Annotated in this window: 89 protein-coding genes and 9 pseudogenes (1 of these 98 running past the window's edge); 62 read left to right on the top strand and 36 right to left on the bottom strand. The window is 68.2% G+C overall.

Going from position 1 to position 115,343, the window contains the following annotated elements; translation table 11 throughout:
* Nucleotides 1–56, top strand: partial view of a sensor histidine kinase gene (locus tag ACQEWB_RS50210; RefSeq protein ID WP_432844505.1) — the 3' end only. 790 nt of this gene lie to the left of the window's left edge; the window shows 56 of its 846 coding nt (coding positions 791–846); its start codon lies off the left edge, out of view; the stop codon is at nucleotides 54–56.
* Between the two features lie 202 nt (nucleotides 57–258).
* On the opposite strand, the gene ACQEWB_RS50205 is transcribed toward ACQEWB_RS50210, so the two are convergent.
* The gene (locus ACQEWB_RS50205) at nucleotides 259–1,299 is read right to left on the bottom strand and encodes a LacI family DNA-binding transcriptional regulator (protein WP_432844504.1); all 1,041 of its coding nucleotides are present in this window, start codon (nucleotides 1,297–1,299) and stop codon (nucleotides 259–261) included.
* Nucleotides 1,300–1,429: 130 nt separating this feature from the next.
* Nucleotides 1,430–1,573 (bottom strand): hypothetical protein, encoded by a 144-nt coding sequence (locus ACQEWB_RS50200; protein ID WP_432844503.1) that lies wholly within the window; start codon nucleotides 1,571–1,573, stop codon nucleotides 1,430–1,432.
* Nucleotides 1,574–2,095: 522 nt separating this feature from the next.
* Here ACQEWB_RS50200 and ACQEWB_RS50195 point away from each other — a divergent pair.
* The 3 genes from ACQEWB_RS50195 to ACQEWB_RS50185 are packed head-to-tail and all read left to right on the top strand — an operon-like array spanning nucleotide 2,096 to nucleotide 5,937.
* Nucleotides 2,096–3,217, top strand: a complete 1,122-nt coding sequence (locus tag ACQEWB_RS50195) for an NAD(P)-dependent oxidoreductase (protein ID WP_432844502.1) — start codon at nucleotides 2,096–2,098, stop codon at nucleotides 3,215–3,217.
* A complete protein-coding gene (locus tag ACQEWB_RS50190; RefSeq protein ID WP_432844501.1) occupies nucleotides 3,214–4,455 on the top strand; it encodes a M24 family metallopeptidase in 1,242 nt (413 codons plus the stop codon). The genes ACQEWB_RS50195 and ACQEWB_RS50190 overlap by 4 nt, the downstream gene beginning before the upstream one ends.
* 21 nt (nucleotides 4,456–4,476) lie before the next feature.
* On the top strand, nucleotides 4,477–5,937 hold the full coding sequence (locus ACQEWB_RS50185; protein WP_432844500.1) for an NAD-dependent succinate-semialdehyde dehydrogenase: 1,461 nt from the start codon (nucleotides 4,477–4,479) through the stop codon (nucleotides 5,935–5,937).
* Nucleotides 5,938–5,976: 39 nt separating this feature from the next.
* Here ACQEWB_RS50185 and ACQEWB_RS50180 read toward each other — a convergent pair whose 3' ends face one another.
* Both ACQEWB_RS50180 and ACQEWB_RS50175 read right to left on the bottom strand, forming a co-directional pair.
* Nucleotides 5,977–6,618: a GntR family transcriptional regulator gene (locus tag ACQEWB_RS50180; RefSeq protein ID WP_432844499.1), complete on the bottom strand. Its 642-nt coding sequence runs from the start codon at nucleotides 6,616–6,618 to the stop codon at nucleotides 5,977–5,979.
* On the bottom strand, nucleotides 6,611–7,114 hold the full coding sequence (locus ACQEWB_RS50175) for a VOC family protein (RefSeq protein ID WP_432844498.1): 504 nt from the start codon (nucleotides 7,112–7,114) through the stop codon (nucleotides 6,611–6,613). The genes ACQEWB_RS50180 and ACQEWB_RS50175 overlap by 8 nt, the downstream gene beginning before the upstream one ends.
* Before the next feature lie 133 nt (nucleotides 7,115–7,247).
* On the opposite strand from ACQEWB_RS50175, the gene ACQEWB_RS50170 reads away from it, so the two are divergent.
* Nucleotides 7,248–9,428 (top strand): alpha-ketoacid dehydrogenase subunit alpha/beta, encoded by a 2,181-nt coding sequence (locus ACQEWB_RS50170; RefSeq protein ID WP_432844497.1) that lies wholly within the window; start codon nucleotides 7,248–7,250, stop codon nucleotides 9,426–9,428.
* 1 nt (nucleotide 9,429) lies between these two features.
* Complete coding sequence (locus ACQEWB_RS50165) at nucleotides 9,430–10,692, top strand: dihydrolipoamide acetyltransferase family protein (protein ID WP_432844496.1); 1,263 nt, start codon at nucleotides 9,430–9,432, stop codon at nucleotides 10,690–10,692.
* A gap of 154 nt (nucleotides 10,693–10,846) precedes the next feature.
* Here ACQEWB_RS50165 and ACQEWB_RS50160 read toward each other — a convergent pair.
* Nucleotides 10,847–11,313, bottom strand: a pseudogene (locus tag ACQEWB_RS50160) (transposase); the annotation flags it as partial.
* Nucleotides 11,314–11,736: 423 nt separating this feature from the next.
* On the opposite strand from ACQEWB_RS50160, the gene ACQEWB_RS50155 reads away from it, so the two are divergent.
* From ACQEWB_RS50155 to ACQEWB_RS50130, 6 genes and pseudogenes are all read left to right on the top strand, one after another.
* Nucleotides 11,737–12,975 (top strand): amino acid ABC transporter substrate-binding protein, encoded by a 1,239-nt coding sequence (locus tag ACQEWB_RS50155; protein ID WP_432844495.1) that lies wholly within the window; start codon nucleotides 11,737–11,739, stop codon nucleotides 12,973–12,975.
* On the top strand, nucleotides 12,972–13,859 hold the full coding sequence (locus tag ACQEWB_RS50150) for a branched-chain amino acid ABC transporter permease (protein WP_432844494.1): 888 nt from the start codon (nucleotides 12,972–12,974) through the stop codon (nucleotides 13,857–13,859). The genes ACQEWB_RS50155 and ACQEWB_RS50150 overlap by 4 nt, the downstream gene beginning before the upstream one ends.
* The gene (locus ACQEWB_RS50145; RefSeq protein WP_432844493.1) at nucleotides 13,856–15,733 is read left to right on the top strand and encodes a branched-chain amino acid ABC transporter ATP-binding protein/permease; all 1,878 of its coding nucleotides are present in this window, start codon (nucleotides 13,856–13,858) and stop codon (nucleotides 15,731–15,733) included. The genes ACQEWB_RS50150 and ACQEWB_RS50145 overlap by 4 nt, the downstream gene beginning before the upstream one ends.
* Complete coding sequence (locus tag ACQEWB_RS50140) at nucleotides 15,730–16,509, top strand: ABC transporter ATP-binding protein (RefSeq protein ID WP_432844492.1); 780 nt, start codon at nucleotides 15,730–15,732, stop codon at nucleotides 16,507–16,509. Before ACQEWB_RS50145 ends, ACQEWB_RS50140 begins: the two co-directional genes overlap by 4 nt.
* A complete protein-coding gene (locus tag ACQEWB_RS50135; protein ID WP_432844491.1) occupies nucleotides 16,506–17,591 on the top strand; it encodes an alpha/beta hydrolase family protein in 1,086 nt (361 codons plus the stop codon). The genes ACQEWB_RS50140 and ACQEWB_RS50135 overlap by 4 nt, the downstream gene beginning before the upstream one ends.
* 201 nt (nucleotides 17,592–17,792) lie before the next feature.
* Nucleotides 17,793–17,915 (top strand): annotated as a pseudogene (locus ACQEWB_RS50130) (hypothetical protein); the annotation flags it as partial.
* A 656-nt stretch (nucleotides 17,916–18,571) separates the two neighbouring features.
* Here ACQEWB_RS50130 and ACQEWB_RS50125 read toward each other — a convergent pair.
* From ACQEWB_RS50125 to ACQEWB_RS50090, 8 genes are all read right to left on the bottom strand, one after another.
* Nucleotides 18,572–18,877, bottom strand: a complete 306-nt coding sequence (locus ACQEWB_RS50125) for a DUF1330 domain-containing protein (RefSeq protein WP_432844490.1) — start codon at nucleotides 18,875–18,877, stop codon at nucleotides 18,572–18,574.
* 446 nt (nucleotides 18,878–19,323) lie between these two features.
* On the bottom strand, nucleotides 19,324–20,448 hold the full coding sequence (locus ACQEWB_RS50120; RefSeq protein WP_432844489.1) for a peptidoglycan recognition protein family protein: 1,125 nt from the start codon (nucleotides 20,446–20,448) through the stop codon (nucleotides 19,324–19,326).
* Nucleotides 20,449–20,948: 500 nt separating this feature from the next.
* Nucleotides 20,949–22,319 carry a ferredoxin reductase family protein gene (locus tag ACQEWB_RS50115; protein ID WP_432844488.1) on the bottom strand — a complete coding sequence of 457 codons (1,371 nt, stop codon included), beginning with the start codon at nucleotides 22,317–22,319 and terminating at the stop codon, nucleotides 20,949–20,951.
* A gap of 323 nt (nucleotides 22,320–22,642) precedes the next feature.
* Nucleotides 22,643–23,644 carry an amidohydrolase family protein gene (locus ACQEWB_RS50110; protein ID WP_432844487.1) on the bottom strand — a complete coding sequence of 334 codons (1,002 nt, stop codon included), beginning with the start codon at nucleotides 23,642–23,644 and terminating at the stop codon, nucleotides 22,643–22,645.
* Nucleotides 23,641–25,656, bottom strand: a complete 2,016-nt coding sequence (locus ACQEWB_RS50105) for an acetoacetate--CoA ligase (RefSeq protein ID WP_432844486.1) — start codon at nucleotides 25,654–25,656, stop codon at nucleotides 23,641–23,643. The genes ACQEWB_RS50110 and ACQEWB_RS50105 overlap by 4 nt, the downstream gene beginning before the upstream one ends.
* On the bottom strand, nucleotides 25,653–27,254 hold the full coding sequence (locus tag ACQEWB_RS50100) for a bifunctional 3-(3-hydroxy-phenyl)propionate/3-hydroxycinnamic acid hydroxylase (RefSeq protein WP_432844485.1): 1,602 nt from the start codon (nucleotides 27,252–27,254) through the stop codon (nucleotides 25,653–25,655). Before ACQEWB_RS50100 ends, ACQEWB_RS50105 begins: the two co-directional genes overlap by 4 nt.
* Nucleotides 27,251–28,201 (bottom strand): fumarylacetoacetate hydrolase family protein, encoded by a 951-nt coding sequence (locus ACQEWB_RS50095; RefSeq protein ID WP_432844484.1) that lies wholly within the window; start codon nucleotides 28,199–28,201, stop codon nucleotides 27,251–27,253. Before ACQEWB_RS50095 ends, ACQEWB_RS50100 begins: the two co-directional genes overlap by 4 nt.
* Nucleotides 28,198–29,334, bottom strand: coding sequence for a VOC family protein (locus tag ACQEWB_RS50090; protein WP_432844483.1), 1,137 nt, complete (start codon nucleotides 29,332–29,334; stop codon nucleotides 28,198–28,200). Before ACQEWB_RS50090 ends, ACQEWB_RS50095 begins: the two co-directional genes overlap by 4 nt.
* Nucleotides 29,335–29,466: 132 nt before the next feature.
* Here ACQEWB_RS50090 and ACQEWB_RS50085 point away from each other — a divergent pair, with 132 nt between their 5' ends.
* Nucleotides 29,467–30,111 carry a TetR/AcrR family transcriptional regulator gene (locus ACQEWB_RS50085; protein WP_432844482.1) on the top strand — a complete coding sequence of 215 codons (645 nt, stop codon included), beginning with the start codon at nucleotides 29,467–29,469 and terminating at the stop codon, nucleotides 30,109–30,111.
* A gap of 132 nt (nucleotides 30,112–30,243) precedes the next feature.
* On the opposite strand, the gene ACQEWB_RS50080 is transcribed toward ACQEWB_RS50085, so the two are convergent.
* Both ACQEWB_RS50080 and ACQEWB_RS50075 read right to left on the bottom strand, forming a co-directional pair.
* Nucleotides 30,244–30,915: an RraA family protein gene (locus tag ACQEWB_RS50080; protein ID WP_432844481.1), complete on the bottom strand. Its 672-nt coding sequence runs from the start codon at nucleotides 30,913–30,915 to the stop codon at nucleotides 30,244–30,246.
* 154 nt (nucleotides 30,916–31,069) lie between these two features.
* A complete protein-coding gene (locus ACQEWB_RS50075; RefSeq protein ID WP_432844480.1) occupies nucleotides 31,070–32,779 on the bottom strand; it encodes a GMC family oxidoreductase in 1,710 nt (569 codons plus the stop codon).
* 344 nt (nucleotides 32,780–33,123) lie between these two features.
* Here ACQEWB_RS50075 and ACQEWB_RS50070 point away from each other — a divergent pair, with 344 nt between their 5' ends.
* The 4 genes from ACQEWB_RS50070 (at nucleotide 33,124) to ACQEWB_RS50055 (ending at nucleotide 36,950) form a co-directional block, all read left to right on the top strand.
* A complete protein-coding gene (locus tag ACQEWB_RS50070; RefSeq protein WP_432844479.1) occupies nucleotides 33,124–33,984 on the top strand; it encodes an ABC transporter ATP-binding protein in 861 nt (286 codons plus the stop codon).
* A 101-nt stretch (nucleotides 33,985–34,085) separates the two neighbouring features.
* Nucleotides 34,086–34,787, top strand: a complete 702-nt coding sequence (locus ACQEWB_RS50065) for an ABC transporter permease (RefSeq protein WP_432844478.1) — start codon at nucleotides 34,086–34,088, stop codon at nucleotides 34,785–34,787.
* A gap of 49 nt (nucleotides 34,788–34,836) precedes the next feature.
* Nucleotides 34,837–35,928 (top strand): ABC transporter substrate-binding protein, encoded by a 1,092-nt coding sequence (locus tag ACQEWB_RS50060; protein ID WP_432844477.1) that lies wholly within the window; start codon nucleotides 34,837–34,839, stop codon nucleotides 35,926–35,928.
* A gap of 131 nt (nucleotides 35,929–36,059) precedes the next feature.
* Complete coding sequence (locus ACQEWB_RS50055) at nucleotides 36,060–36,950, top strand: FadR/GntR family transcriptional regulator (RefSeq protein WP_432844476.1); 891 nt, start codon at nucleotides 36,060–36,062, stop codon at nucleotides 36,948–36,950.
* Nucleotides 36,951–37,519: 569 nt separating this feature from the next.
* On the opposite strand, the gene ACQEWB_RS50050 is transcribed toward ACQEWB_RS50055, so the two are convergent.
* Nucleotides 37,520–38,200: a TetR/AcrR family transcriptional regulator gene (locus tag ACQEWB_RS50050; RefSeq protein WP_432844475.1), complete on the bottom strand. Its 681-nt coding sequence runs from the start codon at nucleotides 38,198–38,200 to the stop codon at nucleotides 37,520–37,522.
* Nucleotides 38,201–38,328: 128 nt separating this feature from the next.
* Here ACQEWB_RS50050 and ACQEWB_RS50045 point away from each other — a divergent pair, with 128 nt between their 5' ends.
* A complete protein-coding gene (locus ACQEWB_RS50045; protein WP_432844474.1) occupies nucleotides 38,329–39,465 on the top strand; it encodes a VOC family protein in 1,137 nt (378 codons plus the stop codon).
* Nucleotides 39,462–40,415, top strand: a complete 954-nt coding sequence (locus ACQEWB_RS50040; RefSeq protein WP_432844473.1) for a fumarylacetoacetate hydrolase family protein — start codon at nucleotides 39,462–39,464, stop codon at nucleotides 40,413–40,415. Before ACQEWB_RS50045 ends, ACQEWB_RS50040 begins: the two co-directional genes overlap by 4 nt.
* A gap of 154 nt (nucleotides 40,416–40,569) precedes the next feature.
* Here ACQEWB_RS50040 and ACQEWB_RS50035 read toward each other — a convergent pair whose 3' ends face one another.
* On the bottom strand, nucleotides 40,570–41,919 hold the full coding sequence (locus tag ACQEWB_RS50035) for an MFS transporter (protein ID WP_432844472.1): 1,350 nt from the start codon (nucleotides 41,917–41,919) through the stop codon (nucleotides 40,570–40,572).
* Nucleotides 41,920–42,386: 467 nt separating this feature from the next.
* Between ACQEWB_RS50035 and ACQEWB_RS50030 the strand changes: the two genes are divergently transcribed.
* The 6 genes from ACQEWB_RS50030 to ACQEWB_RS50005 all read left to right on the top strand — a co-directional run bounded on the left by ACQEWB_RS50030 (nucleotide 42,387) and on the right by ACQEWB_RS50005 (nucleotide 48,714).
* Complete coding sequence (locus ACQEWB_RS50030; protein WP_432844471.1) at nucleotides 42,387–42,737, top strand: TetR/AcrR family transcriptional regulator C-terminal domain-containing protein; 351 nt, start codon at nucleotides 42,387–42,389, stop codon at nucleotides 42,735–42,737.
* Between the two features lie 363 nt (nucleotides 42,738–43,100).
* Nucleotides 43,101–44,624 carry an FAD-dependent monooxygenase gene (locus tag ACQEWB_RS50025; protein ID WP_432844470.1) on the top strand — a complete coding sequence of 508 codons (1,524 nt, stop codon included), beginning with the start codon at nucleotides 43,101–43,103 and terminating at the stop codon, nucleotides 44,622–44,624.
* A gap of 57 nt (nucleotides 44,625–44,681) precedes the next feature.
* A complete protein-coding gene (locus ACQEWB_RS50020) occupies nucleotides 44,682–45,350 on the top strand; it encodes a TMEM175 family protein (RefSeq protein ID WP_432844469.1) in 669 nt (222 codons plus the stop codon).
* A 134-nt stretch (nucleotides 45,351–45,484) separates the two neighbouring features.
* Complete coding sequence (locus tag ACQEWB_RS50015) at nucleotides 45,485–46,417, top strand: quinone oxidoreductase family protein (RefSeq protein ID WP_432844468.1); 933 nt, start codon at nucleotides 45,485–45,487, stop codon at nucleotides 46,415–46,417.
* A 298-nt stretch (nucleotides 46,418–46,715) separates the two neighbouring features.
* A complete protein-coding gene (locus ACQEWB_RS50010; protein WP_432844467.1) occupies nucleotides 46,716–47,894 on the top strand; it encodes an alpha/beta hydrolase in 1,179 nt (392 codons plus the stop codon).
* Nucleotides 47,895–47,907: 13 nt separating this feature from the next.
* Complete coding sequence (locus ACQEWB_RS50005; RefSeq protein WP_432844466.1) at nucleotides 47,908–48,714, top strand: amidohydrolase family protein; 807 nt, start codon at nucleotides 47,908–47,910, stop codon at nucleotides 48,712–48,714.
* Between the two features lie 36 nt (nucleotides 48,715–48,750).
* Here the strand turns inward: ACQEWB_RS50005 and ACQEWB_RS50000 are convergent, their stop codons facing one another.
* Complete coding sequence (locus tag ACQEWB_RS50000) at nucleotides 48,751–49,413, bottom strand: TetR/AcrR family transcriptional regulator (protein WP_432844465.1); 663 nt, start codon at nucleotides 49,411–49,413, stop codon at nucleotides 48,751–48,753.
* Nucleotides 49,414–49,724: 311 nt separating this feature from the next.
* Between ACQEWB_RS50000 and ACQEWB_RS49995 the strand changes: the two genes are divergently transcribed.
* Nucleotides 49,725–50,972 carry a YhgE/Pip domain-containing protein gene (locus ACQEWB_RS49995; protein ID WP_432844464.1) on the top strand — a complete coding sequence of 416 codons (1,248 nt, stop codon included), beginning with the start codon at nucleotides 49,725–49,727 and terminating at the stop codon, nucleotides 50,970–50,972.
* 12 nt (nucleotides 50,973–50,984) lie between these two features.
* On the opposite strand, the gene ACQEWB_RS49990 is transcribed toward ACQEWB_RS49995, so the two are convergent.
* On the bottom strand, nucleotides 50,985–52,163 hold the full coding sequence (locus ACQEWB_RS49990; protein WP_432844463.1) for a DUF3500 domain-containing protein: 1,179 nt from the start codon (nucleotides 52,161–52,163) through the stop codon (nucleotides 50,985–50,987).
* The gene (locus ACQEWB_RS49985; RefSeq protein WP_432844462.1) at nucleotides 52,160–53,176 is read right to left on the bottom strand and encodes a zinc-dependent alcohol dehydrogenase; all 1,017 of its coding nucleotides are present in this window, start codon (nucleotides 53,174–53,176) and stop codon (nucleotides 52,160–52,162) included. The genes ACQEWB_RS49990 and ACQEWB_RS49985 overlap by 4 nt, the downstream gene beginning before the upstream one ends.
* Before the next feature lie 315 nt (nucleotides 53,177–53,491).
* Between ACQEWB_RS49985 and ACQEWB_RS49980 the strand changes: the two genes are divergently transcribed.
* The 3 genes from ACQEWB_RS49980 (at nucleotide 53,492) to ACQEWB_RS49970 (ending at nucleotide 56,217) form a co-directional block, all read left to right on the top strand.
* Nucleotides 53,492–54,277 (top strand): SDR family oxidoreductase, encoded by a 786-nt coding sequence (locus ACQEWB_RS49980; protein WP_432844461.1) that lies wholly within the window; start codon nucleotides 53,492–53,494, stop codon nucleotides 54,275–54,277.
* Nucleotides 54,278–54,307: 30 nt separating this feature from the next.
* On the top strand, nucleotides 54,308–55,243 hold the full coding sequence (locus tag ACQEWB_RS49975) for a dihydrodipicolinate synthase family protein (RefSeq protein ID WP_432844460.1): 936 nt from the start codon (nucleotides 54,308–54,310) through the stop codon (nucleotides 55,241–55,243).
* A gap of 68 nt (nucleotides 55,244–55,311) precedes the next feature.
* Nucleotides 55,312–56,217 carry a LysR family transcriptional regulator gene (locus tag ACQEWB_RS49970; protein ID WP_432844459.1) on the top strand — a complete coding sequence of 302 codons (906 nt, stop codon included), beginning with the start codon at nucleotides 55,312–55,314 and terminating at the stop codon, nucleotides 56,215–56,217.
* Nucleotides 56,218–56,671: 454 nt separating this feature from the next.
* On the opposite strand, the gene ACQEWB_RS49965 is transcribed toward ACQEWB_RS49970, so the two are convergent.
* Complete coding sequence (locus ACQEWB_RS49965; RefSeq protein WP_432844458.1) at nucleotides 56,672–57,598, bottom strand: AraC family transcriptional regulator; 927 nt, start codon at nucleotides 57,596–57,598, stop codon at nucleotides 56,672–56,674.
* Nucleotides 57,599–57,713: 115 nt separating this feature from the next.
* On the opposite strand from ACQEWB_RS49965, the gene ACQEWB_RS49960 reads away from it, so the two are divergent.
* The 5 genes from ACQEWB_RS49960 (at nucleotide 57,714) to ACQEWB_RS49940 (ending at nucleotide 65,453) form a co-directional block, all read left to right on the top strand.
* A complete protein-coding gene (locus ACQEWB_RS49960; RefSeq protein ID WP_432844457.1) occupies nucleotides 57,714–60,905 on the top strand; it encodes a bifunctional cytochrome P450/NADPH--P450 reductase in 3,192 nt (1,063 codons plus the stop codon).
* Between the two features lie 94 nt (nucleotides 60,906–60,999).
* Complete coding sequence (locus tag ACQEWB_RS49955; RefSeq protein ID WP_432844456.1) at nucleotides 61,000–62,061, top strand: zinc-binding dehydrogenase; 1,062 nt, start codon at nucleotides 61,000–61,002, stop codon at nucleotides 62,059–62,061.
* A 602-nt stretch (nucleotides 62,062–62,663) separates the two neighbouring features.
* Nucleotides 62,664–63,665 carry a chorismate-binding protein gene (locus ACQEWB_RS49950; RefSeq protein WP_432844578.1) on the top strand — a complete coding sequence of 334 codons (1,002 nt, stop codon included), beginning with the start codon at nucleotides 62,664–62,666 and terminating at the stop codon, nucleotides 63,663–63,665.
* A 125-nt stretch (nucleotides 63,666–63,790) separates the two neighbouring features.
* On the top strand, nucleotides 63,791–64,486 hold the full coding sequence (locus ACQEWB_RS49945; RefSeq protein ID WP_432844455.1) for a GntR family transcriptional regulator: 696 nt from the start codon (nucleotides 63,791–63,793) through the stop codon (nucleotides 64,484–64,486).
* A gap of 13 nt (nucleotides 64,487–64,499) precedes the next feature.
* Entirely contained in the window at nucleotides 64,500–65,453 is a 954-nt protein-coding gene (locus ACQEWB_RS49940) for a catechol 2,3-dioxygenase (RefSeq protein ID WP_432844454.1), read from the top strand.
* A gap of 24 nt (nucleotides 65,454–65,477) precedes the next feature.
* On the opposite strand, the gene ACQEWB_RS49935 is transcribed toward ACQEWB_RS49940, so the two are convergent.
* Nucleotides 65,478–67,367 (bottom strand): FUSC family protein, encoded by a 1,890-nt coding sequence (locus tag ACQEWB_RS49935; RefSeq protein WP_432844453.1) that lies wholly within the window; start codon nucleotides 67,365–67,367, stop codon nucleotides 65,478–65,480.
* Nucleotides 67,368–67,523: 156 nt separating this feature from the next.
* On the opposite strand from ACQEWB_RS49935, the gene ACQEWB_RS49930 reads away from it, so the two are divergent.
* From ACQEWB_RS49930 to folP, 5 genes are all read left to right on the top strand, one after another.
* On the top strand, nucleotides 67,524–68,885 hold the full coding sequence (locus tag ACQEWB_RS49930) for an aminomethyl transferase family protein (RefSeq protein ID WP_432844452.1): 1,362 nt from the start codon (nucleotides 67,524–67,526) through the stop codon (nucleotides 68,883–68,885).
* Nucleotides 68,886–68,981: 96 nt separating this feature from the next.
* Nucleotides 68,982–69,857 (top strand): methylenetetrahydrofolate reductase, encoded by an 876-nt coding sequence (locus ACQEWB_RS49925; RefSeq protein WP_432844451.1) that lies wholly within the window; start codon nucleotides 68,982–68,984, stop codon nucleotides 69,855–69,857.
* Nucleotides 69,854–70,756 carry a formyltetrahydrofolate deformylase gene (purU, locus tag ACQEWB_RS49920; protein ID WP_432844450.1) on the top strand — a complete coding sequence of 301 codons (903 nt, stop codon included), beginning with the start codon at nucleotides 69,854–69,856 and terminating at the stop codon, nucleotides 70,754–70,756. The genes ACQEWB_RS49925 and purU overlap by 4 nt, the downstream gene beginning before the upstream one ends.
* Before the next feature lie 13 nt (nucleotides 70,757–70,769).
* The gene (locus ACQEWB_RS49915; RefSeq protein WP_432844449.1) at nucleotides 70,770–71,645 is read left to right on the top strand and encodes a bifunctional 5,10-methylenetetrahydrofolate dehydrogenase/5,10-methenyltetrahydrofolate cyclohydrolase; all 876 of its coding nucleotides are present in this window, start codon (nucleotides 70,770–70,772) and stop codon (nucleotides 71,643–71,645) included.
* A complete protein-coding gene (gene folP / locus ACQEWB_RS49910; RefSeq protein WP_432844448.1) occupies nucleotides 71,645–72,565 on the top strand; it encodes a dihydropteroate synthase in 921 nt (306 codons plus the stop codon). The genes ACQEWB_RS49915 and folP overlap by 1 nt, the downstream gene beginning before the upstream one ends.
* Here the strand turns inward: folP and ACQEWB_RS49905 are convergent.
* Complete coding sequence (locus ACQEWB_RS49905; protein ID WP_432844447.1) at nucleotides 72,553–73,371, bottom strand: IclR family transcriptional regulator; 819 nt, start codon at nucleotides 73,369–73,371, stop codon at nucleotides 72,553–72,555. The two genes, folP and ACQEWB_RS49905, sit on opposite strands and share 13 nt — an antisense overlap.
* Nucleotides 73,372–73,562: 191 nt before the next feature.
* Between ACQEWB_RS49905 and ACQEWB_RS49900 the strand changes: the two genes are divergently transcribed.
* Complete coding sequence (locus ACQEWB_RS49900) at nucleotides 73,563–74,864, top strand: ROK family protein (protein ID WP_432844446.1); 1,302 nt, start codon at nucleotides 73,563–73,565, stop codon at nucleotides 74,862–74,864.
* A 200-nt stretch (nucleotides 74,865–75,064) separates the two neighbouring features.
* Here ACQEWB_RS49900 and ACQEWB_RS49895 read toward each other — a convergent pair whose 3' ends face one another.
* The 6 genes and pseudogenes from ACQEWB_RS49895 to ACQEWB_RS49870 all read right to left on the bottom strand — a co-directional run bounded on the left by ACQEWB_RS49895 (nucleotide 75,065) and on the right by ACQEWB_RS49870 (nucleotide 80,018).
* Entirely contained in the window at nucleotides 75,065–76,405 is a 1,341-nt protein-coding gene (locus tag ACQEWB_RS49895) for an MFS transporter (protein WP_432844445.1), read from the bottom strand.
* Nucleotides 76,406–76,840: 435 nt separating this feature from the next.
* A complete protein-coding gene (locus ACQEWB_RS49890; RefSeq protein WP_432844444.1) occupies nucleotides 76,841–77,839 on the bottom strand; it encodes a sugar ABC transporter substrate-binding protein in 999 nt (332 codons plus the stop codon).
* A gap of 247 nt (nucleotides 77,840–78,086) precedes the next feature.
* Complete coding sequence (locus tag ACQEWB_RS49885; RefSeq protein ID WP_432844585.1) at nucleotides 78,087–78,248, bottom strand: hypothetical protein; 162 nt, start codon at nucleotides 78,246–78,248, stop codon at nucleotides 78,087–78,089.
* A 35-nt stretch (nucleotides 78,249–78,283) separates the two neighbouring features.
* A pseudogene (locus ACQEWB_RS49880) lies at nucleotides 78,284–78,556 on the bottom strand (ABC transporter permease subunit); the annotation flags it as partial.
* Between the two features lie 11 nt (nucleotides 78,557–78,567).
* The gene (locus ACQEWB_RS49875; protein ID WP_432844443.1) at nucleotides 78,568–79,149 is read right to left on the bottom strand and encodes an ABC transporter permease; all 582 of its coding nucleotides are present in this window, start codon (nucleotides 79,147–79,149) and stop codon (nucleotides 78,568–78,570) included.
* The gene (locus tag ACQEWB_RS49870; RefSeq protein ID WP_432844442.1) at nucleotides 79,146–80,018 is read right to left on the bottom strand and encodes an ATP-binding cassette domain-containing protein; all 873 of its coding nucleotides are present in this window, start codon (nucleotides 80,016–80,018) and stop codon (nucleotides 79,146–79,148) included. The genes ACQEWB_RS49875 and ACQEWB_RS49870 overlap by 4 nt, the downstream gene beginning before the upstream one ends.
* A gap of 644 nt (nucleotides 80,019–80,662) precedes the next feature.
* Here ACQEWB_RS49870 and ACQEWB_RS49865 point away from each other — a divergent pair.
* Nucleotides 80,663–81,931, top strand: coding sequence for an ROK family transcriptional regulator (locus ACQEWB_RS49865; RefSeq protein WP_432844441.1), 1,269 nt, complete (start codon nucleotides 80,663–80,665; stop codon nucleotides 81,929–81,931).
* A 253-nt stretch (nucleotides 81,932–82,184) separates the two neighbouring features.
* Entirely contained in the window at nucleotides 82,185–83,756 is a 1,572-nt protein-coding gene (locus ACQEWB_RS49860; RefSeq protein ID WP_432844440.1) for a carboxylesterase/lipase family protein, read from the top strand.
* A 331-nt stretch (nucleotides 83,757–84,087) separates the two neighbouring features.
* Here ACQEWB_RS49860 and ACQEWB_RS49855 read toward each other — a convergent pair whose 3' ends face one another.
* The gene (locus tag ACQEWB_RS49855; RefSeq protein ID WP_432844439.1) at nucleotides 84,088–85,197 is read right to left on the bottom strand and encodes a Gfo/Idh/MocA family protein; all 1,110 of its coding nucleotides are present in this window, start codon (nucleotides 85,195–85,197) and stop codon (nucleotides 84,088–84,090) included.
* Between the two features lie 142 nt (nucleotides 85,198–85,339).
* Between ACQEWB_RS49855 and ACQEWB_RS49850 the strand changes: the two genes are divergently transcribed.
* From ACQEWB_RS49850 to ACQEWB_RS49765, 18 genes and pseudogenes are all read left to right on the top strand, one after another.
* Nucleotides 85,340–86,365, top strand: coding sequence for a sugar phosphate isomerase/epimerase family protein (locus ACQEWB_RS49850; protein WP_432844438.1), 1,026 nt, complete (start codon nucleotides 85,340–85,342; stop codon nucleotides 86,363–86,365).
* Nucleotides 86,366–86,438: 73 nt separating this feature from the next.
* Nucleotides 86,439–86,993 carry a winged helix-turn-helix transcriptional regulator gene (locus tag ACQEWB_RS49845; RefSeq protein ID WP_432844437.1) on the top strand — a complete coding sequence of 185 codons (555 nt, stop codon included), beginning with the start codon at nucleotides 86,439–86,441 and terminating at the stop codon, nucleotides 86,991–86,993.
* Complete coding sequence (locus ACQEWB_RS49840) at nucleotides 86,966–87,685, top strand: ROK family protein (protein ID WP_432844577.1); 720 nt, start codon at nucleotides 86,966–86,968, stop codon at nucleotides 87,683–87,685. The genes ACQEWB_RS49845 and ACQEWB_RS49840 overlap by 28 nt, the downstream gene beginning before the upstream one ends.
* A gap of 333 nt (nucleotides 87,686–88,018) precedes the next feature.
* A complete protein-coding gene (locus tag ACQEWB_RS49835) occupies nucleotides 88,019–89,287 on the top strand; it encodes an MFS transporter (RefSeq protein WP_432844436.1) in 1,269 nt (422 codons plus the stop codon).
* Nucleotides 89,288–89,649: 362 nt separating this feature from the next.
* Nucleotides 89,650–91,338, top strand: a complete 1,689-nt coding sequence (locus ACQEWB_RS49830) for a GMC oxidoreductase (RefSeq protein ID WP_432844435.1) — start codon at nucleotides 89,650–89,652, stop codon at nucleotides 91,336–91,338.
* Nucleotides 91,339–91,420: 82 nt separating this feature from the next.
* The gene (locus ACQEWB_RS49825) at nucleotides 91,421–91,891 is read left to right on the top strand and encodes a C-glycoside deglycosidase beta subunit domain-containing protein (protein ID WP_432844434.1); all 471 of its coding nucleotides are present in this window, start codon (nucleotides 91,421–91,423) and stop codon (nucleotides 91,889–91,891) included.
* On the top strand, nucleotides 91,888–93,012 hold the full coding sequence (locus ACQEWB_RS49820; RefSeq protein ID WP_432844433.1) for a sugar phosphate isomerase/epimerase family protein: 1,125 nt from the start codon (nucleotides 91,888–91,890) through the stop codon (nucleotides 93,010–93,012). Before ACQEWB_RS49825 ends, ACQEWB_RS49820 begins: the two co-directional genes overlap by 4 nt.
* Nucleotides 93,009–94,235: a lactonase family protein gene (locus ACQEWB_RS49815; protein ID WP_432844432.1), complete on the top strand. Its 1,227-nt coding sequence runs from the start codon at nucleotides 93,009–93,011 to the stop codon at nucleotides 94,233–94,235. Before ACQEWB_RS49820 ends, ACQEWB_RS49815 begins: the two co-directional genes overlap by 4 nt.
* A 179-nt stretch (nucleotides 94,236–94,414) precedes the next feature.
* Nucleotides 94,415–96,028, top strand: a pseudogene (locus tag ACQEWB_RS49810) (MFS transporter).
* A 201-nt stretch (nucleotides 96,029–96,229) separates the two neighbouring features.
* A complete protein-coding gene (locus ACQEWB_RS49805; protein WP_432844431.1) occupies nucleotides 96,230–97,990 on the top strand; it encodes a GAF domain-containing SpoIIE family protein phosphatase in 1,761 nt (586 codons plus the stop codon).
* A 9-nt stretch (nucleotides 97,991–97,999) separates the two neighbouring features.
* Nucleotides 98,000–98,981, top strand: a pseudogene (locus ACQEWB_RS49800) (IS5 family transposase).
* A 39-nt stretch (nucleotides 98,982–99,020) separates the two neighbouring features.
* Nucleotides 99,021–99,644 (top strand): alpha/beta fold hydrolase, encoded by a 624-nt coding sequence (locus ACQEWB_RS49795; RefSeq protein ID WP_432844430.1) that lies wholly within the window; start codon nucleotides 99,021–99,023, stop codon nucleotides 99,642–99,644.
* A gap of 1,258 nt (nucleotides 99,645–100,902) precedes the next feature.
* Nucleotides 100,903–101,472 carry a hypothetical protein gene (locus ACQEWB_RS49790; RefSeq protein ID WP_432844429.1) on the top strand — a complete coding sequence of 190 codons (570 nt, stop codon included), beginning with the start codon at nucleotides 100,903–100,905 and terminating at the stop codon, nucleotides 101,470–101,472.
* Nucleotides 101,473–101,695: 223 nt separating this feature from the next.
* Nucleotides 101,696–102,775 carry an AAA family ATPase gene (locus ACQEWB_RS49785; RefSeq protein WP_432844428.1) on the top strand — a complete coding sequence of 360 codons (1,080 nt, stop codon included), beginning with the start codon at nucleotides 101,696–101,698 and terminating at the stop codon, nucleotides 102,773–102,775.
* A gap of 30 nt (nucleotides 102,776–102,805) precedes the next feature.
* Nucleotides 102,806–103,879 (top strand): annotated as a pseudogene (locus ACQEWB_RS49780) (SAV_2336 N-terminal domain-related protein); the annotation flags it as partial.
* A 151-nt stretch (nucleotides 103,880–104,030) separates the two neighbouring features.
* Nucleotides 104,031–104,858: a hypothetical protein gene (locus ACQEWB_RS49775; RefSeq protein ID WP_432844584.1), complete on the top strand. Its 828-nt coding sequence runs from the start codon at nucleotides 104,031–104,033 to the stop codon at nucleotides 104,856–104,858.
* A gap of 57 nt (nucleotides 104,859–104,915) precedes the next feature.
* Nucleotides 104,916–105,377, top strand: a complete 462-nt coding sequence (locus ACQEWB_RS49770) for a hypothetical protein (RefSeq protein ID WP_432844427.1) — start codon at nucleotides 104,916–104,918, stop codon at nucleotides 105,375–105,377.
* A gap of 11 nt (nucleotides 105,378–105,388) precedes the next feature.
* On the top strand, nucleotides 105,389–106,054 hold the full coding sequence (locus ACQEWB_RS49765) for a hypothetical protein (protein WP_432844426.1): 666 nt from the start codon (nucleotides 105,389–105,391) through the stop codon (nucleotides 106,052–106,054).
* A gap of 338 nt (nucleotides 106,055–106,392) precedes the next feature.
* Here ACQEWB_RS49765 and ACQEWB_RS49760 read toward each other — a convergent pair whose 3' ends face one another.
* Nucleotides 106,393–106,539 carry a hypothetical protein gene (locus ACQEWB_RS49760; protein WP_432844425.1) on the bottom strand — a complete coding sequence of 49 codons (147 nt, stop codon included), beginning with the start codon at nucleotides 106,537–106,539 and terminating at the stop codon, nucleotides 106,393–106,395.
* A 651-nt stretch (nucleotides 106,540–107,190) separates the two neighbouring features.
* Between ACQEWB_RS49760 and ACQEWB_RS49755 the strand changes: the two genes are divergently transcribed.
* Nucleotides 107,191–109,704 (top strand): hypothetical protein, encoded by a 2,514-nt coding sequence (locus ACQEWB_RS49755; RefSeq protein WP_432844424.1) that lies wholly within the window; start codon nucleotides 107,191–107,193, stop codon nucleotides 109,702–109,704.
* Nucleotides 109,705–110,119: 415 nt separating this feature from the next.
* Here the strand turns inward: ACQEWB_RS49755 and ACQEWB_RS49750 are convergent, their stop codons facing one another.
* On the bottom strand, nucleotides 110,120–110,617 hold the full coding sequence (locus tag ACQEWB_RS49750) for a hypothetical protein (protein WP_432844423.1): 498 nt from the start codon (nucleotides 110,615–110,617) through the stop codon (nucleotides 110,120–110,122).
* Nucleotides 110,618–110,687: 70 nt separating this feature from the next.
* Between ACQEWB_RS49750 and ACQEWB_RS49745 the strand changes: the two genes are divergently transcribed.
* Nucleotides 110,688–110,996, top strand: coding sequence for a hypothetical protein (locus ACQEWB_RS49745; protein WP_432844422.1), 309 nt, complete (start codon nucleotides 110,688–110,690; stop codon nucleotides 110,994–110,996).
* A 751-nt stretch (nucleotides 110,997–111,747) separates the two neighbouring features.
* Here the strand turns inward: ACQEWB_RS49745 and ACQEWB_RS49740 are convergent.
* The 4 genes and pseudogenes from ACQEWB_RS49740 to ACQEWB_RS49725 all read right to left on the bottom strand — a co-directional run.
* A pseudogene (locus ACQEWB_RS49740) lies at nucleotides 111,748–112,609 on the bottom strand (IS5 family transposase).
* Nucleotides 112,610–112,668: 59 nt separating this feature from the next.
* Entirely contained in the window at nucleotides 112,669–113,244 is a 576-nt protein-coding gene (locus tag ACQEWB_RS49735; protein ID WP_432844421.1) for a DUF6192 family protein, read from the bottom strand.
* Nucleotides 113,245–113,281: 37 nt separating this feature from the next.
* Nucleotides 113,282–113,389, bottom strand: a pseudogene (locus tag ACQEWB_RS49730) (DUF6192 family protein); the annotation flags it as partial.
* Nucleotides 113,390–113,510: 121 nt separating this feature from the next.
* Nucleotides 113,511–113,837 (bottom strand): annotated as a pseudogene (locus tag ACQEWB_RS49725) (DUF6192 family protein); the annotation flags it as partial.
* Nucleotides 113,838–115,343: the final 1,506 nt, after the last annotated feature.

Raw genomic sequence — 115,343 nt, 5'->3', positions numbered from 1 at the left:
TCCGTCTCGTACTCCCCGTGCGGCCTCCGGACGAACGGAACCATGGCACGTCGTGAGAGAGCGCAGAACGGCCCTGTGCCTCCGCCTGCCAGCCCGTTCATCACAAGGTCGGCGATCCGCTCCGTGTGCCGGTCGTCGACCGGTCGGCGGGTGCGCAGCGCGCACTCGACGCCGACATCGTCCAGGACCTCCCGCGCAAACCTGGAGTAGAGCTCGCAGGCGAGCAGCTCATTGGACTCAATGGTCAAGCCTGAAACGTCACAGGTCAGTTGCCCGCGCAGCCTGAAAACCACCCTGAAGTGGTGCCTGGCGCGGGGGAGCGGTCGAGCCCCGGACGACGAGCGACACCGGCAGCAGCACGGACCGCGTCGGACGGTTCGGCTCGGCGATTCCGTCGAGCAGCAATCGCGCGGCCTCGGTACCGATCTGCTGATGCCGGATCGCGACCGTGCTCAGCGGCGGGCGGAGCTTGTCGAGGAAGGGCATGTCGTTGAAGCCGACCACGCTGATGTCGCGCGGGCAGTCGATGCCGCGCTCCGCGAACACGTCGTAGCAGCCGAGCGCGATCAGGTCGTTGCCTGCGACGACGGCAGTGAAGTCCGCGCCGGCGGCGAGCATCGAGCGCATCGCCTCGGCGCCGGACTCCTCGCTCCAGTAGCGACACGTCGTGACCAGCGCCGGGTCGTCGTCGAGTCCGAGGTCGCGGACCACGCTGCGGAAGGACCGGGCCCGTACCACGCCGGTCGATGTGTTCGCCGGACCGGCGAGGTGGGCGATGCGGCGGTGGCCGAGGTCGGCGAGGTGCCGAACCGCCAGTTCGATGCCGGCGGCGTCGTCCGGGGTGATGGAGGGTACGTCGATCCCGTCCGGGCGGCGGTTCACCATCACCATCAGCACGTCCTCGCGGCGCATCTGTTCGAGGAGCGGGTGATGGACGAGCGCCGTGGCGATGATGAAGCCCTCGACCTGGCGCGACCGCAGGGAATCGATCTGGGCGCGCTCGCGGCCGGGGTCGTTGTCGGTGTTGACGATCAGACCGCTGTAGCCGGCCGGCTCGAGCACGTCCTCGATGCCGCGCACGATCGGCGGGAAAAGAGGGTTCGTGAGGTCGGGGATGACCAAGCCGACGGTTCCGGACTTGGCGGTCTTCAGGCCGCGGGCGATCGGGTTGGGCCGGTAGCCCAGTTGCTCCGCCGCCTTGATGACCCGACGTGCGGTGGCGGCGTTGACCAGGCTGCGGGTTGCAGGGTTCAGCGCGCGCGACGCCGTGGCCGGATGGACGCCCGCCGCATCGGCCACGTCTCGGAGCGTCGGAGTCTGCACGGCGCTCATCTTAGCCGGGGTCAGGTGCCGGCCGGCGGACACTGTCGCCTCGTCAGACCGGCACCGAGACCCAGGGGTACGGCTGGCGAGGCGTATGCACCGTAGATCATCGAGAAGCGGCCGGCGTCCAGGAGACCGGCGACCACCAGTGCTCCCGGGCCGACGGGGGCACCTCGGTCGCCCGGTCGGGAGCCAGGAGTGCACCGCTACTCGGATCAGCCCCGATGAAGACCGCGACGAGCGTCGCCATCGCCGGGTTCCTGAGAGCTCGTGAGCAGTGGGCAGCCCAGCGCCGCTGCGCCGAGCCCGATCAGGCGTGGGGGCCGCCACCGCCGCAGTCACCCCAGCGTCCAGGGCGGCGAACAGCACCGCGCCCTGGGAGTCCATGTCCGGGTCGATCGCCCCGACGATGCGCACGTCGGCGAGCTCGCCCAGCGATTGCTACAGGACACGCTACCGGATTGTGCATTCGATTGCAGTATTGGGGCTCTAGCAAGGGCCACCACTTGACACCCGGCCGCTGGTGGATGAGGCTGCACTCGATTGCAGCATTCATCACCAGGCAATCGACAACTCATGGCACAGGGGTGAGGATGGACGGACTCGTCGGCTCCGCGGTGTGCTGGCCTGGGTGCAGCCGCCGACGCGGAGCGCGAGGAGCGGAGACGCGACGCGCCCGCCGGGCGTCGCCGCCGCGCGGCGGGCGAGCGTCTCGCCCGGGCGGCGGTCTCCCACCACTGCGCGACGTTCGTCCGCGTACGGGGCTTCGACCGTGCGCGCCGCCCCCGCCCGCCCCGTGGAGCATCCGATACCCGACGAGGACGGCATCCCCGGCTGCGCGAACGCCGCCCCGTGGCAACGGACCCGCACCGCCGACCGGCTGACCCAGCGGCCCGGCGCACCCACACCTCCACCTCTCACCACGAAGGCAGGTCTGACCATGGACACAGACAGCACCGCTACCGAGCCCGGCTCCCTCCGCGTCGGCTGGATCGGCACCGGCCGGATGGGCGCCGCGATGGCCAGTCGCCTGGCTCGGGCCGGCGAGGACGTGACGGTCTGGAACCGCACCCGTGCCAAGGCCGAGCCCCTCAGCGAGGTGGGCTGCGCGGTCGCCGACACCATTGCGGACCTGCGCGGCCACGATGTCGTGTTCACCATGGTCTCGACGCCGGCCGACCTTAAGCAGGTGCTCCTCGGCGAGGGCGGCCTGCTCGCGGACCCCGACCACGTGCCGCGGATCGTCGTCGACTGCTCCACGGTCTCGACCGAGTCGTCGGCCGCGATGCGCGCGGCGTGCGCCGAGCGTTCCGTCGCCTTCCTCGCCTCGCCGGTCAGCGGCAACGCCAAGGTGGTGACGGCCGGCGGACTGAGCCTCGTGGTCTCCGGCCCCGAGGAGACCTACCACCGGGTCGCCCACCTGCTCGCCCACCTCGGCAAGGGCGCGACGTACGTCGGCGAGGGCGACGTGGCCCGGCTGGCCAAGATCTGCCACAACCTGATGCTCGGCGTCGTGACCCAGTGCCTCTCCGAGATCACCGTGCTCGCCGAGAAGGGCGGCATGTCCCGGGCCGCGTTCCTCGAGTTCCTCAACGACTCGGTGATGGGCTCGGTCTTCACGCGCTACAAGGCGCCGGCGTTCGTGAACCTCGACTTCACGCCGACGTTCACGCCGCTGCTGCTCCGCAAGGACTTCGACCTCGGCTTCGAGGCCGCCCACGACCTCGACGTGCCGATGCCGGTCGCCGCGGCGACCGCCGCCGCTGTCCAGGCGAGCGTCAGCAGCGACCGGCCCGATGAGGACTTCGCGATCCTGCTCCAGCTCCAGGCGCACAACTCCGGCATCACACTGCATCCCGAGAGCGTGCAGGTCGACGACGGGCTCAGCGGATGACCGGCGTCCGGCTCCCGGCTCCCGGCCACATGGGAGTCGACTACGAGGAGCGGGTCGACTTCGACCGATTGCGGCGCTACCGCCTCGGCCGGGCGCAGGCGGCGCTGGAGAGCAGCGAGTGCGGGGCGTTCCTGCTGTTCGACTTCTACAACATCCGCTACACCACGCAGACCTGGATCGGCGGCGCGCTCGGCGACAAGATGATCCGCTACGCCCTGCTCGCACGAGGCAAGGACCCGGTCCTGTGGGACTTCGGGTCTGCGGTCAAGCACCACAAGCTGCACTCGAAGTGGGTGCCGGAAGAGAACTACCGAGCCGGCTTCCTCGGCTTTCGGGGCGCGGTCGCGCCATCGGTCGGTCTGATGGAGACCGCGGTCGCGGAGATCAAGTCGATGCTGGTCGAGGCCGGCGTCGCGGACATGCCGATCGGCATGGACATCGTCGAACCGCCGTTCCTCTTCGAGATGCAGCGCCAGGGCCTGACCGTCGTCGACGCCCAGCAGTTGATGCTGGACGCCCGGTGCATCAAGTCCCAGGACGAGATCGTGCTGCTCAACCAGGCGGCCGCGATGGTGGACGGCGTCTACCAGGACATCACCGAGGCGCTCAAGCCCGGTGTCCGGGAGAACGAGATCGTGGCGCTCGCGAACAAGCGGCTCTACGAGATGGGCTCCGACCAGGTCGAGGCGGTCAACGCGATATCGGGGGAGCGGTGCAACCCGCACCCCCACAACTTCACCGACCGGTTGATCCGCCCGGGCGACCAGGCGTTCTTCGACATCATCCACTCGTTCAACGGCTACCGGACCTGCTACTACCGCACCTTCGCGGTCGGCAGCGCGACCGCTGCTCAGCGCGACGCCTACGCGCGGGCACGGGAATGGATGGACCGCGGCATCGACGGCATCAAGGCCGGTGTCGGCACCGACCAGGTCGCCGCGCTTCTGCCCAGGGCCGAGGAGTTCGGCTTCGGCAGCGAGATGGAAGCGTTCGGCCTGCAGTTCGCGCACGGCCTAGGCCTGGGCCTGCACGAGCGACCGATCATCTCGCGGCTCAACTCGATGAAGGAGCCCGTCGAGCTCCAGGTCGGCATGGTGTTCGCGCTGGAGACCTACTGCCCGGCCTCCGACGGTGTCTCCGCCGCGCGGATCGAGGAGGAGATCGTCATCACCGCGGACGGTCCGAAGATCCTCACCCTCTTCCCGGCCCAGAGCCTCGTCGTCACCAATCCCTACTGATCCACCGAAAGGCCCTTCGCCATGGGTGACTTCACGCTCGACCAGATCGCCGACCTGCCCTTCGGCCTCTGCCTCGGCGGCAAGGTGGTGTCCGCCTCCGACGGGGGACGCTTCGACGTCCTCGACCCGGCGACCGGCGCGGTGCTGGCCACCGTCGCCGACGGCACGGTCCAGGACGCGGCGGCGGCGGTCGACGCAGCCCACGCCGCTGCCGCCGGCTGGGCCGCGACCGCGCCGCGGAAGCGATCGGAGATCCTGCGCCACGCGTTCGAGCTGATGACGGAGCGCGCCGAGGAGATCGCCCACCTGATCTCGCTCGAGAACGGCAAGGCCCTCGCCGACGCCCGCGGCGAGACGGCGTACGCCGCGGAGTTCTTCCGCTGGTACGCCGAGGAGGCGGTTCGCGCCTCGGGTGCCGTGATGACCGCGCCGGCGGGCGCCAACAAGATCGTCGTACTCCAGCAGCCGGTCGGCATCTGCGTGCTGGTCACGCCCTGGAACTTTCCGGCCGCCATGGCCACCCGCAAAATCGGTCCCGCTCTGGCGGCGGGCTGCACGGTCATCCTCAAGCCGGCGAGCGACACCCCGCTCACCGCGCTGCTGCTGGCCAGGATCCTTGAGGACGCCGGTGTCCCCGCGGGTGTGGTCAACGTGCTGCCCGCCCGCCGCTCGGGCGAGGTGGTGTCCGCGATGCTGCACGACCCGCGGGTCCGCAAACTGTCCTTCACCGGCTCGACCGAGGTCGGGCGGCTACTGCTCCGCGAGGCCGCCGACCAGGTCGTCAACTGCTCGATGGAACTCGGCGGCAACGCGCCGTTCCTCGTCCTTGAGGACGCCGACATCGACGACGCCGTCGACGGCGCGGTGATCGCGAAAATGCGCAACGCAGGCGAGGCCTGCACCGCCGCCAACCGCTTCTACGTCCACGCAGGCATCGCAGACGAGTTCAGCCACCGGCTCGCCGACCGGATGGCGGCTCTGCGCGTGGGCCCCGGCACCTCTGCCGACACCGAGGTCGGCCCGCTGGTGAACGACGAGTCGGCCGCCAAGGTCGACAACCTCGTGCGGGGCGCGGTCGCCGCCGGTGCACGCGTCGTGGTCGGCGGCACCCGCCCGGACCGCGAGGGGTTCTACTTCGAGCCGACGGTGCTGCTCGATGTCCCGGTCGACGCCGGCATCCTCTCGCAGGAGATCTTCGGCCCTGTCGCCCCCGTGGTGACCTTCACCGAGGAGGCCGACGCGATCCGGATGGCCAACGACACCGAGTACGGTCTGGTGTCCTACGTCTACACCTCCGACCTCGCACGCGGTATGCGGATCTGTGAACAGCTCGACGCCGGCATGGTCGGTCTCAACCGCGGCATCGTCTCCGACCCCGCCGCCCCCTTCGGCGGCACCAAGCAGTCCGGCGTCGGCCGTGAGGGGGGTCACGAGGGCATGCTCGACTACCTGGAGTCGAAGTACATCGCCGTCACGTGGTGACGGCGACCCGGTTCAGCGTGGCGAGGTCCCGAAGGCCGATCAGGAGAAGACCTCGGGGTGGTGACCGAGCTCGATGCGGGTCCGCCGGATGTGGCCCTCGAGGTACCGCTCGGCATCGGTCCGGTCGCGCCGTAGGACGGCGTCGAGGATCAGCCGGTGCTCAGAGTTCACGATCCACATCCGGTTCCGGCCGCCGAGGGCGACGTACGCGCGCCGGTAGTGCTGGGTCGAGTTCCAGAGGCGGGTGACCATGGCGTTGAGCGGGTCGATCGCGCAGCCTCTGTAGGTGAGCATGTGGAACTCGCGGTCGAGGTCGAGGAACTTCTGGACGTCGTCGTTCGCCTCGATGCGCAGTTGCACCTTCTCGAGCCGCTCGTGGTCCGACTCATCGAGCTGAGCGAGGCTCTCGACCAGCGCGAGGGGCTCGAGCCGCTCGCGCATCCGGTAGATCATCTCAACCTCGTGCCGGGTCAGACGGGGCACCCTCGCGCCCTTGTGCGGCTCGTGCTCGGTGAGCCCCTCGGCCTCAAGCATCCGCAGCGCCTCACGCACAGGCACCCGGCTGGTGTCCAGCTTTGCCGCGACATCCTCCTGACGGATCCGGTCACCCGGCTTCAGCTCGCCCCCGAGGATCGCGTCGCGGAGGTAGGCCACCACGCGTTCGCTGCTCACGTCAGTCATGGGCGGCATTATTCCTGTCCCAGGCCTTGCCACCGGGGTAGGAGACCAGCTCGAACTGCATGCCCCATGGACTGAGGAAGTAGATCCACCGGTTCCCGCTGGCCGGGCCCCTACTCGCGGTCGGCCCGGCCAGCACCCGGATGCCGGCGCCCTGAAGGTGCTGGATGGCGACGTCCAGGTCGTCGACGTACAGCGCGACGTGGTGGCCCCCTACGTCGCTGTTGCGGGGGATCGCGTCCCGCTGGTCGGGGGACGTGTAGTGGAAGACCTCGAAGACGGCCTGGTCGCCGCAGCGGAACCAGCGGTTCTCGACCATCACCGCTCGGGGGTGGACGCCGAGGTGCGTGCGCATCCAGTCGTCGTCCGGCCGTTCGAAGGGACCGAGGGAGTACAGGTACTCGCAGCCGATCACGTCGACGAGGAAGCGGTGCGCCTCCTTGATGTCGGGCACCGTGAACCCGACATGGTCCATCCTGCGCAGCCCGGGCAGCGACATGGTCACCTCATTATGGATCCAATTATTCAGTGCCGACAAGCTTAATGCCTGATTTCTCGCGGGGGTCATGACGCGTGAGTCTAGATTTGGATCCAATCCTGTGTCAGGGTGCTGCCGGATGAAGGAGAAGGCCATGCCCGAGCACCGCCCACTCACGCCCGCCGCGCCCTGGGTCGAGATCGTCACGACCGAGGCCGACTGGGACGTCGCCGACCCCGCGCTGCTGCGCACGATCTACGCCCAGCTGGTGTGGATCCGGACTTTCGAGCAGTACGTCCTCGACCTCGCCGCCGCAGGCCTGATCCACGGCCCCGCGCACTCCAGCATCGGCCAGGAGGGTGGCGCCGTCGGGTCGGTGCTCGCGCTCACCAGCGAGGACTCGGTGAACGGCTCCCACCGCGGCCACCACCAGTTCCTCGCCAAGGCGCTCCACCACGTCGAGCCCAAGGGGATGGACCCGCTTGGCGCGCCGTCCGGCCAGGTCCGTGACGCCCTGCTGCGCACCCTCGCGGAGATCTGCGGCCTGGACCGCGGCTGGAGCCACGGCCGAGGCGGGTCGATGCACCTGCGGTGGAAGGACGCCGGCGCGATGGGTACCAACGCCATCGTCGGCGGGGGCGTTCCGCAGGCGGCCGGTTTCGCGTGGTCCCACCGCCAGGCCGGCACCCCCGCCGTGTCGGTGACCTACTTCGGTGACGGTGCCGTCAACATCGGATCCACGCTCGAGTCGATGAACCTCGCCGGCGCATGGTCACTGCCGGTCTGCTTCTTCATCGAGAACAACCAGTACGCCGTGTCGACCTCCGTCCACGAGGCAACGGCCGAGCCGCGGCTCTCCGCGCGCGGGCCGGGCTTCAACATCGCGAGCTGGAAGGTCGACGGCATGGACCCGCTCGCCGTTCACCTCGCCATGAGCGAGGCGGTCGCGCACATGCGCCGTGGCCGCGGTCCGACCGTGGTCGAGGTCGACACCTATCGGTTCTTCCACCAGAACGGCGGGTTCGCCGGCAGCGCGTTCGGCTACCGCGACAAGGACGAGGAGCGCACCTGGCGCGACCGCGACCCGCTCAAGCAGACCGCGGGCCATCTTCAGCGGCGCCGCATCATGACCGCCGACGAAACCGCCGAGGCCATCGTCCGTGCCAAGGCCGTGATGGATGAGGTGGGCCGGGTGCTGTTCGAGCCGCTGCCCGGCGGCAAACCCGGCCAGCGCCGGATCAAGCCGACCGAGTGGCCCGACCCCGCGTGGGTCGACGTCGGTGTCCGCGGTGACCTGAGCGAGTTCGACACCGCCCCGGTCGTGGCGGCCGCGGGCCACGCCGTACCCGTCCAGGAGACGAAGTTCATCGACGCGGTCGCGGCCGTGATGGGCCGCCGGATGGAGACCGACAGCCGGATCGTCGTGATGGGCGAGGACGTGCACCGGCTCAACGGCGGGACCAACGGCGCCACCCGCGGCCTGCCCGACCGGTTCCCGGGCCGGATCCTCGGCACCCCGATCAGCGAAAACGCCTTCGCCGGACTGGCCGGGGGCATCGCGCTCGACGGCCGGTTCGTCCCGGTCGTGGAGTTCATGTACGCCGATTTCATGTGGGTCGCGGCCGACCAGCTCTTCAACCAGATCGGCAAGGCCCGGCACATGTACGGCGGCGAGAGCAGCGTCCCGCTGGTGCTCCGCAGCAAGGTGGCCATGGGCACCGGCTACGGATCGCAGCACTCGATGGACCCGGCGGGCGTCTTCGCGACCAACCCCGGCTGGCGGATCGTCGCACCGTCGACGCCGTACGACTACGTGGGCCTGATGAACACCGCCCTGCGCTGCCAGGACCCCGTCGTCGTCCTCGAACACGTCGACCTTTACGGTTCCAGCGGTCCTGGACCGGTCGACGACCTCGACTACTGCCTGCCCGTCGGCAAAGCGGCGGTGCGACGGCCGGGCAGCGACGTCACCGTGCTGACCTACCTCGGCATGGTGCCGTACGTGCTCCAGGCGGTCGAGGAGTTCGGACAAGTGGACGGCGAGGTGATCGACCTGCGTTGGCTCGACCGGGCCAGCATCGACTGGGACACCATCGAGGCCAGCCTGACCAAGACCAACCAGGTTCTGATCGCCGAGCAGGGCGCGTTCGGCACGTCGTACGGCGGCTGGCTCGCCGACGAGATCACCAGGCGGTTCTTCGACCTGCTCGACGGGCCGGTCCGCAGGGTCACCGGCGCGGAGGCTTCACCGAGCATCAGCAAAGTGCTCGAGCGCGCCGCCATCGCCCAGAAGGACGAGGTCATCGCCGCACTCGCCCAGATCGCGAGGTACTGACATGCCCCGGGTCCTGCGCATGCCGGAGGTCGCCGCCAACGCGACCGAGGCCGTGCTCGCGGAGTGGATGGTCGCCGAGAACGCCGACTTCGCCGCCATGGAGACCATCGCCACGGTCGAGACGGAGAAGGCGCTGGTCGACGTCGAGGCCGAGGCCGCCGGCGTCGTCCTGAAGCTGCTGGTCTCCGCCGGCTCCCAGGTCGAGGTCGGCTCACCGATCGCGGTCCTCGGCGTACCGGGCGAGGTGGCCGCGGACATTGACACCCTCCTTGTCGAGCTCGATGTCGTCGAACCGCCCGCACACGTGATGCCCGTGCGAACCGAGGTGCCGGCGGGCCCCAGTTCGGCCCCCGTTGCGCCACCCGCGCCCGCACCGAACGCGCACGGACGGATCTTCGCGAGCCCGCTGGCGCGGAAGCTGGCCAAGGAGGCGGCGATCCCGGTCGAGGCGATCACCGGCACCGGCCCCTGCGGCCGGATCCTGCGCCGCGACGTCGACGCCGCCATCGCCGCGAAGAACACACCGGCATCTCCGCGGGTGGTCGAGGACGGCGCTCGGACGCCCGCCTCGAAGCCACTTGCACCGGCGCAGGGTGTCGAGATCCCGCACACCAGACTCCGTCGTGCGATCGCCGCCCGCCTCGTCGAGAGCAAACAGAACGCGCCGCACTTCTACGTGCGGGCCACGGTCCGTGCCGACCGTCTGGTCGCGCTGCGCGCACAGATCAACGAGGGCATGACCCGGATCTCGCTCAACGACCTCGTGGTCAAGGCGGTCGCGGCCGCGCACGTCGCGGTGCCGGAGATGAACGTCATCTGGACGCCCGATGCGGTCCGCACGTATCCGACCGCAGACATCGCGGTCGCCGTGGCGACCGACCGCGGGCTGGTCACCCCCGTCGTCCGGGACGTGGCCTCGCTCACGGTGACCGCGGTCGCCGCCCGGGTGCGCGATCTCGCGTTGCGGGGGCGGGACGGGACGCTCAGGCAGGACGAGCTCGAGGGCGGGACAATCACCGTCACCAACCTCGGGATGTACGGCGTCGAGGAGTTCGCCGCGATCATCAACCCGCCGCATGCCGCGATCCTCGCGGTCGGAGCGGTGCGCGAGGAGCCCGTTGTCGAGGACGGAGCGGTCGTACCCGGCAAGCTGATGACCGTGACCCTGTCCGTCGACCACCGTCCGGTGGACGGCGTGGCCGCCGCCCGCTGGCTGGCCGCCCTGAAGGAGCTGCTGGAGCACCCGGTCCGGATCCTGGCCTGACGCGGCACTACAAGCCGATCCACCACGCTGGCGTCGTTGATCACCACCTTTCGGGTGGCGACGCGATTTCCGTATCTGGGCAAGGCGCAGTCCCGGCCCGGCGGTCAGGTTCTCCGGGGTCCTTCGGGGCGTGGGCGGGCAGGGGTTTGCCAGTTCAGCCGACGGGTCGGGGCAGTGCGGCGAGGCGGTGGAAAGCCGCGGCCAGTCCATTTCTCCAGGGCCGGACAGCCGATATCCGTACGCGCAGGCGGCGGCCGCCGTGGGCGAGGGGGCGGCGACATGCAGCAGTCGGTAGCGGAGCCTTTTCGGTTCGGCAGGGGCGAGTTCGCCGTCCAGCAGCAGGACACGAGTCCGGGCCGGCAGACCGATCGCTGGGAGGCTGAGTTCGAGCCAGGCGGCGTTGTCGCCGAAGCCGCCGGAGGGGAAGCGGCCGAATCCGGTGGTCTTGCCGCACCGGATGCGGTCCTCGACGCAGGCATGCCCGCAGTGGCGGACCTCCAGGAACTGGGCTGAACCGTCACCGGAGTACGGGGTGTTGGTGAGGAATACCTGATGCCGCAGCCCCTCGTCCTGCTCCAACAGGGAGGGCTGGGCTCGGGGGTGCGGTCGCCCACGGCCCACGGCATGACCAACTCACTGCAGAAGAGCCGCACCCGCCTCGCATGCCCTTCGGTTTCGGCCGACCCGTCAGGCATCGCGCGTCCGGGGCGCGTACCGGCTCGGCAGCCTGGAATCGAGACCCGTGCGGGCCGAGCCAGGTTGGCGATTCGGGGGCAGCGACGATCCGCACTTCGGCGACCGCGCCGGGGGCGACCGGACTGGTATCACATTCGATTGCAGACTGTGAGGGCTCTCATCGCTGTGCGGGGCACGACGGGGCCGATGGGCGGGAGCCGTAGGAGATCCACGCACACGCTGGTGAACTGGGCCAACGCATCTGATGTGACCGCCTGGAGCCTCGAATCTGGTGCGAATGCTTGACAGGGCGTGACGCGCCCCAGAAACTGCAATCGTTTGCGGCGGTACCGAACGAGGAGGACTTGAATGTTCCGTGTTTCACTCCCGCGGGGTTGGGCCGCCCTGACACTGACCGGCGCGTTGACGCTGGGGCTCACGGCCTGCGGAGGAAGCGAGTCCGAGGGGGGCGACGCGAAGGGGCCGGTGAAGGTCGGCATCTCCCTGCCCCTGACCGGTGAAGCGTCCCAGCCGGGACAGGCCGCCCAGCAGGGCTACAAGGTCTGGCAGAAGATGGTGAATGAGAGCGGCGGGATCCTGGGGCGTGATGTCAAGCTCGTCATCAAGGACGACGGCAGCAACCAGAACACCATCACCGCCGACTACAACGCGTTGATCAGCCAGGACAAGGTCGATCTCCTCCTTGGGACGTTCTCCTCACAGCTGAACGCCGCGGCTTCAGCGGTGGCGGAAAAGAATCAGATGCTGTTCGTGGAGCCGGCCGGCGGAGCGCCGGAGCTGTTCCAGCGGGGCTTCAAGTACCTCTTCTTCGCCCAGCAGGCCACCGCCGACAAGCAGGGCAAGCTGTTCGCGGAGTACCTCGCCGGCCTGCCGGAGGACAAGCGGCCGAAGACCGCGGCCTACCCGACGCTCGACGACCCGTTCGCCTCTCCCGCGGTGGCTGGGGTGAAGAAGATCCTCGAGGCCGCCGGCATCAAGACCGTCTACGAAAAGACCTACGCGACCGACACGAAGAACTTCGACTCGATCGTGACGGCGATGAAGGCGGCGGATCCCGACGTGGTGGTGCACGGTGCGGGATTCGAGGACGGTGTGGGCATGGTCCGGGCGATGCTCAAGGCCGACCTCACGCCGAAATGGCTGTACGAGACCACCGCGCCGTCACTGGGCAAGCAGTACGCGGACGGGATCGGTGCGGAGAACACCGAAGGCATCATGTTCGGTATCAGCCACGCGCCGACCGCCAAGACGCCGGGCAACGACGAGTTCGTCGCCAAGTACAAGGAGATGTACGACGGTGCCGAGCCGCCGGAGGACGCCGCGGACGCCTATGCCGCCGGCCAGGTGCTCCAGGCTGCGGCCGAGGGTGTGGGCAGTGTCGACGACCAGAGCGCCCTGGCCGACTGGCTGAGAAAGAACTCCGTCACGACGATCCTGGGTGGCCTGAAGTGGAACAAGGACGGCTCGCCGATCGGTGACTTCCTGGTCGGTCAGTGGCAGGGAGACAGCGTGCAGTACGTGCTCCCGGAGAAGTCCGCCACCAGCAAGATGATTCAGGGCTGGAAGCCCGGCGGGGCCGGCGAATGACCCAGCTGCTGCAGACCATCGTCCTCGGGCTGTTGCTGGGCGGGGTCTACGCCCTGGCCGCCAGCGGACTGTCACTCATCTTCGGGGTCATGCGGGTCGTCAACATCGCCCACGGAGCCTTCCTGATCCTGTCCGCCTTCCTCACCTACTGGCTTTGGGACGCCTTCGGTCTCGATCCGCTCCTGGGCATCGTGGTCGCGACCCCGATGATGTTCGGACTCGGCTGGCTCACCTACAGGTTGCTCGTCTCGCCGGTGCGCAGTGCTCCGATGGCCTCGACGGTGCTCCTGTCCTTCGGTATCGCCTTGGTACTCGAGGGGGTGATGGGTGAGGTCTGGGGCAACAACTCCTCCGCCATCAGGCCGTCCTACGCCGACGAGTCCTTCGCCATGGGCGGGATCTTCTTCCCGAAGGCCCAGGTGCACGGCGGTCTGATCGCGGTCATCGTGCTGATCCTGTTGTGGTCGGTGCTCACCAAGACCTGGCTGGGCCGGGCCATCCGGGCGGCGGCCACCAACCCGTCGTCGGCCGAGCTGGTCGGTGTCAAGGTGGCGTCCGTCGCGGCCCTCGTGTTCGGCATCGGAATCGCGGCCGCAGGTGCCGCCGGATCGATCACCGGGGTGCTGTACCCCTTCATCCCGGGTTCCCACTACCAGTGGATCGCCAGGTTGCTGGCCATCGTCGTTTTCGGGGGGCTGGGGAGCATCAACGGTGCTGTGCTCGGCGGGCTGCTGTTCGGCGTCGCCGAGACCATGGTGTCGGCGTACGGGTCTCCGGCGTGGTCGACAGCCGTGCCCTACGCGATCGTGTTTGCGGTGCTGCTGATCCGGCCCCAGGGCCTGCTCGGCACCCGCCTTCGAGAGGACACGGTGGCCACCACATGAGTATCCCGACGAAGAATGACACCGCATCGTCGGCCACCACGGGCGCAAGCCGCCGGAGTCGGCTCGAACCGATCTGGATCGGCCGTGGCATCGCCCTCGTCGCAGGCGTGCTGCTGGTCGTCTACCCCATGCTCAGCGACGACATCTACTACCAGAACATGATCATCCTCTCGCTGGTGTTCGCCATCGGCGCCGGCGGGCTCAACATCATCTCCGGCTTCGCCGGTTACATCTCGCTCGGACAAGGCGCCTTCATCGGCCTCGGCGGATACACCGTCGGCGTCCTGGCGAGCAGATTCACCGAGGTGAACCCGTGGCTGTGGGTTCCGGTCTCGGGCCTGGTGGCAGTGACGTTCGCGCTCGTCCTCGGCGCGGTCTCACTGCGCTCGAGCGGCCCGGCATTCGTGGTCATCACCGTGGCCTTCCTGTTCCTGATCCAGGTCATCGCCGTCAACTGGGTCTCGCTCACCAAGGGCACCGCCGGCCTCACCCTTCCGATGCCCACATGGGACCGGGACATCGTCAACTGGCCCTTCTACTACGCGCTCGTGGGCATCCTGGCCCTGCAGCTCACGATGACCTGGTGGATCCGCCGGACCAAGCTCGGCATGGGTCTGATCGCGATCCGCGAGGACGAGAACAAGGCCGCGACCATCGGCATCAACCTGCCTACCGAGAAGGTCATCGCGTTCATGGCGAGCGCGCTCTTCGTCGGGATGGCCGGTGGGGTCTACGGCTACTACCTGACCTTCATCGACCCGCGCGGGATGTTCAGCATCCTGATCAGCGTCCAGCTGGTGCTATCGATGCTGGTCGGAGGCAAGGCGACGCTGTGGGGGCCCGTCCTGGGCGCGTTCCTCATCGAGTGGCTCAACGAGATGGCCAACAACGACTGGGGTGGTGGCAACGCCCGCCTGCTGCTGTTCGGCGGGCTCCTGGTGCTGGTGGTGATCTTCCTGCCGCAGGGTATCCTGCCGGCGGTCGAGTCGCTGCTGAGTAGACGCCGCAGCAGGGGCAAGGCGGGACTCGTCGGCGCCCGGATCGGCACGGGCGGAAGCCTTGCGTCCCTCACCGGGCGGGTTCAGGTGAGCGAGCGGGGCGCGACACCGGACCGGGCGATGCTTGAGGTCAAGAACCTCAAACGGCACTTCGGCGGGGTGAAAGCGGTCGACGGAGCGTCATTCACCGTGCCCGTCGGCTCGATCACCGGCCTGATCGGCCCGAACGGCTCGGGCAAGACCACCACCTTCAACCTGATCGACGACACGATCACCGCCGAGTCCGGCGAGATCTGGCTCGACGGCCGCCGCATCGACGGCCTGCCGTCCTGGGAGCGGGCTCACCGGGGACTGGGCCGCACTTTCCAGATCACTCGCCTCTTCCGTGAGATGACGGTGCTGGAGAACGTCGTCGCGGTGCAGCGCGAGTTCTCCGTCCGTCAGCTCGGCCGCATCGCCGTCAGCGGCGCCGAGGCGAAGGCCGCGGACGAGCTCCTCGAATTCGTGGGGATGCGCGCGTTCCGTGACCAGAAGGCCCGCGCGCTGTCCTACGGACAGCAGAAGCTGGTCGAGCTCGCCCAGATCCTGATGCTCGATCCGAAGCTGATCCTGCTCGACGAGCCGGCGGGCGGGATCAACCCGGTACTCATCGACCGGATGGGCGAGATGATCCGCGAGCTCAACTCGTACGGCAAGACCTTCCTGATCGTCGAGCACAACATGCCGTTCGTGCTCGGGCTGTGCGACCCGATCCATGTGCTCGCTCGGGGCACGACCCTCGCCTCGGGCACACCCGACGCGATCCAGAACGATCCCGCTGTCGTCGATGCCTATCTGGGCGACGACTTCGCGATCGAGGACAAGGTGCAGACATGACCGACCAGCCGCTGCTGCGGATACGGAGCGTCGTCGCGGGCTACGGCGGAGGTGACGTGCTGCAGGGTGTGGACATCACCGTGGCCGCCGGCTCGGTCGCGTGCATCGTCGGACCGAACGGCGCGGGGAAGTCCACGGTGCTGAAGACCATCAGCGGTCTGCTGACCCCGCGTCTGGGGGAGGTCCACCTCGGCGGGGAGCGCATCGACCGATGCTCGGCTGCCGAGATCCTCCAGCGTGGCGTCTCGCAGGTGCCCCAGGCCAACGCTCTGTTCCCGGGCATGTCGGTGCGCGAGAACGTCCTGCTCGGTGCCTACATCATTCGCCGCGACAAGGCGCTCGTCCGGGAGCGGTACGACCAGGTTGCGGCACTCTTCCCGATCGTCGCCGACCGTGCCCACGACAACGCCGGCAACCTGTCGGGTGGCCAGCGCCGCATGGTCGAGTTCGCGCGGTCGCTGATGTTGGACCCGGTGCTGCTCCTCCTCGACGAGCCCTCACTCGGTCTCGACCCCAAGGCATTGCAGACCGTCTACGACTCGGTGATGGTGTTGCGCGCGAGCGGCAAGACGATCTTGATCGTGGAGCAGAACGTGCGCTTCGGCATGAAGATGGCCACCGACGGCATCGTGATGGAAAGCGGCAAGGTGGTCACCGAGCGTGATGCCCCGTCGATTCTCTCCGACCCGCACATCGCCCACATGTACTTCGGTACATCGCTCGGCGAACAGGTACCGGCAACCGAACCCAACCCCACTACCAAGGAGTTCCTATGACAGGGCAGCGCGACCCGCTCGTCGAATTGGCCGCAACGAACTGGGCCCCGCGATTCATTCAGAACGGCGTGGACTACGCGGGCTTCGCCGCGACCATGGCGCGCATCACCACGTGGGATCAGTGGTTGCCCGAGTGGGTTCGTTCGGCGGACGAGCACGCAGAGATCGCCGAGGAGGCCGAGGCGGCCGGGAACGGCCTGACCGCCGGGCACGCCTGGCGGCGCGCTGCGGTAACTCGGCACTTCGCCAAGTTCGTCTGGACGCTTGACCTCGATCTCGTGGCCGAGGCGACGCTGCGATCGGTCGAGGAGATGCGCCGAGCTCTCTCCTTCCTCGACCCGACGGCGCAGCGCATCGAGGCCGACCTCGACGGTGAGGCGGTGGTGGCTGTGCTGCGTCGGCCCGCTGGTGTGGACGAACCGCGGCTGGTGGTACTCCTGCCCGGGCTGGACTCCACGAAGGAGGAGTTCTTCTATGTAGAGGACTCGTTCCTCCAGCGCGGCCTGGCGACTCTCTCCATCGACGGGCCGGGGCAGGGCGAGACCGGTCTGCGGATTCCCCTGCGCGGCGACTACCACCGGGCAGTATCCGCCGTACTGGACGAGGTGGGGCGCTCGGTCGACGGGGGTGCGCGGATGGTGGAGGGCGTCGCCGTGTGCGGCTTCAGCCTGGGCGGCTTCTACGCACCGCTCGTCGCCGCGCACGAGAGCCGGGTGCGGGCGATGGCGGCCCTCAGCGGTCCCTACGCCTCCTGGCAGAAGTGGGACGAGGCCTCACCCATCACCAAACAGGCATTCATCGCGCGGACCCACTCAGCGACGGCAGACGAAGCGTTCGAGGTCGTACGGCAACTCGATCTCACCGGGGTGTGCGAAAAGATCCAAGCGGTCTGCCTCTACGTCGCCGGCGACCAGGACCGGCTCGTGCCGTGGCAGCAGACGGAGCGACAGGCCCAGGAGACACCGAACGCGTCGTTCGTCTGCTACCCGGGCGGCAATCACATCCTCACGAACCTTCCGCATCGCGCCCGACCCATGATCGCGGACTGGATCACCGACCAGATGACGTCTGCGGCGCACTGACTGAGCGCTGGTTCCGTTGATTCGTGTGCGGTCCCGGGTCGGGCGGTTTGGTTCGGATCATCGGGCGGACCAGAGGAAGACGCCTGCGATGGGGAGTCCCGCTGGGTAGATGGGGGCTGCTTTCTCCTAGCGGGTGGTGATGTCTCGCCCCTGGTCGGGTGGCCGGGGCACGTCGCCGTGCCCCGGCCCCCTCAGAACCGGATGTGCCTGTTTCCAAGCATCACGCTCAAGCAAGCCCGGAGGCTTCACAGGTTCTGGGGGTGGGCGACGGAGTTGTACGCAGAGCGCGGCTTCGACCGGACCACGGTCGCGGAGATCGCCGAACGGGCCGGCCTGACCGAGCGGACCTTCTTCCGCCCCTACGCCGACAAACGCGACGTGCCGTTCGCCAACGTGGCCCCGCTGCGGGAGCTGGTCGTGCGCGCGGTCGCTGAGGCGCCGGCGCCACTGACCCCCTTCGCGGTGGTCTCCCTGGGGCTCGGGACGGCGGCAGAGATGATCCAGGAGCGGCCCGACGACGTGAAGATGCGTCAGGTCGTCATCGATGCGCATCTCGAACTGCAGGAACGCGAGTTGGTCAGCTCGCCGCGCTCGCCCGGGACATCGCCGCGGCGCTGCGAGGGGCGGACTGATCAACCGGCAACGACGAGTCGCCGCTGGGCACGGTGCGCCCTGCGATCCGTCACAGTCGGGCCGCCGGATCAGCCAACGATCTTGAATAGAGGCGCTCTTGACGGGTGCCCCGCGAGTAGGGAGCTAGGTCCCGCGCCAGTTCAGGGCGGCCGGGCCGCCCATCTTGGGCCAGGTCTGCGACGTGCCGGCCGAGATGCGAACGCCGACGCGTCCGCCCCGGTGGGCCGGAAGCCCCCGGCGCACCGGGGGCCCCGCACGAAGTGTCATGCCATCGGCACCGCTCGGTCAGAGCTGCCGCATGACCCGGGCGGCCTGAGAGTCATCGGTTCCGGCGAACACGCCGGCGCTCAGCCCCCCGAGGGCATGTCGAAGCCGGGGACGATCACGGCGTTGCATTCGGCCGCCGCGAGCCGCAGCGGCTTGACCTTCTCATATGCGTCCGACTCGTACCAGGCGCGGGCCGCCTCCGCCGAGGCGAACTCCAGGATGACGGTCCGGTTCCCGTGCCACTGCCCCTCGACGACCTGAGGCTGCGTCGCCGCCAGGACGGAGGCGCCGCTCTGTACGATCGTCGGTCTGACCGCCCGCATATAGGCGTCCATACCCGACGGGTCGTTGATCGCCTCGGTGACGATGACATAGGCCTTGGGCATCGGTTTTCCTTCGCTCTGGTCGGCTGGCTGACATCGGTCAACCGGCCGTGATGGCAACGCTCTTCCGGGCGGTCGAGCCCTCTGGCGTTCCACGACGGCACGACAGTGCGCGGCGGCAGGTCGACGTGTTTCAGGGGCAGCGCGGCCGGCGAGCCGGTCCAGGATCGCGCGCAGCGGATACGGAGACTGCCCATGGTGAGGTGCCGGAAGAGAGGGGGGACTCTGCTGACATATAACGGTTACAGTGTTTCCGTAACGATTCGGTGTGTCAAGAGGCAGCGAGGGCTGCAGAACCAGATGCCGGCTGGAGCCGACACCATCGAGGTCGCCACCGCGCGGCCGGATCAAGGGTGCACCGAGGGACCTGTCCTCCAATGGGGGATCGGTCAGCCTCCCGGCGGAATGAGCGCCGCTCGGTGGCCGGTCCCCCTCAGGGCAGGGGCGTATCAGCGGGCGACAGCGGCCCTGACTTCGGCGAGAAGGTCGTACATCGTCTGGCCGGGGCACTCGGTGGCGAAGTAGTCGCGGTGGCCGCCGATGGTGTTCGTGTCCTTCTGCACACCGTTCACCGGGTTGGTGTAGGTGACCTTCGCTTGGGGGTCCAGGCCCTTGATCCGGCAGATCACCTTGACCAGCCGGATGAGGGCGGCCTTGGCCGCGTTCGTGGGGGCCTTGTCCTGGAGGGTGCCGATCAGGGCGATGCCGAGGTTGCCGGAGTTGTAGCCCAGGGAGTGGAAGGCGGTGACGAGTTCGCCGTCCGAGTTGAAGGCCGGGACGCCGTCGTCGCCGGAGTAACGGCCCTCGTAGATGGTGCCGGCCTCGTCGATCAGGAAGTGGTAGCCGATGTCGCCCCAGTCGTTGGTGATCGCGTGGTACTCGTAGATCGCGCGGACGGTGGCGGCCGGGTCGGGGTCGTCGTTGGGCGTCGCGGTGTGGTGGACGGTGAGTACTTGCAACGGGTAGTACTTTTCGGGCGAGTTGACCTGGCCGTCCTTGTACCGCTTGGACTCGTCGGCGCCCCACGCGGGCCGTGAGAGGTAGCGCACGCCACGCATGCGCGTCGGCTCACTCGGCACATGGAAGGTGCGGCCAGGGCCGTCGGTGGTGTCGATCGCGAGCGAGTGCACGCCGTCCACGTCGGCGGAGGCCTTCAACTCGTACGCGGTGGCGTTCCCGGCGGCTATCAGCGCCGTGCCGCCGCCCTCGACGGAGGCGCAGCCGCTGGCGAGCGACTGCCAGGTGGAGGCGGACGCGTCACCGTCGGTGAAGCGGATCCCGGCGCCGTCGCGCGCGCCGCTCCAGCGGACGCCGACATAGGACGCGGCGAAGGCGGTGGTGGCCGCTCCGGTGCCGGTGGCGGCGTCGGTCCGGGTCGCGGGGAACTTCTCCGGCGTCGTACCGGAGTCACCGGAACCGGAGGAGTCCGTGTCGCCGGACTCGCTCGCCGCGAAGACCACCGGTGTCAGGGCGGCACCGGCTGCGACCGCTCCTGTCGCGCCGATGACGCCGCGGCGGGACAGCGAGCGCTTCCTACGGTGGGAGGAGGGTGTGGGGGTGGGGGATTCGGACACGGAAGTGCCCCTTCCAGAGGTGCAAGTGACGGGCGCACCGAGGCCACACAGAGGGCCGGGTGCTTCAAAGGTCAAGTGACGCTATCCATCACTCCCGCCCCAGGTGTACTGCGGTCGTAGTACTTCCGTGTGGAGATCGGGCGAAGAACGTCTACTTGTGAACATGCCGCCGCTCTTCGGCCGCACCGCCGGCCGCGCCTGTCGCCGCCTCGTCCGTCAGAAGCAGAGCACCCCTCGCCCTCGGCGCAGGCCCCGAGCCGTACGTACGGTCTGTCAGGTCCCGGACGCCCGCGGAACCTCGGCGATCCTCTCCGCCGCCCGCGACGCGCGGGCGGCGGAGAGGATCGCCGAGGTGTGCCCCGAACCGCCAGGCGAGCACGGCCAGAGTGATCGACTCGCAGTCTGTCGAGGCGGACGTCGTCATCGGCGCCGGCAGCCGCGGCTTTGACGGCGGCAACTGATCAACGGTAGCGGCGTGTCAGGGTCTCGGCGGGCGCTCGTCAGCGGAAGGCGAAGTGCTCCGCGTGGACGTGGTCCCGGGGGATGCCCAGGCGGTGGAGGTCGCGGCTGAGGTCTTCGAGCATGGACGCGGGGCCGCAGAGGAAGACGTGGGTGTCCGCGGTGAGCGGGCCGGCCGTTCTCCGGATCCTGTCGGCGGTGAGGTGGCCCTGGCTGCGGCTGAACGTCGGGTGGAGCCGGAGGCCGGGTAGGCGTTCGGCGGCCGCGGTGAGTTCCGGGAGGAACGGTGCGGTGTCGGCGGTCGGGGCGCAGTAGAAGAGGTCGGCGCGGGGGAGTGTGCCGCTCGGGTGGGTGAGCCAGCCGAGGAACGGGGCGATGCCGATGCCGCCGGCGATCCAGATCTGGCGGGGTCCACCGAGGGTATGGTCGAACATGCCGTACGGGCCGTTGAGAGTGGCGGGCAGTCCTTCGCGTACGTCTGTGTAGAGCTTTTGGGTGCCGCGGCCGAGCGCGCGGATCGTGAGGCGGACCGAGCCGTCGGGCTGGACTCCGGCCACGCTGAAAGGGTGTTCGCGCCAGGCGCGTCGGCCGCCCACGCGCAGGTAGACGAACTGACCACCTGCCAGGGGCAGCCTGTCTGAGCCGGTGGGAGTCAGGGTGAGGTCGACGATGTCGGGCGCGGGCCGCGAGACCCGGCGGATGCTGTAGTCGGCCTGGGGCTCTCTGCGCCGCAGCACCAGTTCGTCGTAGGCGTAGGCGGTCATGCCGACCGTGCCCATGGCGACGTAGACGGTCAGGAGGACCGTGGACCCGTTGATGACGAGGTCGAGGAACCAGCCGTGCACGAGGGCGGACAGGAGCAGCAGGCCCGTGAGGCGGTGCAGGAACAGCCAGCGTTCGTACGGAAGTCGCAGGATGCGGCCGACCTGCCCGAGTGAGATGACGACCAGCACGAGCAGACCGATCGCGGAGACGGCGCCGAGAAGGTGGCCCGTCCCCACGAGTTGGCCGGCCTCAGGGGTGCCGGCGTAGTGCTCCGCGCTGCCGTCGAAGCCGGAGAAGAAATGGAGGAGGAGGTGGGGGAGGAGGAGCAGGAGCATGGACCACATGGCGTACTGCTTGTGCCAGAAGTACATGCGGTCCAGCCCGCCGAACCACTGCTCCAGCCACGTCAGCCGGGTGGCCAGCACCAGGGTGCAGGTCATCAGGTACGCGGCGCCGACGCCGGCGAACTCGCCGACGAAGTACACGGTGCTGATGCCGTCCGGGCGGAGCCAGTCCCAGGCAAGGTAGAGGACAACGGCTGCGGCTGTCACCGCCAGCGGCCCGGCGTGGCGCTTCTTCAGGCGCACGTCCATGGGGGCGCGCACGAGCCGGATTATGTAGATCGCTATCGCGATCAGAACAGGCATCGTCTGCCTCTCGGACGTTGGTGGTGCGGACGAAGTAGCACTGGGTTCACACCCTCGCCGCCAGGTGCGCCGCCTCGCTGACGGCGGCTGGAGGTTCAATTAATGGCTACATTGTAGCCTTTTCGTGTTTCGGCCGCAGTGTAGCCACATCGGGGTGGACATGCAATCAATGTCCGCATGAGGCCGGCGGGGCTGAGAGCCGTGGCTCGGCGTTCCTCAGCCGGGCAATCCGCACTGGTGGCAGGCGCGCCAGGAGACCCGTCCGTTCGAGGCCGGCGCAGTGCCTGGCCCTCGCCGGTGTGATGGAGCGGACGACGGGTCTGTCATGAATCCGGTGCGCTCGTCGCCGCAGCCAGCCGGGGGAAGAGCGCCGACGCGGCACCGTGTCGCAGCAGGTCCCGGCCCTTGCCGGCCAGGCAGTCGCTGTCGGCCAAGGCCTCGGCCAGTGCGTGGACGGCCCAGTCCGGGGTGTACGGATAGTCACTGCCGTACAGGAGGTGATCGGCGTCGGTCAAGGTCAGCAAGGCAGGGAGCAGTCGCGGCAGGGCGAAGCCTGCGAGGTCGTAGTACAGCCTGCGCAGGGCCCCGAAGACATCGACAGGCGGACTGCCGCTCGCGCAGGCGAAGGCAGCGACCCGGTCGGCAAGGGCGGGCAGCGCGCCTCCCGCGTGCGGGACGATGAAACGGATGGCGGGATACCGGTCGAGGACCCCGCCCAGGATCAGGTTGGTCACCGCGCGCGTGGTCTCGAAGGGGAACTCCAGCATGGGGCGAGGGTGGCGCATGCTGGTCGCTTCCCAACGTGGTGGCGAGGCCGGGTGCAGCAGGACGATCGCGCGGCGCCGGTCGAGTTCGGCCATGAGCGCCTCGTAGTACGGGTCGCCCAGATGCCGGTCGGCGTAGGAGGTGTGCAGGGTGATGCCGTCGGCCCCCAAGTCGTCCAGTGCGTGCCGCATCTCGGCGAGCGCACCGGGGAGGTCCGGCAGCGGCAGCGAGGCCAGCAGTCCGAAACGCGCGGGGTGGGCCTGGACGAGGGAGGCGCCCTCGTCGTTCACGGCACGGGCCAGATCCCGGGCAGCGTCGTCGTCGCCGTAGTGAACTCCTGGCGAGGACACCGACAGGAGTGCCGCTGCGATACCCGTGCGGTCCATGGCGGCCAGCGCCGCTTCGGGGCTCCAGTCGGGAATGGAGGGCATCCCGTCGGGCTGTGCGTGGCCCGCAGCTTCCATCGCGGACCGCAGCCGTGGGGTGATGTAGTGGGCATGAACGTCGATGGCTCCCGCCAGTGGCGGGGGTGAGGGCACGGGGGTGGTCGGTGGTGTCATGCGCTGTTCCTCGCCTCCTGGCGGTCGGCGCCCAGACGGGCGAAATGCGCCAGGAGGTCGGGGCTGTCGACGGCTGCGGGGCTGGCGACCTGGTCGGCGGGGGCGCCTTGGAGGAGGCGTTTGACGGGGACTTCGAGCTTCTTGCCGGTGCGGGTGTGGGGGATGCCCGGTACTTCGAGGATGTCGTCGGGGACGTGCCGGGGTGAGGCGCCGGTGCGGATGGCGTCGCGGATTTTCGCGCGCAGGGCGTCGTCGAGAGTCACCCCGGCCGCAGGGACGACGAACAGGGGCATCCAGTAGCCGCCGTCGGGTTGCTCCGCGCCGATCACCAGGGCCTCGGTGATCTCGGGCAGGCGTTCCACGACGTTGTGGATGTCGGCGCTGCCCAGCCGGACGCCGTTGCGGTTCAGCGTGCTGTCGGAGCGGCCGTGGACGATCACCGAGCCGTGGCCCGTGACGGTGATCCAGTCGCCGTGCCGCCACACGCCGGGATAGGAGGAGAAGTAGGCGTCGCGGTAGCGGGTGCCTTCCGGGTCGTTCCAGAAGTACAGCGGCATCGACGGCATGGGTCGGGTGACGACCAGCTCGCCGACCTGATCCACCACCGGGAAGCCCCCGGCGTCGTACGCGGCCAGTGCCACGCCGAGGTGGGGTGCGGACAACTCCCCCGCCCAGACCGGGGTGTTGGGTGCGCTGCCCGCGAAGCCGGACACCACGTCCGTCCCTCCGCTGATCGACGCCAGCAGCACCCGCTCGCCCACGTGGTCGCGGACCCAGGGGTAGGCGGAGGCCGGCAGGGTGGAGCCGGTGCAGCCGACCACGCGGATCGACGACAGGTCGTGCACGGACGGGTCGATGCCGAACTTGGCCATGCCCAGCAGGTACTGGGGGCTGGTGCCGAAGACGGTCACCCGGTGGCGCGCCGCCAGCTCCCACAGGGTGTCGGGTTGGGCGAGGGGAGCCGGGCTGCCGTCGTACGTACACGTCGTGGCGCCGGTCAGCAGCGTGGAGGCGACGAGGTTCCACATCATCCAGTGAGTGGTGGTGTACCACAGCAGGCGGTCGCCGGGACCGAGGTCGGAGTGCAGGCCGAGGGTCTTCAGATGCTCCAGCAGCACCCCGCCGTGGCCGTGGACGATGCCCTTGGGCAGGCCGGTGGTGCCCGAGGAGAACACGACCCACAGCGGGTGGTCGAACGGCACCGGTGTGCAGGTGAGTTGCTCGGTGCGGGTGGAAGCGTCCTCCCACGGGACGACCAGCGAGGGGTACGGCTGCGCAGGCCACGGCAGGCCCGCATGGTCCAGCAACAGGGTGGCTTTCAGCGTCGGCAGGGCCTGGGCGAGTTGGAGGGTGGCGTCGCGGCGGTCGTGGGTGGTGCCGTTGAAGAGGTAGCCGTCGGCCGCGACAAGGACCGTGGGTTCCAGCTGGGCGAAGCGGTCGGCGGCGGCCTGCGGAGCGTAGTCCTGGCCGCACACCGACCAGACCGCGCCGAGGCTGGCGGCGGCGAGGAAGGCGACGATGGCGTGCGGGGTGTTGGGGAGGTAGCCGACGACCCGGTCACCCTGACCGACGCCCAGGTCTCGCAGGGTGGCGGCGACGGAGGCGACCTGGGCGCGGAGTTGCTTCCCGGACACCTCGTAGCCGGCGCCGGTCTCGTCCAGCGCGATGATCGCGGGCTGATCCTCGCTGAGGTGGCGCAGGGCGTGATGGGTGTAGTTGAGGGTGGCTGCGGGAAACCAGCGGGCGCCCGGCATCCTCTCCTCGGTCAGCACCTGCTCATAGGGGGTGTCCGCATCGATGTCGAAGTACTCCCACAGCGCGCTCCAGAACCCTTCGAGGTCGGTGACGGACCAGCGATGCAGGGCGGCGTAGTCGGTGTGGTCGTATGCGGCTTGGATGCCCCGGTGCCGGGCGGCCCAACGACCGAAGTCCGCGATGCGGCTGGTGGCGGTGGCCTCCGGGTCGAAGTTCCAGAAGGGTTTACCAGGCGGGGCGAGCGGTGTGCTGGTCATCGCGATGGGCTCCTCAGCAGGGGTGTGACGGCGAGTGGTTCGGTGGCGGAGGACAGCCGGGCGGTGCACAGCAGAGGGGCCCAGGAGGAGGTGTCCGTGAAGTCGCCGGCACCTGCCGGGACGACGTCCATGACGACGCGGTCGGGGCGCAGCAGGACGGCGTCCGCCCGGCCGCCGCGCAGCCAGGCGGCGAGCGCACCGCCGTCCCCGAGGTCGTCGGCGCCGATGACCTGCGCCCCGATCCCCTCGGCGACGGCGCGCAGCCAGGGCGCAACAGGAACGGCACTCAGGACCGCGAAGGAGCCGCCGAGCAGGTCGTCGAGGCGGACCCGCCCGGCGTCGGCATCCACCCAGGGCTGCGGACAGGAAGTGCCCGCGAGCCCCCGCCCGCCCAGGCGGCCGCGCCGCCGTACGAGGGCGCTCCCGGTCAGGGCTGGACTCAGGTCGTGGCCGGCCGCCTCCCGCACGACAGGTATCCGGCAGGCCGTGCTCACGAGATTCCTGCGCAGCGCGGCCCCGCGGCCCTGGCCGCCGGTCATGGCCCAGCCCATCGCGACGGCGAGACGGATCATGCGGCGGGCATGCGGCTTGCGTTCCCCTTCGTAGGTGTCCAACAGGCTGTCGTAGGCGTCCTGTTGGAGGACATCGCCGAGTTTCCACGCGAGGTTGTACGCGTCGCGCATTCCCGCGCACAGCCCCTGGCCGATGAAGGGCGGGGTGAGGTGGGCGGCGTCGCCGAGCAGGAAGACGCGCCCTCGGCGCCAGCGGTTGGCGACACGAGCCCGGAAGGTGTACTGGGCCTGCCGGATCACCTCCACCTCACCGTCGTACGACTCCTCCACCCACGGGGCGATGAGCTCCCGTACCCCTCGGGCATCGAGCTCTTCCCCGTCCCGCAGGCGGAACTCCCAGCGGTAGCGGTCCTCACCGATGCGCATGAACGTCGCGGCCCGGGCGGGGTCGCAGACCTGGTCGACACCCTCCCAACAGCGGACAGGGCGGCAGGTACGGACGTCGATGACGGTCCAGCGCTCCTCGAAACGCAGGTCCTCCCATACGGCGCCGATGACCTCGCGGGTGAGACTGCCGGCACCGTCACAGCCGAGGACGGCCTCCGCTTCCAGATACCCGGTGCACTCCCCGCCGTTACGGCGGAAGGTCACCCGGACGGGGCCGTCGCCGTGCTGGTCGATGCCGACGACCTCCACCCCGCCCCGCAGTTCGCACTCGGGCCGCCGGGCCAGGGCCTCACGCAGCACCCGCTCAAGCTCCGGCTGGTCGAACATGCTGGTCTGCGGGAAGCCATGGTGCCCGTGCGCGGAGCGCCGGAACTCGCCGATCACCCGGTGCCGTGCGTCGAGCAGCCGCAGACCTTCAGCCGGGCGGGCGAGGGCGGCGAACTCCTCGTGGACGTCCGCGGCTTGCAGGATCCGCCGGACCTCGTCGTCCATGGCGACGGCGCGCGGCAGCGGGTAGACGTCGTCGTGACGCTCGAGGACGACACTGCGCACACCGCGGCTGGCGAGCAGGAGGGCCGCCGTCACCCCCACCGGTCCCGCACCGACGATCACCACGGGGACCCGCGAGACCGCGCTCACCGTACGTCCGTGACGGGGGTGCGCTGTTCACCGAGGTCGATCCGCCCGTCCTGGGTGGCGATGGTGGCAGTGACGACGTCACCCTCGCGCAGATAGTGCGGATTGCGGGCCTGGCTCTTGAAGAACGCCTTCCACTTCAGCGCCGGCGGCAGCAGTGCGCCGATCTTCTCCACCGGTTTCGGTGGTGCCTTCAATGCCGTGCCGCCCGGGGTCCCAGTGAGCAGCAGATCGCCCGGGTCGAGGTTCTGGAAGCGGGCCAGCAGTGTCAGTGCCTGCGCCGGCCGCACGATCATGTCGGCCAGGGTCCGGTCCTGGCGCGGAGCACCGTTGACCGACAGTCTCAGTCGCAGGTCGAGAAGGTGGGGGAAGTCCTCCGGCTCCAGCAGCGCCAGGTACGGCCCGGTCGGGGTGAAGGTGGGGTAGGACTTGCTCTCGTAGAACTGGCCCTTGGTCAGCTGTACGTCGCGAGCGCTGACGTCGTTGCTGAGGACCAGCCCGGCGACGTACGAGGGCAGGTCGGGCTCGGCGACCACCGTGCCGACCGGCAGGGGCGCGCCCATGACCAGGCCGAGCTCGACCTCGTAGTCGAGGAACTTCACGTGCTTGGGCCGTACGACGCTGTCGTACGGGCCGCTGACGGAGCGGGAGGCCTTGCGGAAGAAGGTGGGCGGGATCTCGCCGGTGAAGCCCGAATCGCGGGCGTGACTGCGGTAGTTGACCATCTGCGCCACCACCCGGCACGGGGTGGTGACCGGGGACAGCGCGGCCAGATCCGCGACCGGCGTGCCCGTCTCACCGGAGACGGAGGCCTCCCTGTCGGCATCCCGCACGGCTTCGCGGTCGGCGAGGAGCTCGGCGGTCGTGACGGCCTTGGTCTCGATACGGACGGCACGCTCGTCGCGCACCACCCACCAGCCCTCGGCGGTACGCAGGACATTGATACTCATGAGTTCATCGCTTTCAGCAGCCCCAGCAGCCGGGCGGGGTCGAGTTCGCTGTCGTCGCGCAGGGCGCGCAGCAGTTCGCGGATCTTGGCGGGTGACGGATTCGTACCGAGGAAGTCGCGGGTGACGGGCGGGCCCCACTGAGCCAGCCCGCTCGCCGACAGGGGAGCCCAGCCAGGCTCCACGTCGCAGGAGAACAGGTCGCCGTCCGCGAAGTGCTCGACCATGAAGCGGTCCGGGTCACGCCAGTAGTCGAAGATCTGGCTGCCCTGGATGTGCTGGCCGATACCCCAGGCGCGCTGATAGCCGCGCTCGGCCAGATACTCCCCGCCCGCGGCGATCGCGTCGAGGTCGGTGACCTGGTAGGCGGAGTGGACGTAATGCGTCCCCGGTCCCAGATGCATCGCCAGCGTGTGATGGTCGACGGCGACGCTTCCCTGGTCGCAGCGGAGGAACGCCATGACCGGGCCGCGTTCGCGCTGCCTGTCCAGGAAGTGGAAGTCGCTGACGATCATCCCGAGCGTGTCGAGATACCAGTTCATGCTCCGGGTGAACGACCTGGTCTCCAGCACCAGATGCCCCAGCCGCTGGATCCGCGACGGCTCGCGCGGCGGGCGCTGGGCGGCGTTCGTACGACGGTGATCCGTGCCGAAGTTGAGGAGAAGCGGCCGTTGCCCGGGTAGGTCCGGCAGCTCCTCGGCACAGTGCACCACCCGCACAGGGAAGCCGGAGGGATCGAGCAGGTCGACCACCTTGCCGCCGCCAGGGACGTCCGCCTCCCGCACCGCGGTCCCCGTCGCACGGGCCAGCCGGTCCAGATCCGCTCGCTCGGCCGCGCGGAACGCCTGGCCGATGAAACGGGAGGTACGCCCCCTGCGGTTCACCACGCAGGGGGAGCCGGCAAAGACGCCGCGCAGCCAGAGGGCGTCAGGCCCCCGGGCGGCCACGGAAAACCCGAAGTCACGCGCGAAGACCTCGGCGCGGTCCAGATCGGGCTTCTCGAATTCGAGCCAGGCGACGTCAGCCACCTTGATCACCGGGTTCCGAGCGCGCCCGGGGTGCTCGCCGCGCAGGGCACCGTGCTCACTGTGCAGGTCCTGGTGGGCGGTAATGACGTCGGCCTGGGTCTGGAACATGGGCCCTCCAAGCAGCAGCTTAATGATGAAAGCATCAACTCTGTGAATCCCGTCGTCAATAGTTAACCTTCTGATAGTTGATGGAAACTCAGGAGTGCCGACTTGGTCACTCAGGTTGATAGACTCCGCTCCATGTCCACGTCCACATCAGCGACGGTCGGCAACCGCTTCGAGCGACGGCGGGCGGCGACCCGTAAGGCTCTCGTCCGTGCAGCCCGGCAGATCCTCGCGGAGACCGGTGACACCGGTGTCAGCATCCAGGCCATCGCCGACCGGGCAGATGTGGGATTTGGCTCGTTCTACAACCACTTCGAGTCGAAGACGGAGTTGTTCGACGCCGCGGTCTCGGATGCCCTGGAAGAATTCGGACAGGTAATCGACGAGCAGCTGCGAGGAACCGACGACCCGGCCGAACTCGTCGCGGCCGGCTTCCGTCTCACCGCCCGGATGGCCGATTCGCACCCAGAATTGATGCAGATCCTGCGCCATCGGGGCCTCGTGCACATCCACTCCGACAAGGGCGCTGCTCCGCGCGCTCGACGCGACGTGGAACGGGGCATCGCTATCGGCCGCTTCACCTCTATCGATCCGATCATCGCGCTGTCCGCCCTGGGCGGCACGCTGCTGTCGCTGGTCGAGCTGAGGATTGCCCGCCCCGATCTCGATGGCGAAGAGGCCGCTGCAAGCCTGGCTGAGATGGCCCTGCGCATGCTGGGCCTACCACAAGGCGAGGCCCGCGAAATCGCCCGGCGCCCCTTGCCCGGCGGCGGTGACTGAAGGCGCCGAAGATCGTGGTGCGGCGCCCCTCGGCGGCCTCAGGGCACAGGGCCGCCGCGTCGGACATCCGGAGCCGGTGTGCTGCGACAGCCGAGGGTGGTCATCTACGGGCGGGCCGATCGCCCTTCGATGTCAGTGCGGCGCGCCGTGGACCTTGGAGACGATCTCGTAGCCCTTCGCGATAGATCCGAGTACACGGCTCGTCGTGGCCCACAGGCGTTCCTGCCCCTCGATGGTGACGGCGTCCTCGAAGACCTGGTCGGCGAGATGCCGGGGCACGCAGACGACACCGTCTCCGTCACCGACGACGATGTCTCCGGGGGCGACCTCCACGTCGCCGAAGCGCACCGGCCCCTCTTCGATGCGTAGCCGGTCGCGGTTGCGCAGGGGGCGTGGGTCGCTGAACATGTGCCGGACGGGCAGGCCGTAGTCGCGGATCTCGTCGGTGTCACGGATACCGCCGTCGGTCACGATGCCCGACAGACCGCGTCCGATGGCCGTGGCGGCGGTGACTCCTCCGATCACGGTGAGTGGCTGAGCGTAGGTGCCGATCACGAGCACACTGCCGGACGGGGTCGCGTCCAGCATGCGCCACAACTTCGTCGGATCCGCCGGCTCGCCCTGGTCGTCCTGGTCGTGCTCGGCGACGGTGATGCCGACGGTCACGGCAGGCCCGACAAAGGAGCCGAAGCCGGCCGCTCCGGCGAGCATGACTCCGTCGATGCTGTGCTTCTCGAGCACATCTGCGACGGATGCGGTTCCTACAAGCGGCCATGACTTCGTGGCACTGGATTCAACGGTCATGGGTGTTGTTCATCTCCTGCTGGATGGGTGCCGGGGGGAGGCTGAGGAAGTAGTCGGCTTGCGCAAGGGGGTGATGGGGCTGGAGGCGCAAGGGTTGCCGTCAAAGAGGCGGGCGGCGGTGCACGGCAGCGCCAGGCGGTCCTCTGGCCGGGGTTCATCGCGGATCGGGGACCGCGCCCGGTTGCTCTGGGAAGCGCCGGCCGTCGTGGAGCTGGAGGTCGGCGATACGCATGGCGACCATCTGGACGGGGAGGTTGGTGTTGGCGCGGGGGATGGTCGGCATGATCGAGGCGTCGGCGACGGTGAGTCCTTTGATTCCGATCACGTCACCGCGGTGGTCGACCACCGATGTGTCGTCGTCGGGCGGGCCCATGGCGCAGGTGCCTGCGACGTGATAGGTGCCGAATGTTCCACCGAGCAGTGTCTCTCGCCGCCACTCCTGCTGTGTGAGGCGCTGCTCCGAGAGCGAGCCGGTCGACATCCCGATGCGCAGCATGGCGCGTCGGCCGATGCCGGGGCCGCTGAGGAGCGTTGCGATCGCGTTGGTCAGCACGGCATTGCGCAGTCCCGGCGCGTTCAGCGCGCGGACGGTCTTGGTGTAGCCGGCCGGGAACACCTCGTGCCGGTTCTTGCGCACTTCTGGATCACGAAGGAGATCGATGGCGAGATCGAATCCGTGCTGCATCCGCCGGCGGTCCACCGGGTCGGACAGGAAATTGAAGGAGATGGACGGCCGGTAGCCGCCTCCGTCGGCCACAAGACGGACCGACCCGCGCGACCTGGGCTTCATTAGGGTCACACCCATGCCGGCCGTGGCGACACCGAGTCCGTGCCACGACGACTTGTTCAGGGGAATCACCAGAAGGTCGCCGACGCCGGCATCGATTCCCGAGCTGGCACGCAGCGCGGCGATGAACCCCTGCCGGACCGAGGCGGGTTGGCGCGATGAGCGCGGCAGGTGCGCGGCGACGCCGGCGACCGGATGGTTCTGCAGATTCTCGCCCACCGCGCGCAAGGGGGCCACGACGTCGATGCCCAGGCCGCGCAGCAGGTCGGGATCCCCGAGGCCTGATCGCTGCAGCAGCAGCGGGGTGAAGACCGCGCCCGCGCAGAGCACGACGTGGTCGGCGCTGTAGGCGACCGCTCGGCCGGCGGTCACCGCCGCGACGCCCACGCAGCGTGATCCGGAGAAGAGCAGACGTCTGACCTCGGTGTCGCTCACGACGCGCAGTCGGTCGTTGGCGCGCGCAGAGGCTGGCAGGAACGCCGTGGCCGAGGAGACTCTCCGCGTGGACGTCCGGCTCAGCGGCAGCGGCCCGAAGCCGTCAGTGTCGTCCGCGTTGAGATCGGGTATGTGGGCGAATCCGGCCCGTGCGGCAGCATCGCCGACCGCAGCGATGAAGGGCGGCCATGCGGACCGGTCAAGGCGCCGGATCGAAACGGGACCGCGTGGCCCCCTCTCGTCGCGGGCGTCATCGTCCTCGAGCTGCGTGAACGTACGTCTGACCTGGTCGGCGGACCACCCCGGCAGCCGCTGAGCCCACTCGTCGTAGTCGGCGGACAACCCCCTGAGCGCGACCATGCCCATGAGGGACGATCCGCCGCCGAGGACCCGTGCCTGGATGAAGGGCGACGGGGCGTCGGCGCCGACCTGCTGGTGGGCGACGAGCCCGGGCCAGGCGTAGGCGGGGTTGTAGTACGAGCGTGGATAGATGTCGCTCATGTCCGCGGGCGCGTGCTGCGGGTCGACGTCCTGTCCGGCCTCGATCAGCAGCACGCGTGCTCCGGCATCCAGGTAGCGCCGGGCGATGATGCAGCCGGACGTTCCCGCGCCCACGACGATCATGTCGATGTGGCTGTTCATCCCCTCGCCCGCCCTTCTGCCGCGCAGGGGGCCGGACCGGCGATCGTGCGTGTGTGTCGTGTGAACGGCAGGTGACCAACAGGTCTGGGCATGCGTCCCTCGCATTGACCAAGTGACTTGGTGAATTTTTCCCATGCTCCTGTGTCTGTGAGGAGCAGTCAAGGCTGATGAGTTGGCTGTGGGCCCGGTCCGGAAGGGAGGGTGCGCCGATTTTGTATGCGACCGAACCATTGACACCCAATCGAGACGGGCTCCACACTCCACGCCAAGTCACCAAGTGACTTGGTAACTACTCATCGGTGGGAGTGGCCTTCGCCGGCCCTCCGGCGAGAGGGAGACTCGACGTGCTCGCAAAAAAGTTCCGCCCCCCGCGCTCCGCGCGTGACGGCGCCGACGGCCCCTTCGTCGTGCCGGAGCCGGGTGAGAGGGGTGACGCCCCTTTGCTGGACCTCGCCGACGTGTCGTTCGGCTACAGGCCAGGCACGACCGTGATCAAAGGGCTGAACCTGACCGTCGCACCGGGCGAGTTCGTCTCGATCGTCGGCCCCTCCGGCTGCGGGAAGTCCAGCCTGCTGCGTCTCGTCGCCGACTTCAGCAAGCCGGATGACGGTTCCATCGCCACGCACTTCCGTCGGCCCGACCGGCACGCCATCAGCATGGTCTTCCAGGAGGACACGCTCCTGCCGTGGCTGCGTGTGCGCGACAACGTGCTGCTCCATCAGCGGTTCACGGGCAGGCGGCGCACCAGGCAAGCCCAGGACCTGGCTGCCTCATTGCTTGCGATGGTGGGGCTGGATGCCAAGGCCGACGCATACCCGGCGCACCTGTCCGGAGGCATGCGGCGTCGCGTCGCGGTCCTGACCGCCCTGGCCGCGGAGCCGGAACTCCTCCTGCTCGACGAGCCCTTCTCCGCGCTCGACGAACCCACCCGAGTGGGTGTCCACCGTGACCTGCACCGCCTCGTGCGGACGTCGGGCGCGAGCGTCGTCCTGGTCACCCACGACCTCGGCGAGGCGATCTCGCTCTCGGACCGCGTCGTCATGCTGACGCCGCCTCCCTCGCACGTGGCCGCCGAGTTCGACATACCGTTCGGCCCCGACCGGGACGTCAGGGCAGTGCGCTCCGACCCCGAGTTCCACGCGCTCTACGCCCGGCTGTGGCAGGGCATGGGCGCGGAGGCCGCGGCGGGCGGTGAGGCCCGATGACAACGAAGCGGCGGCTACCGCCCCGGGTTGAGCGCACCGTTATCCAAGCCGTCATCGTCGTGGTCGGTCTGGCGCTGTGGGAGTACGTGCCGAAGAATGACATGGTCGCAGACCATGTCCGTTTCCTTGATCCCTACTACATCAGTTCGCCCACCCAGGTCTGGGCCAGCCTCAAGAGCCTCGTCGCCGGGGATTCCGGGAGCGGCAGCCTCTGGCCGTACTTCCGGACAACCCTGGTCTCGACGGTCGAGGGGACGCTTGTCGGGCTGATCCTCGGCGCGCTGGGCGGCCTGCTGTTCAGCAACAGCCACCGCCTCGCCGACATCTGCCGGCCCTTCATCGTGCTGGCGAACTCCGTACCGCGCATCGCCCTGATCCCGATCTCCGTCGTGATCTTCGGCCCGACGGCGACAGCCTCCGTCGTCAACGTCATCACCGTCGTGTTCTTCGTCGCCTTCTTCAACGCCTTCGAAGGCGGCCGCAGCATTCGTCCGGCGGTGCTGGAGAACGCCCAGCTCCTCGGTGCCAGTTCATGGCAGGTCATGCGCTCGATCCGGCTGCCGCGGGTGCTCATGTGGACGTTCGCCGCAGTACCGAATGCCATCTCCTTCGGCCTGATCGTCTCGGTCACCACCGAGCTCCTGGCCGGAGTCCGCGGCATGGGCGTTCTCCTGCAGTCCGCGACGACCTACCTGCAGACGTCTCTGACCTTCGCGATCGTCATTCTGCTCAGCGCCATGGGGCTCGCCCTGTACGGCGGGGCCGTTCTGCTGCAGCGCCTCGTCCTGCGCTGGGAGGAATGACCTTCCCCCGAAGTCGCCGTATCCCTCCAAAACCCTCAAAAGGAACGCCATGACCCGTATACGTCCCGCTCGTCTGCGCCAGGGACTCGCCGCCGCGGCCGCCCTCGTCGCCATGGCCACCGGCCTGGCCGCGTGCGGTACCGGCAGCAGCGACTCAAGCAGTGCCACGGATACCGACGCGAACCCCACTCTCAAGATCGCGGTGGGCTCCAACGCCCTGAACTACCTGCCCTACTGGGTCGCCCAGTCGGACGGCCTGTTCGCCAAGCACCACGTCAAGGTCGACGTCGTGAACGCGAACGCCCTCGCCGTAGCCCCCGCCCTTCTCACCAGCGGGCAAGTCGATCTCCTGGTCAGTGCGTCCGGCCAGAGCGTGGCCGTCGCGGCCACCGGCAAGCAGGTGAGTATCGTCGCCAACCTCTATGACTACTCGCCGCGAGGCGGAGCCTTCGTCGGCGGCTCGAAGGTCGCCTCGATCAAGCAGCTGCAGGGGATGGGCTCGAACTGCACCCTGGTTACCACGGCGAAGGGCACGGCGACGTACGCAGCCGCCAAGCAGTACATGCGCGCCTACGACATCCACTGCAAGGTTTCTGCCCTGGCCACGAACGCGCTGACCGTCGCCGGCATCACCTCGGGCCAGGCGGATGCGGGAACCTTCGCGGCCGCCGACGGCGCGGCAGTCGTCGCCAAGGGCGGTCACTACCTCCAGAACCCGGCGACCATGACCGACGCCGAAGCCAAGAAGCTCGTCCCCGCGCCCTTTCCCGCCCTCACCGTGACCGGCCTCAAGCCGACGCTGAAATCGAAGTCGCAGGCCGTCGAGCGGTTCCTGGCCGCCATCGACGACGCGTTCAGGACGATCTCGTCGAGCACGCCCGAAGACCTGGCCAAGTCCCTCTCCAGGCTCCCCTACTTCACGGGAGTCTCCCGCGACGCCATGACGCGGACGCTGCCCGTCATCCTCAAGGCCGTCCCGACGCCCGCCTCGGGAGGGGAGATCACCGAGGCTGCCTGGAAGGCGGCACTGACGAGCTACTACAAGGACTTCGACCTTCCGGGCTTCGACCCGTCCGCCCCGCAGTTCGCCTACAGCAAGATGATCGACATGTCCTACCTCAAAGCGGCGCACCCGCAGTAGGTTTGATCGGCCGGGTCCGCCGCCGATTCCTCTGACCGTGCCTGGACCCGGCCCGACCGCCGCGCGCACAAGCCGCGAGACAGACATTGACTATCGTCTGCTCGAGGTCGGACGAACGACGGGAGACAGCAGTGCAGGGCAACGACACGTCCGCCCATCAGCAGCAGGGACAGCCGTCCGCAGTCGCGAAGACTCCGCATGCGGCAGCAGCGACGGCGGCCGTGCTCAGCCGACCGCAGCGCGGGCACCGCGTGAAGGCCGCGGAAAGCATCATGCAGACGCTGCGCGCCGATATCGCCTCAGGCGTGCTGTCGCCCGGTACCCGGCTGCCCACGGAGCGCGAGCTGGCCGCCCACTTCGGTGTCAGTCAGCCGACCGTGCGAGAGGCAGTGCGCGGCCTTGAGGCGGTCGGACTCGTCGAAAGCCGCCACGGCAGTGGCGTGTACGTCAACGCCAGTCGGCAGGACTTCGTCTCGCACAGCCTCGAAACCCTTCTGCAGATGCAGCAGGCGCACATCCTCGACGTCTTCGACGTGCGGCGGGCCCTGGGTATGCACTCGGTCCGGCGAGCCTGCGAGGCCATCACCGTCGCCGACATCGACGCGATGGAATCCGCGCTCCGCCAAGCGACCGAAGCCACCGATCCCCACGCGATCGCCGACTCCCTCCTCGACTTCCAGATCACCTTCTCGGCAGCCGCAGGCAACGCCCTGCTCACGGCCATGGAGAGCGTCCTGATCAGGATCCTGCTCCAGATCCAGAACATGGCCTACGCAGACAAAGACGACGCCTGGCAGCGCGAGTACGCGGCCGAACTCGTGGAGCACCGGCACGACGTCCTGCGGGCGTTGCGAGCCGGTGACCACCAAGCTGTGGAACATGCTTGGGCCCGGTACTTCGATGCCCAGTACGAGCGATTCCGACGGGACCCCGTTCTTTCGCACGTCACACTCGACGATCGCCAAGCGATCGAAGCGGTACGCGACATCGCCATCAGCCTCGGACCACGACTTTCCTCGTGAGCCCGCGGCGACTCCGCCCGAGCGCACGTCTGCCCGATGGCCGATCAGCAGGTCAAGTCCAGCGGACGGGGGAGTGGAGGGAGGGGTGCCAGTACGAGCTCTTGCGGCGGGTTGAGCTTCGCGACGGACCAGCCCGGCTCGTGGAACGTTCAGAGCGCCCACCGTCCGCGTACGCGCTGTGGCCGCACGAAACGCAGGGGAACTTCTCCTGGGGGCCGGTTCTCCTTGGCGGTGTGACCGCATTCGGGGCACCTCCGGGAGGTGTTGCAGGGGCAACGGCGATCACTTCCCGTCCGGCGCCTTCAGCGCTGGCGTGCAGGATCTCAGGCCCCCCATCCAGCATCAGCGATCGAGCGGTTCAGTCCTGCACCTTGAATGGCGCCCCGTCGGGCAGGAACGCGCCCGGCTGGCGTTGCCGAAGTCCAGTGGCATGGCAGCGCGGGATGTCGTAGCTCGGGCGGTACGACGACGAGGGCACGGTGACGTGCGGTGACATCCGCGGCGGCCTTGATGAGCCAGAGTGCTGCGGAGTGCGACGGGTGGCGCCTTTTCCCGACGCGAGAATTCATTCAGGGCGTGCCAACTGCACGGGTGCGTTGAGGGTCGATCAGTACGGCGGGCATGTCGGGCAAGGGGCGGAGGCTGATCTCGCGGGCCTCATCGGCGGACAGGCCGAACATGCGCAGAAGTTCCTCGACGACCTGGTCGGTCGTTTCGGCGTCGTCACGTTCTGGGTGCGCGTGCAGGAACTCGCCGAGGCAGAGCATCGCGCCGGCCACGACGAGCAGGGCCGGCGCGATGTCGCGCGCGCTGAACCGGCCTGCGCGGATCGCGGCCTCGATGTCGCGACGCGCACGGGTGGCAACGCCCCTTACCGATCCGACGATGTCCAGCCCGCTCCTGAGAAGGACCTTGCTCAGCTCGGGGTAAAGCCGGTGCAGACGGCCGGTCATACGGAAGTTCTGCGCGAAGGTGTGTGCCGGGTCGACCAGTTCCGTCGTCAGCCCGTCGAACAGGCTGCCGTACACGTCGAGCGCGCGCTCGACCGCGACCTGGTAGAGCTGTTCCTTGCTTTGGAAGTGGTTGTAGAACGACCCTGTCCCGACGTCGGCCGCCCGCGTGATGTCCAGGACCGAGACGTTCGTCCTGCCCGCGGCGATGAAGGTCTGGGCGGCCTGGACGAGTGCGGCGCGGGTGCGTGCCTTCCGTTGTTCCGTGCGGTTCGGCGCACCCACGGACTTTCGGGCCATTACTGCGCTCCTCTCCTTTCGCCCCGTGACGAGCTTTTCGCCACAGTTGATGAAAACGTCACCCTCTGCTTGACTGACGATAGCATCGCATGTGATGTTTTCATCAAAACTTCTGGAGGGGAGTTTCCATGAGCGGCCAGCAGGATCCACACACGGATCTGCACAGCGAGCACGGAGCGCTGCGCGGCGAGCACCCGGGACGGGCGAGTGATCCGATCGTCAAAGTCCACGACGTGGCGTGGGTCGAGTTCGAGAAGCCCGACCTCAAACGGGCCGAGTTGTTCGCCCGAGCCTTCGGGTTCACCGCCACACTGCGCACGGCTGACGAACTGCAGCTGCGCGGCACGGACCCGGGTTCGCCCTGTGTGGTGATCCGCCGCGGCCCTCGGTCACGGTTCGTCGGATCGGCCTTCCGGGCCGCCGATGACAAAGACGTCCTACGGCTCGCGGAGGCAACCGGGCGGAAGGCCACGAAGCTGCCGGAGAGCCTGGGCGGCGTCACCGTCGACCTGACGGATCCGAGCGGGTTCGGGGTGCGGGTGGTGTCGGGGACGCACCAGCTGCCCGCACTGCCCGGGCAGAAGCCGCTGGCGTTCAACTTCGGACATGACACCGTGCGGCTGAACGCCGGCCAGCGACCTTCGCGAGAGCCCGCGAAGGTGCAGCGGATCGGGCACGTGGTCCTGCAGTCGACGAGGTTCCGCGCGGCACTCGACTGGTACCTGCAGCACCTGGGCATGATCGTCAGTGACTTCCAGTACGTCGACGGCCAGCGGGAACGAGGGCCGGTCATGGTCTTCATGCGCTGCGACCGCGGCAGCACCCCCGCCGACCATCACACCGTGGCCATGAACCTCGGCCCGGCCAACCGGTATGTGCATTCGGCGTACCAGGTCGCCGACCTCGACTCGCTGGCCGCTGGCGGGCAGTACCTGCTCGAACGCGGCTACCAGCGGTCCTGGGGCATCGGCCGGCACATAGACGGCAGCCAGATCTTCGACTACTGGCGCGACCCCGACGGGTTCCTCGTCGAGCACTTCAGCGACGGTGACCTGTTCGACTGCACACTCGAGCCTGGCTGGGGGCCCATGCGCAAGTCGCTCCTCTACCAGTGGGGGCCGCCGCCCTCCAAGGACTTCCTCGGCGTCAAGCCCGGGCGCGACTCGCTCAGCGAACTGCGCGCCCTCGTCTCCACCCTCCGCGAGGAGGACAACGAGTTCGATCTCCACGCCGCCCGCGGTCTGCTGAGAGTAGCCACCACATGAGCACCTCCGTCCTGCGCACCGCCGACGCCTGGTGGGTCCTCACGCCCACCGGCGCCGCCCGCATCGAAACCGACGCCACGACCACCGCCGAGCTCCTCGCCGACCGCGAGGCGATCGTGGCAGCGGCCACCGGCTCCGGCAGCGTCGACGTCGCCGATCTGGCCCTGGTCTCGCCGGTCACCGGGTCCAGCCGCGTCGTCGCCCAGATGACGAACTTCGTCTCGCATGTCAGGGACACCAACGGCACCCCGGAATCGGTGCCGCTGACGTTCTTCCGCAAGACATCAGGGTCCATCAGCGGCCCGCTCGACGACCTGATCCGGCCGGAGCATGTGCGCCTGCTCGACTACGAAGCCGAGATCGGCCTCGTCATCGGCCGAGAGATGCCGGTCGGCACGAAGATCACCGATGACAATCTCTCGGACTACATCGCCGCCCTGGTAGTGACCAACGACCTCTCGGCCCGCGACGTCCAGCTACCCCAGACGCAGTTCTACGAAGCCAAGTCCTATCCGACCTTCACACCCGTCGGCCCCGCTCTCGTGCTGCTCGACGCCGAGGAGCTCAAGCGGTTCACCGACCTGCGACTCAGGCTGTGGGTCAACGGCGAGCTGCGGCAGAACATGGCCGCCGCCGACATGATCTACCAGCCCGTCGAGGCACTTCGGAGCCTGTCCCGATTCCAGCGGCTCGACCCCGGCGACCTCATCCTCACCGGCACGCCCGTCGGCACGGCTCTCAGCGCTCCGCCCAAGCTCGTCCACCTCCTTTTCTCCCTGCTGCCCGAGCGCATCAAGTGGCAGCTCTTCTTCACGAACCAGGCCAAGAACCCGAAGTACCTCAAGCACGGTGACGTCGTCGAGGTCACCGTGGCCACCGACGACGGCGCAATCGACCTTGGCAGGCAGCGCACTGTCGTCAGGGACGGCGGCCTGCCGGAAAGCTCATGACACTGGTCGATTTCAGAGATGCCCCATCAGCCCCGGCCGTTCGTACAACAGGCTGCACCTCCCGCTCACGGGTGCCTCGTACCCAGGCACCCGTGGGCCGCTTCCAGAACGACGACCGGGCCGTCGTCTCGTCCACCCCTGGGGAAGCCAGACGCTATTCCAACACTGTTGCAGGCTGTGCCTGAGATCCATCGGCCGAGCCCAGTGGGCCTCCGTCAGCGCGTTTGCCGGGGAGCAGCAGGACCAGGAGAACGCCGAGCACCGTGGGAGCCATCAGGCTGTAGAAGGTCCACCGAACCGGCAAGCCGGTGGCGATGATCCCCCCGATGACCAGGGGGCCGAGGACGCTTCCCACGCGCGACACCGCAAAATAGCTACCCACGGCCGAGGCACGGACCGCGGGCGGGAACCAGGTGCCCACGAACGCGTTGACGATCGCGGCGGTTCCGCTTCCGCCGACACCTGCGAGGGCCACCGCAGCGTAGACGACTACCGTCGGCGGTCCGACGCTCAGTACCGCCAGAGCGATGACGCCGATGCCGAAGCCGACGATCAGGACCTGGCGCGGACCTATCCGGTCGGCAAGCAACGACATGGTCACACTGCCCACGATCGCGCCTACGGACATCGTCGCCAGGAAGCCGAGGGAAGACGCCACGCCGTATCCGGCCGTCACCATGATCTGCGGCAACCAGGTGTTGAGGCCGTAGATGAACACCTGCCCGACAATCCCCACCGCGCCGAACAGCAGGAGATTCGCGAGCAGCGGCCGGCGTACCAGCGCGCGCAGACTCTTCCATCCGAGTGCCTGGGAGGATCCAGGGCGACGGGTCTCTGCCTCCAGGGAGGGAACCGGCAGGTCACACCGACGCGCGACCTCCTGTGCTTCGTTGAGCCGTCCCTGGGCCACCAGGAAGTCCACCGACTCGGGCAGTACGACCGCCGCGACCGGGACGAGCACCAGCGGCAGAGCGGCGATCGCGTACATCGGCCGGAACCCGAACTCCGGTGTGATGGCGATGGTGAGCAACGCCGACGCGATCGTGCCCATCGCGAAGCCGGCGTTTCCGATCGCGTTGAACAAGTAGCGCCGCGACGGTGGGGCGAACTCGACAGCCAAGGAGATGCAGACGGGTATCACGCCGCCGAGACCGATGCCGCCGAGAAGGCGAAACAATCCGAACAGCTCGCTCGTCGGTGCGGCGGCGCAGACGAGCATGCACACGGAGAACCAGCTGGTGCAGAGGATCAGCATGCGCTTGCGGCCCAACACATCCGTCGCGAAGCCGCACAGCAACGCCCCGATCAGCAGACCGACCAGGCCGAGGCTCGCGATCACCCCGACCTCGGCCGCGTCGAGATCCCACGGCCGATACTTCAACAACTCCGGGATGGTGGCGCCGAGAACCGAGACGTCGTAACCATCGAAGAAGATGATCATGCAGCAGAAAATGGGAACGAATGCCCGCAATCTCCTGCCGCGCAACGGCTGGAACCGCTTCATCGTGTGCTCCTCATCGTTGACGGCTAAATGCGCGGGGAGAAAACATCGCGTCCGAGACCGCGGCATCGTCTCTCTGCTCCCATCGCCATCTGGTGAGCTGTGATGCCCGGATTGGCGGGAGCTGCGCCGCCGTCACATGGGTCGACGACCCAGCCGGCCGCGGCGACGCGAATTCCTGGGTGACCGTATCTGCACGGAGTTGCGGCGCATTTGCACCAACGGATGATGTCGCCTCCGTGGGCGCGGGTCGAAGTCGCATTCTGAACGACAGGCATAGGCGTTTCCTATATCCGCAGCTCCTGACGGCCCGTGCCGTACCTCGTCGTGGCGACCGTCTGCTCTCGATGAGCTTCTTCGCCATGGCCGCCGATCAGGTGACGCTTCACAGACACCCACGCGCGAGGACCCCGGGCTGTTGATCGAGCTGTCTGACGTCTCCATCACGCTGCCCTGGAGGGCGACCGGCGTTGCGTGGGCGGTGGGCTCCCGCAGGCCCGAACAGTGTCCGCGCGAGGGAGTGGCTGGGTGGAGTGCTCCTGGGGTACGGCTTCTCGGTCCGCTTGGCGGCTCGCGTATTCACGGCCATTGGGCACTACGTCATCGGCTTCGCCATCCAGCAGCGCGGGTCCCGGAACGCCCGGGCCGGGGGAGCAGGCGCAGTTGCGGGAGTGCTACCGCTCGCTCGATCCGGCCGGCTGCCCGGCACGACGGCGGCGGCCGACGAGCTGACCTCTACTGACTCGGCCGCCTGGCGTCCCCCGTGGTGCCCCGAGTCCGGGCTGCGCGCCAGTGGTGCGCGCCAGTGGTGTGCGCTGTGATGGAGGCGGCCCGGCTGCGGAAATCCGTCCTCGCATCCCCTCGCTCCGCCTGGCTTGCCCTCCCTCCCTTAAATGGCTACGATGTATCCATAAACAGAACGGCATGGCTCGCCACCTGGCGTGGTGACCATCCGGCGACACGATGCTGCTGGCCTTCTTGCAGGAGGAACACGGCGTCGCCGGACGGCGCACAGCACGACTACCGCACTCCATCGCCGACAGTTCGACGGTCCGGACGCTGCTCCATCCGGTCCATGGCCACCTGCCGCCGCGTGTGGACGCATGGTCCAGTTCGAGAACCTTCGCAGCGCATGGCGGCCCTCGGACGCTTCCCCCCTGCATCATCGATTGAGGTTGATCAACATGACCGAACAGCACCCCCGGCATGCTCGACAGAGCGACATTGACGTACTCGTCGCCGGAGCCGGTCCGACCGGTTCCACTCTGGCGGCCGACCTGCTGCGCCGCGGCCTGCGTGTCCGTGTCGTCAACAAGGCACCGCACGCCTTCGAGGGCTCCCGCGCCAAGGGGATCCAGCCCCGTACCCAGGAAGTCCTCGAGGATTTCGGCGTGCTGCATGAGGCGCACGCGGAAGGAGGCCCCTACCCGTTGGCGGGACTCCACCTCGGGCCTGTCACCGCGCCCTGGAAGATGCAGCAGCGGAACAAGCCGACCCCCGATGTCCCCTACCCGAACGTCCTGCTCCTGCCGCAGTACCGTACTGACGCGATTCTGCACCGTCTGCTCGAACGTCTCGGGACGAGCATCGAGTACGGGGTCGCCCTGGAAGGCTTCGAGCAGGACGCCGAAGGCGTCACCTCGACGCTGTCCACCGGCGAGCGGGTGCGCAGCAAGTACCTCGTCGGCGCCGACGGTGGTGCGAGCGCCGTACGTGAGGCGACCGGTCTGGGATTCGTCGGGGAGACCGACGACTCCGACAAGACCCTCATCATCGACTGCACGATCGACGGGCTGTCCCGCGACCGGTGGCACATGTGGCCCCGCGCGTCCGCGGGAGCCTGTCCGCTGCCGCACTCCGACCAGTTCCAGGTGATGATCCGGCTGAAGGCGGGCGAGACGCCGAACCTTGACCACGCCGCTCTGGCCGATCAGTTCCACTCACTTGTAGGCCTCAAGCTCCGCGACATCACCTGGGTTTCCGTTTTCCGGCCCAACGTCCGACTCGTCGAGCACTACCGCCAGGGTCGCGTCTTCCTGGCGGGTGACGCCGCGCACGTGCACACCCCGGCCGGCGCGCAGGGGCTCAACACCGGTATGCAGGACGCCTACAACCTGGGCTGGAAGCTCGGCCAGGTCATCGCCGGCGGTCCGGACAGCCTGCTGGACAGCTATGAGGCGGAACGTCTCCCGATCGCAGCGGGCGTCCTCGGCAAGTCCAGCGAGCTCTACCAGAGCATGACCAAGCAGAGTGTCGCCGGCCTGAAGCGCGACGACGAAGAGCGGCAGCTGGGGCTCACGTACACCGGCGGTCCGCTTGCCCCCGCCAACGCGCCGGCCACCAAGACTCTGCATGTAGGCGACCGTGCACCGGACGCGCCGTGCACCGCACCCGGCTCCAGCCGCCTCTTCGACATCTTGCAGGGGCCGCACTTCACTCTGCTGGCCTTCGGGTCCGACGCCACTGAGGCCCTGCCCAAGCTGAATTGGCCGACCGAGGGTGCCGAATTGCACCGGTACGCCGTTCGCGACGGGCGCGGAATCGACAGCGGCTTCCTCACCGACACCACCGGCCAACTGAGCCGCATCTACGGGGTGGAGGGCGACGCGTTGGTCCTGGTCCGGCCGGACGGGTACATCGGCGCCATCATCACGACAGACTGGACAGCCTCCTTCGCCGCCGCCGCCGAGGCGTTCACCCCCAGGTGACGCGATCTGGGCCCGGCGTGCGGGCTGGAACCCACTTGAGGACACCAGGAAGCCGACATGACCGACGTGACCGAGAACAACGACGGCAGTGCCGTGGGCGACAACGAGAGGCTGGTCTTCTTCAGCGACGCCGTTGTCGCGATCGCCCTGACTCTGCTGGCACTGGAGCTGCCGGTGCCCCACGGGGCGAGCGACACCGAGGTGTGGAGGGCGTTGCGGGAGCACTTCGCGGATTATGCGATGTTCCTGCTGAGCTTCGCGGTGATCAGCGAGCTGTGGGTGGCGCACAAGTGGCTGTTCGGTCGCGTCGAGGGCTTTACCCCTCGGCTCGTCTGGCTGAACTTCGTCTGGCTGTTGGGCACCGTCTTGATCCCCTTCGCGACGAAGGTGCTCATCGAGGACGGTGACTACCAGGTGAGCGCCGTCCTCTTCGCCGTCGTGGTCGGAGGGACCGGGCTGGTCCTGATCAGCATCGTGCGCCACTGTCGCGCCCGCGGCCTGCTGCGGCCGGACGCGGCGCCCGACGCCATGCGGCGCTTCCAGCTGGTCATCGGCCTTCCGACGGTTGCGTTCCTGCTGTCGGTCCCGGTCGCCTTCGTCAGCCTGAGCGCCGCGAAGTACAGCTGGGTGGCGACCTTCGTTCTGACCGTGGTGGCCGCTCGGTGGTCCACCCATCCCCGGGGACAGGCAGACCTCGAGCGGTCACCGCGCGGTGCGCGTCGCTGAGTCGGCAAAAGTCGATCCCCGGCCCGTGGCTTGACCGCGGCGTGGGCGTCAGACCGTGCCCTGCTTGCCTCGTCACGCGGTCCGTCGGTCCCTCGCCGGCGACGCCGTGACTCTCACCATTGGAGGTTGTTGTCATGCATGCAGCAGTCGTCACATCGTTCGGTGCTGCACCGCACTACAGCGAGCACCCGGAGCCGGTCGCCCAGGGCCCCGACGAGGTCGTCGTCGAGGTTCTCGCGGCCGGGCTTCACCCGCGTGTTCGCTCCCAGGCGGCGGGCTCGCACTACTCCAGCACCGGTGAGCTTCCACTGGTCCCGGGAATCGACGGCGTCGTCCGTGACCCCAAGGGACGCATCCGGTACACCGTCCTCGACGACACAGTCATGGGGACGATGGCGGAGCGCACCGTGATCGACCTTCGTCGCAGCGTCGTCCTGCCTGACGGAATCGATCCGGTCCAGGTGGCGGCAGCGGTGAACCCTGTGATGTCCTCATGGGTCGCTCTGCGCCGGCGCGTCGCCTTCGGCCGCCGCAAACGCGTCCTCATCCTGGGCGCGACCGGCAACGCCGGCCGGATGGCGATCCAGGTCGCCAAACGGTTCGGTGCCGCACAGGTGATCGCGGCCGGACGCGACACAGCTCGCTTCGGCGAACTGCGGGCTCTCGGTGCCGACCAGACCTGCACCTTCGACGAACTGTCGCGTGCGGCCGACGTCGACGTCGTCATCGACTACGTGTGGGGTGAGCCCACGGCCCGGGCCATGGTGGACATGCTCACCGCCCGCGCCGACCGCAGTGCGCCGCTCACGTGGATCGAGATCGGCTCGATCGCCGGTCCGACGGCACCGATCCCCTCCGCGGCGCTGCGCTCGACTCGGCTCAAGATCGTGGGCAGTGGCATCGGTTCGGTTCCCGGCCGCGACTTCGTCAAGGAACTACCCAAGCTGGCCGCCGCGGTCGTGCGCGGCGGGTTCGACGTCAGGGCGCGCGCGGTCCCGCTCGCGGAGGTTGAGCAGGTCTGGGCCGCGACCGCCGGCATGTCCGAGCGTGTCGTTCTGGTGCCCTGACTCGCGTCGTCGAGCGTCGCCAGGCGTTTCTCGCCCCATCCAGGAGCTGGTCACCACCCGGCAGCGGTATCCGTTGTATCAAGACAGAGTTACGGATACCCTGTACTCGAAATCATGGCTGGCGGCTCGGGACGGGCCGCTGCCCGGCGCTTCGCACTCTTCAAGGCGGCGCCGGACTTCAACCCATCTTCACAGCTGCGCGCCGACGACGAGGTGAACCTCCCGCGTCGCTGCAGCTCGCCGGACAGCCGCCCTGGCGCACCTCATCACGCCGGGCCGAACAACGAGGAGCTTCGGAATGTCAGCACCACAGGAGGTCACCGAGGGGCGCACGGCCCCCGTCGTGACCCTGACGTTCGTCGGCAGCCGCGCGGAGACGGAGGAGGCCACGTCGAAGCTGAGTGTCGAATCGCAGGCCGGGCTGCGCCAGTTCTCGCTGGAGCGGATGACCGGCTACGGCGTCGACTACGCGGATGCGGTCGAGCTGCGCGCCCGCGTGGTCGAGGGGCAGGGCTGGCGTTCGGCCGCCACGGAACTGGCGGAAGTGTGCCTGCGTCGCGTCGAGAGTGCCGTGGGAGCCGCGGGGAAGCCCACGCGCATCACGTACCTGCGCCGTGCGTCCGCCCTGCTGCGGATGAGCCAGATGATGATGCTGTCGGACACCGCGGAGCGCCGGGCGATCTTCGCGCGGGCCGCGGACCTCTTTGAACAGGCCGCCGACGCCTGTGGTGACCGTGAGCGCGTCATGATCCGGACGGATGATGGTCCGCTGGTGGGGTGGCTGGTCCCCGTGGTCGGCACCCCGGTCGGCTCGGCCGTCGTCATCGGCGGCGTCGAGGGCTGGGCGATGGATTTCGACAGCATCGGCGAGGCATTCGCGGCCCGAGGCGTCGAGACACTGCTGCTCGACGGCCCGGGCCAGGGCGAAACAAGGCTCGCGCACGAGCACTACCTCACCGCCCAGTGGCGCGACGCCTACGGGCGAGCGGTGGACTTCCTCGACGAGCGTTCGCCCGGCCGCCCGATCGGCTTCATCGGCAACAGCATGGGAGGCAGCATCGCCATGGCCGTCGCGTCCCAGGACACCCGGATCCGGGCTTGTGTCGACAACGGCGGCATCCATGCCCCCTGGCTCGTGCCTCCGACCATGGGGACCTTCTTCTCGAAGATGGTGGCCCTCTGTGGAACCGAGGACCCGGACCGTGGGGTGGACGTCTGGAAGACCGTTACTCCGCTCGAGGACGGGCCCAACACCGGCTATCCGCTGCTGGTGGTGCAGGGCGGCGCGGACCCCTTGGTCTCGGTGGACCTTGCGCAGATCCTTCTGCAGGGCGCACCGACGGACGACAAGCAGATGGTCATCTTCTCCGACGGAAACCACTGCGTCTACAACCACAAGCACGATCGTGACGCACTCATCGCGGACTGGATGGCGGCTCGTCTGGGCGGTCTGCCCGCTCCCGAATTCGCGAACTGAGAGGAACACCCCCATGAAGATCATCGACGCACAGGTTCATCTCTGGGCCGGCGCGAGCGCGCCGCCGCATCACTGGCGGGCGCCGTACACCGTCGAGACCGCCCTGCGTGACATGGACGAGGCCGGCGTGGACCGTGTCGTCAACTGTCCGGCGGTCTGGGACGCCGACGCCAACGACTACGCCGTGCTAGCGGCGAAGGCGCATCCCGAGCGATTCGCGACCCTCGGCTGGTTCTCCCTCGACGAGGCCGCTGACGAGGCCCTCTTCGATGAATGCCTGGACAAGCCAGGCATGCTGGGCCTGCGCTTCATTCTGGCGGAGCCTGCGGTGGCCGAACGCCTCGCCTCGGGAGGGCTCGACTGGCTCTGGGAGGCCGCAGACCGCCGGGGCATTCCCGTAGGGATCATGGTGCTGCCCCCGCAGCTGCCCGCCGTCAGCGACATCGCCGCCCGATATCCGAACATGCGTCTGCTGATCGACCATCTTGCGGTCGCCCCCTGGGAGAAACTGCCGGACGCGGCTGCGCACCTCGATGCCCTCCTGGCCCTCGCGCGGCATCCCAACATCGGGATGAAGGCGACGGCGGTGCCGAGCATGGCTACGGATGCGTACCCGTTCGAGAGCACCCACGGCATGCTGCGGCAGGTCTTCGACGCCTATGGCGCCGAGCGGATGTTCTGGGGCACCGACATCACGCGTCTGCACTGTTCGTGGCGCGAGGCGGTGACGATGTTTACCGAGGAGCTGCCCTGGCTGCGGGGCCGCGATCTGGAGCTGGTCATGGGCCGTGCCGTGGCCGACTGGATCGGCTGGCGATGAGACGGTCCGGCGACGCGATGGCGCCGCTGGACCGCATCACTGATCGGCCCTGGCCTGCGCAGGCTGCGGAGGCGAGTTGAGCCTGATTTGCTCCAGCCCGTCGAGGAGCAGGTCCAGACCGAACCGGAACTCCTCGTGCGGCAGTACGGAGGTCAACTCCTCGGACGCGGCGATCGTGGCCGGATAGCCGTCCGGGTCAAGCGAGTTGTAGTAGTCCCTCAGACTGAGGTGGTCCTCTGGGCCTGGCGCCCCGGGGCCGTGCTGCTGGATGGCGAAGCCGATCACGTAGTGGCCGATGGCCGTGAAGGCGCGGGCGGCCGAGGCGACCGAGAAGCCGTGACTCAGGAACAGTGTGATGAGCCGTTCCCTTGCGCGGAGGCTGTTGGGGCCGACGGGAACCTGGGCCGCCAGGAGCGAGATCGCCTGGGGGTGTCGGCACAGCGTGCCGTAGAACGCCTCCGCTGACACGGTCACGGCTTCCCGCCAGGACAGACCGTCCAACTCCTCGGGGGAGACGCGGACTTCGCCCAGGATTCTGTCCGCGACAAGAGCAAGGAGTTCGTCCTTGCTGTCGAAGTGCCGGTAGAGCGTCGCTGTGCCCGAGTTCAGGGCATCGGCGAGCATGCGCAGGGTCAGCGCCTGGATCCCGACCTCGTCGATGAGCTTCAGGGCCGTGTCGATGATCCGTCCGGCATCCATCGGCGGGCGTCCTCGCCGGTACGCGGGCGCGGGTGTTCGGCCGGCCCACCAGGCGGGGCTTCCTGGGGCGGGCTGAACCTTGGAAGCCATGAAGCGGTCACCCTTCATCCGGGTCTGAGGTCATGCATCGACGCAGAAGTTTCGGTCTTATCGTATCCGTTTTCGACAGCGGCACGGCTCCGCGCAGTGGCAGGGTGCGAGGCGGGCATTATTACGGTTACCATGTATCCATAAACTTCTAGGGAAGGCGCGCCACGATGGCGGACGGCAAGGACTCCACGCACAGCAGGCCCGGCCCACGTATGTGGCTCATGCCTTCGATACTCGTCACCGTCGTCATGGCGGTCCTGGCCGCCATGTACCTGGGCGGGATGGTCAGTTCACCCGACGACATAGACGACTTCCCGATCGCGATCGTCAACGCCGACACCGGGGCCACCACCGCCTCGGGGCAGCGCACCAACGTCGGCGAACAGATCGTCGACAATCTGCGCAAGAACGCCGCCGACGGCAAGTTCGACCTGCACACACTCAGCCTCGCCGACGCGAAGAACGAGATGGGGAAGGCGAAGACCTACGGCGCGATCGTCCTGCCCCGCGACCTCAGCCGGAAGCTGGTGACACTCTCCACGGCCGTGACGTCCAACGGCTCCGTCGAGCGACCCGACGTCACCGTCTACACCAACCAGCTCGCCAGCGCTTCCAGTGCGTCCATCGTCACCTCGTTCGCCGGCCAGGCATTGGCGCGGGCCAACCAGGAGGTGGGCAAGGAGCTCATCACGGCCGTGACGTCAGCCGGGGCCACCGGTGCCTCTCACGACCGAAGCCTGTCGCAGACCGCGCGCGTGGTCCTCTCCGACCCCATGAACGTCCAGATCACGCCGTTCCAGAACGTCCCCGACGGGACGGGCAACGGGATGTCGGCGATGTACTACGCACTGCTTCTCGTGATGGCCGGTTTCACCGGGTCCCTGATCGCCAGCAACCTCGTCGACGCCTACCTGGGCTTCATCCCGACGGAGATGGGACCGGTCTACCGGCTGGAGGGCAATTCAGGCCACAGCCGACTGGCCACCCTCGCGATGAAGTGGGCCCTCATGACCGGCATCGCGATGGTGGTCGGCACGGTGTATCTGGGGGTGGCCCATTGGGCCGGCATGCCCCTGGAGCACCCATGGACTCTGTGGATGCTCAGTGCGCTGGCGATCACCGCCGTCGCCGTGGTCGTTCAGTCGATACTCGCGCTGCTGGGCGGCCTGGGCATGGTGGTCAACCTCTTCCTGTTCATCGTGCTGTCGGTTCCCAGTTCGGGAGGCACGATGCCGCTTGAGGCCAGTCCTTCCTTCCTCCGGTTCCTTTCCTCATTCGAACCGATGCACCAGATCTACCTCGGCACCCGCTCGGTTCTCTACTTCGGAGCCACCTGGGACTCAGGCCTGGGCCGGGCTGTGATCGCCTGTCTCGCAGCGGTCGTGCTCGGTGTCCTCGTCGGCTTCCTCGGCACCCGCTCCTACGACCGCAAGGGCATGGCCCGGCACGCCATGCCCGAGACCGCCTGACCGGACGGCCCGTCAGTGCTCCGACCGCGCTCGATGCTCCGCAAGGACGTCCAGGCCGAAGTCGCAGGCCGGGTCGCGCCATACCGAGTGGGCGTGGTTGGCGTGCCGTTGGGTGTTGTCGTACTCGATGAGGACGTTGGGCCCGTGAAGCCGGTAGTAGTGCGGTTCGCCGGCATCCAGGCTTCCGGCCCAGCTGAAGTGGATCTCGTCGAGGACGCTGTCGGAGGCGTAGTGGGCGCTGTATTCCGTGGCGAGGTCCTGTGGGGCCCGGCCTGTGTACAGGAAGAGCAGCCGTCGCAGCCCGCGGCGCTGCTCTTCGTCCAGGTCGCGCCCGCTGATGCCCTTGGGGGGGACGGTGATCGCCACGCGCGCGTGGTCGTCCTCGGTGTAGCCGCTGTCTGCCTCGGCCCGTCGGTCGATGTCGTCGACGAGAGACGTGAGGGCCGGGTCCGCGAAACGCCCCCGCCACAGGTCCTGCATGTGCATCATGGTGTCGCCGTGGCGGATGTGCGGCCGGTTGCCGGAGACGATGTCGGACACGGCTGACGGGTGGAGGAGTGCCTGGCGCCATTGCGGTGCGGTGAGCGTCCGTGCCAGCTGCCGTGCCTGGTCCTCGATCCCTCCGAGAGCGTTGAGGGATCCGCCCAGCAGTGCGGTCTTCGCGGGGTCGGCGCCGATGAAGCACGGTGTCGTCGAGACGAGTCGGTCCGCCACGATGAGGTTGTTCAGGGAGATGTGGTGGCCGCCGAAGCGCCAGGCCCAGACCGGGTCGCCGGGCCGGCCGAAGATCCTCAGCCAGTACAGGCCGGGATCGCGCCCGCGCTCTCGCCCCCAGCTGATCCGCCACCCTTCGACCTGGTCCAGGACGTTCTCCAGACCCATCACCGTGGCGACCGTGGCATACCCGGCCTCGGACAGCCCGGTCGCCACCAGTTGCATGGCCAGGCTCTGCTGGTAGGCGCTCTGCTCCCGGACCGCCAGTCCGCCGTGATCGGTCGGCGTGTAGAACCACCGCAGTCGCTCTTCCTCCGCTGCGGGGTCGAGGGGCGAGTCGTACAGGGCGAAGTGCCGCTGCTCCTGGCTCAAGGTGCCCAGCCAGGTGGCGGCAGCGCGCGTCATGGCCGCAGCCGCCCTCTCGCGGCCGGGCGCCGGGGCAGGCGGCATCGGGTCGTTGTGGCCGTTCGTCGTCACCGGTGCGTTCTTCCGTCCTCGGACACGTCCAGCATGACTTTGATGGCGTTGCCCCGGCGTTCGGCGTATGTGTCGAAGGCTTCGGCGACGTCCCGCAGGGGAAAGTGATGCGTGACCAGTTCAGCGGTGCGCAGGCGTCCGCGGGCCGCGAGGGAGACGGCACGGGCCAGCGATCCGGTGCCCTCGCCGCGGACCGTGTCGATCGAGATGCCGTTCATCACGGCATGGTTGAGATCGGCGCACACCGGCTCTTCGAAAAAGCCTACGAGCACGACCTTGCCGGCTCGCCTGGCCATGCGGAGGGCGTCGTCGACCGCGCTGGGAGCGCCCGAGCATTCCAGGACGATGTCCGCGCCCATGCCCTGCGTCGCCTCACGCACCGCAGCAACGGCGTCTTCGTGCCGGGAGTTGAGCACGAGGTCCGCACCGAACGACTTGCCGATCTCCAGGCGGGCGTCACGTGTGCCGATCAGGGCCACCGTCCGCGCGCCGAGCTCGCGGGCGACCTGGGTGGCGAGCAGCCCGATCGGGCCCGGCCCGATCACGGCGACACTCGCGCCGACCAGCAGGGAGTCGAGTACGTCGAAGGCGTGCATGACCGTGCCCACCGTCGTCAGCACGACCGCCGCGTCGAAGTCGACCGAGTCCGGAAGCCGGTGAAGGGTGGAGACGTGGTTGAGCGCGTACTCGGCGAACCCCCCGTTCACCGTCATCCCCTGCACACGGTGACCCTTGTGCCGGTGACCGTAGTTGAGGCAGTCGGTGTAACCGCCGGCCAGGCAGTTGGCGCAGCGCATGCAGCCGCGGTGCGCCTCGGTGACGACGCGGTCGCCGACGTCGAATTCGTCGACGGTGTCCCCGACCGCGACGACGACTCCCGCGTATTCGTGCCCCGGAACGAAGACATCGGGGGCCGGCCCGCCGTCAGGGAAGAAGTGCCGACTTCGGACCTTGAGGTCCGTGCCGCACAAGGACGCTCTGCGGACGTGGACCAGAACGTCTTCCGGACCCACTTGAGGCACGGGCAAGGTAGTCGTCCGGATGACGCCGGGCTCGCCCAGCACTGCCGCCTGCATGGTTTCCGGCAAGGACATATCAAGTCTCCAACTGCGGGCAAGGAGGCCACGCATCGGCTTCGGGGGAGGGGACGTGCACCGCCCGTAACTATCCTTGCCACACTCATGCCGCCAGTCCTACGGATAACGCATAGGGGTTTCCTATACGATCCGGGCCACATTCCTATTGGTCACGGCATGCCCGATGTGACACAGTCCTCCAAAAAACGCGACTCACCGTATTTCTGGTGGAGCACCATGAGGAGATGAACCGTGGACCTGGGGATTTCTGGAAAAACCGCACTTGTGCTGGGTGGAGGCGGAGGAATCGGCGGCGCGATCGCGCAGGCACTCGCGGAAGAGGGCGCCAACATTGCCGTAGCCGACATCAATCTGCAGGCGGCGAAAAAGCGCGCTGAGGCGGTGAAGGGTGCCGGCGGAAACGCGCTGGAGGTGCAGTGGGATCTCGGCGACATGGGTGCGATCGACTCGAATATCGCACTGATCGAGGATTCCCTCGGGCCGGTCGACATCCTCGTCAACAACACCGGCGGGCCGCCGCCCTCACCTGTGTTGGGTCAGGGGCACGACGTCTGGCTGAGTCACTTCCAGTCGATGGTGCTGTCCGTGATGGCGATCACCGATAGGGTGGCACCGTCGATGAGAAGTCGAGGCTGGGGCCGAATCATCACCAGCACCAGCTCTGGTGTGGTTTCCCCCATTCCCAACCTGGGACTTTCGAACACCCTTCGCGCCAGCCTCCTTGGATGGTCCAAGACCCTGGCCCGGGAAGTCGCGGCCGACGGGATTACCAGTAACGTCATTGTTCCCGGCCGGATCCGCACGGAACGGGTGCAGTTCCTGGACCGTTCAAAAGCCGACCGTGAGGGAAAGACCGTCGAACAGGCAACTGCGGAGAGCGTCGCGTCGATCCCTGTGGGCCGCTATGGCGAACCCCGTGAGTACGCGGCCACGGTCGCCTTCCTGGCCAGCGCGCACGCCGCCTACATCACCGGCTCTGTCGTCAGGGTCGACGGCGGCCTCATCGCCTGCATTTGAATCTGACAGCTGATTACAGAAGGTTGCGGTATGTCACTGCTGACTCGCATGACACAGGGCGTATTCGCCATCGCGCCGACCCCGTTCGACGCCGATGGGGCCATCGATTTCGACTCGCTTAGCCGACTCACGGAGTTCTACACATCTGTGGGTGTCTCGGGCCTCACCCTTCTCGGCCAGTTGGGCGAGGCTCCCAAGCTGTCCCACGAGGAGGGCGTGCGCGTCGTCAGGCACGTGCTCAAGCAGACCGATCTGCCGGTTGTCGTAGGGGTGTCGGCGCCCGGCTATGCCGCGATGGAAGCGCTGGCCACCGAGGTCATGTCGGCGGGGGCGTCCGGCGTCATGATCGCTCCGCCCAACACGCTGCGGACGGACGACCGGATCGTGGCCTACTACGAGGGAGCCGCCGCAGCCATAGGCGATGACGTGCCCTTCGTGATCCAGGACTACCCGCTGTCGTTCTCCGTGGAGATGTCTCCGTCCGTCATCGCCCGCATCGCCAACACCCTGCCCGGGTGCGTGATGCTCAAGCACGAGGACTGGCCGGGCTTGGAGAAGATCAGCAGCCTGAGGCAGATGGAGGCTGCCGGTGACATGCCCCGCCTGTCGATCCTGTGCGGCAACGGTGGCCTCTTCCTCGACTTCGAGACCGAGCGCGGTGCGGACGGCGCGATGACGGGTTACTGCGTTCCCGAGCTTCTCGTGGACGTGGTGCGCCACGCGGCGGACGGCGACCGTGACGCCGCCCATGATCTCTTCGACGCCCACCTGCCCCTGATGCGTTACGAGCAGCAGCCGGGCATCGGTCTGGCCGTGCGCAAGTACGTGATGAAGCGGCGGGGCCTGCTGACATCCGACGCGCAGCGCAGGCCTGGTGCCCGCCTGTCCGCCGCGGCCCGCGCGGAGGTCGACTACCTGCTGGCACGACTGGCGCGCAAGGACAGCAGGGTCGTCCTCACCGCCTGATGGAACCGCACCGACCACCCACTCAAGAGCTGAGCCAGTGGCCACTGAGGCAGGAGTAGCTTGATCGTATGCAGCTGCGTCAGCTGGAGTACTTCATCGCCATCTGCGAGGCCGGTTCCTTCAGTGGAGCCGCTGTCCGGCTGTACGTCGCCCAGCCCTCGCTGTCCCAGCAGATCCGCGCTCTTGAGAAGGAACTTGGGGCTGAACTGCTCGAACGCGGTCGCCATGGTGTCGCATTGACCCCGGCCGGCCGGATTCTCCTGCCCCATGCCCAGCGCGCCGTCCAGGCGATTCAGGAAGCCCACGACTCCGTTCGGCAGGTGGTCGAGGGGCGTAGCGGCGATGTGCACGTCCTGACCGTGAGATCGGTGGCATCCGGCGTCCTGCCGTCGTCGGCGGCGCGGTGGCACACGTTGTTCCCCGCGACGGTGCTGCGGCTGCACGACTTCTCGCACCGACGTGCCTTGGAGGACGCCGTGCGAAGCGGCCAGGGGGATATCGCGGTCGGGCCCCGGCCACCCTCGTGGGAGGGACCGGTTGTGTCACTCGGCTATGAGGAGATGGTCGTGTTCGGCCCCGTCGAACATGGTGCGGGCGCGATTGCCGAACCGGCTGAGTTGGCCGATGCCGACTGGGTGCTCTACGAAGCGGAACAAGGCATGAGCGAGGTCGTGGACCGGGTCACGGGCCATCTCGGGTTCACACCGCGTGCCGTGGCCCGCACGGGCCAGGTGTCGGCGGCTCTCCTGTTCGCGGTCGAGGGCCTCGGCATGACTGTGGCGCCCGAGAACGCGGTGCCCCTGGGATGGGCCAGACACGCGCGGAGAATCGGGCCCGGGTTCTACCGGGAGCTCGTGGCATACAGCCGAAAGCACCCTTCGCAATTGGCGGATCGCTACCGCGACATGCTCACCTCTGTCGAGCTGCCCCTGATGGCGGAGGGGGACCTGCCCGTGGGGGCCGTTCGTTTCTGATACGAGCGCACACATCACCGTAGTGACCGACGACGGCGCCATCGACCTCGGCCGACCGTGCACCACTGTCAAAGACGCCCCGCTTCGCCCCCGTCAACGCGCGGCCCGGGCCCCCCGGAACTTGTCAGGGCTTCCCGACCATCGTGGCTGGATAGGCGGCCGGGACAAGAGAGCTGCCGTAGCCCCGACGCTGTCAGTCATCCTCGGGGCGCCGTGTCCCGGCGCCGGGCCCTCGGCCCACAGGACCTTGCCTCCCGGAGGCGGGCCACCGCCGAACGGTCCTGGTCAAGGCCCGGTGAGCCGGCGGACGTCGTCGGCCTGTTGGAAGAACGGTGCGTTCCGACCACCCAGTTGACGGGCTCACGAGTTCGCAGCCCGCTGCGCAGATCGACAGAAGCGGGTGAGAACCCGTATGCAGATCGCGCGGAGTAGCCGTCGCGCATGAGCGATGAGCTCAACTCGCCTCTCGTCCCCGGGCGTTGTTCCGGTAGCGACGAGGCGCGAGACCCATCGTGCGCTTGAAGGCGCTACTGAAGGCGCTCTCGGAGGTGTAGCCGACCTGCTGGGCGATGACAGCGACCGGGGTCTGCTCCTGCCGCAGGTGCCGGGCAGCCAGGCGCATTCGCCAGTTGAGGAGGTAAGTCAGGGGCGGCACACCCGCCGCCTCCTTGAAGCGGAGCGCGAAGGTGGCCCGGGACATGGCTGCCCCACGGGCCAGTTCGGTGAGCTGCCACGGGTGGGACGGGTTGCCGTGCATCAGGTGCAGGGCCGGAGCCAGGCGCGAGTCGGCGAGGGCGCGCAGCCAGCCGACGGGGAGTGTGCTGGGGTCGGCGAGGCAGACCCGTAGGACGTGCATGAACAGCACCTGGGCGAGGTGGTTCGAAACGAACTCGGAGCCGAGTCGGCCCGTTCCCGTCTCCTTCATCAGTTGCCCGACGAGCCAGCTCAGTGCGGGCGCTTCTGCCGCCTCGGACCGCACAAGGATCAGCGGAGGGAGGGCTTCGCGGAGCAGTTCGCCGGAGTCCCGGCTGAGGTCGATGTGGCCGGAGATTCCGATGACGTCGTCCCCGTCGCCGAGATGGGCCATGTTGGTCTCGGGGGAAGGGTGGATGTCGTCTAGGTTCACCGGCTCCACGCCCGGGCTGCTGCACACCAAGACCTCGTGCCTGCCGTCGACGACGACGACGTCCCCCTCCTTCAGGCGCAGGAGTTCGCCGCCGCCGACGTTCATCAGGCAGGCGCCCTTCACCAGCGCATAGACCCGGAGCCAGTCCTCGGCGGGCAGGCTGAGGGCCCAGTCGCCGCCGGCCGTGATGCCGCCTGTGAGGACGGAGCGGGCGTCGGCGACGACGAGGGCGTCTGACAGCGGATCAGTAGTCACATGGTCAGACTATCGCGCAAGTAATGAAGACGAACAAGTATTCATCGTCTGGGCTGGTCGGCCTACGGTCGTGAGCAGAACTTCCGCACGGACACATCCGAAAGGTCTTCCCCCCATGACCCATGCGACCCCGTCGATGATCGAGCACATCCCCGAACCGCCGCCGCCCGTCACCGGCGACGCTCCCTCCGGCTTTGACGTGATTGCGTACATGATCCGGCAGGCCAGGGAACTCGGGCCGGTCTACCGGCTTCGTGGCGGGGGTGCGGATCTCATCATCGTGTCCGGGCTGGACCTGGTGACGGAACTGGCCGATGAGAGCCGGTTCTGTAAGGAGATCGACGAGATTCTGCAGGGGGTGCGCCTCTTCGCCAGGGACGGTCTGTTCACGGCGCACAGCGACGAGCCCAACTGGCGCAAGGCCCACGACGTCCTGATGCCCGCCTTCTCTCTGGGCGCCATGCGCGACTACCACGGCACGATGCTCCGGGTGGCCCGGGCACTGTTGGCGAATTGGGACCGTGCGGCGGAGACCAGGACACCGGTGGACGTTCCGGGTGGCATGACCCGGCTGACGTTCGACACCATCGGCCTGTGCGGCTTCGGCTACGACTTCGAGTCCTTTCGCCGCGAGGAACTGCACCCGTTCGTGACCGCCATGTCGAGGGCGCTGCTGTACGCCCAGGCCCAGGCCGAGGGGCCCGCCGGGGCGGACCTGCCGACCGACCAGTTCGAGCGGGACAGTGCTCTGATGGCGGACCTGGTCGACGAGGTCATCCGGGAGCGCAAGGCATCCGGTGACATGAGCACCGACGACCTGCTGGGGCGGATGCTGCACACCAGCGACCAGGTCACCGGCACCCCGCTGGACGACGAGAACATCCGCCACCAGGTGATCACGTTTCTCATCGCCGGACACGAGACCACCAGCGGCGCTCTGTCCTTCGCCCTCTACTACCTACTGAAGCACCCCGCGGTGCTGGCACGCGCCCAGGCGGAGGTGGACGCCCTGTGGGGCGACACCGACGAGCCGGACCCGACGTACAACGACATCGGCAAGCTCGGCTACATCCGGCAGGTGCTCAACGAGAGCCTGCGGCTGTGGCCGACTGCCAGCGCCTTCACCGTGACGCCACTCGAGGACACGGTCGTCGCGGGCAAGTACGCGGTACGCAAGGGGGAGATGATGACCATCCTCCCCTCCGCGCTGCACCGGGACCCCGTCTGGGGTGACAATGTCGAGCTGTTCGACCCGGACCGGTTCTCGCCGGAGCGGGTGGAGGCCCGGTCCGTGCACGCGTTCAAACCGTTCGGAAACGGTGAACGAGCCTGCATCGGACGGCAGTTCGCCCTACACGAGGCGACGCTGGTGCTCGGCCTGCTGGTCCACCGCTACCGGCTGATCGACCACACGGACTACCAGCTGAAGATCCATCGGACGCTCACCATCAAGCCGGGTGACTTCCACCTGAGCCCGGCCCGGCGCACACCGTCCGAACGTCGCCTTCCCCCGGGAACAGCCAGCCAGGCCCACGCCCCCCTGGCCCAGGCAACCTCCGCCGCCCGTTCCGCCGCGGGCACCGCGCTGACCGTGCTGCACGGCTCCAACCTGGGCACCGGCGCGGGAATCGCCCGCGATCTGGCGGCGGACGGCGACGACCGGGGCTTCACCTCCACCGTCCAACCGCTCGACGAGGCGGTGACCAAGCTGAACACCGACGGCCCCCTGGTGATCGTCGCCGCCTCCTACAACGGCCGGCCCACCGACGACGCAGCCGAGTTCGTGGCCTGGCTGGAAGGACTCCAGCCAGGTTCCCTCGACGGCCTCACCTACGCCGTGCTCGGGGTGGGGGACCGCAACTGGGCCGCCACCTACCAGCGCATCCCCACCCTCATCGACGAGCGCCTCGAGGCCGCCGGCGCCACCCGGCTACTGGAACGTGGTGCGGCGGACGCGGCCGGCGACTTCGAGGGCACCGTACGCCAGTGGACCGGCGACCTGTGGGACGCCCTGCTGGCGAAGTACGGAACGACGGCCACAGTCGCACCCGCCGACGAGCCGGACACCGACCTCGGGCTGTACCAGCTTGAGGACGCGGCAGCGTCGGCCAACGGCGCCCTCGCCGCACGGCACGGCCTGCGGCCCATGGAGGTGCTTCAGGCACGGGAACTGGTCGACACGGACCATCCCCTCGGCCGCTCCAAGTACTTCCTGACGCTGCGCCTGCCCGAAGGGGCCGCTTACCAGACGGGCGACCACCTGGCCGTCCTCCCGCGCAACCCGGACAGCCTCGTCCAGAGGGTCGCCGACCGCTTCGACCTGGACCTCGACCGCACCGTACGGCTGACCACGCGCCGACGCAGCCGCCATGCCCTGCCCATCGACCGGCCTCTGACGCTACGTCAGCTGCTGGCCGACTTTGTAGAGTTGCAGGAGACGGCCACTCAGGAGCAGGTCGCCACGCTGGCTGCCCACACCGAGTGCCCGCCCGAGCGGCGCCCGCTGGCCGAACTCGCCTCCGCGCAACCGGACCTCTTCCGCGAGCAGGTCACCGACCGCGGCATCAGCGTGCTGGACCTGCTGGAGCGGTACGCGTCCTGCGCGCTGCCGATCGAGCGGTTCCTGGAGATGCTGCCGGTGCTGCGGCCGCGGGACTACTCCATCTCCTCCTCGGCTGCGGCGAACCCCGGCGAGGTCGATCTGATGGTCTCGCTGCTTCATGCCCCGCACCGCAGCGGCTCCGGCACTTTCAGCGGCATCGCCTCGCACCATCTCCAGACGGTCAGGCCCGGAGACGTCCTGCAGGCGCGCGTGCTGCCGTGTCGGGAGGCGTTCCGGATGCCTGAGGACACCGGCATCCCCGTCATTCTGGTCTGTGCCGGCACCGGGCTCGCGCCCTTCCGGGGCGCCGTGCTGGACCGTCTGCACAGCGGATTCACCGGAACACTGCTGTGCTACTTCGGCTGCGACCACCCCGACGTGGACTACCTCCACCGTGACGAACTCGAAAAGGCACAGAGTGCAGGAGCCGTCAGTCTGCGGCCCACCTTCATGCACGCCCCACAGGACGGCGTCCGGTTCGTGCAGGAACGCATCGCCCGGGAGGGCGACGAAGTGTGGAGGCTGTTGCAGGCCGGCGGCCTGGTGTTCGTCTGCGGCGACGGCCGGCGGATGGCACCGGGCGTACGGGAGGCTTTCCGGGCCCTCTACCGCGAGCACACCGGCGCCGACGACGAAGCCGCCGCCGCGTGGCTGACCGCGATGACCGACTCGGGCCGCTACGTCGAGGACGTCTGGGCGCCCTGACCGAGCAGCACGGGCCGGGGCGGTCGCGGACCGACGGCTGCCCCGGCCTCGTACGAGACCCCCTACGGCTCCACTCTCAGGAAGGGTTCACGCAATGAACTCGATGCTCGCCGGACGTCTCCACCTCGACAGCCACACGTTCGCGGTGGAGGAGGTCCCCATCCCTGTACCGGGTCCGGGAGAGGTCCTGGTCGAAGTCAAGGCGGCCGGGGTCTGCCTGTCCGACGTGCACCTCGTCGACGGCACCCTGGTCCCCTTCCGCCCCGACGACGCCGTCACGAGTTCCGGGGCGCTGACGCTCGGGCACGAAGTCGCCGGTGTGGTCCACACCCTCGGCCCGGACGTGCTCGGCTGCTGGACCCCCGGCGACAGGGTCGTCCTCCATGCCGGCAAGACCTGCGGAAAGTGCGATGCCTGCCTGCGCGGCTTCCTCTGCAAGCAGGGGATGACCATGGGAGTCGACTACGACGGCGGCTGGGCCCAGTACGTCATCGCCCGCGAGGACACCCTCGTCCCCATCCCCGACAACCTGCCCTTCGAGCAGGCCGCCATCATCCCCGACGCCGTCTCCACCCCCTACTCCGCCGTCGTCACGACCGGCGCGGTCCGTCCCGGACAGTCCGTAGGGATCTGGGGCGTCGGAGGCCTGGGCGCACATGGCGTCCGCGTCGCCCGCCTGATCGGTGCGGCGCCCCTCATCGCCGTGGATCCGCGCCCGGCGGCCCGGGAACGCGCCCTCGCCTTCGGCGCCGACCTCGCGCTCGACCCCGGCGCGCCAAACTTCGCCGACGCCGTGAGCGAGGCCACCCGTGGCCAGGGCCTGGACGTCGCCTTCGACTTCGCAGGCTTCCCGGCGGTACGGGACCAGGCGATCGCCGTGCTCGGCTTCGGCGGCGCCCTGGTGCTCGCAGGACTGACCCCCGAGCCGGTCACCCTCGCCGACAGCATCACCTTCAGCACCCGTCGCAACCAGATCCGCGGCCACTACGGATCCTCCGAGCACGACCTGGACCTGCTGGTCGGCCTGGCCTCGGTCGGCCGAATCGACCTGGCGCCGTCCGTCACCGCTCGCGTCCCACTGGCCGATGCGGCCGACGCCGTCACACAGTTGGAGAAGAAGATAGGCGATCCGATCCGTATCGTGCTCGTTCCCTGAACCTGCTCGCAGGACCCGCTCCGCCTCGTGCGGGGCGGCTCCCGCGCGTCTATGGCGGGGAACGGACCGTTTGACCAAGGCACCCGCCTGTTCGACCGCCTCCAGCAGCCGACTTGACGCGTAACTGCCTGAGGTGGCTATGCAGTCAGAGCACTAACCGACGGATTCGCTGATAGAGCCCCGCGGAATGGTCAACCAGCAGCCGCAGCGCCCGCTCCATGGTTCGGCGGCGGATCTCGTCGCGCGTCGAGCCGCTGCTCCTGAACTCGGCTAACGGGTGCGCTCTGCGGCGGAGAGGCGGGACAGCTGGTCATCGTCCCCGGCCTGCCGACGGTGACCCGGACCATGACCCTCCATCCTGGCACATCGCCGTCTTCTAGACAGAATGTTTGTCTGCTGAGTAGATTACTGCTGGAGTGCGGAGCCGCAACCGGCTGCACGGTCCGGAACCTGTGGGCCTCCCATACGGAAGGAATGCAGGCCCGTACACAGTCGCCGTAGCCCCCGGGGCGCTGCTTTGCCCTCTTGGCAGGCGCTATCCGTCCGCACACTCCACGGCTGCGAGCAGGACAGGAGGACTTCCGGTGTACGACCGCGACGCCATGGCGCGCTGGGACGGGGTCCTCGCGACCAACCTCCTGGACGTCACCAGTGACCTCGCGGCACTGGACTCGCAGGGCTTCTGGGCCGTGGTGGTCACCTTCGAAGGTGAGGTGGTCTGCGCACGTTTCCGTGACATCCGAACACCTTCGCCCACGGCATCCCCGTCCTCGCCATGGCATGGCCCCAGGCCACAGGACTGGTCTACCTCGCTTGACCGGAGGAGCTACACCTCGGCGGTGCACCGCATCCGTGAGCACATCGCCGCCGGGGAGGTGTACCAGGCCAATCTGTGCCGTGTCCTGTCAGCTCCGGTCTCTTCCGAGGCTGACATCACAGCCCTGGCCGGGCTGCTGCGTCTGCATAATCCCGCCCCCCACGGCGGAGTCGTCCGTCTTCGCGGTCACGGACTCGAGGTCGCGACGGCGTCGCCGGAGCTGTTCCTGCGCCGCTGCGGCAGGATGGTGAACTCTGGCCCGATCAAGGGGACGGGGCGCACGGAAGATGACCTGCTGGAGAAGGACCGCACCGAGAACGTCATGATCGTGGACCTGGTCCGCAACGACCTGGGCCGGGTGTGCTCCCCTGGAAGCATCCGCGTCCCCGATCTGTGCGCGATCGAGAAGCACCCAGGGCTGGTTCATCTCGTCTCCTCGGTGGAGGGCGAGCTGGCCGAGGGTCTGGGGTGGCCGCACCTGCTTGAGGCAGCATTCCCGCCGGGCTCCGTGACAGGAGCTCCCAAGGAGCGGGCGCTACGGCTCATCAAAGATCTGGAGCCCTCCCCGCGCGGCCCCTACTGCGGTGCCATCGGCTGGGTCGATGCCGACCGCAATCGCGGCGAACTCGCGGTCGGAATCCGCACCTTCTGGATCGACCGTGGAGCGCGTCGGCTCCGGTTCGGCACGGGAGCCGGCATCACGTGGGGGTCCGACCCACAGCGCGAGTGGGAGGAGACGCGGCTCAAAGCGCGACACCTGCTGTCCATTGCGTCCGGTACCGGGTAGGGCACGGCGAAGCACCAGACGGCACGGCGCCAGTCCGTCCGCCACAAAGAGAACGGGCCGTCGTGGACAGGACACCTCACCACCGGCTGGGGAAACAGCTGATCACGTCTACTGAGCGAGGGCAGATGCCTGGAGACACTCCTTTGGGCTCCGGAGAGCTTGCCAAGAAGCACGTCTTTGACCAATTGCGGCAGGCCATTTTGCGCGGCGATCTCGTGCCGGGGCAGCCGATACCCGAGCCGGAGTTCGCCGAGCGATTCAGGGTGACGCGCGCGAGCGTGCGTGCCGCCACGATCGACCTCACTGCCGAAGGCTTGGTCGAGCGCGTGCGCCATCGCGGCGCGCGGGTGCGGGTGATCTCGGTGCACGAGGCCGTCGCGATCACCGAATGCCGGATGGCGCTCGAAGGACTGTGCGCGGCCAAGGCGGCTCTCCTCGCCACCGACGCGCAGATCGACGAGCTCAACGACCTGAGCGAGGAGATGGCCGATGCGGTTGCGCAAGGAGCTCTGGTCAGCTATTCCGCCCTGAACCGCCGGCTGCACGCACAGCTCGTCGCGTTCTCACAGCAACGGCCTGCGGCCCAGGTGTTGGAGCGACTGCATGCCCAACTCGTACGGCATCACTACCAGTTGGCGTTGCAGCCAGGACGGCCGGAGCAGTCTCTGCGTGAGCATCTGGCGGTGATCGACGCGGTGAAGGCCAGGGATCCGCATACGGCCGAAGCCGCGGCACGCGCCCACCTCCTCAGCGTCGTCCAAACGCTGCGCAACCAGCCGACGTCCCCCGCGCCGGCGGCATTCCACCATCCCCTCGCCTAAGGAGACAACCGTCATGACCTCGCCTCTCGGCGACATCGCCCACCTCGGCCACGTCGAACTGCTCACCCCCGATATGGACGCCAGCGTCGGCTTCTTCACCGACTACCTCGGCCTGACCGTCAGCGGTCGTTCGGGCGACTCCGTGTACCTGCGGACCTTCGACGACTACGAACACCACAGTCTGGTCCTCACCGGCCACACCACGTCGGGCGTGCGTCGCACCGCGCTGCGCGTCTCCAGCGCGGAAGCCCTGGAACGCCGGGTGAAGGAGCTGGAGAACGCGGGACGCGCCGGCCGGTGGGTCGAGGACGAGCCTGGTCTCGGACGGCTCTATGCCACCACCGACCCGGACGGCCACGAACTGGCCCTGTACTGGGAATCCGAGTGGTACCAGGCGCCCAAGGAACTGGCCCCCGCGCTGAAGAACCAGCCGCAGGCCAAGCCCGGTCACGGCGTCGGCGTACGCCGCCTCGACCATGTCAACTTCCTGGCGTCGGACGTCTCCGCCAACGGTGACTTCCTGCGCGAGGTGCTCGGCGCGCGTCCGACAGAGCAGATCCGCCTGGACTCGGGCCGGATCGCGGGGCAGTGGCTCACGTTCACCAACAAGTCGTACGACGTCGTCTACACCGAGGACTGGACCGGCTCCACGGGCCGGCTGCACCACATAGCGTTCGCGACCGACACGCGTGAGGACATCCTGCGGGCGGCCGATCTCGCCATCGACACCGGCGTGTTCATCGAGACGGGCCCGCACAAGCACGCCATCCAGCAGACGTTCTTCCTGTACGTCTACGAGCCCGGCGGCAACCGCATCGAGCTGTGCAACCCGCTCACCCGGCTGGTGCTGGCGCCCGACTGGCCGCTCATCACGTGGACCGAGGAGGAGCGGAAGAAGGGGCAGGCCTGGGGCCTGAAGACCATCGAGTCCTTCCACACGCACGGCACTCCGCCCGTGCAGCCCTGATGCAAGGGCGGAGTGCCGTGCTTCTTACCGCTGCGGTATCCCGCGGGATGCCGCAGCCGGCGGCGCAAGGTGCCGCGTCACCGCCTCCAGGGCGGCGACCTCCCGGTACAGCGGCTGAAGCACCGGCGAGGGGATGCCGGGGGTCGACGCGTCCGTTGGCGGTGACTGCGAGGGGGTCTTGCGTAGCATCTCCGCCAGCAGATGGATCCGGTGGGCCAGCCGGGCGACGTCGGTCGCAGCAGGAGATGCGGCGCCGTGCGCGACCTGGATGCGCAGAGCAGTCGTCACGTCCACAACACGCTCGACGGCGGCCACAACCGGCCACCATGCGGCAGCCGTTCTGCCGGTCGGCGGGGGCTCGCTCAGCGCCCGCTGGAACTCCATCCGCACCGCTGAGAGATCTCGGTAAAGGCACCTGCGCAGGTGCCCCGCCGGAGCAGATCCGGTGGTCTCGGTGAACGACCGCTCCAGATAGCGGGCGCAGTCCTCGACAGTATCGGCGAGCCGTGTTCCCACCCGGGTGTGCCAGCTCTCCGGCCACAGCAGGTATCCCGCGACCAGGGCGATCGCACAGCCGATCGCGGAGTCCAGCAGCCGGGGGAGCAGCACCGTCGCACCCTGATGGCTGAGCAGGTCCGACAACAGCAGGATCAACGGAGTGATGGCGGCCGTCTGGTGGCCGTACCCGCGCGGAGTGAGGGCGGGAACCAGCGCGCCCAGTACGAGAACGACCGGCACGTCCCACCAGCCCCTGGGTATGCCCGCAAGGACCGCGGCCGCGGCCACCAGCCCCGGCACGGTGCCCAGGATGCGCAGCACCGCCCGGGAGAAGACAGAGCCGAAGTCGGGCTTGAGTACGAAGGTCACGGTCAGCGGCACCCAGTACGAACGCGGCACCGGGATCAGCGAGATGACGGCCTGCGCCAGACCGATGCACAGAGCCAGCCGTACGCCGTAGCGCCAGGCCGCGACGGGCACCGCCAGGGCTCTCGCGGCGGCAGTGTCGAAGGTGACCGCTCGCGCTACCGCCAATCCGCTCCCGTCAGGAGGCATGGTGCCCTGCGTGGCGGCGACCACCTCAGCCGCATGACGCAGGCCCTCCATGACGGCCCGGTCCGGACCATAGGGAGGGTCGGGCAGTCGCGGTCGTCCGGTCGTCGGACCGCCGGTGGCCACCGAGTCGGCCAGAACACGCAACGCCACGGGGATGTCCGCCGACGGAGTCCGTTCGTTGAGGCGGGCCAGGGGAGCGGCCTCAATCAGCGGCGCCAGAGCGTCCAGCTGCGCTATCAGACAAGCCCGTTCGTCGACGCGTTCGCGCCTTGCCTTCAGTAGGTCGTACGCCTCGTTCAGCGCCTGGGTCAGAGTGCGGCGAGCCTCCTCGTAGGGCGTCGACGAGGTCAGTACATCGGCGACGGCCCGGTAGACGTTCGCAACCGCGGTCCGCTCCGGTGCCCAGGGCCGCAGGGGCCACGCGACCAAGGCGAGCGCCAGGAAGAGCAGCGTGCCGAGCGTCATCAGCAGCGGTGGCAGCCACCAGGGCTCCGGCAGCGGCAGGCCCGCGCCGACCACGGTGTTCAGCAGAAGAAGCAGCCCGGAGGCGGACGCGACGCGGCCGAGCGAGGAAATGACCCCTGAGATCAGCGCGACGAACGTGACGACGGCGACAGCCTGTCCTCCGCCGCCGTAGACAAGGGACCCCACGACGAGACCGACGACGCAGGCGCACTGAGGCACGACGATGCCGGTCATCCGCTTGCGGTAGCCGGTCCGGGTGTCGCTGGTGATGCCGTTGAGAGCCCCCATGGCGGCCAGGGCACCGTAGTCCGGGCGGCCGGCGGCCAGCCCGATCGCGAGCGCCAGCGCTGTGGCGATCGCTGCACGGACGACCGCGGCCCCGTCGACGGCGGACATCCACCGACGCGGGTGCCCGAGAGCCGATGCGGGCGACGGCTCGCGGTCCCTGATTGTTGACAATTTCGACTCCTGTATTGCGTCGGCGTTACGCACGGCCTACTGTCCTATGGAGCAGACATACATTCTACTGAGTAGACAGATGAGGTGCGGGTCATGAGCCAGGAGAGCGTCGAGCAGGCGATCCAGCGGGCGGGCGGGGCGGTGGCCCTGCTGCGCAACTCCCCGATCAGGCCGCACACGTTTCCGGTCGCGGCGGAGTTCACCAACTGGCGCAGCGAGCAGCGGGCCTGGCGCGACACCGTCGCGCTGCTGGACCAGTCGCACCACATGACGGACCTGTACATCCAGGGCCCGGACGCGCTGCGACTGCTGTCGGACCTTGGCGTCAACAGCTTCAAGAACTTCGGGCCGGGCCGTGCCAAGCAGTACGTCGCGGTCAACCACGACGGCCACCTCATCGGTGACGCCGTGTTGTTCCACCTGGAGCAGGACCACTTCGACCTGGTCGGCCACCCAATGGTGCTGGACTGGGTGCAGTACAACCTGGAGACGGGCGACTACGACGCCGCCACCGAGCGGGACGACAACTCCTACGACCGCGTGGCCGGGCCGCCCAAGGTGTACCGCTACGAGGTCCAGGGGCCCAACGCCGTCGCCCTGCTGGAGAAGGTCATCGGTGCCCCCCTGCCCTCGGTGAAGTTCTTCCACATGACCACCCTCACCATCGCCAGCCATCAGGTCCGCGCCCTGCGGCACGGCATGGCCGGCCAGCCTGGCTTCGAGCTGTTCGGCCCCTGGGAGGAGGGCGAGGAGATCCGGGACGCCATCCTGGCCGTCGGTGAGGAGTTCGGCCTGGTCCGCGCGGGCGCCAAGGCGTACTCCACCGCCAACCTCGAGTCGGCCTGGGTGCCGGCCCCGTTCCCGGCCGTTTTCTCCGGCGACAAGCTCAAGGGCTACCGCGAGTGGCTGCCGACTGCCGCGATGGGCTCACTGGGCGGCTCGATGGACTCCGAGGACGTCACCGACTACTGCGTGACTCCCTATGACATCGGCTACGGCTCCATCGTCGCCTTCGACCACGACTTCGTCGGCCGCGAGGCCCTGGAGGAGATCGCGAAGAACCCGGGCCGCACCAAGGTCACCCTGGTGTGGAACGCGCAGGACGTCGCCGCCGCGATCGGGTCGCTGTACCAGTCTGACGAACTGCCGGCCAAGTTCATCGAGTTCCCCAAGGCTCGCTACGCCCTGCACCAGAGCGACAAGGTGCTCGTCGACGGCCAGCTCGCCGGAATCTCGATGGATGTCGGCTACATCGCCAACGAGCGTGCCATGGTCTCACTGGCCACCGTCGACCTCGCCCACAGCGAGCCGGGCACCGAAGTGACCGTGGTGTGGGGCGAGAGCCCCAACTCGGCCAAGCCGGGCGTCGAACGGCACCGCCAGGTGGAGATCCGCGCCACCGTGGCCCCCGCGCCCTACGTGCAGTTCGCCCGAGGCGCCTACCGCGACCGCTAGTCCCCCTCCCAGTCTCCGGCCGGCCGGTGCCAACTCCCCGCTCCGCTCACCGGCCGGCCGGGCCGTTCACTGCCCCCGAAGCGAGCAAGGAGCACGATGACCACCGTTTCCACACCCCAAGTCGCCGGAGCGGCCCTGTTGCTGCAGGACTTCTCGCTGGAGATGACGGGCAAGGACACGCCGAAACTGCAGGCCGCGGCGGAGTCGATCCCAGCGGGCACCCGCATCAACGTGACCTACCTCGGCAACGAGGACCTGCCGTTGCGGCTTGCCGCGGCACGCTCGGTCCAGCAACTCGGGCTCGTCCCCGTTCCTCACGTCTCGGCCCGCCGACTGGAGTCCCAAGCACAGCTCGAAGAGTTCCTCGCAGCCCTGCGGGACTCCGGCACCCAACAGAGCGTCTTCGTCGTCGGGGGTGACCCCACACAGCCGCACGGCCCCTACACGGACTCTTTCGATGTCATCCGCTCCGGGCTGCTGCAGAAGTACGGGGTCGGACAGGTCGGCTTGAGCGGCTACCCGGAGGGACATCCGCAGATCCCGCAGGCGGAGCTGTGGGCGGCGCTTGAGCAAAAGGCGGCCCTGCTGGTGGCGGAGGGCCTGGCGGGCGACGTCATCACCCAGTTCGGGTTCGACGCCGCGCCGGTGCTGACCTGGATCGGGCAACTGCGTGAACGCGGCATCGACCTGCCGGTCCGAGTGGGCGTTCCCGGTCCCGCCGGGGTCAGGAGGCTGCTTTCCTACGCGGCGCGCTTCGGTGTCGGCACGAGTACGTCCATCGCCCGCAAATACGGCCTGTCCCTGACCAACCTGATGGGAACGGCCGGCCCCGACCGATTTATCCACACGCTCGCCGAGGGGTACGACGCCGCCGCCCACGGCGAGGTGAAGCTGCACTTCTACACCTTCGGCGGACTGGGTGCCACCTCCACCTGGATCGATGACTTCCGCACTAAGGAGGGCCTGAAGTGACCATCGCACAGCAGGCGCCGGCCCGCGCGCCACAGCACCCCGCCTCCGCCCATCACGCCTCGCTGATCGTGCAGGGCACCGACCGGGTGGGCATCGTCGGCGCCGTCGGCACCCTGCTCAGCCGCCGTGGCGCCAACATCCTCTCGCTCGACCAGCACTCCGTTCCGGAGACCGGCGCGTTCTTCCAGCGCACCCTGTTCACGCTAGACGGCCTCCAGGCAGCCCTGCCGGACATACGTCAGGAGCTCCGGGACGAGCTGGGCAAGGACTTCGAACTCGACTTCACGCTGCGCGACATGTCAGTACCCAAACGCGTTGCGATCTTCGCGTCCAAGTCCGACCACTGCCTCCTCGACCTGCTGTGGAGGCACCGGCGCGGTGAACTCCCGGTCAGCATTTCCATGGTGGTCTCCAACCATCCCGACACCGCGGAGGAGGTCCGCACCTTCGGGATTCCCTTCTTCCATGTCCCCTCCATGGGCCCGGACAAGTCGGCGGCCGAGGCCGAGCACCTGCGGCTGCTGAAGGACAACGTCGACTTCGTCGTCCTCGCCCGCTACATGCAGATCCTCTCCGGCGAGTTCATCCAGCAGGTCGGCGTGCCCATCATCAACATCCACCACTCCTTCCTTCCCGCCTTCATCGGCGCCGGCCCCTACAACAAGGCCAAGGAACGTGGGGTGAAACTTATCGGCGCGACCGCCCACTATGTGACCGAGGACCTCGACGAGGGCCCGATCATCGAGCAGGACGTGGTGCGGGTCACGCATGCCGACACCGCTACCGACCTCAGGCGCCGTGGCGCCGACGTCGAGCGCGCGGTCCTCTCCCGCGCCGTGCTCTGGCATGCCGAGGACCGTGTCATCCGCCATGGCAAGCACACGATTGTCTTCGCATGAGCGGACCCACGGAATGGCGCTCGGGGCCGCCGTCATGACCGCCCTCATCGACGGGAAACGGGCTGCCCGCGCCATCCGGGAGCAGGTGACGCTGGAGGTCGCCCACTCGGCACGCGTTCACCGGCGGGTGCCAGGCCTTGCGACCGTCCTGGTCGGCGATGACCCGGCGAGCGCCGTATACGTGGCCGCCAAGCGGCGCGCAATCCGTGAGGCCGGCATGCGCGACGTGCACCGTGCCCTTCCGGAGCACGCCGGGCCCGCCGAAGTCGCCGCCGTCATCGACGAACTCGCCGACGACCCTGAGGTATCCGGGATCCTGCTCCAACTGCCGCTGCCCAAGGGCCTGGACGCCGCTGCACTGATCGACCGCATCCCGGTCGGCAAGGATGTCGACGGACTGACCACCACCAGCGCCGGACTGCTGGCCAGGGGAGCGGACGGCCTACGCCCATGTACCCCGGCCGGGGTGCTGCGCCTCCTGGACATCTCACAGGTCGAACTGCGCGGCGCCCACGCCGTCGTGGTGGGTCACTCCGAACTGGTCGGACGCCCCATGGCCCGGATGCTCCTGCAACGGGACGCCACCGTCACGGTCGCCCACAAACACACAGCGGACCTGCCCGCCGTCACCCGGCCGGCCGACATCCTCGTAGTAGCCACCGGCGTGTGCGGCCTCATCGGCGCCGAGCACGTCAAACCGGGCGCTGTGGTCGTGGACGTCGGCATCCACCGCACGCCGAACGGCCTGCGAGGTGACGTCCGCACCCGCGAACTGAGAGGAATCGCCGGATTGCTCACCCCCGTCCCCGGCGGGGTCGGTCCGATGACCATCGCCATGCTGCTGGCCAACACCGTGCTGGCATTCGAGCAGGAGCAGCTGTGCCGCTGATGTCGGACGTCGCAGATAGCGTGCCCACGCCGTCAGTAGCAAAGGAAGCGACTCCCCGCCGCGCCGCGTGCGTCGTCATGGGCATCCTCAACGTGACCCCGGACTCGTTCTCCGACGGCGGCCTCCACGCTGACACCACACGCGCGGTTAAACACGGCTTCACTCTCGCTGCGGACGGCGCCGACATTGTCGACGTCGGCGGCGAATCCACCCGCCCCGGAGCCCGCCCCGTTCCGCCCGGCGAGGAACTTACCCGCGTCCTACCGGTCGTGCGTGAACTCGCCGCAGGCGGAGTCCGCGTCAGCATCGACACCATGCACGCGCAGGTCGCCCAAGCCGCCCTGGAAGCCGGGGCCTTTATGGTCAACGACGTCAGCGGCGGCCTCGCCGATCCGCGCATGGCCAACATCGTCGCGGATGCCGGAGTGCCCTACGTCCTCATGCACTGGCGCGCACCCAGCCACCGGATGCAACGCCATGCCGACTACCAGGACGTCGTGCAGGACGTGCACAGGGAGCTGCGGCTCCGCATCCAGGAACTGACCAGCCGAGGCGTGCGCGAGGAGCAGATCGTGCTCGACCCTGGTCTGGGATTCGCCAAACGCCCCGAACACGACTGGGCGCTTTTGGCCCGCCTTTCGTCCTTCAACGCGCTCGGCTTTCCCGTCCTGGTCGGAGCGTCCAGGAAATCCTTCCTCACCACCTTGTACGACCCCGCCTGCCAAGTTCCCGCCGCGGAGCGGGACGCCGCCACCACCGCAGTGTCCGCGCTCGCCGCCACCGCGGGCGTCTGGGGAATCAGGGTGCACAACGTGCCGGCCAACCGGGACGCCGTACGGGTCGCGGCCGCCTGGCACGCCGGTGATCGTGAGGCCGACCGCGCGGACACCGCGCAGCCGGACCCAGCTCAGGCCCGGTAGGCGTTCATCTCCTTGGCCAGTTCCGCGGCCGCCGCCTTCAGCTGCGCGGCGATACGCGACTCCCACTCGGCATCGGCCGACACCTCCGGACAGACCAGGCCGAGACCAGCAAACATGCCCGGCTCCGGCAGACTGACCGCGACACCCAGGGACAGGACACCGGGTTCGCTCTCCCCGCGGTTGACTGCGTAGCCAGCCTCACGCGCCGTGCGCATCTGATCGAGGAGCTCCTCGACACTCGAGATGGACTTCTCGGTCAGAGCCTGCGGAGGTGCGTCCCGGTACAGCTGGCGCAGCTGGTCGTCACTCAAAGTCGACAGCATCGCCTTGCCCACGCCGGTGACGTGGGCCGGCAGCGTGTCGCCGGTGCGCAGCGCGGCCCTGATGGTGCGGCGGCTCTCCACCCCGTCGACGTAGAGAATGTCGCGGCCGCGGGGGAGGGCGAGATGAGCGGTCATCTCCGTAGCGGCGGCCAGCTCGGTGAGGACCGGCCTGGCCAGGACCCGGATGTCGAGGGCACGCACGGCGGACAGCCCGACATCGACCAGAGCGGGCCCCGGCCTGAACGCCCGGGAGGCGGAGTCCTGGCGCACGAAGTCGTAATAGGTGAGCATCGCCATGAGGCGGTGCGCGCTCGATCGGGCGATGCCCAGTTCCGCGGCCACATCGGCCAGGTTGAGCCGGTTGCGTTCGCTGAGCAGCAGCAGGATGCGCAGTGTGTTGTCCACCGAGGCGATCGGGTAGGCAGGCGTCGCACGGTCGCTCAGCGGCGGCATCTCGCCGAGGCGGTCGGGTGGGGTTTCCATGCGGCCAGCTTCCCATGCCGGCTGTCGGCGCCGCGCCTGCCTCATCGGATCTCGCGGGCGGTCGAAGGCCACGACGTCAGGACCATAAGCTCGTCATGCCGAGTCCTCCTCCGAGGAAGCGCCGCCCCGGACACCACGTCAGCGTGGGCCCGGTGACGGCGTCTCGGCCCGGCCGATGGAGACAGCACCACATGACCGATCACACCCAGACGCTCTCGCTGATTTTGAGCTTGATCAGGAGCGGGGTGGCCGTGACCCGGCCCGATCTGAGCCGTCGTACGGGGCTGGGCCGCACGATCATCACCCAGCGGGTGGACCAGGCGATCCGGGACGGCCTCGTGGCCGAGGGGGAGCCCGCGCCTTCGACGGGAGGCCGGCCCTCCCGCGTGCTGCGGATCGCGCCGGGTCGCGCTGTCGTCCTCGGTGTGGTCCTCGGCGCCACCCACCTGCACGCGGCCGTCACGGATCTCGACGGCACCGTCCTGGCCGACCGCCGGATGGACTGGAACATCGACGCAGGCCCCGAGGCGTCCCTGGCCACCCTCCAGGACGTGTCCGCGCAGGTGCTCACCCCGGAACGCGGGGACTGTCTGTGGGGGGTCTGCGTGGGCGTGCCGGGGCCGGTGGACTTCGCCAGGGGGACGGTCGTACAGCCGCCGATCATGCCGGGTTGGCACGGCTTCCCTCTGCGGAACCGGCTGGAGGCGCACTACCAGGTGCCGGCCTGGGTCGACAACGACGCCAACCTGATGGCGCTGGGAGCGTGGAGCAGGAGACGCACATCGGCCGGGGACAATGTCCTGCTGGTCAAGGCCAGCACCGGGATCGGCCTGGGACTGATCTCCAGAGGGCGGCTGCACCGGGGAGCACGAGGTGCCGCCGGCGATCTCGGGCACACCATCGTCGCCGACGAGTCCCGCACCAAGTGCCGCTGCGGAAAATTCGGTTGCCTGGAGGCGTTCTCGGGAGGCTGGGCCCTGGCCCGGGACGCGCGTGCCGCGGGGCTGACGGGACGCAGCAGCTTCCTGGCCGAACGGCTAGAGCGGTCCGCGACACCTCTGACGGTCTTCGATGTGCTGGACGGCTGTGCGGCCGAGGACCCGGCGTGCCTTGAACTCGTGGCTCGGGCCGGTGAGCTCGTCGGCGCCCAACTGGCGACTCTCGTCAGCGTCTTCAACCCCTCGACGGTCTATCTGGCCGGTCTGCTGGCGCAAGCCGGACCAGCGTTTCGCGACCCGCTCGCCGATGCCGTGGTCAGACGGTCCCTCCCGTTGGCCACCGACGAACTCGTCATCGCCGAAGTCGGCCTCGACCGTCGTGAAGGCGTCATCGGCGCGGCCACCCTGGCCGTCGACGAACTGCTGCGGCCCGACATGCTCGGACAGTGGCTGCCGCAGGGCACGCCCCGTGGAGTCCGTGCGCGCAACGACGAGTTCACCGAGTCCTCCCCTCTCGATGTCCCTTCGCCTGTTGAGGTGCGGGGGAGGGGATAGCACGCGGCCACGGGCGCTGTTCGGCCCGGCCCGCGGTGGAGAGAGGGACATCGACCCTGGCGGTGGCATGACCTTGCCCGGCTGGGAGTCGACCGCAGGCGGCGCGGCCCGGAGGCGGAACGAGCGCGCTGAACCACGTCCACGTCCACGTTCCGCTTGCTCTTCGCGACGCGCCCGGGGACAGGTACTGCCTGCGGTCGCTACGAGCGTGGCGGAACAGGCTCGGTCTCTCGTACGGCGCCGACCGGTGCGTCCGAGTCGGCCGAGACAGCTCCGACATCGAGCAGTGCGCGCCGGACGGGGACGACGGCCAGCAGACTGGCCGCGGACACTCCGCCGATCAGCACCGCGACCGCACTCGCCGTGCCGAAGCGGGCGTAGAGAGACGCCGACAGGAGCGGCACGATCCCGCCGCCGACGATGGAGCCGATCTGGTAGCACAGCGACGCCCCGCTGTAGCGGACAGCCGCCGGGAACATCAAGGTGAGCATGGCCGGCTGGGAGCCGTTGATGAGAGAGTTGGCGAGGGCCATCAGTAAGAGACCCATGAAGACGAGGGGCACCACCGCGGTGTTCACCAGAAGGAACATCGGTCCCACGGCGAGGACGGCCAGTCCGGTCCCGGCCATGAACATCCGCTTCCTGCCCATACGGTCGCTCGCGTGGCCAGCGACGAGCATCATGGCAATCCACGGCACGCTGAGCGCGACGGAGATCCACAGCATGGTGCCGGAATCCATGTCCAGCTGACGGGTTCCGTAACTGATCATGTACACGGACAGGAAGGTGCCGAGCGTGGGACCGGCCAGGGACAGCAGGCTTCCCGAGAGGACCTGCAAGGGCGAGCGGCGAAAGACCTCCACCAGGGGGATTCGTGCGATGTCCTGGTTCTGGCGGGCGTGCTGGAACTCGTCCGTCTCCGCGATCGACATCCGCACGAGCAGGCCGACCGCGATGAGTACCGCGCTGAACAGGAACGGCAGACGCCAGGCCCAGGACTCCAGCGCGGAGGTGGAGAAGAACTGCGTCATGAGCAGGAACGCCAGTTGGGAGAGCAGGATGCCGGTGGGTATGCCGATCTGAGGGAAAGAGCCATACAGCGCGCGCCGGTTCGGTGGTGCGTGCTCGACCGCCATGAGCGCGGCGCCGCCCCACTCCCCGCCCACGCCGACGCCCTGCACCAGCCGGAGCAGGACCAACAGGATCGGTGCCCACACCCCGATCGTCGCGTAGGTCGGCAGCAACCCGATGGCCGTCGTCGCCACCCCCATGACAAGCAAGGAGATCACTAGCATGGACTTGCGTCCGAGGCGGTCACCGAAGTGACCGGCCACGAGGGCCCCGAGCGGCCGTGCTACGAACCCGACGGCGAAGGCGGCGAGTGAGGCGAGGGTGCCGCCGGTGTCAGAGAACTCCGGGAAGAACTGCTTGCTGAACACCAGCGCAGCCGCGAGCCCGTAGATGTTGAAGTCGTACCACTCGATCACGCTGCCGATATAGCTGGCCAACGCGATGCGGCCCGGACCAGGGCGTGACGCCATAGGGCACTCCTCCTTGAGTGGCTAGCGCGACTCGTCCTGTATAGCAGTCGGATGTTCTGTAGAACAGACGCCCTGTATGGATTCGTTGCGGGCGGAGTCGACCCTGGACGCCGTGCCGCGGTCTGCAAGTCCAAGGTGGAAGAGCTCCGGCCTAAGCGGAAGCGCATGGCGAGCAATGCTGGATCGCGGAGGTCGCGCTGGGTTGTTCAGGCCGCGGGCGGCCGGGCGCAAGCCGGGCGGCCGGGGCGCGAACCGGTGCTGCGCTGTGCGGTTGGACAGAGCGGGCCATCCTCCGTTGCGTGGAGTGCGACACGCGTTCAACTCTCCGGGAGCGAGAATTGCGACCTCATCGGTCCTTCGGTACCTCTGCGAATGACCAGTCGGTCGAGCGTGGCGGCGCTGACGGACCCTATGGGGCCGGCAGCGCCCGGCGTGTCAGCAGCTGCTCTTGTAGACCCAGTCGGCGTTCGCCGAGTCGTCGACGTTGTCCTTGGTCAGCAGCTTCTGGGGGATACCAATCTTGTCGGAGGACGCGGGTACGGTGCCGCTCTTGCCCTGGCGGAGGTAATCCACGACGACCTTGAGCTGCTGCTCGCCGATCCGCACCGGCGACTGTGCGATCAGAGCGGTGATGGTGCCGTCCTTGAGCGCCTGCACCTCGGTCGGGATCGCGTCCAGGGCTATCACCGTGACCTTTCCGGCCTTGCCGGCCTGCTTGACGGCGGCAGCGGTTGCCTGGCCGTCGGGGCCGTCCGCGGCGACGATCACCTTGAGGTCAGGGTGGGAGATCAACAGCGAGGAGACGGCCGAATTCGCCTTGGCGTTGTCGAAGCTGGTGTACTGAGTGGGCAGGGACTTGAGGTCAGGGTTCGCCTTCTTGATCGCGCTGACGACCGGGTCCAGACGCGACTCCACCGGTACGAGTCCGGCGATGCCGTTGATGACCGCCATCGAGCCGGAGCCGGTCGGTACGAGCTTGGACAGCTCGGACAGGAAGGCCAAATTCTCGGTGTCGGTACCCACGACCTTGTACTGAGTAGCGGGTTTGGCGGAGTTGATCGTCACGACGGGTACGCCGCTGCTCATCAGAGTCTTGTACTGACTTGTGAACTGGTTCGGGTTGCTCGGGTTGACGATCATTCCGTTGGGCTTCGCCAGCTGGGCCGAGGAGAAGTTCTGTGAGTACGTAGAGGTGTCACCGTTTGCGGAGGTGTACTCCTTGTAGGTCACGCCGAGCTTGGCGGCCTCGCGCTTGGACCCGCAGCCCAGCGTCATCCAGAACGGGTCGCTCGTCAGCCCGTACACGGCCGCGACCGAGAGCTTCTTGTTCGCACTGGTGGACTTGGAGGACGAGGTGCCGCTCGATGCGTGACCGCAGGCGCCGGTCGTGAGGACCAGCGCGGCAAGCGAGAGGCCGACAAGTGACCTGTGCATGATTCTTCTCATTCTTTTCGCTCCTCGGAGGACAAACGGGTAGTGGGACATGTGCCGAGAGGGCAGGTGTTGCTTCTGTGGGGCCGGGGCGACGGCTGCCCGGCAGCATCCGGATTTCACAGCTGGTTCTGGCGTCGGCAGCCGACGCCAGCGAAGCCGCGGGCCTCGGCGGGCGGAGTCTGTGCGCGGCTCGGCCGCAGAGGACAGCAGAGAGGCTCAGGACGTCCGCCGGGCACATGAGAGCGAGTCAGGCGCGTTCGCGTCGCAGGTAGGTGAAGCGGTCCAGGCCGACGGCCAGAATCAGGACCGTGCCGACTGTAATGAGCTGGTAGTAAGAGGACACGCCCGCGATGACCAGGCCGCCCTGCAGGATGACCGCGAGACCGATGCCCCAGACGGCGCCCAGCACGGAGACTTTGCCGCCCTCCAGCAGAGTCCCCCGATGACGGCTGCTGTGACCGCGTTGAGTGCGTCGTTGGAGTGGCCATTGAGACTGGTGCTGATGAAGTGCGACAGGTCGATGAAGCCGGCTGCCCCGGCGAGCAGACCGGCGAAGACGGCGAGTCTGAGCAGGTGCCCTGGAACACGGATCCCGGCTCGCTCGGCCGCGCTGCGTGAGGATCCGATTGCCAGGGTGCGGGAGCCGAAGCGTGTGAACCGGAGACAGACGAACACGGCGGCGGTGAAAGCGATCGCCACGATGGCGGGAACCGGGATGACACCGACGGTCAGCAGCCCGAAGTTCGACTGGATCTGTGGGGGCAGCCCCCCAAGTCCGCGCCGTCGCTGATCACATAGGCGAAACCTGTGCCGATACCGAGCGTGCCGAGCGTCGCGATGAGGGCGTTGATCCTCAGGTAGGCCACGAGTATGCCGTTGACGACTCCGAAGATCATTCCGGTGACCAGACACCCGGCGACGCCGACGACAACTACGGTTCCGAGGTTCCGGTAAGTGCCGTCCTGGGCTAGGTCGGCCACGGAGACCATCAGCTTGGCACCGACCACCGACGAAAGGACGAGGTTGGCTCCGAGCGACAGGTCGAAGATGCCGGCGCCGAGCAACATCGCCAACCCGACTGCCAGCAGGAGGGCCTCCGTTGCCGACAGCAGCAGCGACTGGATGTTGGCTTCCGAGGCGAACAGGCCACCGGATTGAAGCGTGAAAGCCACGAAGAGCACGATGTCCAGGGCGAGGATCGCGGCGGCTCGGGTGCTCAGTGCACGAAGCCACAGGGGCTTGACGGAGACAGCCCGGGTGTCCACAGAGGGCGGGGCGCCGTTGGGCAGAGCCTGGGCGTTGATGCTCATGCGGCACTCTCTTCCTGGCCGTAGCCGACCATCGTTGCCACCACTTCGGGAACCGTGAGATCACCGGCAGGCGCATCCAGAGCGGTGCGTCCGCGGCAGAGGATGACCACTCGATCGGCGACGGCGAGGACTCGGGGAAGGTCGTGGGAGACGACCACGACGCCCAGCCCCCGACCAGCTACGGTCCGTATGAGGTCGCAGACGAGTTCGGACTGCCGGGCGCCGAGCGCCGCAGTCGGCTCGTCCATCAGTACCGCCGTGCTCGAACGCATGACAGCGCGGGCCACCGCGACTGCCTGCCGCTGTCCGCCCGACAGATCACGGACGGGAACGGTCAGCGAAGGAAGGTTGATGGACAGCTCCCGCAACGCTGCGTCGGTCCGCTCGGTCATCTCCCGCCGGTCCAAAAACCCTATTCGTCCGAGGGGACCTCGCCGGAGCAGTTCATGTCCGACGAACATGTTGTCCACCACGCTGAGGTCGGGCGCAAGCGACAGGTCCTGGTGAACGGTGTCGACACCCAGAGCTTGCGCGTCACGGACCGAGGTCATCGAGACCGGCTGACCGTCGACGATCAGCCGCCCGTGGTCGGGCTGATAGATGCCTTGGAGGATCCGGAGAAAGGTTGACTTCCCGGCTCCGTTGTCGCCGAACAGGGCCACGATCTGGCCACGATCCGCACGGATCGACGCGTCGCGCAGCGCCTCCACATGGCCGAACCTCTTGCCGACATGTTCCGCCGCTATGGCCACGCTCGCAGCCATGCCGGTTGACGCATCCCCCGGGGCCTGCGGATACGGCGCGTCCTTGCCGGGTTTGGTCTCATCGACACCAGGGGGATCGGCGGCTCGCCTGCGTGCTGCACTCACCGGATGCTCCTTGGAAGTACTGGGGAGAGAAAAAGTGGTGATGCCGTCGATTTCGGCGTTTTCTCTGCAAGATCCGGACACGGGTTCATGTCGGCGACCACATACTTTGGCGAGCGGTAAGCAAAAGTCAATGCTTTTTGCCGACAATCCTGCTGACAATGTTGGTGCGCGGCTGAGTCCCAGAGATCATCCGCCGAGGTGGGAGCAGCCCCCCGAGCGTCTCTGATGACGGCGTCCTACCTGTTCAGATACCTCGCCCGGACCCCAGACCGAACGCGAAACCAGCCCGCCAGACAGGCCCCCACCGATCCGGCACTGTTACGTCGACCAGACGTCTCGATTTCGACCGAGCTCCAGAGAACCGCTCCCGCCCGGCCGGAACGGCGCCATGCCGAGACGCTTACGTAGCCTTGCCGTGATCGGTTAGCGTTTGGCGACCCGCCAGTGCGACCAGAAGCCCATCCAGTAAGTCGGCGCCCCGGCAAGAGCCTCAGCGACCTTCCAGCGTCGCTCGCCACTGTCCGGGTCGGCCTTGCCCGCGTTCGTTCCGCGCTGCGAAACGGAGCGAGGGGTACTCATGATCCGAGTGCCGGCCACGGCCTGGCCCGGAGCCTTGCCCGCAGTCATCGACCGAAGGAGACAGAGTGTCGAGCGAACAGGCCGAGAGCCTGGCCGCAGTCCTGAGAGCCATTCGTTCCGGCGCGGCTGTGACCCAGCCCGGTTTGGTCCGTCATCTCGGGTTGGGACGGGGTGTCGTCACCGCCAGAATGGCAGAGCTGGAGCAGGCCGGACTGGTCGCCACAGCAGGCGTCGCTCCCTCCACGGGAGGGCGCCAGCCACGCCGACTCCGCCTGCGGTCCGAGGCCGGGCTGATCGTCGGAGTGGACATCGGCGCGACCGTCCTCAAGATCGGCTTGGCCGATCTTTCCGGTCACATCCTCGACCGGGTAGTGGAACCCATGGATGTCGCCACCGGACCGGACGCCGTCCTCGGACGATGCGAGACACTTATCGACGCCCTGCTGGCCTCCAGGCCTGCCGACCAGGCTGTCTGGGGTGTGGGGGTGGGCGTTCCCGGCCCCGTCCAGTTCAGTACGGGACTGACTGTCGCACCACCGATCATGCCCGGGTGGGACGGCTATTCGATCCGTGAACGGTTCGCGCCGAGGTGGTCCGCGCCGACCTGGGTGGACAACGACGTGAACCTGATGGCACTCGGGGAGCTACGCGCTAACCCCGCCGCCGCCGAGGTCCGGAATCTGCTCTACGTCAAGATCGGTACCGGAATCGGGGCAGGTCTGGTCTCCGGCGGTCGGCTGCACCGGGGCAGCGAGGGCTGCGCCGGCGACATCGGTCACATCACCGTCACCGAAAGTGAGGACGCTGTGTGTCGCTGTGGCAACACCGGCTGCCTGGAGGCTCTTGCCGGCGGTGCGGCACTGGCCGCTCAGGGACAACGTCTCGCCGAAGCCGGCGGCGGCGAACTCACGCGGATACTCGCGGAGCGAAGCCGCATCACGGCCGCCGACATCGCGACAGCCGCCGAGTTCGGCGACATGGCCGCCAGGGCACTCCTCCTGAAAGCCGGGAAGCTCATCGGGAGCACTCTGGCCACCCTCGTGAGTTTCTACAATCCGGGTTGGGTAGCACTGGGAGGGAACGTCATCAGCACCGGCGACATGATCCTCACTCAGATTCAACAGACCGTTCGCTCCCGTTCCCTTCCCCTCGCCACCCGCCGACTGCGCATCGAACGCTCGTCGCTCGGTACGGAGGCCGGACTGTCGGGAGCGGTCCATCTCGTCGCCGACGAACTCTTCGAACCCCGGTGCCTCGCGTCATGGGTTCCGCACTCCACGCCTGCCGGCCGCCCAGAACTGGCATCTTCCACAGATCTCGACGTCGCCGCCTGAATCATCGACTGCTCAGCACCGGCGAGGTCGTCGGTCGCTCCCACAGGGGAGTCCCCCCACGACCGCCTCCGCGTCGCCCACCGCTGGTCCCCGGTCGGAGCGCCACCTGATTACTCGCCTACGGCGCTGACAAACCGCTGGCCATCGGCGCTGTTCGCTTTGGGTACCGTCGTGATGCTGCTCGGCGCGGTCGCCCTACGCGATCGAGACCGTCCGCTGACCGCGGAAATCCCAACGTCCCAGAAGGTTTTCGATGACCCAGCAGATCTGCGTCACCACGTCCCGGGGACCTGTCCTCGGGACGTGGCGCGGCGCAACAGCACGCTTCCTCGGGATTCCGTACGCGAAGCCGCCGGTCGGCGAACTCCGCTTCGCCGCTCCCGTCCCGCCGGAGTCGTGGACCGAGCCAGTGGACGCCGCCCTGTACGGTCCGACCGCCCAGCGCCGCCCGTTCCTGGTGGATGGGCCGACGACAGTCCCCGAGCCGACCATCCCTGGTGCCGACGTTCTGAACCTGAATGTCTTCACCCCCGACCCGTCACCTGACGCTGGGTTGCCGGTACTGGTGTGGATCCATGGCGGCGGCTACATCGCCGGGTGCTCTGCCAGCCCCTGGTACGACGGCTCAGCCTTCTGCCGGGACGGCGTCATCCTGGTATCGCTGGGCTACCGTCTCGGCATCGAGGGACATCTCCACCTTGAGGACGCACCGGACAACCGCGCCGTTCTGGACTGGATAGCCGCGCTGACATGGGTCCGCGACAACATCACCGCCTTCGGCGGCGACCCTGGCAAGGTCACCGTCGCCGGGCAGTCGGCGGGCGGCGGGGCGGTGCAGACCCTCATGGCCACCCCCACGGCACGCGGTCTGTTCCGCGCGGCGATCTCCATGTCCGGAGTAGTGAGGGAGGATGAGAGCCGCGCCAATGCTCTCGCCGTCTCCCAGCGGTTCACCCACCGCACCGGCCTCCCCGCGACGGTCGCCGCACTACGTGACCTCACCAACGACGAGTTGCTGGCCCTCCAGGACAAACTCAACGCCCCCGAACCCGGCCAGGATGCCACTCCCGGCCTGACCCTCGCCCCGTTCGCCGACGGCACACTGGTCCCGCTCCCCGTGCTCGAAGCGTTCGCCGGCGGAACGGCCGCACCGGTGCCTCTGCTCCTCGGCTTCACCCACCACGAGTTCAACCACGCAGTCCAGCCTGACGCCCCGGCGGAAGCTGTACCCCTGACGCTCGCGGGCCTCGGGCTCTCACCGCAAGCCACCGCCTCGTACCTGGCCGTGCACGAGGGCGACACCCCGGCACAGATCATGGGTCAGGCCCTCACCGATGCACTTTTCCGGGGCCCCGCGCTCGCCATCGCCGAGGCCCGTGCAGGCCACGAACTGCCCACCTGGCTCTACCAGTTTGACTGGGCCTCCCGGCACCCCCGGCACTCTGGCCACGCTTTCCACTGCCTGGAGCTCCCCTTCGTCTTCGACCTGCTGGACGCCGAGCGCGCCCCGGACGCCACCGGCCCCAACCCCCCTCAGCATCTTGCCGACGCCATACACGGCTCCTGGGTCTCCTTCATACGGGACCTCGCCCCAGGATCGTTCTGGCCCTGCTACGACCGCTCCCGCCGACGCACGATGATCTTCGACACCACGGCTCGGGTCCTGGACGATCCTCTGCGCCATGAACGGGAGATCTGGGACACGCGAAGCCGTGGGCCGGCCACCGAGAGCTCGCCGACCGGCCCGACCACACGTGGGTCGTTCGTTCTGGCTCGTGGCCGCCGTGTCGGCGACCGGCTCATCGAGGGTGACGGCCCCCGATGAATGCCGACGCAGGCAGTACTCGGCTTTGTCGGCATGCCGACCCCAGAGACCGAGCCATGAACCGCGCGCCGGTTCCACGAGTGCTCTCAGCGGTCGTGCGACGAATCCGATGGCGCACCCGGCGGGCGAGGCGAGCGTGCCATAGCGAAAACCTCCGTGTGCGCGCCGGGGCAGACCCTCCTGACCAACGGGCAACGAGCGGCTCCAGCGTGTGGCTTTGGTCCGCCACAGGTTTGCACACGGACTGGGAACGGACGGCGCCACGATGCCGACACCGGGCGGCCTGCGCCGCTGGGCAGAAAGGAGGGTGTCGGTATGCGACGCCGGGCCGTCAGGCGAACTGCTTCGTGCCCGCGTCTACTTCCACCCAGCCGCCGTCGCGCGCCGAATTGACGACCGCCTGAGCGATGTGTGCTGCGCGCAGTCCGTCGGCGAAGGTCGGCAACCCCGGGACCTGCTCCCCGCCGACCGCGGCGTAGACGTCTGCGACGAAGTCGGCGAAGCACTCGTGGTAGCCCTGCGGATGTCCTGCGGGTAGGACAGCGGAGCGGCCGGTGGGCGCCCCGGGACGGGAGGGATCCCGTATCAGCACCTGGTGGCTGTCGCGGCCGCCGATCCACAGGGACTCCGGGGTCTCCTGGCGGAAGGCGTAGCTGGCGTCGGGGCCGTCGAAGGAGAACGACAGCGCGTTCTTGTAGCCGGCGGACGCCTGGCTGACCACGACCGAACCGACGGCTCCGGCATCGGTCTCGAGGGCGACCACCGCCCCGTCCTCGGTGGAGACCGGCCGCAACGTGCCGTCCTCGGTCGGTCGGCTGGGAACCGCGCGCGCGAACACGGCGTTCACCCGGGTGATGCGCTGGCCCGTGACGAACTCGGCCAGGTCGCACCAGTGGACCCCGATGTCCCCGAACGCGCGCGTGGTACCGCCGTCGGCCGGATCGACGCGCCAGTTGGTGGTCTGCGCGTCGGCGAGCCAGTCCTGCAGGTAACTGCCGTGGATGAGCCACGGCGGCCGATGTCCCGGATCCGTGATGCGGGCACGCGCCTCCCGGACGGAGGCGTAGTACCGGTACACGAACGGCACCGCGGTGATCAGGCCCCGCTCGGCTGCCATAGCCGTGAGTTCCTGCGCGGTCGCGGCGTCGGTCGCAAGGGGCTTCTCGCACACGACCGGCACGCCGGCGGCGAGTGCGGCGAGGCTGAACTCGGCGTGCGTAGCGTTGGGGGTGCAGACGTGCACCACATCCACCCCGAACCGCAGAACGTCCTCGATCGAATCGAAACCGCGCCCGACGCCGAACCGCGCTGCGGCCTGCCGGCCTTTGGCGGGAGTCGACCCCACGATGCCCACCACCTCGCCGCCCGCCGCGATCGCGGACCGCGTATGGACGGCCCCCATGAAACCGGTGCCGATGACAGCGACGCGGAGGTGGCCCATGGCCCGCCTCACCTTCTGCCCCGCAGGGCTAATGCATGGAATGATCGAAATTTCGGCGTCAAGGGGGAGATGTGGCCGATACTTTTGCTCAGATTAAGCTAAAGTCGTTCGAGTGCCAAGGTGCGCACCGAGGAGGCTGCACATGACCCAGGACCCGCGACCGGCCCGTCAGCCGGTGACCCTGTTCACCGGCCAGTGGGCCGACCTGCCGTTCGAAGAGGTGGCCCGACTGGCCAGCCGGTGGGGCTACGACGGTCTCGAGATCGCCGCCTCCGGCGATCACCTCGACCTCGCCCGGGCCGAAGTCGACCCGGACTACATCAAGAGCCGCCTGGAGATCCTGGACCGGTACAGCCTGAAGGTCTGGGCGATCTCCCACCATCTCGGCGGACAGGCAGTGTGCGACGACCCGATCGACTTCCGGCACCAGGCGATCCTGCGCCCACAGGTCTGGGGCGACGGTGACGCAGAGGGCGTGCGGCAGCGGGCGGCCGAAGACATGAAGCGGGCAGCGCGTGTGGCTCGCCGACTGGGCGCCGACACTGTGGTGGGGTTCACCGGGTCGAAGATCTGGAAGTACGTGGCAATGTTCCCGCCCGTACCGCAGGCGGTGATCGACGACGGCTACGAGGACTTCGCGCGCCGCTGGAATCCGATCCTGGACGTCTTCGACGCGGAAGGCGTGCGCTTCGCGCACGAGGTGCACCCCTCCGAGATCGCCTACGACTACTGGACCAGCGTGCGCACCCTGGAAGCGATCGGCCGCCGCTCGGCGTTCGGCTTCAACTGGGACCCCTCCCACATGATGTGGCAGAACATCGACTCCGTCGGCTTCATCACGGACTTCGCCGACCGCATCTACCACGTCGACTGCAAGGACACCCGTCTGCGCCCGCCCAACGGGCGGGCCGGGGTCCTCGGCTCCCACCTAGCCTGGGGTGATCCTCGGCGCGGCTGGGACTTCGTCTCCACCGGCCACGGGGACGTCCCCTGGGAGGACGCCTTCCGCGCCTTGGCCGCCATCGGCTACCAGGGGCCGATCTCCGTCGAGTGGGAGGACGCCGGCATGGACCGGCTGTACGGGGCGGCCGAAGCCGTCGGCAGGATCCGCGACGTGCTGTGGCCGCTGCCTGAGGCGGCCTTCGACTCGGCCTTCAGTAACCAGTGACGGGGCTCGCGGGAGCCGTTCAGCCGCGCTGTGTGCCGGCGCGGGCACGGGGGCCGCGACGTATGGTCGTGCGGTGGATCAGAGCGAAGAGGGCAGTGGGGCGGCCCCCGGCCGCGCGTCCAAGACGTCTTCGGGCGTCCGGCAGGGCAACACGAGGCGGGTCCTGGAGGCACTGCGCCTGCACGGCCCCTCATCCCAGGCCGCCCTGGCGCGCTGGACACAACTGTCAGCGGCGACGGTCAACAGCATCGTCAAGACCCTGCGCCAGCAGGGCGTTGCCGAGATCCGCCCCCTCAACGGCCGCGAGTCCCTGGTCGCCCTCGTCGCCGGCCGGGGCGCCATCGTCGCCGTACAGGTGAACGTCACCTCCCTGCGAGCCGCACTCTTCGACTTCACCGCCCAAGTGCGGTACGACGCCGAGCTCACGTTCGGACAGGGCGCCGAAGAGGGCGGCGGGGACGCAGGGCTGGTCGCCGACACTGTGCGTTCGCTGACCACGCAGGCAGGTCTGCACATGGAGGACCTCGCCGGTGTGGCGGTGGGCATGCAGGCCCCCTCGCACGGGCCACCGGAGCCGTCACCTCCTGGGCGCGCCTCCAACTGCCCGCATGGCGCGACGTCGTGGTGACCCAGACCCTGCACGAAGCGCTCGGCGTGCCCGTGCACGCTGAGAACGACGCCAATCTCGCCGCGCTGGCCGAATGGACCTGGGGAGCGGGCCGGGGCGCCGCGGACTTCTTGTACGTGATGTGCTCCGCGGGCATCGGCGGCGGCCTCGTCATCGACGGCCGTATCTACCGCGGCGGTGACGGCCTGGCGGGCGAGATCGGACACCTGGTCCTGCAGCCGGACGGCCCTGTCTGCTTCTGCGGCAGTCGTGGATGCCTGACCACCTTCGTCTCGGAGCGCTCGATCCTGCTCGCTCTCGCGGCGTCGGGAAACACTCTCACCTCCCTGCGCCAGGTCATCGACCGCGCACGTCACGGTGACCCGGCCTGCCGTCGTGTGCTGTTCGAAGCAGGCCGCCACCTGGGGCGTGCCTTCGCCAACACGGCCAAGCTCATGGCTCCCAGCGTGGTCGCCATAGGGGGAGTCCTGCGCGAGGCGGGCCCGCTGCTCTTCGACAGTCTCGTGTCCTCCGTCGAAGTGCAGAGTCTCAAATCCGTCTCCCCCTCGATCCGGTTCGTGCCGGCCGCTCTGGGGGAGGACGCGGTCCTGTTCGGCGGCATGGCCATGGTGTTCACCGAGACGGGCCAGGGGGCCAGTGCCCTGCCGTCATGGGCACGCCCTCATCAAACCGTTCGAGTTCCGAATGGTTGAGAGCGAATTCGTTGACAATCTGAACTCTGTTCATACGATGGCTGAAGTAGAGGGTGGCTCGGAGTGCTTCATGTGCCTCGCCGCCAGCCTGAACGGGACATTTATCTGTATGACGTGGGCCGCCGCGAGCCGAACATTCTTGTAGCGGCGGCTGCACGCCCAAGCCGCAGGGGCATTGGACCCCGGGCGTGACAGCACCCCTACGAGCGATGATCGCTGGCAATCGCCTGGCATTGCCCTTGTGTTGTCCTGCCCGGGATCAGAATGTTCAGAACTCGAATGATTCTGAGGACCTCAATGATGAGTAGCCAACCGACGAACGTGAGCCAGACCATGCCGGCAACCGATCCCGCAGACGTCTTTGCGCAGGCTCCGGGCAGCGGCGACACGAAGCTGTTCGTGCAGCTCGTCGTCATGATGCTGCTGGAGTTCGCCGTCTTCGGCTCCTGGTTCGCCACCGTCGGCCTGGTCCTCGCGACCCACGGGCTGGCCACCATCATCGGCACCGCCTTCACGTTGGCCGCCGTCGCAGCGATCGTCTCGCCTATGGTCCTGGGCGCGGTGGCCGACCGCTTCCTGTCCTCACAGAAGGCACTCGGTCTTGCTCACCTGCTGGGCGGAGCGGTCATGCTGTTCCTGCCAGCCGTGGTCAGCGCCGGCGCGGACGGCCTGGTCCTTTGCCTGGTCTTCCTCTACATGCTGTTCTTCCAGCCCACGCTCGGCCTGGCCAACGCCATCGCCTTCCGTCACCTGGGCGCGAACCAGAAGCGGTTCCCCTACATCCGGGTCTTCGGAACCGTGGGCTGGGTGGTGGCCGGATTTACCGTCGGATGGATCGGCCTGTCGTCCTCGGTCAACCTCTTCTACTTCACGGCAGCCGTGAGCTTCGCCCTCGGCCTGTACTCGTTCACGCTGCCCAACACCCCGCCGCCCGCCAAGGGAGCCCGCTTTACACTCGGCGACCTCGTCGGGTCCAAGGCGTTCCGGCTGCTGCGCGACCGCAACTACGCCGTCCTCATGGTCTGCGCCCTGCTCACCTCCATCTCCCTCGGCGTGTACAACACCTACGCCTCCCCCTATCTCGGCGCGCTGGGCTTCTCCAACGTCGCAGGCACCCTCGCGCTCGGCCAGGCGGCCGAGGTCGCCTTCATCGTCACCGTCCCCTTCGTCCTCAAGCACATCGGAATGAAGTGGGCGCTGTTCGCCGGCATGTGCATGTGGGCCGTGCGCTTCACACTCTTCATCCAGGCAGCTCATTCGGGCCACGGGATCGCGATCACCGCCATTGTGCTCCAGGGCATCTGCAACGACTTCTTCCTGGTCCTCGCGGCTATGTACGTCGGCCAGGTGGCGCCTGTCGAACTGACGGCCCAGGCCCAGGGCATGCTCATCCTCGTCGTGTCCGGCTTCGGACAGTGCATCGGCTCCTACGCCTCCGGCCGTATCTACGACGCGACGGTGGCTGTCCACACCCACAGCGCCCCGGGCGACTGGAGCGCCGTGTGGTCGCTGCCCATCGGCTCGGCCTTCTTGGCCGCCCTGATCTGGGTCCTGCTGTTCAGGCAGCCGCGCAAGCAGGAGGCCACCCCGCTCAACGCGTAGGACGTGCGGAAGTACCGGTCGGGCGTCGGACAGATGAGCGGAAAGGCGAGGTGACAGCCATGCGGCACGCAGCCGACGTCTCGGCACCCAAACCTCCCCGGACGACTCCCCGCCCAGGAGTGGCCACCCCGCACACCCCCCAGGGGCTGGTCTTCGGTGCCTGGGAACGCAGCCAGCGGCTCGGTCTGCGTGAGGTACGAGGTCCGACGGCGTAAGGCCGCCGTCACTGATCCGGGCAACCGGAGCCGCCCCGACGGGCGAAGACCAAGCCTCACAGCAGAGAAGAGTTGAAGGACCGTGAACGCAAATCGTGACCACCGCGACGATATGGCCATCGCTGCATCTCAGGGCGGGTGCTGACCATGGAGTCTCTCGACAAGCGCTATGACGCCCTGGTCATCGGCTCCGGCGCGGCCGGCAGCATCGCCGTCAAGGAACTGACGGAGCGGGGCCTTGAGGTACTGCTTCTGGAGGCCGGACGCGACATCAGCGAGGCGGACTTCACGCCCCCGCCCGAGACGGCGCCCCAGGCGATGAGTATCGGCCTCGGCGGCCGGCTCCGCGCTGGCCTGAAGGGACAGTACGTCCAGGCCCGCCGGGCCATGTTCAAGGAACAGACCAGCCCGTTCCTGGTCAACGACTGGAAGCACCCGTACGCGTCCGACGGCGAGTTCCTCTGGATCCGCGGCCGCCAGCTCGGCGGACGCCTGCACGCCTACGGGCGCGTGCTGCTGCGGTCCTCCGACCACGAATTCAAGGCCGCCTCGCGTGACGGACATGGCGAGGACTGGCCCATCTCCTACGCCGACCTCGCCCCGTACTACGACCAGGTCGAGGAGTTCCTGGGCCTCTACGGGACCAGCGACGGCCTGCCCAACCTCCCGGACGGCAAGTACCGCGGGCCGTCACTGCTGACCGCGGCCGAGAAGCAGTTCAAGGCCACGGTCGAGGGCCGGTGGCCGGACCGTCATGTGACACCGTGGCGCTATGCGGCCCCCAACCTGCACCGCGTCCCCCTCGGGATCGTCGCGGCACGCAAGACAGGGCGGCTGACCACCCGTACCGATGCGATCGTGCAGAAGATCACCGTCAATGCGAAGACCGGCCTCGCGGACGGCGCGATCTTCATCGACCAGAACACGAAGAACCGGCACCGCGTATACGCGGACGTCGTCGTGTCGTGCGCGTCGGCCATCGAGTCGGTCCGGCTGCTGCTCAACTCCGCCAGTGACACGCACCCGGACGGGCTGGCCAACTCATCCGGTCTCCTCGGGCACTACTTCATGGACCAGACCCCGAGCTTGCTGTTCGGCGACGATCCGCACCACCCCGGATCCGAATCGACGGACCAAGCCCCAGCCGACCCGTACTACCCGCCCATCGGGGGCGTCTACATCCCACACTTCGACAACGTCGACCGCACCACCTCGACGGACTTCGCCCGCGGCTGGTCGGTGCAAGGGACCATCGGCCGGATGCCCGTTCCGGAAGGCGCCGGCGGCGTCGTGGGACTCATGGGGTTCGGCGAGATGCTGCCCTACTACGACAACCGCATCACCGTGCACCCCCGGCGCACCGACGCATGGGGCATTCCCATCCCACGCATCCACCTCGCGATCACCGACAACGAGCGCGCCCTGATGCGCGCTCAGGTCCGCGGCCTGCGTGAGATGGCCGAGGCAAGCGGCTACCGCGTCAACTTCGCGGCCTCGGCACTCGGCCTGGACTCGCGGAAGATCTGGCCCGACGCAGACCCGGTCAGTCGGGCGATCTTCCGCCTCGGGATCAAGCGGAGCCTGGCCATGGGCGCGGCGATCCACGAGTGCGGCGGCGCCCGGATGGGCAACGACCCCGCCAAGTCGGTCCTCAACGAGCACAACCAGGCGTGGGACGTCCCCAACCTCTTCGTCACGGACGCCAGTGCCTACGTGTCGAACGGCGGAGTCGGCCCGACCCTGACGATCATGGCACTCACCGCACGTGCCTGCGACTACATCGCCCGTCAGTACGCGGACGGATCGCTTCACCAGCGCTCTGGCCGAGACAGCTAGGACACGAAGACCGGTTCGCCGAACGCCTCGGCGGACCGGCCGGCCGCCTCCGAACACCCCACGACCACACCTGGTGAAAGAAATGTTCGAAAACTTCTTGATCCGCCCCGACAGCCTGCGCAACGAACAGCGCGACGGGCAGACCGTCGGCTTCACCCTCGCCGTCCGCCACGCCAACTACCGCGGCTGCTACCTCTCCCTCCACAACGGCTACTACATCGAAGTCGACGGAACCGAATACCCCACCGACCGTCAGGCGTTCGAGATCAACGGCAAGGCCCCCCGGACCTTCGACGAGATCCGCACCGCGGTGCACGAGCACTGGGACTACGACGACGAAGGCATCCTGCACATCGCCGCCCCTGGCGGCCTCACCCCAGGCGAGCACACCGTCCGCTTCCAGCAGTCCGTCCTCGCCGCCTACGGCTACCTGCCCACCGACGAGGAATGGGTGAAGAACCCCCCGAAGCCCGGCTCCGGAGCAGGCTCGGACAAGGCCCCGCAGATCGTCGCCTACACCCTCACCCTGACCGAGCCGGAGAAGACCCGATGACCATCCAGCGCGGCGTATCGCTCTACAGCTACCAGCAGTCCCAGTTCTTCAAGGAACTCACGCTGGAGGATCAGATCCGCGAGGTCGGCCAAAACCTCGGCGGCGCCGACGGCATCGAACTCGTCGACGAGATGTCCCTGCGCTACCCCGACCCCGGCGACGCCTTCCGGCGCCAGTGGTTCGCGTGGATGGACACCTACGGCACCAAGCCCGTCGCCATGGACGTCGGGATGGACGTCCTGCAGTTCCGCGACCACGTCATGACCATCGAGGAATGCGCCGACCGGCTCCGCCACGACCTCCGGCTCGCCAAGTCCCTCGGCTTCACCAACGTGCGCGTCCTGTCCGTCGTCCCCATCGACGTGCTCCTTTCCGCCCTGCCCCTCGCCGAACAACTCGACATCAAGCTCGGCAAGGAGATCCACCAGCCCATGCCCCTAGAGGGCCGGGAAGTCGGCGAGATCATGGACATCGTCGAACGCACCGGAACCAAGCACCTCGGCATCGTGCCGGACCTCGGCATCTTCCAGTTCCGGCCCTCGGAAGTACTCCTGGCGTGGTTCCAGCGACGCGGCGCCCAGGAATCGGCGTGCGAAGCATCCGTGCACCTAGCTCTCCAACTCCGAGAGGGCAAGGCCCCATTCGACCACCTTGACATGGCTCGCCACACCGCCGGCAACCTGCGCGCCGAATTCAACCGCTTCCTGACCACGGGGATCTGCCAAGCCGACTTCACCGAGGCGTTCGAGGGCGTGAAACGCTACACCGACGAGCGCGTCCAGAACCCCCAGGACGTCGACTACCGAGCCGTCGCCGAGGCACTCATGCTCTCCCAGACCTCCGCAGACACACTCCGACAGCTCGCCCCTCACGTCATCCACGTCCACGGCAAGTTCAACAACATGTCTCCGGTGCCGTTGCAGCCAGGGGAGTACCAGGAGATCTCGATCGACTATCCGTCGGCGATCCGTGCCCTGAAGGAGGGCGGCTTCCACGGATACATCAACTCCGAGTACGAGGGCCAGCGCTACTTCCAGGACCGAGGTCGCGAAGACCTGATGGACGAGGTGGAGCAGGTCCGCCGCCACCAGAAGATGCTGCGGAGGCTGCTGGCCGCATGAGCACCACGACTGAACACACCCACGCCACCCCGGCCGGACCGGGCAGCCGACTCATCGCATACGTCGGCACCTACGGCAACCACTCCGGGGCCGGCGGCATCACCACGCTCGAGGTCAGCCGGGACGGGCGCAAACTCACCCCTCTGAGCCGGGTCTCCGAGCCCCGCGACGCCGGCTACCTCGTCTACGCCGCCGCCACGCGCACCCTGTACGCCGTGGACGAGCGCAAGACCGACGGCCGAGGGCCGGTGGAACCTCCCGCAAGCGTGCATGCCCTGTCGGTGTCCGAACAGGACGGCAGCCTGACATGGCTGAACTCGCGCGTCGCGCCCGGCCCCCGGCCGACGTTCCTCTCGGTCGACGAGCGCCGAAACGCCCTCCTGACCGCCAACCACGGCGACTTCGAGCACGTCGAACACGTCGTCCGGACGGATGACGGCACCTGGGCGGTGAAATACCTGTACGACGACTCGACCGTGCTGCTCTACGGCCTCGAACCGGACGGGCGGATCGGTCAACTCCACGACGTGCAGGTGATGCCCGGCCACGGCAAGGACCCGAATTTCTCGCCGCAGGCCGGCGGACACGGCCAGGCCAGCGCCCACGCGCACTGCGCCGTCATCGATCCCAGCGGCAACTACGTGCTGGTGGGCGACAAAGGCACTGACCGCATCCACGTCTTTGCGCTCGGTGACACGCTCGAACTCGTTCACACGCACACGTTCCCGCCGGAAACTGGTCCACGGCACATCGCATTCGACCCTACGAGCGGACGCGGCTTCGCCACGTGCGAGTTCGCGTCCGACCTTGCCTCCTTCACGTTCGACCCGGCGTCGGGCCGGCTGAGCCTCGTGGACCAGGTGTCCACCGTCGCGGCCGGCCACGAGGGCCTGAACGAACCAGCCGAGGTCAGAGTGCACCCCAACGGCAGGTTCGTCTACGTCAACAACCGCGGAGAGGACTCGATCGCCTGGTTCGAGGTCTCCCACGAGGGCGGTCTCGCCCGCCTGGGGCATGTCTCCCTCGCACCCTCACTCCACCCGGGTGTCGCAGCCCGCAGCTTCGCCTTCGACCCGTCCGGGGCGTTCATGCTCGTCGCCGACAGACCGGCTGACCTCGTGCGTGCGTACGCGGTCGGTGAAGCCGACGGGGTGCTCTCGCTGCTGGCGGAAGCGCACGTTTCGCAGCCGGCCTTCGTCGCGTTCGCGGAGCTGGCTGAGTGATGCGAGTGGCCCGGTGACTCCGGAGCCGGGCCACTGCAGAGCTGACCGGTGACAAGTGTTCGACGCTAAACCCGGCGAGTATCGCAACCTCGCCCTGGCGCAGCCCGGAGACCTGGCGCTGACCGCGGCGGCAACGGGACTGCCAGAACTGGGGGAGTGGCCCGGTCGTGGCCACTGCCATGCACGTCAACGGCTCCCCTGCCCTTGCCTGGGAGCACGCCGCCGTCGTCGAACCCGCAGCCTCCACAGTGTTCGACGGCTTCCCCGACCTCAAGCTCATCGTCCCGTACTGCGGTGAGGCCACCGCATGCAACTCAACCGCCACCGGTCCCTGCACATGGGGCTCCTGGGCCTCGGCGACTTGCGCGAACAGCTCACTGCGGGCGGTACGGAGTGGGTGTAGGACTACTCGCCACCACCTGATCCACCGTCTGGTCGCAGACGGCGGCGCCCGACGCGGTGTTGATGGCGGCCCCTCGAGCATCGGCCTGCATCACCATTCCTTCAAGGAGCGTCAGTTGGCAGTCGGAACATCGTCCCGGCGCGACAGATTCAAGAAGGAGGTCACCGAAGGCCTGGCGGTCCTGCGTGCTCCGGGGTGCAGGCGGTGGTTCCTGTGCCAGGCGTTGTCGTCCTCCGGAACGGCAACCCAGGCCGTGGGACAGGCATGGCTCGTCGTTGAGCTGCACGGCGGCGGAGCTGCCCTCAGCGTGGTTACGGGTGCCCTCTACCTGCCGATCTTGCTGCTCGGCGGCGCCTTCGGCAGTCTGTCGGACCGCTTCGACAGACGCCGTCTCCTGCTCACCACACAATAAACCCAGTTGTCGATCGCCGCTCTGCTGACGGTCCTGACGGCGACCGGCCACATCACGATCCCCGCGCTGGCGGTGATTGCCCTGCTGATGGGCACCGCGTTCGCGGCCGACGCGCCAGCACGCCAGGTCTACGTCTTCGACCTGGTCGGCCCCGCCCGCCTGGCCAGTGCTGTCAGCCTCAACGAGGTTGTCATCAACGCCTCCCGCATTCTCGGGCCCTCCCTCGGCGGCGCACTACTGGGGGTCTGGGGACCATGGGCGTGCTTTCTCATGAACAGCCTGTCCTTCGTCCCGACCACCCTGGTGCTGCTGCGACTGAAGCCGACCTCGAAGGCCGAGACCAAACCCGCGGCACAGCGCGCACGCCGACCCCGGACCTCGCGTGACGGAATTCGGTTCGCTTGGTCTAACCCAGCGATCCGGGCCAGCCTGCTGCTGGCCGTCTCTGCTGGCGCGGTCTACAACGTAGCTCCCCTGATGCCACTGATGGCCCAGCAAGTGCTCCACGTCGGCGGCTCCGGATACGGCGCCATCACAGCAGCCTTTGGCGTCGGCGCGCTTCCCGGTGCGCTCCTCTCCGCAACGCGCGGCCCCAACCCGAAGGGTACCGACGTCCGCAATCTTGGCCTGGTGATGGGCGCTGCGGTGCTCCTCTGCTCCTTCTCCTCGACGCTGGTCGCCCTGTTCGTGACCATCGCAGCTGTCGGCTGCTTCTCCATCTGGTTCATCGCCCGGGCAAACGCCTTCGTCCTCGTCTCCACGCCGGCGCACCTGCGCGGTCGCGCTATGGGGCTGTGGACCATGGCCCTCCCGGGCATGAACACCCTTACCGGTCTCGCGGTGGGTACCTCCGCCGAGGCTGCCGGACCCCGGTGGGCCTACGGAGGCGTCGGCGTCGTCACGATGCTCCTGACTCTCCTCACCTGGCACGCCTGGGGCCGTGCGCCCGCGCCGGACTGCCGGACGGACCCGCCGTAACACGCAGTAGCGGCGGCGTCGCAGAAGCCTGCTGCGTCCTCGCTGTGTGACCGGCCGCCGGAGACGGCGTCGCCCACCGCCGTCTCCCCGCACTCCCGGTGCAATCCACCAGGCGCTCAGCGGCGGGCAGCAGCCTGCAAGGGACAAGAGCGCTAGCGTGGATCTATTCCGCCCGTGTGCTGCTCATAGAGGTGAGATGGCGTGAGCACCGAGATCGAGGCATCGCCGACCCCAGGAGGCCCTGAACGGCCTCAGTCGCCTCGTGACGTGGCTCTTGCCTCCGCTCTGCTGGAGCTGAAAGACCGGCTCGCCGCCACGACCTACGCCGCCTACCTTCCCGTGCACGGTCGACCTGCATTGAGGGGAGCCGTGGCGGTGGATACGCCGTGTGGCTTCACGGTTCCCTCGGAGCTGTCCCTGGAAGACATGCGGCAGCCGACCGCCCGGGCCTACAGAACCGGTGAGCTCATCGTGGCCGAAGCCGACGAGGTCCGGGAGCTGATCCGCCAGGTACCGGAGCTCTTTCTGCACAGCCCGTTTCCCATGGCAGTGGCATCTGTCCCACTCGTCGAGGCCGGGCGAACCTTTGGCTGCTTGAGTGTGCGCTGGTCACGCACTCAGACACGAGGCACACCGGTTGCCCCGGACGATCTTCGACTCCTCCAGACAGTGGCCGAGAAACTCGCGGGCCAGCTGCACCACCTCGCCGAGGCGGGGCTGTCCATGGAGGCCCCGACCGTTCCGATCTTCATCGCACCTGCTCCCATGCCACTGCCCGATGCCGGCTCGACACCTGCCGCAGACCAGCTCGGTCGCGGCGTCACCGGTACCACGTTCCTCTACCAGCTCCGCCGCCTCTCCACGCAACTGGCGGGTGCCGTACAGATCCGTGACGTCCTCACCGCCGCGCAGGACCAGGTCATGGCACCCTTCGGAGCCAGCGCGCTCATGCTGTGCCTCGTCCAAGAAGGACGCCTTCGAGTCGTCGGCTCCTCCGGGTTCTCCCGCGACGAGGTCGGCCACGTTGAAGGCACCCCCCTGTCGCGTTCCACCCCGGAGACCGACACGGTCACCCTCGTAGAAGCCCGCCTGCACCAGTCAGGCGACGCGTCCGCCCGTACCAGCGAACCACGTGCAAATGACAACCAAGGCAACCAACCACGGGCCTACATGCCCCTGATCGCCAACGGCAGATCGATCGGCTGTTGCATCCTGGAGTTCCCCGCACCCTGGCACTGCTCCCCAGCGGATGAGGAAATCGCGTTGACCGCCCTCATGCTGGGGCAGATCGGTCAAGCCCTGGAACGCGTCTATGCACAGGAGGTGGAGCACGCCTTCGCCCGAACCATGCAGGAGAGCCTGCTTCCGCCTAGCTTGCCCCTCACGCCGGAGACAGTGGTGACGTCCCGATACCTTCCAGCTACCGAGGGAGCAGCGGTAGGCGGTGACTGGTACGACGCTATTCCGCTCCCCGATGACCGGATCGGCCTCGTAATCGGAGACGTGGAAGGCCACAGTCCACAGGCAGCCGGTGTGATGGGACATCTACGCAGCGCCGTCCTTGCCTATGCCACCGAAGGCCACGAGCCGGCCACCATCCTCGAACGCACGGACAGGCTGCTGCGCATACTCGGGACATCCCGGTTCGCCACCTGCTGCTGCCTATGGCTCGACCCCGCAACGGGTGTTGCGAAGGTGGCTACGGCCGGACATCCCCTACCTCTGGTCAGCCCCGCCCCCGGCGAGCTCACCGCACTCGACGTACCAGTCGGCCCTCCGCTGGGGCTCGGGGACGACCATCACTACGAGCAGCAAGAGATCACTCTCGGGCCTGGCACCATCACTGCACTCTTCACCGACGGCCTCCTGGACACACGAGCGCTGGGCCCCGACGACGCACTGACCCGGCTAGGGACTGTCTTCAGTTGTGATCAAGTTCGGCGGTACCTGCCGATCCGGTAGGACTGTGGCGTGACGCGTACGCAACTGACCGACGAAGAGTGGGAGTTCATCGGGCCATTCCTGCCGGTCGGCAGGTTCGGCCCGTACCCCGAGCGGCTGCGGGATCAGTTCGAGGGGGTGATCTGGCGGTTCCGCACCGGCAGTCAGTGGCGGGAGATGCCTGAGCGGTTCGGCGCCTGGCAGACCATCTACAACCGCTTCATGCGATGGCGGGACGCGGGCGTTTTCCAGGCCCTGCTGGAAGAGGCGATCGCCGAGGCCGCCCGCCGGGACGAGATCGACATGTCACTGGTCAGCGTGGATTCCACAACCACGCGGGCTCATCACGACGCGGCTGGCATGCGGGTCAGTGAAGAGACCCTGGCCGCGCTCGAAGAGGCGGCCTCGCAAAAGGGGGAGCGTCCGAGGAACAAGGCGGACAGGACGGCGAAATCGATCCGGTCCGCGCCGAACGCCGACGCATCCGCTTACGACGGCGGGCCCGGCTGAAGGCCGCCCTGCTCGGGCGGTCCCGTGGCGGGCTGACCAGCAAGATTCACCTGGCCGCCGATCGGCGCTGCCGGCCGATGGCGCTCCTTCTGACCGCCGGGCAGGCCGCCGACAGCCCCAGTTCGTCCCGGTCCTGAGTAAAGTGCGGGTCCGTCTGCCCGTCGGCCGTCCCCGCACCCGGCCCGCCGCCGTGGCCGGCGATAAGGCCTATTCTTCCCGCGCCAACCGTGCCCACCTGCGCAAACGCCGTATCGAGGCGGTCATCCCGGAGAAGAAAGACCAGGCAGCCAACCGCAGGAAGAAAGGCAGCCGGGGTGGCAGGCCGGTCACCTGCAGCGCCGATCTCTACCGCGATCGCAACACGGTTGAGCGGGCCATCAACAAGCTGAAGGACTGGCGAGGCATCGCGACCCGCTACGACAAGACGCCCGAAAGCTACCTCGCCGGACTCCATCTCCGCGCAGCGACCATCTGGATCCGCAGCCTCCTGAAAACCGATTGATCACAACCGCAGACAGTCCCTAGCGCCGAACGCGACCGCATGGTCGCTGTGCTCACTGCCCGGCTCGGCGGCGACGCCCGGGTGCCCGGCGGCCGCGCGGCCGCCGTACTGGGGAAGCTCGCCCTGCGGATGACGACCCAGCCGGCTCTCAACGTCTGGCGTGGCCGCCTCACCAACTCCTCCGCCCCGGCCCTTGGTGACATCCTGCGTTACCAGTCCAAAGGGGCGGACCTCAGAGACCACCTGAGACAACACATCGCCACCGAGGCGGGACCAGCCGCGCCGACCGTCCTGATCGGACACAGCCTCGGCGGCGTCGCACTCGTCGACCTGCTCGCCCTGAGCGCCGCACAGGGACAGCCGCTGTCCGGCATCAGACTGCTAGTCACGGTCGGCTCCCAGGCGCCCTTCCTGCATGAACTCGGTGCTCTCACCGGACTCGAGCCCGGCGCTGGCCTGCCCGACGGATTCCCGCGCTGGCTGAACGTCTACGACCGTCAGGACCTGCTCGCCTTCCTGGCCGAGCCGATCTTCCCCGCTGACCCCCGGGTCACCGACCACGAAGTCGTCAGCGGCCAGCCCTTCCCACCCAGCCACAGCGCCTACTGGAAGACGGACAGCCTCTACGACGGCGTCGCCGAGGCCGTGGCGGAGCTGGGATGAGCGTTCTGGATGGCCAGTTCCCCGAGACACCGAGCCCGCACCGGATGTACGCGCTCGTCGTAGGGATCGAGAAGTACGCGATCACCTCGGGCTGGGACCTGCACGGCGCGGCACGCGACGCGCTGCGCTTCACACAGTGGCTCACCGGACCGGCCAGGGTACCCACGGACAACATCCGGCTGCTGCTGTCCCCGGTCTCCGCCGAAGGGCTGGACTGGTCCGCCACCCCTGAACTGGCCCGGCTACGCACCCGGTGGCGGCCCGCCACCGAGGAGAACGTCAAGAACACGCTGCTGGTGGAACTTGCGCAGTGCAACGGGGACATGCTGTGGATCTACTGGGCCGGCCACGGATTCCTCAGCCCTCGCCGCGACCTGATGCTGGCGTGCGCCGACGCCGACGAGGGCCAGATCAGGCACCTCAACCTGGACTCAGCACTTGCCTGGTGGGCCACCGACAAGGTCAGTCACCCGCGCTTCCCGCTCCAGGCCGTCCTCGTCGACGCCTGCCGTGTCGACCCGCGCGAGAGCGCACTGAACTTCGGCAGCAACGACTACGGCGGCGGCACCATCCAAGTCGGCCGCCGCCAGTTCCTGCTCTACGCCTCCCGCCCCGGCGAGGCCGCCAAGAACGACACCGAACGCCAGGCGGGCCAGTTCACCGAGGAGCTCCTGGCCGAACTGGCCCGCCGCAAGCTCCCCGACTGCGTCGCCGACCTTGCTGACATCGGCCGCGCCGTCCACAAGCGGTTCGAGGAACTGCGCCGCCGTGGCGATGCCTGGCAGCTTCCCCAGTTCATCAAGGACCGCGACTGGGACGCATCATCCTTCCTCGATCACGGCTTGCCGCACCTGGCGAAGGCCGCCCGCTTGGACCAAGACGCCTGGAACGGCCTCGACCGAGCCTTCGCCGGCCACGCCTTGCCTCCGCACACCTACGACGCCTATGCCTGGGCGTTCCGCGTCACCGGCTGCACCACCCCCGTACATGAGGGCCTGCCCGGCGACAGTCTCATCGACGTTGCACAGGACCTCAACGAACGCCAGGGCCGCACCCCGACCATCCCCCTGACGGTGCCGTTCGTGCGCTATCTCGCCAAGTACGCCGACCCCGCCTGGGGAAAATTCTATCCAAGTGGGTCGAAGAGACCCGGACCCGCCTCAGCGTCCCCGCCCTGCCACCGCCACCGCAGCCGCGCCACAGCACCGTGCTGCACCTGCGCCTGGACCAAGTCGGTGTGGACACATACCAGGTACGGATGTGGCGGCGCCGAGAGACCCTTCTCTCCGTCTGGGAATCTGAAGGTCGCCCCCTGCTCCTGGATCAGGTACGCGATGCCCTTGGACACCAACTCAAAGCGGTACAGGAGGCGTTGCGGATGGAGGACGACGAGGGCAAGCTCCCTGTGGTGGAACGGATCGAGTTCCACGTCCCCTTCGAGCTCTTAGACACCCCCTTCGACCAGTGGGACATGCCTAGTGGGCGTCGCACCGGCAGCGTCCCGCTGGGCCTGCTCCACCATGTCGTCGTCCGATGCCCCGACGAACGCCAAGACGCCCGGGCCGTCTGGGAACAAAAGTGGCGCTGGTTGTGCGCCCAAGGCGGCAGATACTCGCAGGCGATCCAAGTGATTACCGACTCGCACATCAAACGCACCCTTGGCCTGCGACTGCGCAGCCGAAAAACACCTTCCTGTGTCCTCGCCGACATCTCCGGCATACACACACAAAGCATGATTGATGCTGTGCTCGAAGGCGGCATACCGGCGGCCGTGTGGTGGCGCGGCGGAGCACCGCACCCGAAGATCCTGACGCCCGCGCGGAATTGACACGACTGCTTGCGCTAGACGACAACGGCCAGCCCACCACCAACGTGCTGACCCTGCCCCAGCAAGTCCACGAACTGCGCCTCGACGGCGCAACCGGCAGTCGTATCACCCTTCTGTGGGACGATCCCGACTGCACAGTGGAAACGCGGTCCCTGCACAGCTGACCGGCTTACCAATCGGCCCAGTCACGAAGCAGCCCTCGACAGAACCAGGGAGCGTCCCGATGACGGCGACAGCAAAGGACTGGTGGCTCTACCAAGGGGCCGGCACCACCACCGAGCGCCAGGAACGCCTCGACATGACACCGGTGCCGCCCTGGCGTGACTTCTCCGGCACACCCGACCCCGCCTACCAACCCCCCGACTGCGCGGGCGAATCGTGGTCCCGCACCGTCGAACGTGGCGAAGGCTACGTCCCCGGCGACGAAGAGACCGACATCGTCAATACCGCGCTCTATCTGCGCCGTCCACTCCTGGTCACTGGCAAACCCGGCGTCGGCAAATCAACCCTCGCCCACAGCATCGCCACTGACCTCGCACTGGGGCCCGTACTGCGCTGGCCCATCACCAGCCGCAGCGTGCTGCGCGACGGCCTCTATCTCTACGACGCCATCGGCCGCCTTCAGGAAGCCAATCTGGATCAGATGCTGCGCGGCACGGCCCCGCGCACCCTTGCCTCGGCCACCACCCCCTCGGCCCCGGCCCCGGCTGTCTCGTCCATCGCTCGCTATCTGCGGCTCGGCCCGCTCGGCACCGCACTGCTGCCTCAGGACCGCCCCCGGGTACTGCTGATCGACGAGATCGACAAGAGCGACATCGACCTACCCGGTGACCTCCTTACCCTCTTCGAGGATGGCAGCTTCGAGATCCCCGAACTGGCCCGGCTCGCCTCGGACACCCTCCAGGCGGACATTGCCACCGCCGACGCCCCCGACGCCCTCGTCCGCATCACAGGCGGACACGTCCAGTGCCGCACCTTCCCTGTGGTCGTCCTCACCAGTAACGGCGAGCGCGAATTCCCCCCGGCCTTCCTACGCCGCTGCGTCCGCCTCCACCTCGACCCGCCCGGTCCCGACAAACTCGCCCGCATCATCCGCCAGCGGCTCGGCGTCGAGGTGACCGAGGGTTCCGAACCCGAGCGGCTCCTCATGGAGTTCCTCGACCGCGGCACTGCCGGCGACCTGGCGACTGACCAGCTCCTGAACGCCATCCAGCTCCGGCTCAGCAGGGCATGGAGTGCGCAGGAGGACCGCCAGCGGTTCCTCGACACCGTGATGCAGCACCTCACGGAACCGTCGGTATGAGCGAGGCTCTCCACCGGCGAGCGGTGGACCGTGCCGGATGCGACCAGGCCGGAGCATGCCGTGATTGAAGAGCTGCTGACCGCGTTCACCGAGAGCCACACGGACACGGACATCGGCGTGGAGGAGATCGCGGACATCCTGTGGCTTGCGGCACGGGTTGATGCGGCCTCCCGAAACCGGGCTGCCGAGTCCGAGGCCCGGACGCCAGGTCCCGCAGCCAGCTCACCCAGCAAACAGCACCGACAACAGCAGCCCGCCAAACGGGAACCAGACGCTCAGATGTTCCCAGCAGGCGGGAGCACCGATGACACCCTCGGCCTCAAGGGCATGCCTCTGCGCCTGCCCCGTGCGGACACACTGCATGAACCCCTCGCCCTGATGCGGGCCCTCAGACCCCTGGGACGCCGCGCGATCGGCGCCACCGGCGAGCGGCTCGATGAGCAGGCCACCGTGGAACGCAGCGCCGAGCAACTGCTGCCCAGCCCGGTCTACCTGCCTGCCGAGCGCAGCTGGCTGGACCTTGCCCTGGTCGTCGATGCCCACCATTCGATGCTGTTGTGGAGCGATCTCGTCGAGGAACTCCGCCGGATCCTGACCCGCAGCGGCGTCTTCCGCGACGTACGAAGCTGGTACCTCTCCGGAACGGAATACGGCGGCACCCCGGCAGTCGCCCCGAGTCGTGACGCTACAGCCCGCAGCCCCTCCGAACTCGCCGACCCGGCCGGACACCGGCTCATCCTGCTCCTCACGGACACCGTGGCCAACGGCTGGCGCGGGGGAGCACTGCACGAACTCCTCGCCCGCTGGAGCGGACACAACGCGATCGCCATTCTCAACGTCCTGCCCGAACGGCTGTGGACCCGAGGCTCCGCACACCCCGCACCGATGTGGCTCCGCGCCGACCATCCCGCGTCCCCGACCCGCACCTGGCACCACACCCCCGTCACACCACGTACACGCCTGCGCCGCAGGCGCGCCGAGCCATCTGCCACCCCGGGCGCGACGGCGATTCCCATCATCTCTGCCACCCCGGCAAGCCTCACCCGGCTCGCCCGCGTGACCGCCGGCGACTCCAGCCGCCAGCTGCTGCCCTGCCTGCACCTTGAAACTCGCCAACCCCTGCCCGCACTACCGGCTCAGACCCCCGATACCCCCAGCGGGCTCGCCGCCGTCGAAACGCTTCCGGGCGAATGCCTCACCCACCGCCCAACAACTCGCCGCTTACCTTGCTGCCGTCCCTCTGACCCTCCCGGTCATGACCCTCGTACGGCGCTCCATGCTCCACAACTCCGAGCACGGCCACCTCGCCGAAGTCGCCCTCGGCGGCCTCTTCGAACCCTGGGACGCCTCCACCACCGACCTCGCCTTCGACTTCCGCCCCGGCGTACGAGACGCCCTGCTCGGCTCCCAACGCCGAAGTGACGTCTCCGCCGTACGGGAACTGGTCCGGCAGACGGTCTGGCAGTACCTGGAACAGCGCCATGGGGCAGTACGGGAGTTCCTGGCCACCCGAGTGGACCAGGGGACAAGCGGTCAGCTCCTGGTGGACGAACACACGGAAGCATTCGCTGAGTTGAGGCGAGCCCCGGACGACGAGCCCCGTCCGGATGCCCATCCGAACGTGACTGCCGAAAGCCCCACTGGACAAGATCCAGACCGCAATCGCATCGAAGCACCATCCACGTGGGAAACCCTCGACAATGACAGTCCTCAGCACATGCTGAGGAATCCCTCGGAACATCCCGGCCCGTTGGGAAAGGAAGAGGATTCACGCCAGGAAGAGCGAACGCCACCCAGGACGAGGGATCTATCACCGCTGGGAAGAACAGGCAGGGCCGCAGTCGTCTTTGTTCACGGACTGTTCTCCTCGTCCGATACCTGGCGTGAACTCGGGGCAGAGCTATCCAGGATGCCCGGCGTTGCGCAGGACTTCGATTTTCTTTTCTTCGACTACGCGACACCCCGTACATCGTTTAGCCCATTGCGGAAAATGCCGAATCTCGACACCGTTGCCGACGTCCTCAGAGATTATCTGGACAGCCAGCCGTCCACCCACGAGCGGCTTGGTGTTCGTCACCCATAGCCAAGGTGGGCTCGTGGTCCAGCGGTATCTGTCTCGGATGCTCGCGGAGGGCCGGGGGTGGAACTGGCCCGGATCCGGCGGGTGGTGATGTTCGCCTGTCCCAACAACGGTTCGGAGCTCTTCCTGTTGCTGCGCCGCAGCCTTCTGGGTGTCATTGGCAGCTACCAGGAACGTCAGTTGAGGCCGCTTCAAGCCTCGGTGCAGGAGGCCCAGCGCAGGGTGATGACGGGCATCGTCCACGCTCGGCATGTGTCGAACGACCGCTGCCCGATCCCCTTCATGGCTTACGTGGGCGAGAGCGACAACGTGGTCTTGCCCTCTTCGGCCTTGGGGGTATTTCCTGAAGCCGCTGTGCTGCCCGGCGATCACTTATCCGTTATCAAACCCGGCCCTGACGGACGGCTCGTACGGGCTCTGCGAACAAATCTGGAAAGAGCTCTGGTAGAGCCCTATCCTGAGGAGCCTGTTTCGGGTATGCCCAGGCGTGGGCAATTGGATGCGCATGGTGGGACTTTCTGACGGAGCCCGAGATGTTCGGTCCGGTAGTGGTGGGGACCGGCTCCTCCACCGCCCAGTTCTTCATTCACGGCGGCCCGCTGGAATTACTGTCCGGTATCGACATCGTTGTATCGGCGGAGAACCTCTACCTGGAGGCCTCGCCGTTTTCCAGCTCCTCCATCTCGGGCAGACTGCGGCGGGCTGCCGCAGTCAAAGGTGTCGGCGGGGAGATCCTTGAGGATGTGGTCGGCGACAGCCTCATTGCCTGGCTGCGCGCCCACGCCCGCTACGGCATGCCAGTGGGCGAGGGCACGGTAGCGCCGACCCCCTCCGGGGCGCTAGCCGAGCGCGATATCCACCGCATCTACCACGCGGCCGTCGGCACTCCGGTGGAAGGCGCTGACAATTACGTCATCAACCCGCATGCCATCACCCAGGCCACACACAAAATCTTTGAGGTGGCCCGCAGGGAACGCCGCGAGTTGGACTTGCCCCTCAGCTCCGTCTGCCTGCCCCTGTTCGGAGAGGACGGCGGTGACATCACACTTGCCAGGAGCTTCGAAGCCATGTGGGGCGCGCTGATGACAGAACTATCCGACGATAGCTCGTGGAGCATTCACATCACTGCCCGCAGAAGATACAGCTACGACACGCTCAAAGAACTCTTGCTGGCTAAGAAGGCGACGAACGAGGCATGAGACTCTCCGCGGTGAGAGGCGAGCTTCAGCCAGATCCATCGCGGGTGGACTGCGGGCGGCCGTCGGCGCGGTGCGTACGGCCCTGGTGGTCGATGTGTTCCAGCGCGGCCCGGGCGTGGCGTCGTACTCCTGCGGTCGGGCCGGCGACGCCGGGATGGTGGTCGGTTCGACCGAACGATCCGACCCTCCAGCGGTCCAGGTTCTAGCCGGGGCGCGTTGTCCCCTATTGGTCAACGGCGGGCCCACTGTCCGACGGGTTGTAGGAGAAGGCCCCGCGGTCCCCAGTGCTTGAGCCTGTTCATGTGCCGTCTCGCGTTCTCCGATCGACTGCCCGCTGCTCACCTGCGCAGTTGCCGGGCGCTGCTGAGCGCCTTGTCGATGGAGGCCAGGAGTTTGTCGACGGCGCGGGTCTGCTGCTGGACGCGGACGCCGTACTCGCCGAACGGGGTGGTGTTGTCGACGGGCAGGGCGATGAGGTTCTTCATGTCCTGGACGACGTCGGAGACGAGGACCGGTAGCGGAGCGGTGCACCGGGGCGCCGTGGCTCTCCACGTGGGGGGCGAGCCGGGTGAGCTCCTTGAAGTCGTCGCCGCCCGCCGGCCCGAGCAGGGCTTGGAGACGGCGGGCTTCGACGTCTGCGGCGAGCAGTTGGGCGATGAGGGTGTTGAGGTCGCTGTTGGTGACATTGGCTGTACGGTCCCGGGCCCGGCGCTTCCCGGCGATGATCCAGCCGATGACGGCGAGCCCGATGGTCACCAGCAGGCCGGCGATGGTGAGCGCGACCGTCGTGGTGGAGCCGCTCCCGGCCGCTGTCGCGCCGGTCGTCATGTGTTTCCTGCCGGCCCCGACCGTGGTCAGTGCGCCGAACAAGAGGATGAGAGCGGCGCGTTGGTCGAGCGGGTCACGGTCGTTTGTTGCGCACATCAGCTCCGCGGAGGGATGGGGGCAGCGGCTCGGATGCCGCCGATTCTGGTCGCTGATGCTGTAGCCGGTGCACCCCGCGATGCCCTCGCGTGACCCATGTCACAAAGGATGTTCCCGGGAGAGGTGAGGGTGGAAGTGCGGCACGGTCCTATGAGGTGGTGTGAGGCAAACCCAGGCAACCGACGAGCCGGCCGCAGCGCAAAGGAGTGCACATGTCTGATGAGGCAGTGGGCACTTCCCACCACCCTGACTCGCCCCCGGCCGGTGGGGCCGAACTGCTCGTGCTGGACGGCGAACTCGCGCGGTTCGAACGGCTGCTGGCGCCCGGTGTCCCCAAGGAGAGTGCAGCCGAGCGAGCTGGCCGTCATGCCAGGGACGCCGAGGTAGTGGAGATTCTGCGCGCGCAGGGCTTCGCCGGTCCGCTGTTCGAGAGGTTCACCGGCCAGCTGATGGAGTACGCCTGGCCCGTCCTGCTCGACTGGACCGGGACGGGGGAGATCTTCCGCCAGGCCCGCAGCGCCGGATGCCCTGTTCCTGCCCGTCTGATCATCCCTCAGTGGAGCCAGGACGACCGCTACGAGGTGGTCACCGACTCTGTCCTGGACGGCCTGCAGACCTTCCGCGACAACGCCCTGGCGGGCGGCAGATGGAACCCCGCGAAGGGCGCGGCGCTGACGACCTACTACGTGGGTGCCTGCGTCTTCGCCTTCCGCAAGGTCTACGAGGCCTGGAGCAAGCAGTACACCGCGGCCCGGCGCTCGCAGCCCTGTACCGGACTCGACGGCGACCCTGTCGTCGCCCTTCCCGACCAGCGCGCCGCGGATCCCTGCCACACCGCCGTCGTCCACGGCATGATCGATCGCGTGCTGCCGCTGCTGACCACCCCCGAACTACGCGCCGCCGTCGCCTGGCACGGGGCGGGCTGGACCCAGGAGGAAGCCGCCGAATTCGCGGGGCTGAGCGTGAAGGCGTTCCAGGGCCGTCTGGCCCGCGTACGCACCAAGGCCCGCGAGCAGCACAGCCGAAGGGGGAGCGCGATGACCAGCCAGACAGGAGGAGCCATGGACGTCAACCCGGTGGCCATCGGCCACGACGCCTTCGACGCCCTGCTGGACGCTTCCAGCCTGGGAGCCCCGCGTGTGCAGGCGGTGCGCCGTCTCACACCTACGGCTGTCCGTGACCTGCTCGCCTTTCGCCGCGGCCTCCCGGCCGCAGACGCCCCGGCGCGGCCCGCACCGCTGCGCGAGCAGGTTGCGGAGGCCGCGCAGCCCCTGCTGTCACGCGCTGGCGAGGAGCAGGGGCCTCGGCAGGCGCCCGGACGCAGCGGGTCACACCATAATCTGCAGATCAAGAGCAATGAAAGCACAAAAAGGGTAAATGTTTCGGCGACGCTTCAGCTTGACCTGTATCAGCGTTTTCTGAATCGACTGAAATTCTCGACTCAATTCTTTACGGGTTCGGCGGAAATTATTCTCGAGGATGCTTTCCTCGAAATCCTTTCGAGTTGCTGGAAAGAAGCTATCGGGGTTGCGGAAGCGTCGATGAAAACGAGGTTGTTCAGGCAACTCCTCTCTTCTGAACAGGGCCGTGCCCGGATCGGGCTCTACGGCGTTGGCGTGAAATCCGCACCGGCCTATCCCTTCAATTGCGAGGAGACGTGGCGTTCTGGCACGCCAGCCGCCGGCCTTCCCGGCAGCGGGCGACCCGGGTACATGGACGGAAACTGGCGGGTGCACACAGGCTGGCCGCACGGATTTGGCCGCAACCTGACCGGGGAGGGCTCCGAGGTTGCGCGACATCGATGCGGCACAACGTGTCGCGGCCGTCGTCTTCGGTGTGGGTCCTGCCAGGCAGCCTTGGAGACTCGTTGGCTCCTTGGCCGTGCACATTCGCGCCCCAGCACGCGCGATGTGGGCAGGCAAACAGGGCAGCGCAGGACCTGGGGCAACGAGTCGTCTGCTCCGGCACGGCCGCTGCACAGCGGACCACAACGACGCGATGCGCGGTGGTGGGAGGAGACGGACGCTGATGCCAGGGCGCGCGACTGGCTGGCTGCGGTCTGGATCTCTGGCCCCAGCGGCCAAGGAAGAGGGCGCGGCTCGGGCAGGCAGAGGCCCAACAGCGGGGATGAAAGGCGCACTTGGCTGGACTTCTTTTTCACCCTGGACGGCCCGGGAGTACCGGTGCGATCCCACGCTGTTCCGCCTACTGCATGGGCGTTCGGGACGGGCTCGATTGGCTGGCCTGTGGACCGTACGGCTTTCTGCCAGGGCATGGCTATGGGCCTTGCATGCGTGCTTCGTCGCAAGAGCCACCGGCGCCGGGAGCAAGCGGTGCAGCCAACCTGGGCCACGGGTTTCAGCGAACAACGCTGCCCAGCTCGCCAGCAGCGCCCGCTGGGGACATTGACGGCCATCACCTGCGCTCGGCTGGATGACCGTATGCCAGTGCTTCCTCCGGGACTCGTGCGGACCGGCCTGAGCCGCACCTGGGGGCAACAGGTGCCGCTCCCGCTTGCCCTGGCAGCGGAACTACTGCTTTGGACCGATGGCGGCACAGGCGTGACGAGTGCAGCCCGCCGCATTCAAACAGCACAGGAAGCAGTAACTGAGCGGGAAGCGGCCGAACGGATGCTCCTGACAGGCTATTTCCGGATTGCCGTCCCCGGTGCCCCCTACGCCCTGTCCGCAGTCCCTGAAGGACTGCCAGGACAGCAGACCGTATGATCTTCGCACCCAGTCTGCTCGCTGCTATGTATCAGGTCTTTTTCGGCTCACAGCAACGCCTGCGAAGAGATGGCGGACAGGCGATCCGACGATCAGGTCGCCACCTGGGTGGACAGTTACGTGAACACGCCTGAGGACCAGGCGCTGCCAGCGTTGAAGCAGACGGCGGCCCCCGGACGGGTTTTGGACAGCATGCGGGAGAACAACGACCACCCAAACGCACCTCACCGTCCGTCCGTGACGCCCTCTTCGCGCAATGGCTGAGCGATGCCCATGGACACTGATCTGACTCCAGCACCTTGCGGAATATTGCAATACTCACGATCTGGCCGGACGCACAGCCGAAAGAAGTCAGGCGAACGAGCGTCCCCAACCGGCAGGCAAGGATGAGATGGCGCGATATGCCTGGAGACGATCACTGCTGCCAGTGGCCGCTGACAGTGCGCAGGCCCGTGAGCGCCTCGAAAGCGGCCCCAACCGAAGCCGCCTGCCTTGTCTGGACGACATGCGGGACACGCCTGCCATCGTGGTCCTGGGGGAGCGGGGATGCGGCAAGTCCGTCACGCTCCACCAAGAGCACAAACAACTCCTCCACGACGGGCTGCCGGCCACCTTCCTGGATCTGGGCAGGGACGTCTTCGACCTGACCTCCGCCGGCGAGCGACTGCAGCAGAACCTGAGCACGAGCGTGGGCAACGAGGCGAGGTATGTCCTGCTGGACGGCTTGGACGAAGGGCTGAGCGACATCCCCGGCCTCGACAAGATGCTGGTGCACCATCTGCGGGCGTTGAGCGAACCCGAGAGCCGAGGGCCTGCGGGTGAGGATCGCCTGCCGCACCAGCCGCTGGCCCGCAGCCCTGGAGACGGGCCTGCGCACGCTGTGGCCGAGATCCCGCCAGGTGGCCGTGGTCACGCTTGCTCCGCTGACCCGCGACGACTGGAAGACAGCAGCCAGCCAGCACGGCCTGAATGGAGCCGACTTCGTGGCTCAACTGACCGGCCGCAACCTTCAGGCACTGGCCCAGCAGCCCGCCACCTTCATCCCCTTGCTCGAGGCTCACGCGCGCGGGGCGACGCTGCCCGCCACCGTCGCGGACGCCTACGCCCAAGCCTGCCGCACCCTGTGCACAGAAACCTGGGACGAAGACTTCGCCCGCCGCCAAGGACGTCCCGCGGTGGACCATCTCCTCGCGATCGCCCGCTGGACCGCGGCCGCCATGCAGTTCAGCCGCTGCGCCGCTCTGGTCGACGGGCCCCGGGCGGGGGGGAGCGAGTGGACCTGGACACCCTGACGGCTCCCGACATCCCGGGCCACCACCCCCGGCAGACGTGCGGCCGCCGCGAGCTCGTCCATCTGAGTGCCTGTTCCTGAGGCCGACATGACATGTCGGTGGTCGTGACTGGTTGGCGAACGGCTCAACCGGTTGGTGCGGGTGAGGGTGTCGGCATCGTTCATGAACAGGACTTCGCCGGGCCGAAGGGGTGACTAAAGTCGGATCGTGACGACAGCAGAGACCACCCTGTGGAACGTGCAGGCCAAGCGCGGCAAGCTATGGGAGACCATGGCCAGCGGGAAAGCTCAGACAGAGGACGGCAACGTCCTGGCACTGGGAGCGCTCGCCGCCCACCTGATGACGGTGGACCACGACAACGATCTCGATGAGCGCCGCGTTACTCGTAAAGGCACCCGACGGGCTCGCCACCCGACTCCGAGCAATGCTCACGGAGGACGACCTGGTGCAGCACCTCAGGAGCCACGGCTACTACCCCCGGCGTGAAGAGGCCCCGCTCGCAGCGTTCTTCCGAAGGCCGTCCATGACGCTCTGCCCTCATACCTCCAGTCCGAACTGACCCGGGTGGGCCCGCCCCGACGGCGGTATGCCCCCGGCGAACTCGCGTGACCACGCCCCACCGGCCGTTAGAACGTCACAGATCACCGGGTGTTGAACCGTCGGCGGGACCACGAGAGTTCGTGGGAGAGTGGCTCCGGCGGGTTCTCAGAGCCGGTCCGGGTGGAGTTGCCGACCGTGAACTTGAGAACGATCAGTCCCGGTTGGCCTCGCGCGAGGCGGGTTGCGTGCTCCTGCGGGAGGACCGGCGGGTGATGCGCCTGGTCATTAGCGTGATCGAGGCCCAGGTGATCAAGGATTCCGAGTGCTGGCATGAGCCGCTCGTAGTCCCGGGCGTGACGGCGGGCGTGCATGATCCAGGCGAGCGACCTCTCGACAACCCAGCGGCGGGGCAGGATGACGAACCCGACCGCGTCCTTCGGACGGCTGATCGTCTTGAGCGTGAGGTCCAGGTTCTTCTTGGCCCAGGTCACGAGCTGTCCGGCATAGCCGGAGTCGGCCCAGACGATGGTGATCTCGGGGTGCATCAGCCCGCAGCCTGAAGAGCACTTCCTTGGCAGCGTCGCGGTCGGTCGTGTCGGCCGGGGTGACCATGACGAACAGCGGTAGGCCCTTGGTGTCGACGACCAGGTGCCGCTTGCGTCCGTTGATCTTTTTCGCGCGCCGTCGTAGCCGCGCGAGTCGCGCCCGACGGTCTCGGCGGCTTTGACGGACTGGGAGTCGATGACCGGTGGCAACCGCGCCGGGGGCCCGGCCCATCTCGCGGCGGATGCGTTTGCGGAGCTGGTCACGGATCTGTCCGACGGTGCCGGCCCGCGGCCCAGCGGGCCATGAAGTTGTAGCAGGTCCGCCAGGGCGGGAAGTCCCTGGGCAGGGCCCTCCACTTGCATCCGGCTGTCGACGACGTAGCGGATCGCGTCGACGACCTCGCGGCGCGGGTGTTTCTCGGGGCGTCCCCCCTTGGGGGACTCGCAGGCCGGCGGCGGGAGGAGGGGCTCGATGAGGGCCCATTCGTCATCGTAGGTGTCGGAGGGGTAGCAGCGGTGCCGGGACAACACAAACCTCCCTTCCGGAGAGTGGAGTTGGGGGACGGCTGTGCCGTCCCCCAACTCGGTCAGCTGTCGATGTACTCGCGATGATGTCGAGCGTGGACTCGACCGAGCCGAGCTGGGTGTTGAGGTGCTTGATCCACCGTCCTTTCGGCTGGAGAGCGGCGTGCGGGCCGACGACGGCGGTGATGAACCGGCGGATCTCCGGTGAGCTTCTCCCTCACGATCGAGAGTTCGTAGGCTTGGAGCTCGGCGGTGTCGGTTGCAGAACCGGTAGCCGTCCTTCTTCGTCCAGGATCAGGGGCGGCCAGCCCCGTTCGGAGATGAATGTCGCGCAGGCAGGCCAGGCCCGCGCGGGTCTGGCTGGGCGTCAGCTCGCCGGAACGGACGAGCTGAGGGAAGGTCAGCCCGGCCGGGCGGGCCTCGAAGAGCACGAACCGGGACCGTGTCGGCGTGCCGCTGGCAAGCCCGCCGATCTGCGCTCGGAAGCGCGTGGCACCGGCTATTCGCCTTGGCAGGAGCCGGGCCAGTTCGCCGTCGACGTCGACCTTCCCGGTGTCGACGGCCGTCTCGATCCAGTCCAGAAGTCGCGCGCGGACCCGGGCGACGTTCTCGCTGGACCAGGACGCGTTCGTCGTCACCGAGCTGCCGGTCGCGCAGGCCCGGGACGACGCGGCCGGCCGCCGCGACGAACGCGTGGCAGGCGGTGACGAGGTCGAGGAACTCCACCGACCGGTCGATCGCGCGGATCGCCGGGGCGAGCGGGTTGTTCTCCTCGAAGTCCTCGCGGGCCTGCTGGCCGCGTTCGACCTGGGCGCGGTTGACCTGGTGGCGGGCTGGTGTCGTCGCCCATCGCCTTGAACGCGACGTCCGGCCGACGCAGCAGACCGGTGGTCACCTCAGCGGCGACGGACTCGTCCCGGGTCAGCTTCCCTCGACGACCTTTCACCTTGTCGGCCGCCTTGACCTTCGCGACGACCGCGGGGCGCCGCAGGATGTCCGGGGCGATCGCCGCGGCGACCTCGTCCTCGCGGGACAGCTCCTCCACCGCCCTCACCTTGTCGGCGGGCTTGACTTGGCGCGACCACGGCCGGACGACGGCAGCAGATCGCCAGGTCACCGTCGCCGCGACCTCCTCGTCCTTGGCGAAGCGTGTGGATCGCGCTTGACCTTCTCCTGCGCGGGTGACCGGCTTGACGGACGCCTGACCGGCCCGCCCGCCGGGTCGCCTCATCCGGCGGTCCACCGCGACTTTCCCCGCCGGCGGGGGTTGCCGGATCGCCTCCGACACCCGCTCCTCCTCGTCCCGCGATCCCCGCCAGAATCCGGTGGACCGTGTAGGAAGACGCCCGCGACCCGGCGGTCCTTCGGGACCCCTGGACGCCGTCCATCGCGTCTGGTTCACCATCGAGTACGACCACCCCGATGTCCTCGGCCAGGCGGAACAAGCGACTCCTTCACCGGTGAACGGCGCCTCGCTCCGCTCCTGGCCGCCCGTACTCGGCGCATGGGCTCGACTTCCAGCGCGTAGTCGCCGATCGCGAACTGGATGCGGCTGGCCGTCTCCACCAGCTTCCGCAGCTCCGCCACAATCTCCGCGTACCGGCTCGCGCTGACACTGCCGACCTTGCCGCCGGGCGTCGGTGTTCTCGGATCTCCTCGGGCACGGTTCTCACCCCAACCCGCGGACCGGGCACGGCCGTTGACCGTGACGAGACACGGCCCGCCTCTCGAAGCCGAGAGTCAGACCGTAAAATCCTATGATCACAACGATTGGCCCGGTAATTAGCCGGTTTCCGATCGGAAAGTGCGATCCGGATTGTGTTCGCGCAACGGTCAACCGTGAACGTTTCGCCGTACGAATCCTTCCGGGCCCTCCAGGCCCTCGGTCACCGCACCGCCGCGAGCAGTAGACGGCGTTCGACCGCCGGTCCACCCTCGCCACCCAAGTTCGCCCCGCAGACCGGGCACTTGGGCCACTCCGGCGCCGTCCAGCTCGGACCGCCACCCGCCTCCGCAGCCGGCGAATCCGACGCCACTGCCTGGCACGACACACCGCAGAAATACAGAACAACGGCATCGGGCCGCGCTCACCAGCCTCAGCCGTTCGCCACAGCCCTCCGCACACCCGATTCTCCGGTCCCGGCCCGGCGCCACTCGGACACAAGCCGGCCAAGCCTAGTATCGCCATAGGCTTGCCCAGACAACCGGAGATATGGAACAGGGACTGAACGGAGTCGGGGCTGCTGACCCCGGTCGGCGCGGCGCCGCTGGGTTTTCGCCCCACCGCAGTTTTCAGGAGTATTCTGGCAGCCGAGTTCCTCAACGCCTGCCGGATTCAGCCCGACGGTCACGAGGGAACTGCTGTTGGAGTGGGCGGCGGCCAGGCCCCGCCACATCGTGCCGGCCCATCGAGGAGGTCGGCAGCCTCGGCTCGCCATCGGCGACGAGCAGCTTCTTCCGAGGACCTGGCTGGCGTTATGGACTTTCGTGTATCTGCTCCTCGCCGATCCTGCAAAGCCCTCCCCGCCCTGGCAGCGGGGCACGTGTGGCCCAAGCCCTCCTCGACCGCCGCCGACGCAGGCAGTCCCGACCCATCGACTACAGCTCGCTTCAGCCGCATCGACCACCCGCAGGCCTTGGCCGCACACAGGTCGCAGGCCGTTGCCTCATACCGGGCAACGGACTGGGAGCAGCAGTACCTGGCTCCTGCAGATCAGCCATAGCAGTGCCCACTCCC

This window comes from Streptomyces sp. CA-249302 (assembly GCF_050936785.1).
GTDB lineage: Bacteria > Actinomycetota > Actinomycetes > Streptomycetales > Streptomycetaceae > Streptomyces.
The sequence above is the reverse complement of the archived record's forward strand: the minus strand, read 5'-3'. Positions and strand labels throughout refer to the sequence as shown.

What these genes read in the sequence shown, in the direction of transcription:
- ACQEWB_RS49895 (WP_432844445.1), bottom strand. Translation starts at nt 76,405, where the DNA reads ATGGCGTCACGCCCTGGTCCGGGCCGCATCGCGTTGGCCAGCTATATC.
- ACQEWB_RS49760 (WP_432844425.1), bottom strand. Translation starts at nt 106,539, where the DNA reads ATGAAGAACCTCATCGCCCTGCCCGTCGACAACACCACCCCGTTCGGC.
- ACQEWB_RS49860 (WP_432844440.1), top strand. Translation starts at nt 82,185, where the DNA reads ATGACCCAGCAGATCTGCGTCACCACGTCCCGGGGACCTGTCCTCGGG.
- ACQEWB_RS49820 (WP_432844433.1), top strand. Translation starts at nt 91,888, where the DNA reads ATGACCATCCAGCGCGGCGTATCGCTCTACAGCTACCAGCAGTCCCAG.
- ACQEWB_RS50040 (WP_432844473.1), top strand. Translation starts at nt 39,462, where the DNA reads ATGAGCACCTCCGTCCTGCGCACCGCCGACGCCTGGTGGGTCCTCACG.
- ACQEWB_RS50110 (WP_432844487.1), bottom strand. Translation starts at nt 23,644, where the DNA reads ATGACACCACCGACCACCCCCGTGCCCTCACCCCCGCCACTGGCGGGA.
- ACQEWB_RS50020 (WP_432844469.1), top strand. Translation starts at nt 44,682, where the DNA reads ATGACCGACGTGACCGAGAACAACGACGGCAGTGCCGTGGGCGACAAC.
- ACQEWB_RS49835 (WP_432844436.1), top strand. Translation starts at nt 88,019, where the DNA reads ATGCCGGCAACCGATCCCGCAGACGTCTTTGCGCAGGCTCCGGGCAGC.
- ACQEWB_RS49775 (WP_432844584.1), top strand. Translation starts at nt 104,031, where the DNA reads ATGACCCTCGTACGGCGCTCCATGCTCCACAACTCCGAGCACGGCCAC.
- ACQEWB_RS49785 (WP_432844428.1), top strand. Translation starts at nt 101,696, where the DNA reads ATGACGGCGACAGCAAAGGACTGGTGGCTCTACCAAGGGGCCGGCACC.
- folP (WP_432844448.1), top strand. Translation starts at nt 71,645, where the DNA reads ATGTCGGACGTCGCAGATAGCGTGCCCACGCCGTCAGTAGCAAAGGAA.
- ACQEWB_RS50190 (WP_432844501.1), top strand. Translation starts at nt 3,214, where the DNA reads ATGACCGGCGTCCGGCTCCCGGCTCCCGGCCACATGGGAGTCGACTAC.
- ACQEWB_RS49890 (WP_432844444.1), bottom strand. Translation starts at nt 77,839, where the DNA reads ATGCACAGGTCACTTGTCGGCCTCTCGCTTGCCGCGCTGGTCCTCACG.
- ACQEWB_RS50180 (WP_432844499.1), bottom strand. Translation starts at nt 6,618, where the DNA reads ATGACTGACGTGAGCAGCGAACGCGTGGTGGCCTACCTCCGCGACGCG.
- ACQEWB_RS50145 (WP_432844493.1), top strand. Translation starts at nt 13,856, where the DNA reads ATGAGTATCCCGACGAAGAATGACACCGCATCGTCGGCCACCACGGGC.
- ACQEWB_RS50125 (WP_432844490.1), bottom strand. Translation starts at nt 18,877, where the DNA reads ATGCCCAAGGCCTATGTCATCGTCACCGAGGCGATCAACGACCCGTCG.
- ACQEWB_RS50090 (WP_432844483.1), bottom strand. Translation starts at nt 29,334, where the DNA reads ATGTTCCAGACCCAGGCCGACGTCATTACCGCCCACCAGGACCTGCAC.
- ACQEWB_RS50015 (WP_432844468.1), top strand. Translation starts at nt 45,485, where the DNA reads ATGCATGCAGCAGTCGTCACATCGTTCGGTGCTGCACCGCACTACAGC.
- ACQEWB_RS50035 (WP_432844472.1), bottom strand. Translation starts at nt 41,919, where the DNA reads ATGAAGCGGTTCCAGCCGTTGCGCGGCAGGAGATTGCGGGCATTCGTT.
- ACQEWB_RS50200 (WP_432844503.1), bottom strand. Translation starts at nt 1,573, where the DNA reads ATGGCGACGCTCGTCGCGGTCTTCATCGGGGCTGATCCGAGTAGCGGT.
- ACQEWB_RS49925 (WP_432844451.1), top strand. Translation starts at nt 68,982, where the DNA reads ATGACCACCGTTTCCACACCCCAAGTCGCCGGAGCGGCCCTGTTGCTG.
- ACQEWB_RS50075 (WP_432844480.1), bottom strand. Translation starts at nt 32,779, where the DNA reads ATGAACAGCCACATCGACATGATCGTCGTGGGCGCGGGAACGTCCGGC.
- ACQEWB_RS49900 (WP_432844446.1), top strand. Translation starts at nt 73,563, where the DNA reads ATGACCGATCACACCCAGACGCTCTCGCTGATTTTGAGCTTGATCAGG.
- ACQEWB_RS50065 (WP_432844478.1), top strand. Translation starts at nt 34,086, where the DNA reads ATGGTCGCAGACCATGTCCGTTTCCTTGATCCCTACTACATCAGTTCG.
- ACQEWB_RS49855 (WP_432844439.1), bottom strand. Translation starts at nt 85,197, where the DNA reads ATGGGCCACCTCCGCGTCGCTGTCATCGGCACCGGTTTCATGGGGGCC.
- ACQEWB_RS49970 (WP_432844459.1), top strand. Translation starts at nt 55,312, where the DNA reads ATGCAGCTGCGTCAGCTGGAGTACTTCATCGCCATCTGCGAGGCCGGT.
- ACQEWB_RS50150 (WP_432844494.1), top strand. Translation starts at nt 12,972, where the DNA reads ATGACCCAGCTGCTGCAGACCATCGTCCTCGGGCTGTTGCTGGGCGGG.
- ACQEWB_RS49955 (WP_432844456.1), top strand. Translation starts at nt 61,000, where the DNA reads ATGAACTCGATGCTCGCCGGACGTCTCCACCTCGACAGCCACACGTTC.
- ACQEWB_RS50085 (WP_432844482.1), top strand. Translation starts at nt 29,467, where the DNA reads ATGTCCACGTCCACATCAGCGACGGTCGGCAACCGCTTCGAGCGACGG.
- ACQEWB_RS49940 (WP_432844454.1), top strand. Translation starts at nt 64,500, where the DNA reads ATGACCTCGCCTCTCGGCGACATCGCCCACCTCGGCCACGTCGAACTG.
- ACQEWB_RS50165 (WP_432844496.1), top strand. Translation starts at nt 9,430, where the DNA reads ATGCCCCGGGTCCTGCGCATGCCGGAGGTCGCCGCCAACGCGACCGAG.
- ACQEWB_RS50170 (WP_432844497.1), top strand. Translation starts at nt 7,248, where the DNA reads ATGCCCGAGCACCGCCCACTCACGCCCGCCGCGCCCTGGGTCGAGATC.
- ACQEWB_RS49975 (WP_432844460.1), top strand. Translation starts at nt 54,308, where the DNA reads ATGTCACTGCTGACTCGCATGACACAGGGCGTATTCGCCATCGCGCCG.
- ACQEWB_RS49755 (WP_432844424.1), top strand. Translation starts at nt 107,191, where the DNA reads ATGTCTGATGAGGCAGTGGGCACTTCCCACCACCCTGACTCGCCCCCG.
- ACQEWB_RS50010 (WP_432844467.1), top strand. Translation starts at nt 46,716, where the DNA reads ATGTCAGCACCACAGGAGGTCACCGAGGGGCGCACGGCCCCCGTCGTG.
- ACQEWB_RS49850 (WP_432844438.1), top strand. Translation starts at nt 85,340, where the DNA reads ATGACCCAGGACCCGCGACCGGCCCGTCAGCCGGTGACCCTGTTCACC.
- ACQEWB_RS50105 (WP_432844486.1), bottom strand. Translation starts at nt 25,656, where the DNA reads ATGACCAGCACACCGCTCGCCCCGCCTGGTAAACCCTTCTGGAACTTC.
- ACQEWB_RS50050 (WP_432844475.1), bottom strand. Translation starts at nt 38,200, where the DNA reads ATGGCCCGAAAGTCCGTGGGTGCGCCGAACCGCACGGAACAACGGAAG.
- ACQEWB_RS50095 (WP_432844484.1), bottom strand. Translation starts at nt 28,201, where the DNA reads ATGAGTATCAATGTCCTGCGTACCGCCGAGGGCTGGTGGGTGGTGCGC.
- ACQEWB_RS49765 (WP_432844426.1), top strand. Translation starts at nt 105,389, where the DNA reads ATGTTCGGTCCGGTAGTGGTGGGGACCGGCTCCTCCACCGCCCAGTTC.
- ACQEWB_RS49830 (WP_432844435.1), top strand. Translation starts at nt 89,650, where the DNA reads ATGGAGTCTCTCGACAAGCGCTATGACGCCCTGGTCATCGGCTCCGGC.
- ACQEWB_RS49790 (WP_432844429.1), top strand. Translation starts at nt 100,903, where the DNA reads ATGTGGCGGCGCCGAGAGACCCTTCTCTCCGTCTGGGAATCTGAAGGT.
- ACQEWB_RS50045 (WP_432844474.1), top strand. Translation starts at nt 38,329, where the DNA reads ATGAGCGGCCAGCAGGATCCACACACGGATCTGCACAGCGAGCACGGA.
- ACQEWB_RS50115 (WP_432844488.1), bottom strand. Translation starts at nt 22,319, where the DNA reads ATGCCTGTTCTGATCGCGATAGCGATCTACATAATCCGGCTCGTGCGC.
- ACQEWB_RS49930 (WP_432844452.1), top strand. Translation starts at nt 67,524, where the DNA reads ATGAGCCAGGAGAGCGTCGAGCAGGCGATCCAGCGGGCGGGCGGGGCG.
- ACQEWB_RS50005 (WP_432844466.1), top strand. Translation starts at nt 47,908, where the DNA reads ATGAAGATCATCGACGCACAGGTTCATCTCTGGGCCGGCGCGAGCGCG.
- ACQEWB_RS50080 (WP_432844481.1), bottom strand. Translation starts at nt 30,915, where the DNA reads ATGACCGTTGAATCCAGTGCCACGAAGTCATGGCCGCTTGTAGGAACC.
- ACQEWB_RS50185 (WP_432844500.1), top strand. Translation starts at nt 4,477, where the DNA reads ATGGGTGACTTCACGCTCGACCAGATCGCCGACCTGCCCTTCGGCCTC.
- ACQEWB_RS49795 (WP_432844430.1), top strand. Translation starts at nt 99,021, where the DNA reads ATGGTCGCTGTGCTCACTGCCCGGCTCGGCGGCGACGCCCGGGTGCCC.
- ACQEWB_RS50025 (WP_432844470.1), top strand. Translation starts at nt 43,101, where the DNA reads ATGACCGAACAGCACCCCCGGCATGCTCGACAGAGCGACATTGACGTA.
- ACQEWB_RS49915 (WP_432844449.1), top strand. Translation starts at nt 70,770, where the DNA reads ATGGCGCTCGGGGCCGCCGTCATGACCGCCCTCATCGACGGGAAACGG.
- ACQEWB_RS49995 (WP_432844464.1), top strand. Translation starts at nt 49,725, where the DNA reads ATGCCTTCGATACTCGTCACCGTCGTCATGGCGGTCCTGGCCGCCATG.
- ACQEWB_RS50175 (WP_432844498.1), bottom strand. Translation starts at nt 7,114, where the DNA reads ATGTCGCTGCCCGGGCTGCGCAGGATGGACCATGTCGGGTTCACGGTG.
- ACQEWB_RS50140 (WP_432844492.1), top strand. Translation starts at nt 15,730, where the DNA reads ATGACCGACCAGCCGCTGCTGCGGATACGGAGCGTCGTCGCGGGCTAC.
- ACQEWB_RS49945 (WP_432844455.1), top strand. Translation starts at nt 63,791, where the DNA reads ATGCCTGGAGACACTCCTTTGGGCTCCGGAGAGCTTGCCAAGAAGCAC.
- ACQEWB_RS49815 (WP_432844432.1), top strand. Translation starts at nt 93,009, where the DNA reads ATGAGCACCACGACTGAACACACCCACGCCACCCCGGCCGGACCGGGC.
- ACQEWB_RS49950 (WP_432844578.1), top strand. Translation starts at nt 62,664, where the DNA reads ATGGCGCGCTGGGACGGGGTCCTCGCGACCAACCTCCTGGACGTCACC.
- ACQEWB_RS49935 (WP_432844453.1), bottom strand. Translation starts at nt 67,367, where the DNA reads ATGTCCGCCGTCGACGGGGCCGCGGTCGTCCGTGCAGCGATCGCCACA.
- ACQEWB_RS50060 (WP_432844477.1), top strand. Translation starts at nt 34,837, where the DNA reads ATGACCCGTATACGTCCCGCTCGTCTGCGCCAGGGACTCGCCGCCGCG.
- ACQEWB_RS49960 (WP_432844457.1), top strand. Translation starts at nt 57,714, where the DNA reads ATGACCCATGCGACCCCGTCGATGATCGAGCACATCCCCGAACCGCCG.
- ACQEWB_RS49875 (WP_432844443.1), bottom strand. Translation starts at nt 79,149, where the DNA reads ATGAGCATCAACGCCCAGGCTCTGCCCAACGGCGCCCCGCCCTCTGTG.
- ACQEWB_RS50135 (WP_432844491.1), top strand. Translation starts at nt 16,506, where the DNA reads ATGACAGGGCAGCGCGACCCGCTCGTCGAATTGGCCGCAACGAACTGG.
- ACQEWB_RS50000 (WP_432844465.1), bottom strand. Translation starts at nt 49,413, where the DNA reads ATGGATGCCGGACGGATCATCGACACGGCCCTGAAGCTCATCGACGAG.
- ACQEWB_RS50155 (WP_432844495.1), top strand. Translation starts at nt 11,737, where the DNA reads ATGTTCCGTGTTTCACTCCCGCGGGGTTGGGCCGCCCTGACACTGACC.
- ACQEWB_RS49825 (WP_432844434.1), top strand. Translation starts at nt 91,421, where the DNA reads ATGTTCGAAAACTTCTTGATCCGCCCCGACAGCCTGCGCAACGAACAG.
- ACQEWB_RS49905 (WP_432844447.1), bottom strand. Translation starts at nt 73,371, where the DNA reads ATGGAAACCCCACCCGACCGCCTCGGCGAGATGCCGCCGCTGAGCGAC.